Here is a 109,733-nt window from a genome sequence, read left to right on the forward strand (position 1 = left end):
GTCTTGGTTGCCCATCGCAATCTCGGTGCTGGCCACCTGGATGCTGTCGGTGGCGCTGCGCACCTGACCGACGGTCTGCACCAGGGACTTTTTCATGGCGTCCAGCGAGCGCAGCAGGTCGCCCAGTTCGTCCTGGCGGTCGGTGTGCACCTCACGGGTAAGGTCGCCGGCCGCCACGGCTCGCGTGACCTCGACAGCCCGGGCCACGGGTTCGGTCACAGACCGCGTGATGCGCCAGGCCAGCAGGGCCGCCAGCACCACGGCCACGCCCGCCAAACCCAACAGAATCGTGACCTGGCGAGCGAGTTCGGCGTCTGACTTGGCCACCGCCTGGTTGACCAACTCGCGCTCGAATTTCTGCAGAGCCACCATCGACTGGATGTAGGCCTCGACAGTGGGCCTGAGGTTCTGCTCCAGTGCCGCATCCTGTGCAGCGACATCGCCACCGGGCATGTCAAAGAATGCCTTTCGCGCCGCGATGTATTGCGCACGGCGTTCACCAATTTCCTTGAGCAGGTCTTTCCCTTGTTGGGTGGTGATCTCTTGCTCCAGCGCCTTTTGCAGTTCATTGATTCGAGACGTGGTGTCGGCCATCAATGGCTTGAAATAAGCATCCACCGCCGGTGCGTTGTTCGACTTGGCAATGGCCAGCACCCGGGTGATGTTCAGGCGCGTGTTGGCCAGCCATTCGTCCATGTTGCGCGAGCGCTTCTCCATCTCGACAACGTTGGCGGTGGCCTCGTGCGAAAGCTGCAGTGAGTGCCAAGCCCCCGCGGTCAGCGCGACGAGCAACACCAGCACGGCCGCAAAGCCAAGGGAAAGACGCTGTCCGATATTGAGACGATTGAAAAACATGGGGCTCTCCAGGGAGAAGATTCACGCGCACGGCGAATTCGAGAAGGTCTTGGGGTGCACGGTCGAGGTTTCGTTTCGATCCACCGTCAGGCGATAGCGCCAGGGCCCAGGACGCGGGCCAAAGCCAGGTCCAAGGCGCACAGCCAATGGCACCCGTTGCACCCAAAACGGGGATTACTGCAGCGACTGCGCGGTGTCGATGAGCCCCATGTCGCGGCTGGACATGAGCGCTTCGATGTCCATCAGGATCAGCATGCGCTCGTTCACGCTGGCAATGCCCGTGATGAAGCTCGTGTCCACCGCCAGCGTCATCTCCGGGGCGGGCTTGATCAGCTCGGTCGACAGCTCCAGCACGTCAGAGACCGAGTCCACCACCGCCCCGACCACGCGACCGTGCACGTTCAGCACGATCACCACCGTGAACCCGTTGTACTCAACCTTCTCGCACCCCAGCTTGATGCGCAGGTCCACCACCGGCACGATCACCCCACGCAGGTTCACCACGCCCTTGATGAACGCTGGCGCATTGGCAATGCGGGTGGGCTCTTCGTATGAGCGGATCTCCTGCACCCGAAGAATGTCGATGCCGTACTCTTCCGCACCCAGGCGAAAGGTCAGGTACTCGGCATTGGCGTTGTGGGCGGCCGCGCGGTCACCGTCTTGACGCGCCAGATGGGTTGCTTCGTTGCGCATGTCCATGGTCGATTTCCTCTGAATGGAGCTTTGTCCAAAGGGATATCGACCAGGCACCGCCGGGCTGAAGTGAGAAGAAAAGCCTCATTCCGCCGGGAATTGGCGGAATGAACACTTTGGTGGGCCACGCTAGAGCCCCATGGCGGGCTTAGGGACCGATGGGGTTGGGCTGGCATCGCCAGCCCAAGGCGGCTATTCCGCCACCGCCATCATGTCGATGAGCCCCATGTCGCGGCTGGACATGAGCGCTTCGATGTCCATCAGGATCAGCATGCGCTCGTTCACGCTGGCAATGCCCGTGATGAAGCTCGTGTCCACCGCCAGCGTCATCTCCGGGGCGGGCTTGATCAGCTCGGTCGACAGCTCCAGCACGTCAGAGACCGAGTCCACCACCGCCCCGACCACGCGACCGTGCACGTTCAGCACGATCACCACCGTGAACCCGTTGTACTCAACCTTCTCGCACCCCAGCTTGATGCGCAGGTCCACCACCGGCACGATCACCCCACGCAGGTTCACCACGCCCTTGATGAACGCTGGCGCATTGGCAATGCGGGTGGGCTCTTCGTATGAGCGGATCTCCTGCACCCGAAGAATGTCGATGCCGTATTCCTCGGAACTCAGCCGAAAGGTGAGGTACTCAGCACTGGCATGGCGAGATTGCCCGCCGTACGTTGGGGCCACGCTGGCAATGGTGGATAAGCTCATCATCACATCTCCATCGGTTGAAGTTGCACTCCCCTCGGGCCATGCGCCCGAGAGCGAAACACAGATAAATCCATGGCCACGCCACGAGGAGCCGACCACATCACGAGGTCTGCCGACTGGTTGGCGTTGCCCTCCGCTTAGGTGCAGCGAACAAAGCCGACTGGGGTAACGGCGACATCAACGATTCGTCCAAAACCATCCATCTAACTGCACTCATTTGGCATTTCGTACGTTCTTTGTAAATCTTTAATGCACACAAAAAGGCCTTTGACGTCACTGTCGCCAACCTGCCATCGGGATGGCCGTCGCCTCTGGTAGCGTGCGCGAATGAATGCCCCAAACGACCTCCACCTGCGCCCCACGGGCGCCATCGACAGCGACCATGAGCTGGTGCAGGCGTTTGCCTGGCAGCACGCCCAGGGCGCCACCGAGCGCGAGCGGGCCATTGCCCTCTACCGAGCCGTTCGCGATGAGGTGCGCTATGACCCCTACCGAATCGACCTCTCACCCCAAGGCATGCGCGCCAGCACGGCCCTCCTCACGGGGTATGGCTGGTGCGTGCCCAAAGCGGTGCTGATGGCCGCCACTGCCCGGGCAGCCGGAATCCCGGCGCGCCTGGGGTTTGCCGATGTGCGCAACCACCTCTCCACCGAGAAGCTGCGCCAGACCATGAAAACCGATGTGTTTGTCTTTCACGGCTACACCGAGTTGTGGCTCGATGGCGCCTGGCGCAAGGTCACCACCGCCTTCAACCGCTCGCTTTGCGAAAAATTCGGCCTGCTGCCGCTGGAGTTCGACGGCGTGAACGACTCGCTGTACCACCCCTACGACCAGGCCGGCTCACGCCACATGGAGTACGTGAACGACCGCGGCACTTATGACGATCTGCCGCTGGACGAAATCGTCCAGACCTTTGCCGTGGTCTACCCAGGCATGGGCAGTGCCGCCGAAGCCACGGGCGACTTCGGCGACGACGGCGCTCGTGAACGTACCGCCTGAAGGCGACGATCAGCGCGAAAAGCGAAACACCGCCGTGCTGGCCATGAGGTTGGGCATGAGGCGAACCTCGCGCCCATCGTGCAGGCCGAAGGCCTCTTCCACCCGCAGGCCGCAACTGCGCGCCAGCACCTCGAAATCGGCAAAAGTGCCCACGCGAATATTGGGCGTGTCGTACCACTGGTAGGGCAAGCGTTTGGTCACCGGCATGCGGCCCTGCAACACCGCCAGGCGGTTGGGCCAGTGCGCGAAATTGGGAAAGGCCACCACGCCAATGCGCCCCACCCGAGCCGTCTCGCGCAGCATGGTCTCAGCGTTGCGCAGGTGCTGCAGCGTGTCGATCTGCAGCACCACGTCAAACGCGCCATCCTCGAAAGCATTCAAGCCTTCTTCCAGGTTGAGCTGCAGCACGCTCACGCCCCGGCGCAAACACGCCTGCACCTTTTCATCGTCGATTTCCACGCCATAGCCCGAACAGGCACGGGTGGACTGCAGATAGGCCAGCAGGCTGCCATCGCCGCAGCCCAGGTCAAGCACGCGCGAGCCAGGCGGTACCAGCCGGGCGATCGATTCCATCACGGTGCGCTCAGGCATGTCCGGCTCCCACGGTGTGTTCAAAGTAAGCGCGCACGGCAGCGTGGTAACGAGGGTCGTCCAGCAAGAACGCGTCATGGCCGTGTGGCGCATCGATCTCGCAGTAGCTCACCTCACGCCGGTTGTGCAGCAGAGCCTTGACGATCTCGCGGCTGCGAGCGGGCGAGAAACGCCAATCGGTGCTGAAGCTGACGAGCAGAAACTTCGAGCGGGCGCGGGCCAGTGCGCGGCTGAGGTTGCCGTCGAACTCGCGGGCCGGGTCGAAATAGTCCAACGCGCGGGTGATCAGCAGGTAGGTGTTCGCGTCGAAGTACTCGCTGAACTTGTCGCCCTGGTAGCGCAGGTAGCTCTCGATCTGAAATTCCACATCTTGCGTGGTGTAGCGATAGGCCAGTTCGGCCGCCGCCGTGGGATCTTGTCCATCCACCGGGCGCAGACTGCGGCCGAACTTCTCGTTCATCACGTCGTCGCTGAGGTACGTGATGTGGCCGATCATGCGAGCGATGCGCAGGCCGCGACGGGGGATGGTGCCGTGCGCCAGGTAATGGCCATCGTGGAAATCGGGGTCGGTCACGATGGCGCGGCGCGCCACCTCGTTGAAGGCAATGTTCTCGGCGGTGAGGTTCGGGGCACTGGCCACCACCACAGCGTGGCGCACGCGCTCGGGGTACTGCAGCGTCCACGACAGCGTCTGCATGCCGCCCAAGCTGCCACCCATCACCGCGGCCAGGGTGTCGATGCCCATCGCGTCCAGCAAGCGCGCTTGCGCGTTCACCCAATCCTCCACCGTGACCACCGGGAAATCGGCTCCCCAGGGCTGCCCGGTGGCAGGGTTGGCGTGGGTAGGACCGGTCGAGCCGAAGCAAGAGCCGAGGTTGTTCACCCCGATCACGAACCAGCGGTCGGTGTCCAGCGGTTTGCCCGGGCCGATCATGTTGTGCCACCAGCCTTCGCTGCGGGGCAGCGGCTGCCCATTGGCATCGGCGTGGTAGCCGGCCACGTGGTGGCTGGCGTTCAGCGCGTGGCAGATCAGCACGGCATTGGACTTGTCGGCATTCAGGTTGCCGTAGGTCTCGACCACCAACTCATAGGACGGCAGCACCGCCCCGCTGCGCAGCGGCAGGGGCTGGTCGAAGCGAAAGGTCTGGGGTGTGACGATCACGCGATCTTCCCTGGGGCCGGTCGGCCCTCAAAACAGAATCCCGGCACCGCCAAAGAGCGAGACCGGGAATCTCCCCTTTAGCGGCATTTCTAAAGCGCCCGCAATCCGGAACAAATCGGCGCAAAGGCAAGTATACGGGCGCCACTTTTGCCGCCCACCCGGAGGGTCAGTGCCAGGCTTGCGTACCACGACGGACCCGCGCCGCCAGCCCGGGAGAACAATTAGGTGTTGTTTGCAAGCGTCGCCATCGAATGGCGAAGACGCCACCTGAAAGAAAGTCACTGACCATGCGGCTTTGCGCGCATAATGGTTTGGCGTGCGGCTTAAATGCTGGCGCTATCAGTGATTGGTCGGTTCAGGTGCTGCAGGTTGTTGTGCGCTATCGGGGCTCCATCGCTATTTCTCTGTGTGTCATTAGGAGTCCCAAAGATGGGCAACAAACTGTACGTCGGCAACCTGCCGTATCAAGTCCGCGACGAAGACCTGCAACAGGCTTTCGGTGCTTTCGGTAACGTCAACAGCGCCAAGGTCATGATGGAGCGCGACACCGGCCGCTCCAAAGGCTTCGGCTTTGTGGAAATGGGCAGCGACGCTGAAGCCCAGTCGGCCATCAACGGCATGAACGGCCAGCCCCTGGGCGGCCGCAATCTGGTGGTGAACGAAGCCCGTCCCATGGAACCCCGTCCCCCCCGCTCGGGTGGCTTCGGCGGCGGTCGTGAAGGCGGCGGCGGCGGCTACGGCGGTGGCCGCGGCGATGGCGGCGGCTTCCGCAGCCCCTACGGTGGCGGCGGCCGCAGCGGCGGTGGTCGCGAAGGCGGCGGCGGCTACGGCGGTGGCAACCGCGGCGGCTACTGATCTCCAGCCCCCTCACAAAAAAACCTGCAGCCTGCTGCAGGTTTTTTTTCGTCCGCGCGCCGGGCGGATCAAGCTGCGATCACGGGCAGTGGCGCCGTCAATCCGCCTCGCCCTGGCGGTGCTTGCGCGGGCGGCCTGCAAACAAGCGGTCGAACCACGCGTTGGGCAACATCCGCAGCAGCTTGGCCACTACCCCCATTGGCCAAGGAATCACACGGTAACTCACACCCGCGGCAATGGCGGCGAAGGCCTTGTCGGCAAACGCCTCGGGCGAGAGCAGAAACGGCATTGGGTATCGGTTTCGCTGAGTGAGCGGCGTGGCCACATAACCGGGCAGCAGGGTGACGACCTTGACTCCCGTGCCCCGCATCTCACCGCGCAGGCTTTCGCAATACGACACCACCGCCGCCTTGCTGGCGCAATACGCACCATGGCCAGGGAGCCCCCGAATGGCGGCCACGCTACCGATGCCCACCAAAGAGCCGCTTCCGCGCTGGCGCATGGCATTCAAGAACGGGTGGAAGGTGGCGGCCATGCCGATGTTGTTGGTGGCAAAGGTGTTGACCATCACTTGCAAGTCATCGCGCTCAGCGGTGTCCATGCCCACACTGATGCCGGCGTTGGCAATGACGACGTCCGGGACACCTTGGCGGGCGAGGCAGGCCTGGCCGGCGGCCACGATGCTGTCGATGTTGCTCACGTCGGCCGGGTAGACACCACAGGTTTGCTCATCAAGGCCCTGAGCCCTTGCCCAAACCAGCAGGGTTTCCTCTCGCCGCGCCACCAGCGCTAGGCGGAAGCCCGCCTGCCGATAGCGCTCGGCCAGGGCTTGGCCGATGCCGCTGGAAGCGCCCGTGATGAAGACAAGGGGGGACGATGGGCGCTGGCTCATGGACGGGGTTGCAGGGTGACGCGCACCCGGCCCTTGAAGTCGGCTACCTGGTCGTCACCCCGGTAGTCCAAAGACTGTGCCTGCAGGAGGTCGCGGTCGCGCACCAGCGTGACGGGCAGGTCGGACACCACGTGATCGGGTTTGAGCGTCACGCGAAAACGCTCACCGCGAAACTCTAAGCGTGGGCGAACGCGGCCATCGGCACCCGTGCCGGCTTGACGGATGACGATGGCGTTGCCCTCGAGAACGAAGGCGGTGTGATCGGCGTTGGAAGTCACGCGATTCGCGGTGGCAGTGGTAACCAACCCCTGCTCGTCGATGCGCCGCAGCCGGGCGTTGTCGATCTCGATTCGGTCGTCGTCGGGATGGTGGCGGGCCTCGTCGCCGGCGACCTCGCTCGTGACGCGGCCGTTGGTGTCAAACGATTTGACCGAGAAGCGGCGCATGAAATAGTCAGGCTCGGCGCTGACCGGTCCAGCGGGACGGGGCGCTTCGGGCGCCGGCGTGATGCGCAACAGCCAATAGGACGCCAACGCCAACACCCCCATGAGCAGCACGGGCGAATAAATGGAGAGCGAGTCCCACCAGGCGCCGCGGCGCGGGGCCGCGTTGCGCTGGGGGCCGGGCACCTGACCGGGCAGGATGTCGTCAAGTGGCTCGTCGGGGTTCACCGCTGGGCAGCCTCCAACTCGCGCGCGTAGGCCCCATTGGCCACCAGCAGCAGGTCGCAACATTCGCGCACGGCACCTGCGCCCGCAGCGGCCTGGGTAACGAAGTGGGCGCGCGCCAGCACCTCGGCGTGGGCGGTGGGGGGCGCCACCACCAACGCCACACGGGCGATCAGGGCGAGATCGGGCCAGTCGTCGCCCATCACGGCGGCTTGTGACCAATCCAGGCCCAGGGTGTCCAGAATGGCCTGGGCGGCGGGCGCCTTGTCTTCGGTGCCAAGGCGGATGTGCTCCATGCCCAGCGCGCGCAAGCGCACCCGCAGCGGGGCAGAGTCGCGTCCGCTCACCACGGCGGGCGTGATGCCCGCGCGCTGCAGCAGTTTCAGGCCGTGACCGTCGAGGGTGTGAAACCGTTTGATGGTCTCACCGGCCTCGGTGAAGTAAAGGCCACCGTCGGTGAGCACACCGTCCACATCAAAAAACACAACGCGAATGTCTTGCGCACGCAGGAGCAATTGGGGATCGAATTGCAACACGGGTGCCATCAGATCACCTTGGCCCGCATGAGGTCGTTGCTGTTGAGCGCACCCACCAGTCGGCCCGCCTCATCGACCACCAGCACGCAGTTGATGCGGTTGGCCTCCATCAGACTGGCGGCGTCAACGGCAAGTGCCTGGGGGCGCACCGTGCGCGGGTGGGGGGTCATGACCTCGCTGGCGCGCACGCGGCGTAACTCATCGCCGCTGCCTGTTCGCTCGATCAGTCGGCGCAGGTCGCCGTCGGTGAAGATGCCCAGCACCTGATCGGCGGCATCCACCACTGCGGTCATGCCCAGGCCCTTGGCGCTGACTTCGCGCATCAGGTCGCTGAGCGTGGCCTCGGGTTCGACGCGGGGCACATCCGCGCCAACGCGCATCACGTCGGACACCAGCGTGAGCAGCTTGCGCCCCAGCGCACCGCCAGGATGGGAGCGCGCGAAGTCGTCGGCCTGGAAGCCCCGGGCGTCCAGCAGGGCCACCGCCAGGGCATCGCCCAACGCCAATTGGGCGGTGGTGCTGGCGGTGGGGGCCAGGTTGTGGGGGCACGCTTCCTTGCTGACCGAGGTATCGAGCGCCACGTCGGCATGCCGCCCCAAGGTGGAGTCGGGACGCCCGGTGAAGGCGATCAGGGGCACGCCCATGCGCCGGATCAGCGGCAGGATGGCGGTGAGCTCTTCGCTCTCGCCGCTGTTGCTGATGGCCAGCACCACGTCGCCGGTGGTGATCATGCCCAGGTCCCCGTGGCTGGCCTCGGCCGGGTGCACGAACAATGACGGCGTGCCGGTGGACGCCAGCGTGGCCGCGATCTTGCGGCCGATGTGGCCGCTCTTGCCCATGCCGGTGACCACCACGCGGCCGCGGCAGGCCAGCACCATGGTCACCGCGCGGGAGAAGCGCTCGTCAAGTCGCTCAGCCAATGCCGTGACCGCCGACGCCTCGATGCACAGGGTTTCGCGCGCCAGCTCAAGTGCACGCGCCACGTCGAAGGATTGGGGGTCGCTCATGCCCGGATTATCGCTGGGGGTGGCCTTAACATTGCCCCATGAATTCGCTGGACATTGCCCTGCTGTACCTCTTGGCCGCTGTGCTGGGGGTGCTGGTGTTTCGCAGCCTGAAGCTGCCGCCGATGCTGGGCTACCTGGCCGTGGGCGTGGTGATCGGGCCCAATGCGCTGGCCTTGGCCCAGGATTCCAGCGGCATTCGTTACCTGGCCGAGTTCGGCGTGGTGTTCCTGATGTTCGTGATCGGGCTGGAGTTCAGCCTGCCCAAGCTGCGCGCCATGCGGCGACATGTGTTCGGTCTTGGCCTGTCGCAGGTGGTGGCCACGGTGCTGGTCACCACGGGCGCATCGCTGCTCTTGGGGCTGCTGCTGCCGCGTTGGTGGTCGATTTCGTGGCAGACCGCCGTGGCCCTGGGCGGCATCATGGCCATGAGCAGCACCGCCATCGTCATCAAGCTCATGGCCGAGCGGCTGGAACTGGAATCCGAGCACGGCAAGCGCGTGCTGGGGGTGCTGCTGTTCCAAGATTTGGCGGTGGTGCCCTTGCTGGTGATCATCCCCGCCCTGAGCGCCGACCCTGACGTCTTGCTGCCCGCTCTGGCACTGGCCACGCTCAAGGCGGTGCTGCTGCTGGGCCTGCTGCTCACCGTGGGCCAGAAGGTGATGCGCTGGTGGCTCACGCGGGTGGCGCGGGTCAAGAGCGACGAGCTGTTCATGCTCAACCTGCTGCTCATCACCCTGGGACTGGCCTGGATGACCGAGCACGCCGGCCTGTCGCTGGCGCTCGGCGCCTTCGTGGCCGGCATGCTGATCGCCGAGACCGAATACAAGCACCAGGTGGAGACCGACATCCGGCCCTTTCACGACGTGCTGCTGGGCCTGTTCTTCATCACCATCGGCATGATGCTGGACTGGCGCCTGGTGCTGGAGCGCTGGCCGCTGGTTCTCTTGCTGCTGAGTGCCTCTTTGGCCTTCAAGGTGGGCCTGATCACCGGCCTGACTCGCCTGTTCGGCGCGCCCACCGGCGTGGCCCTGCGCACGGGGCTGTACCTGTCGCAGGCGGGTGAATTCGGGCTGGTGCTGCTCACGCTGGCCGGGCAAAACAAGCTGGTGCCGCCACAGTTGTTCAACCCGATCCTGGCCAGCATGGTGATCTCGATGCTGGCCACGCCGTTCATCATCCTGTACGCCAACGCCATCGTGACGCGACTGGTGGGCAGCGACTGGCTGATGCAGTCGGTGCAGATGACCAGCATCGCGCGGCGCGCCATCAACGCCGACAAGCACGTGATCATCTGCGGCTACGGCCGCTGTGGGCAAAACCTGGCGCGCCTGCTGGAAAGCGAGGCCATTCCCTACATGGCGCTGGACCTTGACCCCGACCGTGTGCGCCAAGCCGCCGCCGCCGGCCATTCGGTGGTGTTCGGCGACGCCGCGCGCCTGCAGGCCCTGATGGCCGCCGGCCTGCACCGCGCCAGCGCGCTGGTGGTGACCTACCTGGACACACCCAGCGCCATGAAAGTGCTGCACCACGCGCACGAGCAGGCGCCGCACGTGCCCGTGGTGGTGCGCACCATTGACGACGTGGACCTGGAAAAACTGCGCTCGGCCGGCGCCACCGAGGTGGTGCCCGAGGCCATCGAGGCCAGCCTGATGCTGGCCGGCCACGCCCTGGCGCTGGTGGGCGTGCCCATGCGCCGTGTGATCCGGGTGGTGCAAGAGCAGCGCGAGGCCCGCTACAACCTGCTGCGCGGCTACTTCCACGGCGCCGACGACGACTCGGTGGACGAGCGCGAACAAGAGCGCCTGAACACCGTCACCCTGCCCATGGGCGGGCGGAGCGTGGGCAAGACCTTTGGCAGCCTGGCCCTGCAGGCCATGGGCGTGGAAGTGGTCAGCCTGCGGCGGGCCGACGGGCATCCCGGCCGAGTGGACGATGACACCGTGGTGCAAGGGGGCGACACGCTGGTGCTGCGCGGCATGGCCCCCGCGCTGGCGCTGGCCGAGGAAAAGCTGCTGTCGGGCTGAGACGGCGAGGCGAGGGCACGCCAAATCCTTATTTGACCGAAGGCCATTAAGACCAGGCAGTTTCGGTTGATACCGACCGGTCGTTATGCTGGCGCTCCCACAACCTTCGCGGAGTGCGCACCCATGGATCGTCGACACTTTCTGGGCGCCGGCATTGCTGGCGTTTCGGCCCTGACCTTCACCTCGGTTTTCTCACAAGCGGCCCCCTCGCTGGGCACGCCCGCCTGGCCAGAGCCCGGCTTTCGCCGCCTGAAGGTGGGCAGCATCGAGGTGATCGCCATCAACGACGGCATCACCCGCCGCCCCCTGGGTGAAGAGTTCGTGCGCAACGCCCCACTGGAGCAGGTAAAGGCCCTGCTGGCGGCGCAAAACCTGCCCACCGACCACGTTGACATCCCTTACACCCCGCACTTGGTGGTCATTGGCAACACCCGTCTGCTGATCGACACCGGCTTTGCCGACAACGGCCCGCCCAACACCGGCAAGCTGCGCGCCAACATGCTGGCCGCCGGCCACCGCCCGGAAGACATCGACCACGTGGTGCTCAGCCACTTTCACGGCGACCACATCAACGGCCTGGTCGCCAAGGATGGCTCGCTCGTGTTCCCCAAGGCCAAGGTGCACGTGCCCGCCGCCGAGTACGCCTTCTGGATGGACGACGCCAAGATGGCCGCGGTGCCGGCCCTCAAAGGCGCCTTTGACAACGCCCGCCGCGTGATGAGCAAGATCCCGGCCGACCGCCTGGTCAAGTTCGAGGCTGGCGCCGAACTGGCCCCGGGCCTGAGCGCCATGGCCGCCCCCGGTCACACACCCGGCATGAGCGTGTTCACCGTGCGCTCGCAAGGCCAGTCGTTCATGTACGTGGCCGACGTCACCAACGTGCCCTCGCTCTTCGCGCGCAGCCCCGACTGGGCCGTGGCCTTTGACATGGACGCCGAGATCGCACGCCAGACCCGCCGGCACATCTTCGACATGCTGGTGAAGGAAAAAATGCCCATGGGCGGCTTCCACTTCCCGGCACCCGCCATGGGCACGCTGGAAGTGGCCGGCAACGGCTACCAGTTCCAGGCACTGGCCTGAGCGACCTTCGCGCCCGCCCGTCCACGGCCTGCCCGGGGTTGTGGACGGAGTGCGCCGGATAATGGGCGCCATGGACACCTCTGCCTACCTGAAATCCCACATCCGCACCGTGCCAGACTGGCCAGCGCCGGGCGTGCAGTTCCGCGACATCACCCCCTTGCTGCAAGACCCCAAGGTGTTTCGCGTGCTGATCGACACCTTCGTGCACCGCTACATGGACCCGGCGTTGCGGCCCAATGTGGTGGCCGGCCTGGACGCGCGCGGCTTCATCATCGGTTCGGTGCTGGCCTATGAGCTGGGCGTGGGCTTCGTGCCCATTCGCAAGAAAGGCAAGCTGCCCTTCACCACGGTGGAAGAGACCTACGAACTGGAGTACGGGAGCGCCACCGTTGAACTGCACACCGACGCCGTGAAGCCCGGCGACCGCGTCGTGCTGATCGATGACCTGATTGCCACCGGCGGCACCATGATGGCGGGCCGGCGTCTGCTGGAAAAGCTGGGCGCCGAGGTGATGGAGGGGGCCGCCATCGTTGACCTGCCCGAACTGGGCGGCTCCGAGAAGCTGCGCGCCAGCGGCTTGAAGTTGTTCACGCTGCTCGATTTCGCTGGCCACTGAGGCCCGCCGGCCTCACAGCTTGCCGTACTGGGTCTCGCTCAGGGCGGCAAAGCCGCTGTTGAATTCGGGCGACGAAGTCGGTTGCCTCGGCGCAGAGGCCCGTGCAGCGGGCGCCACGGGCGTCGTGGCCTGCAAAGCCCGACGAAAAGCCGCGATCTCATCGGCACCCACCGGGTCGTAGATGCCATTGGTCTGCATGGCCGGCTCGGGCATGAGCGGAGCGGGCGCCGATGTCTCGGCCTCACGGCGCACCTGAACCGGAACCGACGCACGCAGCGCCACACCCGCCTGCTGGGCCTGCGCCACGCGGCGCCAGTACACCGAGCGCACCACCAGGTCATGGCGGGCTTTGGCGCTTTGCTCGATCCAGCGCTCGATCTCCAACAGGTACTCGTCGGGCATGTCCTTGGAACCAAGGCCGAGGTCCATGAGCACCAGAAACGAATCGCCGTTGTTGTCCAGTGCCAGCACCTTGAAGGTGTAGCTGGTGGAGATCACGCCGCCGCGAATCATGGACTCGCGCACGATGCCAAAGAGCTGCTGGCGACGCAGCACCCGGCGCCCGCGCCGCGGTGAGATGAGGGGCAGGGTGGTGTTGCGCACGGTGTTGCGCGCCTTGATCAGGGCGTCTCGGCCGGGCGTTCGAGGAAGTCGGGCTTTTACCCAGTTCATCAAAGACATGGCGGGAGTTTGCATGGGTTTGGCGAGGCAATGTCCGCCGTCGGGCACGTGGACAGCCGCGCAGGTCGGGAGACACGGCCCTGCCGCGAACAGAGCGTCTGGAACACAAGTGAACCGCGCACCACGGCATCGCACAAGCGGCAATTACCTGCCCTTACAGCTGCGCTCCGAACGGCCACCATTCGGGCGTCAACGGCGCCATGCGGCGACCGAACCGGTCACTTGCCGATGCAGAAGCGCGAGAAGATCACGCCCAACAAATCATCCGCGGTGAATTCGCCGGTGATCTCGCCCAAAGCGTGTTGCGCCAAGCGAAGCTCTTCTGCCAGCAGGTCCAAGTGCTCGGCGGCGTGCGCCAGCCAGCCCTCGGCCACGGCCAGGTGCTCGGCCACGCGGCGCAGGGCCTGCAAGTGGCGTTCGCGCGCCATGAACAAGCCCTCGCCACCCGACTGCCAGCCCGCCAGTTGCAAGAGGCGCTGGCGCAATGCTTGCAGGCCCTGGCCGTTCTTGGCGGACAAGGCCAGGGCGCCAGCCGGAATCGCCGCGTCAGGCCGCTGGTCGTGCTTGTTCCACACCGAGACCACCGGCACGCCCTCGGGCAGAGCGGCCTCAATGGCGAGATCGGCGTCGCGGTAGGCCGCGTCGTCCTGGCGCGACAGGTCGTGCAGAAAGATCACGGCATCGGCCTCGCGAATGCGGCCCCAGGCGCGCTCAATGCCGATGCGCTCCACCTCGTCCACCTCGGGGCTGTCGCGCAGGCCGGCGGTGTCGATCACGTGCAGCGGCACACCCTCGATCTGAATGGTCTGCTGCACCACGTCGCGGGTGGTGCCCGCAATCGGGGTGACGATGGCCAGCTCGGCCCCCGCCAAGGCGTTGAGCAGCGAGCTCTTGCCCGCATTGGGCTGGCCGGCGATGACCACTTGCAGGCCATCGCGCAGCAGCGCCCCCTGGCGGGCTTGGGCCAGCACGCCATCCAGCTGCTCGCGCAACCGGGCCAGCTGGCCCTTGGCATCGGCCTTTTTCAGAAAGTCGATTTCTTCTTCGGGGAAATCGAGCGTCGCCTCTACCAGCATGCGAAGCTGAATCAGCGCGTCGCGCAGCGCGTGCACGCGGGCCGAGAACACACCGGCCAGCGAGCGCGAGGCGCTGCGGGCGGCGGCCTCGGTGCTGGCGTCGATCAGGTCGGCCACGGCCTCGGCCTGGGCAAGGTCGAGCTTGTCGTTGAGAAAAGCGCGCTCGGTGAACTCGCCCGCTCTCGCCGGGCGCAAGCCCGGCAAGGCCTGGGCCGCCACCTCCAGACAGCGGGCCAGCAAAAGCTGCAACACCACCGGGCCGCCATGGCCTTGAAGCTCCAGCACGTCTTCGCCGGTGTAGGAGTTCGGCCCCGGAAACCACAGGCTCAGGCCGTGATCGATGGGCTGGCCCTGCGCATCGCGCCAGGGGCCATAGGTGGCCTCGCGGGGCTTGAGGTCTCGCCCCAGCAGGGCGCGCACATAAGGGCCAAGGCCTTGGCCCGACACCCGCACGATGCCCACGGCACCCCTGCCGGGGGCCGTGGCGATGGCGACGATGGGATCACGTGAGGCGGCGAGCATAGAAACGAAGGATAAGGGGCGGGCCCCAGAAACGGCGAGGGCCTGCAAAGCAGGCCCTTCGGAACGTGGCGCCTTCACCAGGCGCTCAGGCTCACTTGAACTTCGGCATGTTGAACTTCAAGGGTACGCCCATGCGGTGGTTGATGTGGGCCTGCTGGGCGATGGTCAGGATGTTGTTCGTGATCCAGTACAGCACCAGGCCTGACGGGAAGAAGAAGAACATCACCGAGAACATCAGCGGCATGAGCCACATCATCTTGGCCTGCAGCGGATCGGGTGGCAGCGGGTTGAGCGCGGTCTGGATCATGGTGGTGATGGCCATCACCAGCGGCAGGATGTAGTAAGGGTCTGGCGAGGACAGGTCGTGAATCCACGCGGCCCAGGGCGCATTGCGCATCTCGACGCTGGAGAGCAGCACCCAGTAAAGCGCGATGAACACCGGAATCTGGATCAGGATCGGGAAGCAACCGCCCAAGGGGTTGACCTTCTCTTCCTTGTAAATCCGCATCATCTCCATCTGCATCTGTTGCGGGTTGCTCTTGAGGCGCTCGCGCATTTCCATGATGCGTGGGTTGATCGCCTTCATCTTGGCCATGCTGCGATAGGCACTGGCGTTGAGCCAGTAGAAGGCGGCCTTGATCAGCACCACCAACAGCACGATGGCCCAGCCCCAGTTCTGCACGAAACCGTGGATCTTCTCCAGCAGCCAGTACAGCGGCTTGGCCAGGATGGTGAGCCAGCCGTAGTCCTTCACCAGCACCAGACCCGGCGCCACCTTCTCCAGCATCTTCTCGGCCTGCGGGCCCACGAAGAGGCGGGCGTCCAAGGCCTGCGCCTGGCCGGGTGCGATCTCGGGCAGTCGGGCAATGGTGCCCACCGAGTAGAGGTTGTTGTCGACCTTGCGCACGAAGTTGTCGCGCTGCACGCCGTCACCCAGCAACCAGGCGCTGGCGAAATAGTGCTGCACCATGGCCACATAGCCGTTGTCGGTGCTCTTCTCGAAGCTGGCTTTGTTGTTCGCGATTTGCTCGAACTCCACCTTCTGGTACTTCTGGGCTTCGGTGTAGATCGCCGGGCCGGTGAAGGTGGAATAGAAGGGCGTGTCGCTGTCGAGCTTGCTGCCGTCGCGCACCAGTTGCACATAAAGCTGCGGGGCCACGGGCTGCGAGCCGGTGTTGATCACCTCGTGCTTCACGTCGATCACGTAAGAGCCACGGCGCAGCGTGTAGGTCTTGGCCAGCTTCACGCCGCCCTGGTCGGCCGACTCGAACCGCACCTTCAACTCGTCCTGGCCATCGGCCAGCGCGCTGGGGTTGCCCACCAGGGCCATGGGCGTCTTGTGGGTGGGGAAGCTGCCGCCGATCAGGCCTGACTGGGCCACGTACACGTGCTGCCCGTCCTGGGTAAGCAAGGTGAAGGGCGCATCGGTATGGGTCTTGCTCTGGCCGGTGGACTGGGCGTGCTTGAGCAGTTGAGCGCCAATCAGAGAGCCGCCTTCGCTGTTGAAGGTGAGGTCCAGCACATCGGTGCGAACGCTATGGCGCGTGGCCACGGCCGACACACCGCCAGCAGGGGCTGCCTCGGCACCAGACGCGGCGGGAACGGCCGCGGGGGCTGCGGCCTGACCGCCGTTGGCCGCAGCCGGCGCGGTGGCGGCGGGCGGCGTGGCACTGGGGAAGAAGGTCGGCTGCTTGCCATTGTGGATCTGCCACTTGTCCCAGATGAGGACCATGCACAGACCGAACACCACCCAGAGGATGGAGCGACGGATGTCATTCATGACGTTGTCTTCTTTTCAGTGGAGGAAGGAACCAGGCGGCTGAACAGCGCCGGGGCGCGTTCAGGGACGGGATCGGGGCCACCGTCGCACCAGGGATGGCAACGGCAGAGGCGGTGCAGGGTAAGGTAACTGCCGCCCAGGGCGCCATGGCGCTCCAGCGCTTGCAAGGCGTAGGCCGAGCAGGTGGGCTCAAAGCGGCAGGCGCTGCCCAGCCAGGGGCTGAGCAACAGGCGATAGGCCTTGACCAGGCCCACGAGGAGATGACGGGGAGCGTCACGCCACACGGCTCGGCTCCGCTGCCCGCACACCGGCACGCGACCAGAGCTGTTCCAGCTCGGCACGAACGGCGCGCTTGAGCGCCTCAGAGGTGGCGCTGGGAAATTGCTTGCGGCTGAACTCGCTGCGCAGGCGCACCACGTGCGCGCCCACGGGCATGCCCGCCCCAAGTGGGCGAGCCGTTTCGTAGACCTGGCGCCGAATGGCGTTGCGCGTGACCGCCCGCCGTGCCCAGCGTTTGGGCAGCAAAACGCCCAGCCAGGGGGCCTGAGCGGGAAACAGCGCACGCCCTACCTCGTCGTCGGGCAGGCCGACGCGATGCAAGGCGAAATGTGAGGTCTTGGCCACGGGGGCAAGGGCCATGACGGCCTGGAACTGTGGCCGTGACCGAAGCCGATGAATCACGGCCGGCGCACCGGCAGCGTTCGGCGAGGGGGCCGCGTGCTCGGGCACCGGCTCACCACCCGCAGGTTCAGACGGCCAGGCGCTTGCGGCCCTTGGCACGGCGCGCGTTGATGACGGCGCGACCACCGCGAGTCTTCATGCGCACGAGGAAGCCGTGAGTACGGGCGCGCTTGGTCTTGGAGGGCTGGTAGGTGCGTTTCATAGCCATGGCAGTACGGCCCCGCTCATTGGCTTGGGGCAGGTAAAAGAGGAAAACCCGCAATTATCACTGCAAAAGCCCAGGCAGGGCAAGCCTTTGGGCGGGCAAGGGGCATCGAAGGCAGTGGCAGTGGGCGCGGCCGGCGAAATCCCGGCGGCTTGTGGATAACTCGCCCGGACCGGTACAATCGACCCTCGCTGATCTGCCCTTTGTCCACAACTACAACACGTCCGTCACCCCCCAATGACCGAGGGCTTCCCACCCGATACCCCGTCCGCCGCCAGCGCCACGCTGTGGGCGGAATGCCTGGACCTGCTGGCCCAGGAAATCCCCGAACAACAATTCAATACCTGGATTCGTCCGCTGGCGGCCCGCGTGGTCGACGATGGCTCGCGCGTCGTCATTGCCGTGGCCAACCGGTTCAAGATGGACTGGATCCGTGCCCAGTACGCGGCGCGCATTACCGCCCTGCTGGAGTCCCTGCACGGATCACCCGTGACGCTTGAGTTAGCGCTCGCTCCGCGCGAAACGCCCAGCAGAACTGTGCCCACGGCGCGCACGGTGCAAGACCAGGTATTGGCCGAACTGCCCGATGTGGCCCCCGCCGAGCCCGCCACGCCCAGTGCGCCCAAGAGCCGTCTGAACCCGGCCCTGACCTTCGCCAACCTGGTGGAAGGCTCGGCCAACCGCATGGCGCGCGCCGCGGCCATGCACGTGGCCGGCAGCCTGGGCCAGCTTTACAACCCGCTGTTCATTTACGGCGGCGTTGGCCTGGGCAAGACCCACCTGGTGCACGCCATCGGCAACCACCTGCTGGCGGAGCGACCGAACGCCAAAGTTCTCTACATCCACGCCGAGCAATTCGTCTCCGATGTGGTTAAAAGCTACCAGCGCAAGACCTTCGATGAGTTCAAGGAGCGGTACCACTCGCTGGACCTGCTGCTGATCGACGATGTGCAGTTCTTCGCCAACAAGGAACGCACTCAGGAAGAGTTCTTCAACGCCTTTGAGGCCTTGCTGGCCAAGAAGAGCCACATCGTGCTGACCAGCGACACCTATCCCAAGGGGCTGGCCGACATCCATGAGCGCCTGGTGTCGCGTTTCGACTCGGGCCTGACGGTGGCCATCGAGCCGCCCGAACTGGAAATGCGGGTGGCCATTCTGATCAACAAGGCCGCGGCCGAAAACGCCGTGATGCCCGAGGAAGTGGCCTTCTTCGTGGCCAAGAACGTGCGCTCGAACGTGCGCGAACTCGAAGGCGCGCTGCGCAAGATCCTGGCGTATTCGCGCTTCAACCAGAAGGACATCTCCATCCAACTGGCGCGCGAGGCGCTGAAAGACCTGCTGTCGATCCAGAACCGGCAAATCGGGGTGGAGAACATCCAGAAGACCGTGGCCGACTTCTACAAGATCAAGGTCGCCGACATGTACAGCAAGAAGCGCCCGGCCAGCATTGCGCGCCCGCGCCAGATCGCGATGTTCCTGGCCAAGGAACTCACGCAGAAAAGCCTGCCGGAGATCGGCGAGCTGTTTGGCGGACGCGACCACACCACAGTGCTGCACGCCGTGCGCAAAATCGCAGGGGAACGGCAGCAGAACACCGAGCTGAACCAGCAGCTGCACGTGCTGGAGCAAACCCTCAAGGGCTGAGCCCGAACCCCTCACACAAACCAGCGAAAATAGCGCCGTTTTGGCCGCCCAGTGCCTCGACCCCTTCTGACGAAAGAGCCGGACATGATCGTTTTCAAATCGACCCAGGACAAAGTTCTGGCCGCCCTGCAATCGGTGGCCGGCATCGTGGAGCGCCGCAATACGCTGCCCATCCTGGCCAATGTGCTGCTGCGCAAGACCGGCTCGCAGCTGCAGCTCACCACCAGCGACCTGGAAATCCAGATCCGCACCACGGCCGAGCTGGACGGCGACGAAGGCAGCTTCGCCACCACGCTGGGCGCGCGAAAACTCATCGACATCTTGCGCACCATGCCGGGTGACCAGACCGTGAGCCTGGAATCCAACGCGGGCAAGCTGCTGCTCAAGGGCGGCAAGAGCCGCTTCACGCTGCAAAGCCTGCCGGCCGAAGACTTCCCCCTGGTGCAGGAATCGCCCAGCTTCGGGCCGGTGTTCAGCGTGCCCCAGAAGACGTTGAAGGGCCTGTTGGGCCAGGTCTCGTTTGCCATGGCGGTGCACGACATCCGCTACTACCTCAACGGCATTCTGTTCGTGGCCGAGGGCAAGCAGCTGAGCCTGGTGGCGACCGATGGCCACCGCCTGGCCTTCGCGAGCGCCACGCTGGACGTGGAAGTGCCCAAACAAGAGGTGATCCTGCCGCGCAAGACGGTGCTGGAAATGCAGCGCCTGCTGTCCGACAAAGAGGGCGCGATCGAAATGCAGTTCGCGGCCAACCAGGCCAAGTTCAGCTTCGAGGGCATGGAGTTCGTCACCAAGCTGGTCGAGGGCAAGTTCCCCGACTACAACCGCGTGATCCCCAAGAACCACAAGAACATCGTCACCCTGGGTCGCCTGCCGCTGCTGGCCAGCCTGCAGCGCACGGCCATCATGACGAGCGACAAGTTCAAGGGCGTGCGCCTGAACATCGAGCCGAGCGTGCTGCGCGTGGCCTCGAACAACGCCGAGCAGGAAGAGGCGGTGGACGAGCTGGACATTGACTACGGCGGCGACACCATCGAGATCGGCTTCAACGTCACCTACCTGATCGATGCCCTGCAGAACATGTCGCAAGAGATGGTGCGCATCGAGTTGTCCGACGGCAACAGCTCGGCGCTGATCACCAACCCGGACGACAACGCCTTCAAGTACGTCGTGATGCCCATGCGCATCTGAGGCCGCCACCACACCGCGACCTGTCGTGCCAACCCGCTGACGAGCGGGTTTGGCATTTTTAGCGATTGAGAAATACCACCATGTCCGAAGCCCAAAAGCCCTCCGATTCCGTCAACACCGGCTCGGCCAGCGCGGAAAGCTCCAATTTCCAGCCCGCCATCGACGCCCACCAAGCCGGTGCCAGCGAAGGCTATGGCGAGGGTTCGATCCAGATCCTCGAAGGTCTGGAGGCCGTTCGTAAGCGCCCGGGCATGTACATCGGCGACACGTCAGACGGCACCGGCCTGCACCACCTGGTGTTCGAGGTGGTGGACAACTCGATCGACGAAGCACTGGCCGGCCACTGCGACGACATCGTGGTGACCATCCACAGCGACAATTCCATCAGCGTCACCGACAACGGCCGCGGCATTCCCACCGGCGTGAAGCTCGACGACAAGCACGAGCCCAAGCGCAGCGCAGCCGAGATCGCGCTGACCGAACTGCACGCGGGCGGCAAGTTCAACCAGAACAGCTACAAGGTCTCGGGCGGCCTGCACGGCGTGGGCGTGTCTTGCGTGAACGCCCTCTCGAAATGGCTGCGCCTGACGGTGCGCCGCGAGGGCAAGGTGCACCAGATCGACTTCGCGCGCGGCTTCGTGCAGAACCGCATCGTCGAGCAGCACCCCGATGGCTTCGAGGTGTCGCCCATGAAGGTGACCGGCGCCACCGACAAGCGCGGCACCGAGGTGCACTTCCTGCCCGACACCGAGATCTTCAAAGAGAACAACGACTTCCACTACGAGATCCTGAGCAAGCGCCTGCGCGAGCTCTCCTTCCTGAACAACGGCGTGCGCATCCGCCTGAAGGACGAGCGCAGCGGCAAGGAAGACGACTTCTCGGGCGCTGGCGGCGTGAAGGGCTTTGTTGAGTTCATCAACAAGGGCAAGCAGGTGCTGCACCCCAACATCTTCCACGCACTGGGCGACCGCCAGAGCGACCAGAACACCAACATCGGTGTCGAGGTGGCCATGCAGTGGAACAGCGGCTACAACGAGCAGGTGCTGTGCTTCACCAACAACATCCCGCAGCGCGACGGTGGCACCCACCTCACCGGCCTGCGCGCGGCGATGACCCGCGTGATCAACAAGTACATCGAAGAAAACGACCTGGCCAAAAAGGCCAAGGTCGAGGTCACCGGTGACGACATGCGCGAAGGCCTGTGCTGCGTGCTCAGCGTGAAAGTGCCCGAGCCCAAGTTCAGCAGCCAGACCAAGGACAAGTTGGTGTCCAGCGAAGTGCGCGGCCCGGTGGAAGACGTGGTGGCCCGCCTGCTAACCGACTACCTGCAAGAGAAGCCCAACGACGCCAAGATCATCTGCGGCAAGATCGTCGAGGCCGCCCGCGCCCGCGAAGCCGCCCGCAAGGCGCGTGAAATGACGCGCCGCAAGGGCGTGCTCGACGGCATGGGCCTGCCCGGCAAGCTGGCCGACTGCCAGGAAAAAGACCCCGCGCTGTGCGAGATCTACATCGTCGAGGGTGACTCCGCCGGCGGCTCCGCCAAGCAGGGCCGCGACCGCAAGTTCCAGGCCATCCTGCCGCTGCGCGGCAAGATCCTGAACGTGGAAAAGGCGCGCTACGAAAAGCTGCTCACCAGCAACGAAATCGTCACCCTCATCACCGCGCTGGGCACCGGCATCGGCAAGGCCAGCGCGGAAAGCGGCAAGAGCGGCAGCGACGACTTCGACGTGGCCAAGCTGCGCTACCACCGCATCATCATCATGACCGACGCCGACGTGGACGGCGCCCACATCCGCACGCTGCTGCTGACCTTCTTCTACCGCCAGATGCCTGAGCTGGTGGAGCGCGGCCACATCTACATCGCGCAACCGCCCCTGTACAAAGTGAAGGCCGGCAAGGAAGAGCTCTACCTGAAAGACGGCCCCGCGCTGGACCTGTTCCTGCTGCGCATCGCGCTGAAGGAAGCCAAGGTGAGCACCGGCGGCGCCACCCCCACCGTGCTGGAAGGCGACACCCTGGGCGAACTGGCGCGCAAGCACCAGGTGGCCGAAAACGTGATCGACCGCCTGAGCGCCTTCATGGACGCTGAGGCCCTGCGCGCCGTGGCCGACGGCGTGTCGCTCAACCTGGACGACATGGAGCAAGCCGCCGCCAGCGCCCAGGCCCTGCAGGCCAAGCTGCGCGAACTCACCACCACCGGCGTGCCCGCCGAAGTGGCCGCCGAGTTTGACCAGCGCACCGACAAGCCCGTGCTGCGCATCAGCCGCCGCCACCACGGCAACATCAAGAGCAGCATGATCACGCAAGAGTTCGTGCACGGCGCCGACTACGCCGCCCTGGCCACCGCCGCCGACACCTTCCGCGGCCTGCTGGGCGAAGGCGCCAAGGTGATGCGAGGCGAGGGCGACCGCCAGAAGGAAGAACGCGTGAGCGACTTCCGCCAGGCCATGCAATGGCTCATCCACGAAGCCGAGCGCACCACCAGCCGCCAGCGATACAAAGGCCTGGGCGAAATGAACCCCGAGCAGCTCTGGGAAACCACCATGGACCCGGCCGTGCGTCGCCTGCTGCGCGTGCAGATTGACGACGCCATCGAGGCCGACCGCGTGTTCACCATGCTCATGGGCGATGAGGTGGAACCGCGGCGGGATTTCATCGAGACCAACGCGCTGCGGGCAGGGAACATTGACGTCTAAAGTCCGTCGCCCCCAAAGTCAGCCTAAAACACAAGGCCCGTGAGTCACCCACCTCACGGGCCTTGTGTTTTGAACGTCCACACTCCCTGGAAGTCAGGGCAACTTTTATTCATGCCAAGGCATCGTGAGCCTCCCAAATCAATTGGTCAGTCGAACAGTCCAGTGCCCTCCTGCCTCCTGCTGGACCTTGAGCAATTCATAGGTCTTCAACATATCCAGAAGACCAGAGTGCCCATAGACCTTGGGTGAAAACGAGGGATCGGCGCGCTTCAGGTACGAGCCCAGCCCGCCCACACTGACTTTTCCTTCGGATGTGTCTGCCGCCAGCAGCGCAACCGCATCGACGACGAACATGGGTCGCAGCTTCGGTGCCGGCTTGGCTGGGTCTGGCTTGACCACCTCTGTTTTTGACGGCCCTTTGGGTTGTGCCACTGCGGCTGGCTCAGGCCTCACCCACTCAAAAAACTGGTCACTTGCATTGCGCAATGCATCGGGGCTTTTCGCTTCGCCCACGATGTGCACCGTAGCGCCACGTTCACGTAGCTTGCGGCACAAGTACGCGAAATCCGAGTCGCTGGTGACGAGACAAAAAGTGTCGGCACGGCGATCAAACAATGCCTCCATCGCATCGAGCGCCAGGGCGATGTCGGAGGTGTTTTTTCCGGCCGCGTACTGGTATTGGAGACAGGGCGTGAAGGCCAATTTCACCAACGCCTCTTGCCACTTGTTGGCCAGGGTATTGTGGTTGCCATATCCACGGCGCAAAACGACACGTCCAAATTGCGCGACCACGCGCAGTGCGTACTCCAGGATTTCGGGGGTGGTGTTGTCGCAGTCAACCAAAACGGCGACGCGCGACTCGTGGTCTGAGTGATGGTTGTTTGCCATGTGCGCTGGCCGCCCTGTAGTCCCTGTAGTGTTTGGCGCTCATCATAGACAGCCGTATCCAGAGATGGCCGGTGCGATCCTAGCAATGGCGCTAAGCACTCTCGGCTTTGGCCAGCGCCGACGCCGGCAGCCCAAACACCTTGTCGAACCCCAGGTTGAACACGAAGGTGAAGACCAGAAAGTAGACGATGAGGCCGAGGTCGAGCACGAAGGCTTGCCAGAGGCTGATGTCGAGCCACCAGGCGAAGAGGGGCACCAGGGTGATGACGAGGCCAGCCTCGAAGCCGATGGCGTGGGCGGCGCGGCGCAGCATGCTGCGGCCGCGCACAGTCTGGCGCGACTCCCAGCGCTCGAACAGGGTGTTGTAGAGCAGGTTCCAGGCGACGGCAATGGCGGATGACGCAACGGCGGCCACGCTGGCGTGGGCCACGCTGCTGTCGGAAAAGGACGACAACCCGATGGTGGATGAGGTGATGGCCAGGGCCTCGAAGAGGATGACGTAGACGATTTTTCGGCGGATGCCCTGCATGGCGAAGGAAAGGGGAAGGCCGCCGGCGGACTGCCGGCTGCGAAGTGCCCCATTGTCGGTGCACCCAGCAACCCGACCCCTCACGTGCGGTATGCCAGCTCGTCGCCATAGACCCACGTTGATGTTGATGGCATCGATTTCTGCTGGGTGGATAGACGCTCAGAGGGTGCGTTAAGCCCCTATCATTGGACACTCGCTCTTTGGTAGAGCCTTTAACCCACCCCAAAATCACCATGGCCGTGAGCAAAAAAACCCCTGTGGCCAATGCCAGCGCCGAGGCGGATACCCCGCGCCCCGCGTCGCTGAGCTTCCAGGCCGTGCGCTCGACCCGCGCGTTTGAAGAAATCGCCACCCAGATTCGCCAAGAGTTGGCGCAAGGTCGGCTGAAGATTGGCGACCGCCTGCCGTCCGAGCGGGCCTTGTCCGAGCAGTTCGGTGTGTCGCGCAACACGCTGCGCGAGGCGCTGCGCTCGCTGGAATACGCGGGTCTGGTGCGGTTGCAAAAGGGCGCCAGTGGCGGCGCGTTCATCAGCGAAGGCAGTGCCGAGGCCATCAACACCGGCCTGCTGGACATGTACCACGTGGGCTCGATCCAGCCGGGGCAACTGACCGAGGCGCGCATCTGGCTGGAGTCCATCATCGTGCGCGAGGCCTGCCTGCGCGCCCGCCCTGAAGACATTGAGGCCCTGCGCGCGAATGTGCGCGAGGCCGAGGAGGCCAGCGCCGAGGGCGACTTCGCCCGCCGGGCAGAGATTCACCTGGAGTTCCACCGCATCCTGGCGCGCATGACGCAGAACCCGGTGATGGTGATCGTGATGAATGGTGTGCTGGCGGTGTTGAACCAGTTCGTGCAATCGATTGGTTCGTACGAAAACGCGTTCGTCATTCCCTCGCGCAAGCGCTTCCTCAAACACATGGAAGCGCGCGACGCCGACGCCGCCGTGGCCGAGATGGAGTCGAGCCTGAAGCGCCTGCAGCGCAGCTACCTGTCGCTGGCAGGCCCCGACAGCGAAAGCACGCCCGCCCAGCGCGCGGTGCGCAATAAGCCGATGGCACCGCGAAAAACCGCCTGAACGCGACCTCGCCAACAAAAAGGCCCTGCCATTTGGCAGGGCCTTTTGCGTGGTGCGCTCGCCGGTGCTTAAACCCAGCCAGGCATGTTCACCGAGCGGATGAGGCGCGTCTCCTGCGTGCTGATCAGGTGGGCGGAAGCCGCCAGGTAGGCAGGGAAGTCGGGGTGGGTGTCGCGGGCGTGGCAGCGGCGCTCGTAGTCGGCCATGTCTTCGTAAGCCCACAGGTGCACGAACTGGTTCTGCTGGCCCACGACCGTGGTCCAGAACCCCACCGGGTGGCCCAGGGTCTGCATCAGCACCGGCATGGCCAGGCGGTTGAAGACCTCCAGGAACTCGGGCATCTTGCGCAGCACGATGTTGTACGTGCGGTGGTCGATGAGCGGGCGACCCGGAATCGGGCGAATAACGGTGGGTGCGGTCATTGGCTTGTCTCGGCCTGGTCGGCGATGTGGTTGGCGGTGAGGTAGCCAAACGTCATGTTCGGCCCGTGGGTGATGCCCGCGCCGGGGTAGTTGCCTCCCATCATGCTGGCGCGGTCATTGCCCACAGCATACAGACCGGCAATCGGTGTGCTGTCGCGCTTGAGCACCTCGCCCACCACGCTGGTGGTGATGCCATCGAACGTGCCCAGGTCACCCATGAGCACCTTGATGGCGTAGAACGGCCCGCGCTCGATGGGCGCCACACAGGGGTTGGGGCCGTGCTCTGGGTCGGCCAGGTAGCGGTTGAAGGCGGTGGAGCCGCGGCCAAAGGCCGGGTCTTCGCCGCGCGCGGCCGGGCCGTTGTAGTCGCGCACGGTTTGCTCCAGGCCCTGCGGGTCGATGCCGCACTTCTGCGCCAGCTCGGCCAGGGTCTTGCCCTCGATCAGGTAGCCGTTGCGCAGGAAGGGGCCGATGGGCATGGGCGCGGGCTTCACGTAGCCCAGGCCGTACTTGCCCAGCGCGGTCTTGTCGCACACGAGCCACATGGCGGTTTCGGGCATGCCCGCGCAGGCACGCGTGAGCGCGGCGCCCACGTCGTGGTACGAGTTCGATTCGTTGGTGAAGCGCCGCCCGTTGCTCAGCACGCCGATGATGCCGGGCTTGTAGCGGTCCAGCAGGTGGGGGAACACGCCGGTCTCGCCCTTGCCGAAGTCCACCTTGGTCACGGGCATCCAGGCCGCGCTGTCGGCAAAGCGGATGTCCACCACGCCACCCACCTGCTCGGCCATGCGCGCGCCGTCGCCGGTGTTGCTGGTGGGGGTGGGCGAGAGGTGCTCGTGCCCGCGCTTGAGGTGCGGGTAGGCCTGGGCGATGCGCTTCACGTCGTGCGGGAAGCCGCCGGCGGCCAGCACCACGCCGTGGCGTGCGCGCAGGCGCTGGCCGGTGCCGGTGAGCACGCCCACGGCGCGCTCGCCGTCCATCAGCACCTGCTGCGCCGGCGTGCTGGTGAGGATGGGAATGCCCAGGTCGAGTGCCGACTTGGCCAGGCGCGCGGCCAGGGCGTTGCCGCTGGTGACGTTGATGGCGCGCTGGTAAAGCACCAGCTCTTTGATGTGGTTGGCCAGGCGGCGCGCCACGTAGAAAAAGGAGGTGAGCGACTTGGTGGCGCGGAAGAAGTGCTTCAGGTCGGCGTTGGATGAGTTGAACATCATGCCGATGAAGGTGATGGTCTTCAGCGGGGGTTTGAGGCGAGGCATGTCGCGCCCCAGGCCGCGGATGTCATAGGGCTTGGCCAGGATGGAGCGGCCCACCGGGGCGCCACCGGGCGCATCGGGGTGGTAGTCGGGGTAGAGCGTGGGCAGAAACTGCATCTCGGTCTCGCGCTCAAAGAACTCGACCATCTTGGGGCCGTGCTCGATGAAGGCGTTGACGGTGGCCTCGTCGTAGAACTGGCCGCACTCGTGGCGCAGGAAGGCGCGCACCTGCTCGGCGGTGTCGGCGGGGTTCTGCTTCAGGCCATGGTGGTTCAGGGGAATCCACAACACACCGCCCGAGAGCGCGGTGGTGCCGCCGAACACCGGCTCTTTCTCCAGCACCACCACGTCCAGACCGCGCTTCTTGGCGGTGATGGCGCACGACAGCCCGGCCGCGCCGGAGCCCACCACGATCAGGTCGTATTCGGTTTTTTCAGACATCAGTCCCACCTCTCGGTATCCAGGAACACCAGCGCCCCTGAACGGGGCGCAAAAAAGAGCCGGAGCCTGACGGCCCCGGCAATAAGATCAATCGGCGCGGATGTTGTGCTTGGCGATGAGCTGGCTCCACATCACCGTCTCACGGGTCATGAGGCTCATGAACTCGGTGGACGAGGTGGTACGCGGCACGGCGCCACTGGCCAGCATCTTGTTGCGGATGGTCTCGTCGGCCATCACCTTCTTCACCGCGGCGTTGAGCTTGTTCACCACGTCGTCGGGCGTGCCGGCGGGGGCCAGCAGACCGAACCAGACCTCGGCGGTGAAACCCGGCAACACGGAGGCAATGGTGGGCACGCCCGGCACCACGGGCGAAGGCTTGTCGGTGGCCACGCCCAGCATGGTGAGTTGGCCCTGCGACACCAGCCCCAGCATGGCGGGCGAGGGCGTGGTCAACAGCATTTGCACCTCACCCGTGCGAACGGCCATGGTGGTGTTGGCCTCACCGCGGTAGGGCACGTGGTTCACCTTGAGGTTGGCCATCTGCGACAGGCGGGTGGACGCCAGGTGGCCATACGAGGCGGTGCCCGCCGAGGCGTACATGATGCCGTTGGCCTGGGCCTTGGCGTATTGCAGAAATTCGTTCAGGTTGTTGGCCGGCACGCCCTTGTTGGCCACCAGCACCATGGGCACGGACGTGGTCACCGAAACCGGCTTGAAATCGCGCAGGGGCTCGTAGCCGGCCTGGCGGTTGAGCAGCGGTGCAATCAGCAAGCCGTTGTTGGGGTACAGCAGGGTGTAGCCGTCGGCCTTGGCGCGGGCCACGGCCTGCGCGGCGATGGCACCCGATGCACCGGGCTTGTTGTCCACCACCACCGGTTGCCCCAGCAGCTTCTGCAGTGGCTCCTGAATCATGCGCACCTGCGAATCGCTGGTACCTCCGGCAGGGTACGGCACCACGATGGTGATGGGGCGGGATGGAAAGGCGTCTTGGGCAAAGGCCATGCCCAGGGGCAGGCTGGCCAGGGTGGCAAGCAGGGCACGTTTGGCGAAGTTCATGCGGGTCTCCTACGGACGGGTTGGCGATCAGTTGGCGAGGGCTGATGGCCCTTCTGGTGAATTCGGTTCAACCGATGGTCCATCAAAAAATGATGGGTTCAATGGTTGGTCCAAATATTGTAGGGCACGCCAATGCAGATTTCAAACCCGGGTGAAAGCGGAGGGGGTCACGGGGAAGCGACCCTGTGCAGCCGCCACCGCAAGAACTCACCAGCAACTGAAGCCGGTGATGATGGCCAGGCGCTCTACCCGCGTAGGGGGGCCGAACAAATCGGCCAGCGCTGCCACGGAAAAGGGGAAACCGAAGGACTTGGCACCATCGGCGGTCGCGAACAAGAGATCAAATGAGCGACCGCAAGCCCCCACGTCCAGACCGATCACACGCTCGTGTTCGTCGAGGTGAAACGACAGGTATTGGTGCCGTCCCACCAGCGATTCGTGTGCGGCCAGGTCGCCACGCCAGATGGCGTGCTGGCCCTTGCCCACTGGCTCGAAGCGCAGGCCACGGGCGCGCAGAACCGCCGCGTCAATCTCGCGAGAGTTCACCCAGGTGCCATCGGGAAAACGCAGGCGAAAGGGCGGCGCCCGGTCCAGCCGGATCCACAGGTCGTCGATGGGGTTGCTCTCGCGCCCGGCGTAGCGCAGGGCCCGCACGGCCTCGCCGCCCTCGCGCTCCAGAATGCGGGTCTCGGCGTCTTGCGGCAGGGCGCAGGCTTGCAGCCACAACGAGACGGCAAGGGCCAAACTGGTCAGAAATGGGCGTCGCATGGCGTGCCATCTTGCCGCGTCCGTTGCCCTGCGCCCGTTGAGATGGCTCAACGGTCGATCGTGTGCGGTACAAATCGGGCATGCCCAGCCCCCGCATTGCCGTCATTGACTTCGAGACCACCGGCATCTCGCCCGCCCAAGGCGACCGCGCCACCGAGGTGGCCATCGTGCTCACCGAGGCTGGTCGCGTGGTCGACCGGTTTCAGAGCCTGATGAACGCGGGCGTGCGCATTCCCTCGTTCATCACCCAGCTCACCGGCATCACCAACGACATGGTACGCGCCGCACCGGCGGCCGAGCAGGTGATGCGCGAGGCCGCCCGCTTCGTGGGCGACGTGCCGCTGGTGGCGCACAACGCCGCGTTTGACCAGCGCTACTGGCGCGCCGAGCTGGCGCTGGCGGGCGTGGACGCCACACAGCCTTTTGCCTGCACGGTCTTGCTCTCGCGCCGGCTCTACCCCGACGCCCCCAGCCACCGCCTGGGCGCACTGGCTGACTGGTTTGACCTGCCACGCAGTGGCCGCGCCCACCGGGCCTTGGCCGATGCCGAGGTCACCGTCGAACTGCTGGCCCGCATGCGCCATGACCTGATGCACCGCCACGGCGTGGCCGAGCCCGACCATGCGTTTCTGCGCGCCTTGCAGGCCTGCACCAAGGCCAAGGTGCCGCGCTTTCTGGCCGAGGCGGTGGCCAATGCATGAACCCGGCCGCAATGCCCACGGCGCGCCTGTTCCTGGCGCTGTGGCCGTCGGCCAGCGTGCGAGATCAACTGGCCTCGTACGTGAGCCAGTGGCAATGGCCTGCGGGTGCGCGCTTGTACGCCCCGGACGATTGGCACCTGACGCTGCACTTCATCGGCGCCGTGGCGCGCGAGCGCCTGCCCCAACTGTTGCACGACCTGCACGCACCGCTGGTGCCCTTTCACCTGAGCCTGGACCAAGCTGAGGCCTGGCCGCAAGGGCTGGCAGTGCTCACGCCGCGCGACGTGCCGCCAGCCCTGATCGCCTTGCACGAACAATTGCGCCAGCGCCTGCTGGCGCACGGCCTGCCCGTGGAAGAACGGGCGTTTCGGCCGCACGTGACGCTGGCCCGGCGCGCCACCGGGGCGCAAGCGCCCGCCTCCCCCTTGGCCGTTCACTGGCCAGTGCAAGGCTACGCCCTGGTGGAGTCCACACCGCAAGGGCCGGCGCGGTACCGCCTGCTGTGGCGCCACGGCGAGTAGGCCGTCGCCATCCGCGACAATGCTCGCCCATGAACACCCGCGCCGACTTCAGCACCCACGACACCACCCGCATCGACGACCTGCGCATCCGCGCCGTGCGGCCCCTGCTCACCCCCGCTCTGCTCGAAGAGCGCCTGCCCGCCACCGAGGCGGTGGAGGCCGTGGTGGAGCGCAGCCGCCAGGCCATTGCCGATGTGCTGCACGGCCGCGACGACCGGCTGGTGGTGGTGATTGGGCCGTGCTCCATCCACGACCACGACCAGGCCATGGAATACGCCCGGCGCCTCAAGGTGGAAGCCGACCGGCTGGCGCAAGACCTGGTGATCGTGATGCGGGTGTACTTCGAGAAGCCGCGCACCACCGTGGGCTGGAAGGGCTACATCAATGACCCGCACCTGGACGGCAGCTTCGCCATCAACGAGGGCCTGGAAATGGCCCGCCGCCTGTTGCTGGACGTGCTTTCGCTGGGCCTGCCGGTGGGCACCGAGTTTCTGGATTTGCTGAGCCCGCAGTTCATCAGCGACCTGGTGAGCTGGGGCGCCATCGGCGCGCGCACCACCGAGAGCCAGAGCCACCGGCAACTGGCCAGTGGCCTGAGCTGCCCGGTGGGCTTCAAGAACGGCACCGATGGCGGCGTGAAAGTGGCGGCCGATGCCCTGCTGGCCGCGCGCGCCGAGCACGCCTTCATGGGCATGACCAAGATGGGCCAGGCCGCGATCTTCGAGACCCGAGGCAATGACGATGGCCACGTGATCCTGCGCGGGGGCAAACAGCCCAACTACAACGCCGCCGACGTGGACGCGGCCTGCGCCATGCTCAAGGCCGCTGGCCTGCGCGAGCAGGTGATGGTCGATGTGTCACACGCCAACAGCAGCAAGCAGCACCGCCGCCAGATCGACGTGGCCGCCGACGTGGCGGCGCAAGTGGCAGCGGGCGACGCCCGCATCATGGGGGTGATGATCGAGAGCCACCTGCACGAGGGGCGCCAGGACATCGTGCCGGGTCAGGCGCTGCAGCCAGGGGTGAGCGTGACCGATGCCTGCATTGGCTGGGAGCAGTCGGTGCCCGTGCTGGACGGGCTGGCCGCTGCGGTGCGCGCGCGCCGCCAGGGCGCCCGCGCTTGAGGGCTTAGCGAGGCTTGCGCGGCGCCATGGGGCCGCGGCCTTCGATGTGGCGGAAGTTGATGCGGCCCTTGGTCAGGTCGTAGGGCGAGAGTTCGAGAGACACGCGATCACCCGCCAGGATGCGGATGTGGTTCTTCTTCATCTTGCCGGCGGAGTAGGCGATGAGTTGGTGACCGTTGTCCAGCGTCACGCGAAAACGCGTGTCGGGCAGGACTTCGTTGACGATGCCCATCATGTCGATGAGTTCTTCCTTGGCCATGGTGTATTCCTCGAATGGCGGCCACCGGCGCAACTCAGGCGCGGCCAGTGGTCAGGGTTGGAAGGCAGCTCGGCGCTTGCCGTCGGCAGAAGGTGCCGTGGGCCGAAGCGGGAGGGGGCGGGAAGCGTCCCGCACGGGCAGAATGGCTCTGCCGGAAAACCCGTAACTGTATCACGTGGCGAAATTATTCGCCCGGATCTGCGCTGTTGCGGCCAGTGCGCCAGATGGCGCGCACCAGCCAGGCGCCGCCCAGCACGGCGCCCATGAACCCCAGGAAGCCGAAGGCCGGCAGCCCCCAGATGGTGGGGCCACCTTCCACTGTCATGACGATCGACGATCCCACGATGAGGGCCGAAATCACCAGGGCCATGGCCAGGCGGTTGGCCGCGCGGTCGATCTGATCGCCCACGCGGCGCAAGTGCGCCACCTCGATGCCCACCTGTAGCCGGCCACGGCGGGCGTTGCGCAACAGGCGCGCCACGTCGCTGGGCAACTGCTCGGCCACGGCCAGGGCGCGGCGCAGCGCCTGCCAGCTGCGCGTGGCCAGCACCTTGGGGCGGTAGCGGTCGCGCACCACTTGGCGAAGCTGCGGCAGGGCTTCGTTGGCCATGTGAAAGGCCGGGTCCAGCCCGCGCCCCATGCCTTCAAGGGTGATGAAGGCCTTGATGAGCAGGGCCAGGTCGCTGGGCAGGGCGAGGTGGTGCTCGCGCAGCAGGGTGGTGACGTCGGCCAGCATCTGCCCCAGGTTGAGCTGGGCCAGCGGCACGCCGTGGTACTGGTCCACGAAGGCCTCGATCTCGCTTTCCAGTTGCGAGAGGTTCACCCCATGTTCGTCGCCGGTCCACTCAATGAGCACATCGGCCACCGCCTGGGGCTGGCGCTCCACCAGGCCCAGCAGCAGCGACAGCAGTTCCTCGCGCCGGCGCGCCGACAGGCGCCCGACCATGCCGAAGTCGATGAAGGCGATGCGGTTGTCGGGCAGGTAGAACACGTTGCCCGGGTGCGGGTCGGCGTGGAACACGCCGTCCTGCACGATCATCTTGAGCACGGCCTGGGCGCCGCGCTGAGCCAGCAGGGTGCGGTCGTAGCCGTCGTTGTCGAGTTGTTCCAGGTGATGGCCGGGCACGCCCACGATCAGGTCTTGCACGTTCACCCGCTCGCGGGTGTGCGCCCAGTGCACGCGTGGCACCACGATCCAGGGCAGGCTGGCCATGTTGGCGGCGATGCGCTCGGCGTTTCGGCATTCGCTCGCCAGGTCGAGTTCGCGTTTGAGGGAACGCGCCAGCTCGCGCACCAACTGCTGCGGCCGGTAAGGACGCAGCGCGGGGATTTCGGCCTCGGCCACGGCGGCCAGGCGGGCGAGCAGGCGCAGGTCGGCGGCAATGGTGTCGGCGATGCCAGGCCGGCGAATCTTGACGATGACCTCGGTGCCGTCTTTCAGTTGTGCGCGATGCACTTGCGCAATCGACGCCGCGGCCATGGGCTCGGGGTCAAAGCGGGCGAACACCATCTCGGGCTGGTCGCCCAGGTCTTCCACCAGTTGGGGCCGCAGCAGGGCCAGGGGCACTGGTGGCACCTGGCTGTGCAGCTTCTCGAACTCGGCGATGAACTCAGGGGGGAACAGATCGGCCCTGCCCGCCAGGATCTGGCCCAGCTTCACGAAGGTGGGGCCCAGTTCTTCCATGGCCAGGCGCACCTGCACTGGCGGCTCCAGCCGGGCCAGGTCGGCGGCGTGGTCCCATTTGAGGGCGTGCCCGGCCTTTTCCAGCGAATCGGCCAGGCCCAGGCGGCGCACGGTGTCGCCAAACCCGTGGCGGATGAGCACGCCCAGAATGGCGTTGAGCCGGCCCATGTCGCGGGCGGCGCCGAGGGTTTCGATCAGCATGGGCGGATGATAGTGCCCGCCACCGGCGCCACGGCGGCTGCCATCAACCCTTGCCGCGCACCTTCGCGTCGCATCGTTCGGCATCCAGCGGCTGGCCGGCTTGCCGGAACCCGGCCGCCGCGGCGGCAAAACGCGCCAGGGCTTCGTCACGGGGTGCGCCCTGTGCCAGCAGCAAATGGCCCTGCACTTCCTGGTGCGCGGCGTGCCAGGCGGGCAGGCGCATGACCACATTGGCCAGGTAGGCGCATTGCGCTTCATGGCTGCGGGCGAGTTCCACCTCGCCCGCGCGCGCGGCGGCAATGGCGGCCGGCACGGCAAAGGTGATGCGGCAGCCGGGGCAAGTCTCCAGCGGCCCACACACCGATTCGCTGGCGTCCTCCAGCACGTGCAGGGCGGCCATCGGGTCGTGGGCCTTCAGTTGAATGCGGGTGCCGTAAATGCGATCGAGCAGGTGAAACCCAATGTCGGTCTGGCGCGCCAGGTCCAGAGCGTCATCGATCAGGGCACGGGCCTCGTCGTGGTTGCCTTCGTGCAGGGCGAGCTCAGCCAGTCGCTGCAAGCCGAGGGCCTCTCCCACCGCGCCACCAATGGCCCTGTGCTGGTGCACCCCAAGCTGCAGGTGCTCGCGCGCGGCCACCAGGTCACCGGCCAGCCACTCGGCCTCGCCGCGCAGGGTGATGCCAAAGGCTTCCCCGCGCGCGGCGCCCAAGGCGTGGGCTTCCTCGGCCAGCGCCTGGGCAAAAGCGATCACCTCGGGGTAGGGCCGGGCGCCATAGAGAAAGCGCTGGGTGATGCACAGGTGGCCGTCGAACACGCGCAGGGCCAGGTGGGGCACATGGCGGGTGTCGTGCAAGTCGGCCCAGACGCTGCGGTGCAGTTCGCCCCTGGCGTGCGCGGCGGCGGCTTGCGCCCAGGACGCGATCACCAGCGAGGCCGTGTCACCAGACTGCAGGGCCAGGCGGCGGGCCTGCGCCGATTTGGCCGTGCCCATGGCCGGGTCCGCAAACCCCAGCGCGGCCGCGCCGCTGTAGGCCAATGCCTCGCTGAGCAGCCCCTCCACCGAGCTTGGGCGCAGCCCTTGCAAAGTGGCCAACCCACCCTTGGGATCGCCCTGCTTCACCTGGGCCAGCGCGGCCTTGGCCAGCAGGTTGTGTCGCTCGGCCTCACTGGCCACGGCCGCGGCCATGCGGTAGGCGGCCAGGGCGGCGGGTTGGCCGAGCATGTCCAGAGCCTCAGCGCGCAGACACAGCCCTTCGGCGTGATCGGGTTGGAAGGCCAACAGCAAATCGAGGTGACGCAAGGCATCGCGAAACGCGGCCAGGCGCATGGCTTGGCTGGCCGCTGCGAGCAGGAAAGGCTGGGCTTCCCGCGGGCGGCCCGCCGCCACCCAATGCCGCGCCACGGTGGCGGCAGGGCCGTCCATCTCGGCCAGGCGGATCGCCAGTTGGCGGTGCATCTGTTGCTGGCGATGGGGTGGCACCTGGTCGGCCAGCGCCTGTCGCACCAAGGCATGGCGGATGCGGTAGCGGCCATCGACCAGTTCCACCGTGCCGTCGGCGAGCAAGGCATCCACCGCCGACAGGCTGAGCAAACCGGCCAATGCGCTCAGGGCTTCCATCGTGCGAGCGTCAGCGCCGTCTGCACAGAGGGCCAACCAGTTCAACAGGGCTCTGCCTTCGGGTGGTGCATCGCACAAGCGTTCGGTGATGGCGTCGGCCACGCTGGCGGGCAAGCGCACGGCCGACCCAGCCTGAAGCTGGCCCGCCAGCGCCAGCAATGCAAACGGGTTGCCTTCGGCCAAGGCCAACACCCGCGAACAGACCGATGGGTCCAGTGGGTGGGGGTCGCCACGGGCCAGCAGGGCGCGGGCCTCGTCTTCGTTCAAGGGGTTGAGGTCCACCGACACCAGCTCGCCTGCGCGAGCCAGGCGCGCCAGCCCCTGGGCCAGGTGGCTGGTGGCGGGTTGAGGGCGCACGACCAGCACCAGGCTCAGCGGCGAACCGGTGGCCAGCAGTTGCAGCAACACATCGGCATCGGTTTCACCAATGAGGTGGGCGTCGTCCACCAGCAGCAGGGCCGGGGCCTCGCCAGCGGCCGCCAGCAACAGGCGACGGATGGCGCCCACCACCTGGTGGCGACTGAACGGTCCCAGAGGTGATTCGGCCGGTTCGGCCAGCGCGCTGAGTTGCGCCAGCACGGTGCGCGAGGCACCACCGATTCGATCCAACAAGGAGCGGTCGCGCAGCAAGAGGTGCTCGGTGATCTCTGCCATGAGCCCCAGTGGGCGGCCATCGTCAGCGGCACTGAATCGCCACACGGCCCAACCCTGCTCTCGCGCCATGCCCGCCCATTCGCGGCAGGCCGCTGTTTTGCCCATGCCAGCCGGTCCGCGGAGCACCCAGCCGGCATGGCGGCGCTCCGGGGGAGAGTCGAGCCAGGCCTGCCATTGACCGAGCAAATCGGCTCGCCCCACAAAGGCGGCGCGGGTGGATTGAAGGCCATCGGTGCAGCGGCGGTACAAGGTCTGTGTGGCCTCACTGGGCAGCACACCCCATTGCCGCTGCAGTGCCTCGCGCAAGTGGGCGTACCAGCGCACGGCAGCGGCGGGCTGTCCGGCGTTGAGTTCGCGCAGCATCAGGGCGCGATGGGCCCCTTCGTCGGTGGGCTCAAGCCGGGCCAGGTGTTCCCACATGCCAGCGGCGCGCAACAGGTCCAGCCAGGTGGCGCGAAGGCGCTCACGCGCAGGCTCCGTCCAAGGCTCGTAGCGCATGCCCGGCAACAGGTCACCTGCGTACAGCCGCAAGGCCTCGCCACACGATTTGGCGTCCCGCGCGGCCAAGGCAGCGCACTGTTCAAAGCGCTCGGTGTCCAGCTCAAGGTCGCCCTGAGGCCACAACAGCAACTCGCCCGATTGCTGCACCACGGCGTCTTGACGGCCCAAGGCGTGGCGGGCGTGGTGCAGGGCTTTGCGCAAATTGGCCCCGCCCGCCTCGGCATCCAGCGCAGGCCACAAAGCGTCCACCACGAGATCGCGCGACAGGCGCCGGCCGGGTTGTAGGCTCAACAGTTGCACCAGTTGGGCCGAGCGCAAGCTGGGCCAGCGGTCGGGAGGCAGCTCGACGCCATCCACCGCCACCGCGAATCGGCCAAGCAGCCAGACCTGCAAACGGGGCGCGCCAGGGTCCATGGGCGGCAGTGTGGCGCTGGCAATGGCCCACCACAAGTGCCGTTCGTCCCAGGAACGGTTGAGGAACGCCCGCGGCGCAAGCTGTGCCACGGCGTTTGCTTTCGGGCTCGCCACCCGCCACAGGAGATCACCATGACAACCCGTTCACTCAGCCAAGCCGCTCAAGCGAGAAGGCCTGCCACACGCCATCAACACAAGGCGGCCCAAGCGGGCAACACCACGCCGGTGCGGCCGGTGCGAACTGACACGACAAGCCAAGACGCGGGCCTGATCGAGTACCGCTCATGGCTGGAACTGCTGTGGGCACAACGCGCCGCGGCCACGGCCGGCTGAGTGCCTGGCACTGACCCTTGCGAAGGAGTTCACCATGAGCGAATCCAACTCCCTCTATGAGCGGCTGGGCCGGCGCGACGGCATCGCCCGCATCAGCCGCGCCATCATTCAGAACCACCTGGCCAACCCATTGGTGAGCCAGCGTTACTCAACCATCGACGACATGGAGCGCGTGGAGCGCCGGGTGATCGAGTTTTTCTGCGCCGGCAGTGGTGGCCCCGAGCACTACACCGGGCAAGACATGCGCCACACGCACCAGGGCATGAACGTGAGCGAGCAGGAATTCGTGGCGGTGATCGACGACGCCATGGCCGCGCTGGAGAGTTGCGGCATCGACGCACCCACCCGCACCGAGGTGCTGGGCGTCTTGTGGTCAATGAAAAACGAGGTAGTGCGGGTTTGAGCCGCACCCCGGATGGCCGCACCGGGCCACGCAAGGTGGCCTGGTGTCGGCCCGATCACTTGCGATCGGGCAATTCGATCTTCACTTCCAGCACGTCCAGGTTGTCCTGGCGGTCGAGCTGGACCTTGATGTCATCGAGGTTGATCTGGATGTACTTGCCGATCACGGCCACCAACTCCCGCTGCAAGGCGGGCAGGTAATCGGGTTCGGAGGCGCTGCGGCCACTGCGCTCATGCGCCAGGATGATCTGCAGGCGTTCCTTGGCCACGCTGGCCGTTTTCTTTTTTTCGCCGAGGAAGAAAGAGAGGAATGACATGCCCCGTTACCCCCCGAAGAGACGCTTGAGAAAACCGGGTTTCTCGGCGGTGATGAAACGCAGCGGCTTTTCTTCGCCCAGGAATCGGTCGATCACGTCGCCATAGGCCTCGGCCACGTCGGTTCCCTTGAGGTGCACCGCCGGAGTTCCCTGGTTGGACGCCTGCAGCACGCTTTCGCTCTCGGGAATCACGCCGATAAGCTTGATGCGCAGGATGTCCTGAATGTCTTCCAGCGAAAGCATCTGGCCATCGGCCACGCGGTTGGGGTTGTAGCGGGTGATGAGCAGGTGCTCTTTGATCGGCTCTTTGCCGTCAATGGCGCGCTGGGTCTTGCTGCCCAGCATGCCCAGGATGCGGTCGGAGTCGCGCACGCTGGACACCTCGGGGTTGGTCACCACCAGGGCCTCGTCGGCGTAGTGCATGGCCATGAGGGCACCGGTTTCGATGCCGGCCGGCGAGTCGCAGACGATGTAGTCAAAGCCCATGCCCGAGAGGTCGTCGAGCACGCGCTTGACGCCTTCCTGGGTGAGCGCGTCTTTGTCGCGCGTCTGGCTGGCGGCCAGGATGAACAGGTTGTCGCAGACCTTGTCTTTGATGAGGGCCTGGTTCAGGTTGGCCTCGCCCTGGATCACATTGATCAGGTCGTACACCACGCGGCGCTCGCAACCCATGATGAGGTCCAGGTTGCGCAGGCCCACGTCGAAGTCGATGACGGCGGTCTTGTGGCCGCGCAGCGCAAGGCCGGCAGCGAAGCTGGCACTGGTGGTGGTCTTGCCCACGCCGCCCTTGCCGGAGGTGACGACAACGATCTTGGTCATGTTGAGTGGCTTTCGGTGCTGGAAGGGGTTGGGTTCAGGCGGAGAGGGCGTCGATCACGAGCTTGTCGCCATCGGGGCCGCTGAGCAGGCGCACCTGGGCGGCGCGCTGGCGCACTGCCTCGGGCAGGGGCACTTCACTCGTGCGGTAAATGCCAGCGATGGAGATCAGCTCGGCGTCCATCTCCAGGGCAAAGATGCGGGCCTCGGCGTTGCCACGCGCGCCGGCGATGGCTTTGCCGCGCAAGGGCGCGTACACGTGGATGTGGCCGTCTGCGATCACCTCGGCACCTGGGTTCACCATGGCCAGCACCACCAGATCGCGGCCCCGTGCGTAGACCTGCTGGCCCGAGCGAAGGGGCCGGTCAATCACCAAGGCACTGGGTGAGGCCACCACGGCGGGGGCCGGTGCCGCCACCGGGGCGGCAGCGCTGGGCGCGGCGGGCGCGGGCACGCTGCGCTGCACCACGGCGTCGGGCGCGGCCAGCAAGCCGGCGGCCTGCGCGGCCGCCATCTGGGCCTCGTTGCCACCCCGAACCGCGAGCGGGTTCAGGCGGTATTGACGCAGCAGCTCAATGAGGGCCGGGAAATCGGGCAGGGCCTCGGGATCGGTGGCCACCAGCGGTGCCAGGTCCACCACGAGGGCGTCGTGGTCGAAAAAGTCGGGCATGTCGCCAAAACGCTGCGCGAACTCTTCGGCCAGGCGCGCCAGATCGGCGGACTTGAGCAGCAGCGCCACCAGCGGGAGCTGGGCGCTCTTGATTTCGAAGGTGGCGGGGGCGTTGCCGGCGAGTGCGACGGACATGGGGCGTGAACGCTGGGACCAGCGCCCGAGGTGGCTCAAAGCCGCGCATCTTAGCAGCCACCCGGGGCCACCAAGGGCCGCGTCTGGGGCCAATTCGTGAGGCGATGCAACCCATTTTTTGCACAACCCTGTGGATAGTTTTCTAACAACGCATGAGTTATCCACATCATTAGGCTGTCGGCCCGAGTTGTCCCCGTTTGAGGTGCTGTCAATACCGTAGGGTGCTCACAGGCTTGTGATCCTTGAAAACTGTTGATCCAAAAGGAAAAAGGGCGCTTGTCCACACAGAACAGCGCCCTCTACTACGACTACTAACTTAAAAAATTAAAGACATTAAGAACAACCGAACAGCCGTTTTTCATCACTGCTGAGGGGCCCGGGGGGCATTTTTCGGGTCTTGAACGCCGTGGTGGTGGCCGCCAAAGGGGTGGTGACCGTGGCGACCGTCCATTCGGGTGCGCTCGATGCCCGGGCCACGGAGCGGCGAACGGGCGTCAAACACCTTCTGCTGCTCAGGCGTGAGCGCGGCGTAGAAGCCTTGGACGGCGTCCAGGCGCTGGTTCATGGCCGCCTGGCGCTGGGTCTGGTGCGCCTTGAAGCGCTCAATGCGTTGCGGCGTGGTGAGCTGGTCCCACGGTTTGTCAGCCGGCTGGGCCAGGGGTTTGGGGGCGGCCTGGGTGCGGGCGACGAAGGCCAGCCAAGCGGGTTCCTGCTCGGGGGAGAGCTTGAGTTCGGCTTTCAGGCGATCCAGGTGCTGTGCACGCCGTTCGGCATGGCGCTTGGACCAGCGCTCCAAACGCTCAGCCGATTGACCGGCCTGAGGCGCCACTTGGGCAGCGGCTTCGGTGCGAGGCGATGCGGTGGCTGGCGCGTTCTGCGCCACGGCATTGAGCGAGAGGCCAGTGACGGCGGCAACAGCCGCGATGGCCAACCAGGTGCGGGGAGAAGAAACTTTCATGCGGACACTCCTGTTGAGGGAAAGGATCGATGGGATCCAGTGTCCGCCGCCCTTGTGTCTGCGACGTGCCGCCCGTGTGGCTCTTGTGTAAAGACAGACGTTACACGCAGATACGTGAACGATCAGTGCGGATGAGGGTGACTGAGGTCATCCAGAATGGGGCAGTCCGGGCGCTGGTCGCCCGGGCATTCGTGCAGCAGGTGACACAGCGTGCGTTGCATGGCCTGCAAGGCCTCAATGCGCTCGGCCAGTTCGTCCAGGTGTTTCTGGGCGATGCGCTTGACGCTGGCGCTGCTGCGGCGCCGGTTGTGCCAGAGGCTGACCAGCTCGGCGATGGCTTCCAGCGAAAAGCCCATGTCACGGGCACGGCGGATGAAGCGCAGGGTGTGCACCTCGTTCAGGCTGTATTGGCGGTAGTTGCTCTCGGTGCGGGTGACCGCACCGAGAAGACCCATGCCTTCGTAGTGGCGCAGCATCTTGGGCGAGATGCCACTCAGGCGCGCGGCCTGACCGATGTTGACGGGCCAGGCCACGGCCTCGTCGCCCGGCAAGTGGTCTTTGGTGGCCATCAGGCAGCGACCTGGTAACCCTCTTCGCGAATGGCGGCGGCCAGGGCTTCGCGGGGTTGTTCGGTGTTGACCTCTACCCGATTGGCGCTGCGGTCGATCTTGATGTCGGCCTTGGGGTCGAGCTGGCGAATGGCGGCGGTGACGGCTTTTTCGCAATGGCCGCAGGTCATGCCGCGCACTTCGAGGATCTGGTTCATGCAATGGCTCCGTGTGATGATGAGGGAGTTGCCATTCTGAACCTTGCCATGGTGTCAAGGTCAAGCGCGATCGCCAGGTGACCGGCGGCGGTTGACCTTGACATCGTGTGAAGCTTTACGCTGCCTGCCATGAACACCACCACCTTGCCCCAAGAATCCCTGCCCGATGCCGAGGTCTGCGAACTGGACCTGGGCATCGGTGGCATGACCTGCGCGTCCTGCGTGAGCCGCGTCGAAAAGGCGCTGAAGAAACAACCGGGCGTGATGGCGGCCACGGTCAACCTGGCCACCGAAACCGCGCGCGTGTCGTTGAACACGGCCGACACGCCCGACAGCACCGAGGTGCTGGCGCGCCTGAAGCGCGCGGTGCGCGACGCCGGCTATGAGCCGCGCGCCGTGGAGGCCATGGACGAAGAGGTGGCCAAAGGTTGGCTGGGTGTGCCTCGCGATGCGTGGCCGGTGATCCTGGGGGCTTTGTTGTCGGCCCCGTTGGCCTTGCCGATGGTGGGCGATCTGGCGGGCAAGCACTGGATGCTGCCGGCCTGGATTCAGTTTTTGCTGGCCATGCCGGTGCAGTTCGTGTTGGGCGCGCGCTTCTACAAAGCGGGCTGGCACGCGCTCAAGGCCTTGACGGGCAACATGGAATTGCTGGTGGCCATTGGCACCACGGCGGGCTGGGCCCTGTCCACCTGGTTGTGGTGGCGGGCCGATGCCGGCGAGATGGTGCACCTGTACTACGAAGGCTCGGCGGTGGTGATCACGCTGGTGCTGCTGGGCAAGTGGCTGGAGGCCCGCGCCAAGCGCCAGACCACTGAGGCCATTCGCGCCTTGCACGCGCTGCGGCCCGAGAACGCGCACCTGCTGCCCGATGGCGTGCGCCGCACCGAACTCACCGACGTGCCGGTGGACGAGCTGCTGCCGGGCGACGTGATTCGCGTGTTGCCCGGCGAGCGTTTCGCCGCCGATGGCACGGTGGTGGCGGGCAGCACGCAGGCCGACGAATCGATGCTCACCGGTGAGGCCATGCCGGTGCACAAAACCGTGGGCGATGCGGTCACCGGTGGTTCTCTCAACGGCGAAGGCGCGGTGGAGGTGCGGGTGCGCGCGGTGGGCGCGCAAAGCGTGCTGTCGCGCATCATCGCGCTGGTGCAAGACGCGCAGGCCGGCAAGGCGCCGGTGCAGCGCATGGTGGACCAGGTGGCGGCGGTGTTCGTGCCCGCGGTGCTGGTGATCGCGCTCATCACCCTGGGTGCCTGGCTGTGGCAGGGGGCCTTGCTGGAAGACGCTTTGCTGCACGCGGTGGCGGTGCTGGTGATTGCCTGCCCCTGTGCGCTGGGGCTGGCCACGCCGGCGGCCATCATGGCGGGCACGGGCGTGGCGGCGCGCCACGGCATCCTCATCAAAGACGCCCAGGCGCTGGAAATTGCCCACCGGGTGGACACGGTGGCCTTTGACAAGACCGGCACCCTCACCGAAGGCCACCCCCGCTTGCGCCGCCTGGTGGCGATGCCCGGGGTGGACGAGCGCGCACTGTTGCAAACCGCCGCGGCCTTGCAGGCGCAAAGTGCCCACCCGCTGGCCCGCGCCGTGGTGGAGGCCGCGCAGGAACAGGGCATTGAGGTGTCGCCCGAGAGTGCCACCGACGTGCAGGCCGTGGCCGGCCGGGGCAGCCAGGGCCAGGTGCAGGGCACGGTGCTGGCCCTGGGCAGCTTGCGCTGGATGGGGGAATTGAAGGTGGCCTTGGGCCACTTGCAAGCCGAGGCAGAGGCCGAGCAGGGCGCGGGCGCGTCGGTGTCGGTGCTGGCCAGTCAGGCACCCGATGGCGGTTGGGTGCCGCTGGCGCTGTTGTCCTTTGGTGATGAGCCCAAGGCCGGTGCAGCGCAAGCGATTGCCGAACTGCGCGAGCGCGGCATTCGCGTGGTGATGGTCTCGGGCGACAACCAAGGCGCGGCCACTGCCATGGCGCTGCGCCTGGGCCTGCGGCCCGACGCGGGCGAGGTGATCGCCGAGGTGCTGCCGGGCGATAAGGCCTCGGTGGTGCGCCAGCTCAAGGAAGGGGGTCACACCGTGGCCATGGTGGGCGATGGCGTGAACGACGCGCCCGCGCTGGCGGCGGCCGACGTGGGCATGGCCATGAGCCACGCGCAGGGCGGCAGCTCGGACGTGGCCATGCACGCGGCCGGCATCACCCTCATGCGCGGCGACCCGCTGCTGGTGTCGGCCGCGCTGGACATTTCGCGCCGCACCGTGGGCAAGATCCGGCAGAACCTGTTCTGGGCCTTCGCCTACAACGTGGCCGGCATTCCGCTGGCGGCGCTGGGCTTCCTGAGCCCCGTGGTGGCCGGCGCCGCCATGGCGCTGAGTTCGGTGAGCGTGCTCACCAATGCGCTGCTGCTCAAGCGCTGGCGCGCACCGCAGCGCTGAGGCTCAATCGGCGAGCGCCTGCAGCAGCTCGTCGAACACCGCCAGCAGGCGCTGCACATCGGCCTCGGTGGTGGCGGGCGAGGCCAGCATCATGCTGTGAAAGGGCGTGAGCAGCACGCCACGGTTGAGCATGAACAGGTGGGTGAGCGATTCGAGTTCGCCCTGCGCGTGGTCGCGCACGTCTTGTGCGTTCACGGGCGTGTGGTCCATGAACTGCAGCTCCAGTCGAGCGCCCAGGCGGGTCACCGTCCAGGGGCGGCCAGCGCTGGCGATGCGCTGGCGCAAACCCGCCTCAAGCAGGCTGGCCATGGCCAGCATGTGGCGGTAGTTGGCCTCGGTGTGCAGGTGGTGCAGGGCCGCGTCCAACGCGGCCAGCGCCAGCGCATTGCCCGCCAGCGTGGTGCCGATGCCGCTGTGGCCATCGGGGGCGGCCAGCTTGGCCTCGGTCATGCGCCGCGCCACCTCGTCGGTGAAGCCATAGACCGCACAAGGCAAGCCACCGGCCACGGCCTTGCCCACCACCAGCACATCCGCTTGCAAGCCATGGGCTTGGGCATAGCCGCCCAGGGCGGTGGAGACGGTGTGCGTCTCGTCCATCACGAACAGCACGCCGTGCTCGCGGCACAGGGCGCGGGCCGCTTCCCAGAAGCCGGGCTGCGGTGGCACCAGGCCGAAGTTGGTGAGGGCGGGCTCGGCCAGCAGGGCGGCCACATCGCCTTGTGCCAGCGCGGCGCGCAGGGCGGGCAAGTCGTTGAAGGGCACCACCCGCGTGAAGGCGTGGTGGTTGTGTACCTGGCCCAGCACCGAGGGCCGGGGCAGGGTGGCACCGGTGGTGGGGTCCATGTCGACCAGGGTGTCGTCCACCGCGCCGTGGTAACAGCCGTCAAACACCAGCAACTGTGGCCGCCCGGTGATGGCGCGCGCCCAGCGCAGCACGAAGCGGTTGGCGTCGCTGGCCGACAGCGCCAGTTGCCATTGCGGCAGGCCAAACACGCGCTGCAGCCCCTCGCCCACGGCCACGGTGCGGGTGGAGGGCAGCATGCAGGTCAGGCCCTGGGCGGCCTGCTCGGCGATGGCTTGTGCCACCGGGGCCGGGCTGTGGCCGAACATGGCGCCGGTGTCGCCCAGGCAGAAGTCGGCATAGGCCAGCCCATCGGCACAGGTGAGGCGGGTGCCTTGGGCCTGCGCCACCGCCAACGTGGCCGGGCTGGGCCAGTCGCGCATCCAGTGCAGTGGCACGCCGAACAGAAAGTGCCGCTGGGCCAAGGTGGCCTGGGCCATGGAGCGCGGGTGGGTGGTAACAAATCGCTCGCGCTCGGCCTGTTGCAAGGCGCTGAGGCGCTGCGGGGCAATAAAGGCTTGGGACATGCCGAAAACTGTACGGGCCGCAGGCCGCTTTCTGATGCCCAGGCGACACTGGTTGGCCCGAGGCGAGCGGAAGTGGCACCGTGGCGCCGCCACCAGCGCCACAATGGCCGGCACCATGCGCGCCGCCACCGATTCCACCCGCTCTGCCCTGTTGCGCCAGGCCCTGGCCCTGTCGATGGGCGCGGCCATTTCGCTGGGCATCACGCGTTTCGCGTATGGCCTGCTCTTGCCCCCGATGCGCGACGACCTGGGCTGGAGCTTCACGCTGGCGGGTTCGATGAACACGGCCAATGCCCTGGGCTACCTGCTGGGGGCGCTGTGCACGCCCGCGCTGATGCGCCGCTGGGGGGCTTCGCACTTGCTGCTGGTGGGGGCCTGGCTGGCCTCGCTGTTTATGGCGGGCAGCGGGTTCTTCACCGAGCCAACGCCGCTGCTCTTGCAGCGCCTGCTGGCGGGCGTGGCCAGCGCCTGGGTGTTCATCTCGGGCGGTGTGCTGGCCGCGCGCCTGGCCCAGCGCGAGCCGGCGCGCAGTGGCCTGTTGCTGGGGCTTTATTACGGCGGCACGGGGCTGGGCATCGTGGCGTCTGCCTTGGCGGTGCCACCGGTGCTGGCCTGGGCGCAAGGCCAAGCCCATGGTTGGGCCTGGGCCTGGTGGGCACTGGCGCTGGTGTGCGCGCTGGCCACGCTGGTGCTGCACGCACCGGCCCGCGCGCAAGCCAGCGAGGCGGTGGCGCCCACCCCCAGCGGCACGGCCCCCAGGCGCTTTCGCTGGCAGGACTTCGGCTTCGCCTTGGCGGGCTATGGCTGCTTTGGCGTGGGTTACATCGGGTACATGACCTTCGTGATCGCGCTGCTGCGCCAGCAGGGCGCGTCGGGCGCCAGCATCACGGTGTTTTATGCCTTGCTGGGCCTGGCGGTGGTGGGTTCGTCCCGCGTGTGGGCCGGCCTGCTGGACCGTCACCGTGGCGGCGGTGCGCTGGCGCGCTTGAACGCCACCCTGGGCGTGGCCATCTTGTTGCCGGCGATCGCCCAGGCGTGGCCATTGATGTTGGTGTCGGGCGTGGTGTTCGGGGGCGTGTTCCTGTCGGTGGTGGCGTCCACCACGGCCCTGGTGCGGCACAACCTGCCCGCGCTGCTGTGGCCGGCGGGCATCAGCGCCTTCACCACCGTGTTCGCCGCCGGCCAGATCGTGGGCCCGGTGCTGGTGGGCGGCATCGCCGACGGGCCGGGCGGCCTGGCGCTGGGGCTGGCGGTGTCGGCCGGGGTGTTGTGGCTGGGCGCGGTGCTGGCCGCCTGGCAGCGGCCTTTGTGAGGCGTGCGGCGATCGGTCCTTGTTCTACCGCTTGGCGTGCCGTGGTTGAACACCATACGTTTGCATGGCGGATTCAATTTGTGTGGATTCCTGGGTATCGGGAAACAGGCGGTAGCTCGGCGCCAGGATGGTCTCGACGGATTGAACCTCGATCCTGAACAGCGATGAGAACGGAAAGCGTTCCCCAGCCAGCACACGCAGGGGAGTTGAGTCGGTCACGAAGCCGGGATCGCCAGCGCGCACCACACTGGCGGTGCCTTTGACTTTGAAGCCCTTTTGCGCAAACACGTCAATGAATGACACGCACACAGATGGGTTGGTCAGGATGTTCTTCAGTGTGCCGGGTGACGCAATGTTCGCCACTAGCAGCGTGCGGTCATCCGCGGCACAAAAGATCTCTTTTGGCGACACGTTAGGGAAACCGTCGTCGCCCAAGGTCGCCAGCCAACACAGCACGGACTTTTCCGCGCAGCGCAAAACGTCGAGATTCATCACGGTTGAGTCCTTCTGTTGGAAATGGTCGGCAAAGTCTAGAAAGGCGGCATCTCGATACCGAATGGGGGTAGGGCTTTTTAGTCGGTGAATTGCTCCACGACACCCCCCCGGTGGACACCCCCCGCCCCGCCCAAGTGGACTCCTTGCCCGTGTCGCCCCCGGGTATCTTGGGGCTCCACTTTTTCGCTTGCCATCCTTTCCACCCGGACGTCTCCATGGCCATCGGTCAGTTTGCTTTTGCCCAGAACACCAACCGCTTCCTGGCGTGCGAGCCGCTGGCCGACCAGCCGTTTGCGGTGTGCGGCGTGCCCTTTGACGGGGTGGTGACCAACCGGCCGGGCGCGCGCTTCGGGCCGCAGGCGATTCGCGCGGCCAGCCTGATGCTGTGCGATGGCATTCACCCGGTGTTCAATGTGTCGCCGCTGGCGCACGTGGGTGACGCGCTGGACATGCGCCTGCCCAACGCCTCGCCCCTGGCCGAGGTGCGCCGCCACATCGAGGCGCAGGCGGCGGCGTTGATGGCGCGGCACCATTGCGTGTTCCTGGGGGGCGACCACTCGGTCACCTTGTCGCTGCTGCGTGCCCTGCGCGAACGCCATGGCGAGCCGCTGGCTTGCGTGCACTTCGACGCCCATTGCGACACCTGGAGCGACCACTTTGGTGAGCCGTCTGGCCACGGCACCTGGACGTTCGAGGCCATTCAGGAAGGGCTCATCAGCCCGGTGCACACGGTGCAGATTGGCCTGCGCTCCAGCGGCGAGCGGGCGGCGCGCGAGTACGTGGCCGACCAGGGTGGGCAGATCTTCACCGCGCGGGCCTTGCGCGGGCTGGACGGCGCGGCGTTGGCGCCGGTGTTGCAGGCGATTCGCCAGCGCATGGGCCAGCGGCCGGTGTACCTCACGCTGGACATTGACGTGCTTGACCCGGCCTTCGCACCCGGCACCGGCACGCCCGAGCCGGGCGGGCTGAGCAGTTCGCAGGTGCTGACCTTTCTGGAGGAACTGGCCGACCTGAACTGGGTGGGCATGGACTGCGTGGAGGTGGCCCCGGCTTACGACCACGCCGAACTCACCAGCAACGCCGCCGCCACCTTTGTGTGGACCTACCTGGCCGGGCAGGTGGCCCGCCGTTCGGGGGCCTGAGCATGGCCGGGCGTTCGCTCATCGGGTCTGACACCCAACTCAACCGGCAAAGCTATTACGAGGCCAGCGTGCAGCGTGGCGCGGGCCGCCCGGGTTTGCAGGGCGAACTGGTGGTGGACGCGCTGGTGGTGGGCGGCGGTTTTGCCGGCCTGAGCGCGGCGCTGGAGCTGGCGCAACGCGGCTTGAGCGTGGTGCTGCTGGAGGCCGACCGCGTGGGCAGCGGCGCCAGTGGCCGCAACGGCGGGCAGGCCATCGTGGGCTTCGCCAGCGGGCAAGAGCCGTTTGAGGCCCAACTGGGCCAGGCCGATGCGCAACGCGCCTGGGACATGTCGCTGGAGGCGATCGACCTGCTGGACGCGCGCATCCGGCGCCATGGCATCGATTGCGACCGGCGCCTGGGTTACGTGTACGTGGCCGATTCGGCCCGCAAGGCGCGCGCGCTGCGCGAAGAGGCCGATGGCTTGCGGGCGCGAGGCATTGCGGTGCAGTGGGCCGAGGGCGAGGCGGTGCAGGGCCTGATTGGCAGCCAGCGCTACGTGGCGGCGGCGCGTGAACACCGCAGCGGCCACTTGCACCCGCTCAAGTTCGCGCTGGGCCTGGCCCGTGCCGCCGAGGCCGCGGGCGTGCGGGTGTTTGAACACTCGCCGGTGGTGCAACTGCGCCGGGGCGAAAAGCTGGTCGCCCACACGCCGCAGGGCCGGGTGGTGGCGCGCTTCGGGGTGCTGGCCGGCAACTGCACGCTGCCGGCCTATGGGCCGGCGGTGGCGCCCGAGATCGCCCCGCGCGTCATGCCGGTGGGCACCTACATCATTGGCACCGAGCCGGTGGACGCGGCGCTGGCCGAGCGGCTCTTGCCCGGCGACGTGGCGGCCTGCGACAACAACTTCGTGCTCGACTACTTTCGCTTCAGCGCCGAGCGCCGCATGCTCTTCGGCGGGCGGGTGAGCTACACCACCATGACGCCGCCCAACCTGAAAGAGGTGATGCGCCAGCGCATGGCGGCCATCTTCCCGGCCCTGGCGGGCGTGCCGGTGGAGCACGTGTGGGGCGGCTTTGTGGACATCTCCATGAACCGCGCGCCCGACTTCGGTCGCCTGGGGCCCAACCTGTACTACCTGCAGGGCTTCAGCGGCCACGGCGTGGCGCTCACCGGGCTAGCCGGCCTGCTGGTGGCCGAGTGCGTGGCCGGACAGGCCGAGCGTTTCGATGTGTTCGCGCGGCTGCGGCACCGGCGCTTTCCGGGCGGGCCGCTGCTGCGCACGCCCACGCTGGCGCTGGGCATGCTGTGGCACCGCCTGCGCGACGTGCTGTGAGGGCCCGCCCAGGCCTCAGCCGCCCAGGGCCTGCTTCACCGCCTGGGTGAGCAGCGGGCCGCAGCGCTTGATGTCGGCCAGGGCGGCGTAGCCGTAGCCAATCACCAGGCCCTTGAGGTCTTGCCGCGCCAGGCAATAGGCCGAGAGCGGCCGCACGGTGATGCCCTGTTGCGCCAGGCGCTGGGCCAGGGCCACGTCGTTCACGGTGTTGGGCAGGCGCAGGCACAGGTGCAGGCCTTGCTCGGCGCCGGTGATGCGCGGGCCCTCGGGCCGGTCTTTCAGCACCGGGGTGAGCGCTTCCAGCAGGCATTGGCGGCGCTCGGCGTAGCTCTGGCGGGCGCGCCGCAGGGCACTGGCGAAGTGGCCCATTTCAATGAACTCGGCCAGGGCCGCCTGCACCGGCATTTGGCCGGGGCGGTTCAGGTCGTAATGGGCCTGCCGGAAGGCCTCCACCAGGCCTTTGGGCACCACCAGGTAGCCCAGCTTGATGCCGGGGTACAACACCTTGGAGAAGGTGCCCATGTAGAGCACGCGGCCGTCGTTGTCCAGGCCCTCCAGGCTGGAGATGGGCGGGCCGCTGAAGCGGTACTCGCTGTCGTAGTCGTCTTCCAGCACCCAGGCCTGGTGCGCACGCGCCGTGGCCAGCAACTGGTGGCGCCGCGACAGCGACATGACCGCGCCGGTGGGGTACTGGTGCGAGGGCGTCACGTAGATCAGGCGCGGCGGGTGGGCGTTGTCGCTCTCGCTGGGGGCAATGCCTTGCACGTCCACCGGCACCGGGTGTGCGCGCAGGCCGGTGGCCAGAAAGGCCTTCATGGCGCCCCAGTAGGCCGGGTCTTCCACCCACACGGTGTCGCCGTGGTCGGCCAGCAGGCGCGCGCACAGTTCCAGCGACTGCTGCGTGCCGGTGGTGACGATGACCTGGTCGGCGTCCAGGTGCACGCTGCGAAAGACGCGCAGGTAATCGGCGATGGCGCGGCGCAGTGGCGCGTAGCCCCCCGAGGTGGCGTAGTCCAGCATGTCGGGGTAGGTCATGCGCCAGTGCTTGTTCTGCAGGCGCTGCCACAGCGTCAGGGGAAAGGCGCTGAAGTCGGCGATGCCGGGGGTGAAGGGCTGCACCTCCAGGTCGGCGGCGGTGAAGCGGTGGGCCAGTGCCTGGCCCCGGCTGGACAGGCGCGCGGCTTGCGGTTGCACCGGTGCGCCCTGGCCATTGCGCCCCGGGCGGCCGTTGGCCACGCGCGGCACGTTGTCGTTCACGTAGGTGCCGCTGCCCACGCGGCTGACCAGGTAGCCCTCAACGCTTAACTGGTTCACCGCCGCCACCACGGTGTTGCGCGACAGGCCCAGGTCTTGCGCGAGGTCTCGGCTGGAGGGCAGGCGCTCGCCCGCGGCGAGCTTGCCGTCGAGCATGGCGCGCCGCAGCGCCTCGTAGAGCTGGCGGTGCAGGGGCAGGGCGTCTTGGGTGCCCAGTCGGTTCATCTCGGCGAGCAGGAATTCGGAGAGCATGGGCGTGCGCTAGGGTGTGGGGTACCGGTGGCGCCAAGTGGCACCACCGTCTTACCTGAACTGGCCCTGATTGTGATCCAATTTGTCCGCCAGAATGGCCCACGACTGTCTGGAGATTCCATGAACAAGCCGCCATGCATGGTCTGGCTGCCTGCCGACCACCGTCTGCTGGGCGATCACGGGCATCAGATGCCCTTCCTGCTGCTGGGTGACAAATACGCCCGCGCCGTCAAGGTGGGCGCACAGGCCCAGCCGGTGATGTTTCCCCTGGCCAGCGCCGAGCAGATCGACGAGTTGCTGGGCCTGGTGGATGGGGTGATGCTCACCGGCTCGCCCTCCAACGTGCACCCCTCCCATTTCGACGAATCGGTGGCCGACCCGAGCCTGCCGCTGGACACCGAGCGCGACCAGCTCACCCTGGCCCTGGTGCGCGCCTGCGTGCGCGAGGCGGTGCCGCTGTTGGGCATCTGCCGTGGCTTCCAAGAGATCAATGTGGCCCTGGGTGGCACGCTGCACCAGCGCGTGCACGAGGTGCCGGGGCTGATGGACCACCGCGAGCCCAAGGGCCGCCCTCCTGACGAGCAGTACGCCCCGCGTCACCCCGTCACGCTGGTGGCCGGGAGCGAGCTGGCCCAGTGGGCCGGCGGCACACAGGTGCAGGTGAATTCGCTGCACGGCCAGGGCATCAACCGCCTGGCCGATGGCTTGCAGGCCATGGCGCACGCGCCCGATGGTCTGGTGGAGGCCTTCGCGGTGAAGGGCGCACGCGCCTTCGCCTACGCCATGCAATGGCACCCCGAATGGCGCTGCTGGGACAACCCGTTCTACGCCGCCATCTTCGACGCCTTCGGGCATGCCTGCCGCCAGCGCCGCAGCCAGCGCCTGCAGGCCCACGACCTCGCTCGCGCCACGCCGGTGTGACCGCTCTCCCCACCTGACGCCCCACAAGCACAAAGACAAAGCGACAAGGAAACGGCCATGATTGACAACAAACAGACCCCCAAGAACTTCAACGAACTCGAAAGCTGGCTCAACGAGCGCCGGGTGACCGAGGTGGAATGCCTGGTGCCCGACCTGACCGGCGTGGCGCGCGGCAAGATCCTGCCGCGCGAGAAGTTCACCGAAGACCGCGGCATGCGGCTGCCCCAGGCCATCGTGGCCATGGGCGTGACGGGCGAGTTCCCCGAAAGCGGCCCGTATTACGACGTGATCGAGCCCACCGACCGCGACATGCAGTTGCGCCCCGACCCCACCACGGTGCGCATCGTGCCCTGGGCCACCGACCCCACCGCGCAGGTGATCCACGACTGTTTTGACCACCAGGGCAAGCTGGTGCCCTTCGCGCCGCGAAGCGTGCTGCGCCATGTGTGCGAGCTGTTCGAGGCCGAGGGCCTGGAGCCGGTGGTGGCGCCCGAGCTGGAGTTCTACCTGACGGCCCGCAACACCGACCCCAACACCCTGCTCAAGCCGCCCATTGGCCGCAGCGGCCGGGCCGAGACCTCGCGCCAGGCGTACTCGATCGACGCGGTGAACGAGTTTGACCCGCTGTTCGAAGAGATCTACGAGTACTGCGAAAAGATGGAGCTCAACGTGGACACGCTCATCCACGAGGTGGGCGCGGGGCAAATGGAGATCAACTTCTTCCACGCCCACCCGCTGGGCCTGGCCGACGAGGTGTTCTTCTTCAAGCGCACGGTGCGCGAGGCCGCGCTGCGCCACGACATGTACGCCACCTTCATGGCCAAGCCCATCGCCGGTGAGCCGGGCAGTGCCATGCACGTGCACCAAAGCCTGGTGGACAAAAAGACCGGGCGCAACATTTTCAGCAACCCCGACGGCTCGCCGTCCGAGGCCTTCTACCACTACATCGGTGGCCTGCAGCGCTACATCCCGGCGGCCATGGCGCTGGTGGCGCCCTACGTGAACAGCTACCGCCGCCTCTCGCGCCACACCGCCGCGCCCATCAACATCGAGTGGGGCCACGACAACCGCACGGTGGGCATTCGCTCGCCCATCTCCACGCCGCAAGCGCGTCGCGTGGAGAACCGCGTGATCGGTGCAGACGCCAACCCCTACGTGGCCATGTCCATGACGCTGGCCTGCGGCTACCTGGGCCTGAAAAACAAGATTCAGCCCAAGCCCGAGATGCGCGGCGACGCCTACCTGGCGCCGTACTCACTGCCGCGCAGCCTGGGAGAGGCCCTGGAATGGCTGCGCCGCGAGCCTGACCTGCACGAGGTGCTGGGCAAGGAGTTCGTGACCATCTACACCGAGATCAAGGAACTCGAGTTCGAGGAGTTCATGAAGGTGATCTCACCCTGGGAGCGAGAGCACCTCCTTCTGCACGTTTGACCCGCCTGAAAGCCCATTGCCATGAACACCTCCACCCTCATCACGCCACCGGCCCTGGTTCGCCGTGCCGAGCAGCAAGACACGCAGGCCATTCAGGCGCTGGACAGCGCGCACTTCATCCACCCCTTCACTGACCACGGTGACCTGGCCACGCGCGGGGCGCGGGTGATCACACGGGCCGAGAACATCTACGTGTGGGACAGCGAGGGCAAGAAGATCCTGGACGCCATGAGCGGCCTGTGGTGCGTGAACGCCGGTTACGGCCGGCGCGAGCTGGCGCAGGCGGCCTACGACCAGATGATGACGCTGCCCTACTACAACAGCTTCTTCCAGACCACCAACGTGCCGGCGGTGCAACTGGCCACCAAGCTGGCCTCGCTGGCGCCCAAGGTGGGTGACCGCTCGTTTGAGCACGTGTTCTTCAGCTCCAGCGGCAGTGAGAGCAACGACACCAACGTGCGCATGGCGCGCCGCTACTGGGACCTGATGGGCCAGCCCGAGCGCAAGGTGATCATCAGCCGCCACAACGCGTATCACGGCAGCACCATGGCCGGTGCGTCGCTGGGCGGCATGAGCGGCATGCACGCGCAGGGTGACCTGCCCATTCCCAACATCACCCACATCGAGCAGCCCTACCACTTCGAGAACGGCCTGCCCGGCGAGAGCGAGGCCGACTTCGGCTTGCGCGCGGCGCGCTGGCTGGAAGAAAAGATTCTGGCCATCGGGCCGGACAAGGTGGCCGCCTTCATTGCCGAGCCGGTGCAGGGCGCGGGCGGGGTGATCATTCCGCCCGCCACTTACTGGCCCGAGATCCAGCGCATCGTGGACCAGTACGGCATCTTGCTGATCTGCGACGAGGTGATCTGCGCCTTCGGCCGCCTGGGCCACTGGTTCGCCTACGAGAAGTTCGGCATCAAGCCCGACCTGGTGACCTTCGCCAAGGGCGTGACCAGCGGCTATATCCCCCTGGGCGGCGTGATGGTGGGCAACCGCGTGGCCCAGGTGCTGATCGACAAGGGCGGCGAGTTCAACCACGGCTACACCTACAGCGGCCACCCCGTGGCCTGCGCGGTGGCCCTGGCCAACCTGGAGATCATGGAGCGCGAAGGCCTGCCGCAGCGGGTGCGCGACGACATTGGCCCCTACCTGGCCCAGCGCTTTGCCGAACTGAACGACCACCCGCTGGTGGGCGTGGCCGAGACCTGCGGTTTCGTGGCCGGCCTGGTGCTGGTGAAAGACAAGGCCACCCGCCAGGTGTTCGACCCCGACCTGGCCGTGGGCATGATGTGCCGTGCCCACTGCTTCAAAAACGGGCTGATCATGCGCGCCGTGGGCGACCGCATGATCATCGCGCCGCCCCTGGTGATGACGCACGAGCAGATCGACGAAATGATGGCCCTCATTCGCCTCTGCCTGGACGCCACCTTGGCGCAATTGCGCTCGCTTGGCCATGTCGCTTGACTAGAATGCCCGATGCGGCCGACGCACCAGCGTGGTGAAGGTCGCGGGTCTGGAAATTGCGTGCGATCAAGCACCTGCTGTCCACCCGCCGGTTTGTAATGCTTTAGGTCAAAACCCCCTCAGGAGAGAGCTTCACCATGAAAAAACACGTTCTGGTTCTCGCGGTGTCGGCCATGCTGCTGGCCGCATGCGGCAAGAAAGAAGAGCCCGCACCCGCGCCGCAAGCCACACCGGTGGCCGCCGCCCCGGCCGCTGCCCCCGCTGGCCCGGTGTACGACGACGAGAAGGTGCTCAACATCTACAACTGGCCCGACTACGTGCCCGAGAACCTGATCGCCGACTTCGAGAAAGAAACCGGCATCAAGGTGAACTACGACACCTTCGAGACCAACGAAGCCCTGCACGCCAAGCTGGTGGCGGGCAACACCGGTTACGACATCGTGGTGCCCGGCACCGTGTTCGCCAAGCCTCAGATCGAGGCCGGTTTCTACCAGCCGCTGGACAAGTCCAAGATCCCCAACTACAGCAACCTCGATCCCGCCGTGATGCAGGTGCTGACCAAGGCCGACCCCGACAACAAGCACCTGGTGCCGTGGGGCTGGGGCTTCACCACCGTGGGCATCAACAAGACCAAGGTCGCCAAGGCCCTGGGCAGCATGCCCATGCCTGAGAACGCCTGGGACCTGGTGTTCAAGCCTGAGTACACCAGCAAGCTGAAGTCTTGCGGCATTGCCTACCTGGACTCGCCCACCGAAATCATCCCGGTGGCGCTGCACTACATCGGCAAGGACGCTTACTCCAACGACCCCGCCGACTACAAGGCCGCCACCGAAATGCTGGCCAAGGTGCGCAAGGACATCCGCCTGTTCAGCTCGACCATGATCGACGACATCGCCGGCGGCAAGGCCTGCGTGGCCGTGGGCTGGTCTGGTGACATCAACATCGCCGCCGGTCGCGCCAAGGAAAACGGCTCCAAGGACGAGATCGAGGCGCTGCTGCCGTCCACCGGTGCGCTGTCGTTCTTCGACACCATGGCCGTCACCAAGGACGCCAAGCACCCGAACAACGCCATGGCCTTCATCAACTTCTTCCTGCGCGCCGAGTCTGGCGCCGCGATGGCCAACGAGATGAGCTACAACGCGGGCAACAAGGCCGCGCTGGAGAAGGTGAACCCTGAGCTGGCGAACAACAAGACCATCTTCGTGGACGCCGAGTACATGGGCAAGATGATCCCGCCCAGCAGCTTCACCAACGAAGCGCGCGAAGCCATGGCCACCGCCTACAACGCCTTCAAGAAGGGCAAGTAAGCCCCCAGGCCACTCCAGGCCATGAAAAAGGGGCTGTTCGTACACCGTATGAACAGCCCCTTCTCTTTAGCAGCCGCCGTGGCTGCCCCATCACCTCTCACCCCATCGACAAAGGCGCATTCATGGCTGACGCTGGATCACAAGACGGTTACCTGGTCACCGAGAAGCTCATCAAGCGGTTCGACGAGGCCGTGGCGGTTGACGAGGTGTCGCTGTCCATTCGCAAAGGCGAAATCTTCGCGCTGCTGGGCAGCTCGGGTTGTGGCAAGTCCACCTTGCTGCGCATGCTGGCGGGCTTCGAGCAGCCCACCAAGGGCCGCATCCTGCTGGGCGGCCAAGACCTGGCCACCCTGCCGCCCTACGAGCGGCCGGTGAACATGATGTTCCAGAGCTATGCGCTGTTCCCGCACCTGAACATCTGGGAAAACATCGCCTTCGGCCTCAAGCGCGAAGGCTTGCCCAAGGCCGAGATTCAACAGCGCGTGGACGAGATGCTGGCCCTGGTGCAGCTCACCCCCTACGCCAAGCGCAAGCCGCACCAGCTCTCGGGCGGCCAGCAGCAGCGCGTGGCCCTGGCGCGCAGCCTGGCCAAGCGGCCCAAGCTGCTCTTGCTCGACGAGCCCCTGGGCGCGCTGGACAAGAAGCTGCGCGAGCAGACGCAGTTTGAGCTGGTGAACATCATCGAAAAAGTGGGTGTGACCTGCGTCATGGTCACGCACGACCAGGAAGAGGCCATGACCATGGCCAGCCGCATCGCGGTGATGAGCAAGGGCCGCGTGCTGCAGGTGGGCACGCCGCAAGAGGTGTACGAGTACCCGGCCAACCGCTTCGTGGCCGACTTCATCGGCAACGTGAACCTCTTCCAGGGCAAGATCAGCCTGGACGAGGCCGACCGCTGCGCCGCCACCACCTCCATCGGTGAGATTCACGTGGGGCACGGCATCAGCGGCGCCATGGACATGCCCGTGGCCGTGGCGGTGCGGCCCGAGAAGATCAGCATCGGCAAAGAGCGCCCCGCCGGCATGGACCACAACGTGTTCGCCGGTCGCGTGAAAGAGATCGCCTACTTCGGCTCCTACAACACCTACATCCTGCTCACGCCACAAGGGGTGCGCGTGAAGATCACCGAGCCCAACGGCTCGCGGCACGAGATGCTGAACATCACCTGGGAGGACGACGTGTTCTTCTGGTGGGACGACACCGACGCGGTGGTTCTGAGGGACTGACACCTGTCAGTCTCCCCCCCGCGCCGCTTCGCGTCACCCCCCAGAGGGGGGCGATGCGAGTGGCCCGGCGGAGCCGGTTCCACCGCATCCCTGGATAGCGTGTTTGGTTCGCCTACTTTTGCAGGAACTTCCATGAACTCAGTTCCCATTCCTGGCAAGCGCTTCGTCATCGGCGTGCCCTATGCCTGGCTGATCGTTTTCTTCTTCCTGCCCTTCCTGATCCTGCTGTACATCAGCTTCGTGGACATGGGCGGCGACATCAGCCCCTTCAAGCCGCTGTGGGACCCGGACACCGGTGTGCTGCGGCTGAAGTACGAGAACTACCTCTCGATCTTCCGTGAGGCCGAGGGCGCGCCGCTGTTCAAGACGCTGTATGTGGACGCCTACCTGCGCTCCATCTGGTACGCGCTGTGCACCGCCTTGCTGTGCCTGGTGATCGGTTACCCCTTTGCCTACTTCATTGCCCGCTCGCCCGCCAGCGCGCGCCCGGCGCTGCTGCTGATGGTGATGCTGCCGTTCTGGACGTCTTTCCTGCTGCGCGTGTACGCCTGGAAGGGCATCCTGGCCGACGAGGGCGTGCTCAACCGCATGCTCATGGCCGTTGGCCTGGTGAGCGAGCCGCTGCACATGCTCTACACCAACACGTCCATGCTGATCGGCATGACCTACGTGTACCTGCCCTTCATGGTGCTGCCGCTCTACGCCAACCTGGTGAAGATGGACTTTCGCCTGCTGGAGGCCGCTTACGACCTGGGCGCCACGCCCTTCAAGGCCTTCTGGCTGGTGACGGTGCCGCTGTCCAAGTCGGGCATCGTGGCCGGCTTCATGCTGGTGTTCATTCCCTGCGTGGGCGAGTTCGTGATTCCCTCGCTGCTGGGTGGCCCCGAGAACCTCATGATCGGCCGCGTGGTGTGGGACGAGATGTTCACCGCCAACAACTGGCCGCGCGCCACCGCACTGGCGGTCATCATGATCGCGGTCATCGTCGTGCCGCTGGCCCTGTACTACCACTTCAGCGCCAACAAGCCTGAAGCCCGCGCCTGAGGAGACGACGATGAAAGCCCTGCTCGAAAAACACGTCGGCAAGCTCTGGATGCTGGTGGTCTTCGCGTTCCTCTACGCGCCGCTGGCCTTCATGATCCTGTTCTCTTTCAACAGCACCCGGCAAGACGCGCGCTTCACCGGCTTCTCGCTGCGCTGGTACGAGGCCCTCACGCGCGACACCAAGATCGTCGAAGGCTTCTTCCTCTCGCTGAAGATCGCCGCCATCACCGGCGTGCTCTCGGCCGTGCTGGCTACCTTCGCCGCCTTCGTGCTGGTGCGTTACCAGCGCTTTGCCGGGCGCACCATCTTCAGCGGCATGGTCAACGCCCCGCTGGTGATGCCCGAGGTGATCATCGGCCTGTCTCTGCTGCTGCTGGCCGTGGGCGCGCAAAACGTGTTCGACTGGCCCGAGCGCGGCATGCTCACCATCGTGCTGGGCCATACCCTGCTGGGCATGGCCTATGGCATGGTGGTCATCCAGAGCCGCTTGATGGAGATGGACCGCCGCATCGAAGAGGCCGCCATGGACCTGGGCGCCCGCCCGCACCAGGTGTTTTTCCTGGTGACCTTGCCCAACATCTTCCAGGCCATCCTGGCCGCGTTCCTGTTGGCTTTCACCCTGTCGTTCGATGACGTGGTGATCTCCGAATTCCTCTCCGGCCCGGGCGTGAACACGCTGCCGCAGGTGATCTTCGGTTACGCCCGCCGTGGCATCAACCCCACCATCTACGCGGCGGCCACCTTGCTCATCGTCACCGTGACCATCGTGATCGTGGGTTACGCCGTGTGGGTGGCCCGCCAGACCCGCCGCCGCGAGCGTGAGATCGCGGCCGCGATGCGGGCCGAGCAGGCCGCGCTTCAGGGGCATTGAGCCCGCCTGGCCCCGCCAAGCGGGGTGGGGTGGTGGGTATCGGTTGTTAACAAAAAGTACTATTACAAGGCCTTTGCATCCGCAAAGGCCTTTCTTTTTTGTCACACCCCATGAAGAAGACTCTTTTCGCATCCCTGGCCGCCGTGGCGGCTTTTTCTTTTGTTGGCGCCGCGCACGCCCAAGGCGCTGAAGCCCCGCTGTATTTCGAACTGGGCTACAGCAAGCTCAGCGTCAAGAGCAGCGCTCTGGCCCTGAAAGCATCGCCCGGTGCCATCAGCGGCATTGCGGGCTACCAAGTCAACAGCAACCTCTCGCTGGAAGGTCTCCTGGCCTTCGGCGCGGGCAACAGCGAAGCCAAGATCAACGGCGCCGGTTCGGGCGTTGACATCAAAGTGGGCACCGGCGTGGGCTTCTTCGCCCGCGCCTCGGCCAACGTGACCGATGACCTGCAACTCTTTGGCCGCCTGGGCTGGCAGCACAGCAGCCTCAAGTTTTCGGATCCCACGGGCTCCGTGTCCGACAGCGGCAGCGACCTGGCTTATGGTTTTGGTGCCAACTACAACCTGTCCAAGTCGTCCTACCTGCAGGCCAGCTGGATGAGCTACTACAACAAGAACAGCACCAAGATCAGCGGTTTGGGCCTGAGCTACGGCATTCGCTTCTGATTGCCTTGCTTGACCAGCGAAGGGCCACCACCGGTGGCCCTTTTTCTTTGGCGCCCTCAGTGGATGCCTTCACTGGGGCCAAAGTGGATGCTCGCGACAGCAAAGTTGGGGCGTAGCATGGGGCCAATTGCGTCTTGATTGCCCTCCAATATGAACTCTGCTGCCCCTGCACCCCAGACCCCGTCTTTCGACGGCCGAGCGCTCATCAACGGCGAGCGCGTGGCGGCCCGCGATGGCCAGACCTTTGACAACGTGTCCCCCGTGGACGGCCGCGTGCTGGCCCAGGTGGCGCGCGGTGGCGCGGCCGACATCGACGCGGCGGTAGGCGCGGCCCGCACCGCGTTCGAAGACCGGCGCTGGAGCGGCTTGCCGCCGGCCCAGCGCAAGCGCGTGATGATCGCCTTTGCCGATTTGCTGTTGGCGCACGCCGATGAACTGGCGCTGACCGAGACCCTGGACATGGGCAAACCGGTGAAGTACTCGCGCTCGGTGGACGTGAACAGTGCGGCCAACTGCATTCGCTGGTACGGCGAGGCGGTGGACAAGGTGTACGACGAGATCGCGCCCACGCCCAGCACGGCACTGGCGCTGATCACGCGAGAGCCGGTGGGCGTGGTGGGCGTGATCGTGCCCTGGAACTACCCCATGATCATGGCGGCCTGGAAGATCGCGCCGGCCCTGGCCGCGGGCAATTCGGTGGTGCTCAAGCCCAGCGAGAAAAGCCCGCTCACGGCGCTGCGCCTGGCCGAGCTGGCGCTGGAGGCCGGCATTCCGCCGGGCGTGTTCAACGTGGTGCCGGGCTTTGGTGCCGAGGCCGGCAGCCCGCTGGCGCTGCACATGGACGTGGACTGCATCGCCTTCACCGGCAGCACCCGCGTGGGCAAGCAGATCCACGTGATGGCGGGGCAGAGCAACCTCAAGCGCGCCTGGACCGAGCTGGGTGGCAAGTCGCCCAACATCGTGTTCGCCGACTGCCCCGACCTTGACCGCGCGGTGGAAGCGGCGGTGGGCAGCATCTTCTTCAACCAGGGCGAGAGCTGCAACGCGCCTTCGCGCCTGTTTGTGGAGGCGTCCATCAAAGAGGCTTTTCTGGAGAAGGCGCTCAAGCTGGTGCCGCAGTACCAGCCGGCCAACCCGCTGCACGCCGACACGGTGATGGGCGCCATCGTGGACCGCACCCAGCTCGACACGGTGATGCGCTACATCGACAGCGGCCAGCGTGAGGGCGCGAAGCTGTTGGCCGGTGGCCAGGCGGTGGAGCCGGTGAAGGGCGGCTGCTACGTGCTGCCCACCATTTTTGACGGCGTGCGCAACGACATGACGATTGCGCGCGAGGAGATTTTTGGCCCGGTGCTCTCGGTGCTGAGCTTCACCGACGTGGCCGACGTGGTGCAGCAGGCCAACCGCAACGTGTACGGCCTGCAGGCCGGCGTGTGGACGCGCGACCTCAACAAGGCCCATGGCGTGGCGCGCGCCTTGCGTGCCGGCACGGTGCACGTGAACCAGTACGACGAAGACGACATCACCGTGCCCTTTGGCGGCTTCAAGCAAAGCGGCGTGGGCCGCGACAAGTCGCTGCACGCGTTTGACAAATACACCGAGGTGAAGACCACCTGGATCCGGATCGATTCGCCTGTCTGAAGGAGACCGCCATGAACGCCCCCCAGCCCCCTCAGCACCTGAACGCTCCCCACACCAACGCCGCCTGGCACGAGCGCCGGCTGGCGGCCACGCCGCGCGGCGTGGGGGTGATGGGCAACTTCTTCATCGACCGCGCCAAGAACGCCGAGTTCTGGGACATCGAAGGCCGGCGCTTCATTGACTTTGCGGGCGGCATCGCGGTGCTCAACACCGGCCACGTGCACCCCAAGGTACAGGCGGCGATCGCGGCGCAGTTGCAGCGCTTCACCCACAGCTGCTACCAGGTGGTGCCCTACGCCGAGTACGTGTCGCTGGCCGAGCGCCTGAACGCGCTGGTGCCGATTGACGGGCCGGCGAAGACCGCGTTTTTCTCCACGGGCGCCGAGGCCATTGAAAACGCCATCAAGATCGCGCGCTCGGCCACCGGGCGCAGCGGCGTGATCGCCTTTGGCGGCGCCTTCCACGGGCGCAGCCTGTTTGCGGTGTCGCTCACCGGCAAGGTGCAGCCCTACAAGGCTGGCTTTGGGCCGTTCCCGCCCGAGATTTACCACGTGCCGTTTCCCTGCCATTGCAGTTCGCTGGACGACACGAAGAAGGCCATGGAGCACCTGTTCAAGTGCGACATCGAGCCCTCGCGCGTGGCGGCCATCGTGTTCGAGCCAGTGCAAGGCGAGGGCGGTTTCAACCCCATCCAGCCCGCCGCCGTGCGCTGGCTGCGCGAGCTGTGCGACCAGCACGGCATTCTGTTGATCGCCGACGAGGTGCAGACCGGTTTCGCCCGCACTGGCCACCTGTTCGCCATGGAGCACTATGGCGTGCGGCCTGACCTGATCACCATGGCCAAGAGCCTGGCCGGTGGCACCACGCTGTCGGCCGTGTCGGGCAGGCAGGCGGTGATGGACGCGCCCGCCCCTGGCGGCCTGGGTGGCACCTATGCCGGGCACCCGCTGGCCATTGCGGCGGCCCATGCGGTGCTGGACGTGATCGAAGAAGAGCGCCTGTGCGAGCGCGCCCGCCGCCTGGGCGACCAGCTCATGGCGCGCCTGATCGCGCAGCGCGCGCGGTATTCGGCGCTGGGCGACGTGCGCGGCCTGGGCGCCATGATCGCCTGCGAGTTCATCGACCCGAAGACCGGCGCGCCCGACGCCGACCTCACCAAGCGCGTGCAGGCCGCCGCGCTGGCGCGTGGGCTCTTGCTGCTCACCTGCGGCGTGTACGGCAACGTGATCCGCTTCCTGTTTCCGCTCACCATCGAAGACGCCGTGTTCGAGGAAGGTCTGGCCACGCTGGACGCCGCCTTGGCCGAGGTGCTGGGGTGAGTGCGGCCCCGGGTGGGCTGACGCAGCGCATGGCCGCCCTGCGCACGCAGGGCATCCACTCGGTGCTGGCCACCTTCACCGACCTGGCCGGCTCGCCCAAAGGCAAGCTCATCCCCTTGAGCGCCTTGCCGCAGGCGGTGGCCGAGGGCGTGGGCTTTGCCGGGCCCAGCATCGTGGGCACGGGGCTGCCGCGCATGGGCCCGCGCAGCGAGTACATGGGCCGCGTGCTGCCCGAGACCCTGCGGCCCTTGCCGTTTCGGCCCGGCGTGGCGCACGCGGTGTGCGACGGCTTTGCTGGCGGCCAGCCGCTGGCCACCGATTCGCGCCAGGTGCTCAAGCACCAGGTGCAGCGCCTGGCCGAGCGCGGCTGGACGTTGTGGGTGGGCATCGAGCCCGAGTTTTTTCTGCTGCGCCGCGACGCGCAGGGCCACCTGGGCGTGGCCGATGCGCGTGATGCGCTGGCCAAGCCTTCGTACGACCTGCGCTCGCTGGGGCGCCAGCACGGCTTTCTGGACGACATGCGCGAGGCCTTGGCGGCGTTGGACTTCGAGTGGCAGCAGACCGACCACGAAGACGCCAACGGCCAGTACGAGATCAACTACCGGCACGACGAGGCCCTGGCCGCGGCCGACCGCTACCAGCTCTTCAAGCTCACCGCCGCCGAGGTGGCCGAGCGCCATGGCTGTGTGTTCTCCACCATGCCCAAGCCCTTGGCCAACGCGCCGGGCAGCGGGCTGCACTTTCACCTGAGCCTGACCGACGCCAAGGGGCGGGCCGTCATGGCCGCGCCCGATGGCCCCATGGGCCTGAGCCCGCAAGGCCTGCGCTTCGCGGCCGGCCTGCTGCACCACGCCGACGCCCTGGCCGCCGTGTGTGCCCCCACGGTCAACAGCTACAAACGCCTGGCGGTGTGCAGCAGCGCCTCGGGCACCACCTGGGCGCCGGTGTGGAAGGCCGTGGGCGACAACAACCGCACGTGCCTGGTGCGGGTGGTGGCGGGGCGGCTGGAGTGGCGCCTGCCCGACCCGGCCTGCAACGTGTACGCGGCCCTGGCGGCCACGCTGGCGGCGGGTTTGTCGGGCATTGACCAGGGGCTGCCAGCGCCCGACCCCTGCGCGGACGACCTCTACCAGCGGCAGGCCTCGGGCGCGGCGGTGCCGCCCGTGTTGCCGCGCGATCTGTTCGAGGCCACGCAGGCGCTGGCGGCCGATGGCGCCTTGTGCGAGGCCGTGGGTGCCGAGTTTTGCGGGCAACTGCTGGCCCACCATCAGGCCGAATGGGCGGCCTGGTGCGCCCACGTGGGCGAGTGGGAATGGGCGCGTTACGCCGAGCGCTCCTGATCCCGCCTGGCGGTGCTCCCTGGGGTTTTCGGGATAATCCCGCCCGTGACCGAGAACGCCCCCGCCCCCGACACCAAGGCCTGGACCAAGACCGCCGACCGCCCTTTGCGCAGTTGGCGCAAGTCGCTGGGCATTTGGCTGTTCGCCCATTACGTTGGCGTGCCCGTGCCCTGGGGCGCGGTGCGCCAGCGCGATGGCGCGGCCCTGCTGGCCTTTGAGCACGAGCGCTTGCAGGCCCTGGCCGCCGCTGGCGAGCACGTGCCGGCGGTGCTGGCCTTTGATGGCCATTCCCTGACCACGGGCGACATTGGCGCCACGCTGGACCACCTGCTGCACCGCATGCGCGAGCAAGACCGCTTGCCGCTGATGTGCGCGGCCGCTGCCGACCTGGCCGCCTTTCACGCCCGTGGGCACTGGCATGGCGGCGCGCAGACGCGCAACGTCACCTGGAACGGGCGCTTCTTTGCCCGGCTCGATTTCGAAGAGCGCTTGTTGCCGGGCATGGACTTGTCCACGGTGCAGCGCTATGACGCGCTACAACTGCTGCTCTCGCTGGCGCGTTACCTGCAGCCGCTGGGGCCGCAGGCGGTGGCGCAGGTGCTGCGGGCCTATGCCGACGAGCCCACCGATGGCCACCCCGATCTGCGGGTGTTCGTGGCGCGGCTCTTGCCCCGCCTGCGCTGGGTGTCGCGCCTGGCCGCGCTGTCCACCCGGCTGGACGGTTCGCGCGAGCTGATGCGCCTGCGCACCGTGCTGGATGGCATGGCGGCCTTCGTGGCCGATGCCCCCAAGGCCCGCACCCGCGCGGCCTGAGGGCGGCGCGCGGTTTCAGGTCTTGTAAGACGGGTCGAGCCGTTCCACCTTGCGCAGCAGCGCGGGCCACGCCAGTTGCGCGCCCTGGCCCGCCGTGGCCACCTTCATCACCTCGCCCATGTTGGCCAGGATGCTGGGGTTCACCTGGGTCAATTCACCTCCGCCCGCCAGCGCGTCCACTTGAATGCGGCAGGTGTTCTCGAAGGTGTACATGTTCAGGAAGGCCTCGGCCACGCCGCGCCCCACGGTGAGCAGGCCGTGGTTGCGCAGCACCAGAAAGTTGGCCTGGCCCAGGTCGGCCTGCAGGCGTGGCTTCTCGTCGGGCCTGAAGGCCACGCCTTCGTAGTCGTGATAGGCCAGCGAGTGCAGCACAAAGGTGCTTTGCTGGCTGATGGGCAGGATGCCGTGTTGCTGCGCGCTCACCGCCACGCCAGCGCGGGTGTGGGTGTGCAGCACACAGCCCACTTCGGGCCGCGCCTCGTGCACGGCGCTGTGGATCACGAAGCCCGCCGGGTTCACCGGAAAGGGCGAGTCGATCACTTTGCGGCAGCCCATGTCCACCTTGACCAGGCTGCTGGCCGTGATCTCGTCGAACATCAGCCCGTAGGGGTTGATGAGGAACTGGTGCTCGCCGCCGGTGACCGAGTCGGGCAGCTTGGCGCTGATGTGAGTGAACACCAGGTCGCTCCAGCCGTAGGCGGCCACCAGGCGGTAGCAGGCGGCCAGGTCACAGCGAAGCGCCCACTCGTCGGCGCTCACGGCGTCGCGCAGGGAAGGGATGTGCATGTCGTGTCTCCGCAACCGCCTCTGGGTGGGCGGTCCGGGACACTGTAGGGCGCGGCGGGCGGGCTGTCATGTCCCCGTCAGGACATGCGCGCGCCGCTTACTTCTTGCCGACTGAGCAGGTGTTGAAACCCAGCAGGGCGTAGGGCGGGCACCAGCCGACCAGGCCGGTCAGCAGCGGCAGCACGCCGATGTAGCCCCACAGGCCCACGGTGCCGGTGGCGGCGGCCACGATGAGGGCGGCGCCGACCACGATGCGAAGGATGCGGTCGATGCCGCCGACGTTTTTGGTCATGTGAATGCTCCTGTGGGACGAGGGTTCTGGGGCCATCGCGGGGCGATGGGAACAGGTGCGATTGGACCCGCGGCGGCGGCGCCCGTCTGTGACCGTGGTCACACAGCCACGAAGGGCGCCGCTCAGGCTGTTGGGCCGGCCGCGATGGCGCGCAGGCCCGCGCTGTCGCGGATGGCGATGCTCTCGCGGGAGAGTTCCACCAGGCCATCTCGCTCGAACCGGTGCAGCAGGCGGGTGACGATCTCGCGCACCGTGCCCAGTTCGTCGGCCAGGGCCTGGTGCGTGGTCTTCAAGGTTGGGCCGTGGCCCAGCAGGGCGGCGGCCAGGCGGCTGTCCAGGCGCTGGAAGGCGATCGCCTCGATCAGGCCGGTGAGGTCGGCCATGCGGGCCGCGAACAGGCCCAGCACGAACTGCCGGAAATCAGGGTCGGCCAGGGCGGTCTGGAAGTCGGCCGGTGGGAGCAGGCACAGCGTGGTGTCGCTGGTGGCGACGCCGCGCGCGGTGAGCGGCTGTTGCGCAAACAGGCCAGCCGACGACACCAGGCACATTTCGCCCGGTGCCACGCGGTACAGCTCCAGCTCGCGCCCGTTGGGCGCGGCGCGCGAGACCCTCACCTCGCCTGCCAGCACCAGCGGAAAGCCCTGGCAGGGGTCGTTCTCGCGGAACAGTCGGGTGCCGGGGGGCACGGTCATGGGGGTGAGCCTGGCCACCAGTGACGGCAGCGCGGCCAGCGCCGGGTACAGCGTCAGCAGGTCGGGCGGGGAGGTCTCTGGCATGGGCGGATTGTAGGAGTGCGGCCCGTGCGGGGCATGCAAGACGCGAACGGGTTGGCAAAGTTCATTCAAAATATTTGAACGTAGGGTTCAAGCCGTTTTGACCTGAGCCGCCAGGGCGCTCTCTACACTGCCGGGCATGCCTACCCCTTCCGTCGCCCGCTATCACCCCGTGGCCCGAGCCCTGCACTGGGTGCTAGGCCTGGCCATTCTGGGCCTGTTTGCCGTGGGTCTGTACATGACCGACCTGCCGTTTTCGCCGCAGCGGCTGAAGCTCTACAACTGGCACAAGTGGGCGGGCATGGTGATCCTGGGCCTGTCGGTGTTGCGCCTGCTGTGGCGCTGGGCCAAGCGCCCGCCGGCCTTGCCCGAGGCCATCGAGGCCGCCATGCCGGCCTGGCAGCGGCAGGCCCATCGCCTGACGCACCTGGGCCTCTACGCCTTGTTTTTCGTGGTGCCGCTGGTGGGCTGGGCCTACAGCTCGGCCGCGGGCTTTTCCATCGTGTTGTTCGGCCAGTTGCCGCTGCCCGACTTCGTGCCCGTGAACCCAGACCTGGCCGAAGCGATCAAGCCTTGGCACGAGCTCTCTGCCTTCGCCCTGGTGGGCTTGGCCCTGCTGCATGTGCTGGGTGCGCTCAAGCACGCGGTCATCGACCGCGACGGCTTGCTGCGCCGCATGCTCTGACCTTGTCTGTATTGGATTTTTCGATGAATACCCGCGTTTTGTCCCTCTCGCTGCTGGCCGTGGCCAGCCTGCCCCTGGTGGCCCAGGCCCAACAGGCCCTGGTGCCGGCGCAGAGCGAGATTGCCTTCGTCAGCCGCCAGATGGGCGTGCCGGTGGAAGGGCGCTTCCGCACCTTCTCGGCCCAGGTGGCTTTTGACCCGGCCAAGCCGGCGGCCGCCAACATTGCCTTCACCGTGGACACCGGCAGCGCCACGCTGGGCGTGCGCGAGACCGACGCCGAACTGCCCAAGCCGCTGTGGTTCAACGTGGCGCAGTTCCCCAAGGCCACCTTCCAGTCCAGCGCCGTCAAGCGCCTGGACGCCACCCGCTTTGAAGTGGCCGGCAAGCTCAACATCAAGGGCGTGAGCAGCGACGTGGTCGTTCCCGTGACCCTGGCGCAAAACGGGGCCCAGACCGTGGCCACGGGCGCCTTCCCCATCAAACGCCTGACCTTCCGCATTGGCGAGAAGGAGTGGTCGGACACCTCGATGGTGGCCGACGAGGTGCAAGTGAAGTTCAAGCTCACGCTCACCGGCGTGGGCAAGTTGTGACCTCTCCGTTTCCCGTTCCCTTTTTGTTCAACAGGAGTTTTTCCATGCGCCATTCCCTCGCCCTGCTGGCCGCCGCGGCTGCCCTGACCACCGGTGCTGCCCAGGCCGCCGACTACGCGATCGACCCGACGCACACCTTCGCCACCTTCGAGATCGGCCACTTCGGCACCTCGACCAACCGTGGCCGCTTCGACAAGAAGGAAGGCACCATCTCCTTCGACCGCGCCGCGAAGACCGGCAAGGTGGACATCACCATCGACGTGGGCTCCATCAACACCGGTACCGCCGCTTTTGACAAGCACCTGCAGAGCGCCGACCTGTTCAACGTGGCCCAGTTCCCCAAGGCCCGTTTCGTGTCGGACAAGTTCGTGTTCACCGGCGACAAGGTGACCGAGGTGCAGGGCCAGTTCACCCTGCTGGGCAAGACCCAGCCCCTGACCCTGAAGGCCAGCCAGTTCAACTGCTACGACAGCCCCATGCTCAAGCGTGAGGTGTGCGGTGGCGACTTCGAGGCCGTGATCGACCGCACCGCCCACGGCATGAACTACGGCATCGACTGGGGTTTTCCCAAGAACGTGCGCCTGATCGTGCAAGTGGAAGCCGTCAAGCAGTGATCGGCTGACGCGCGATGGAAGAGCCCGCCCCGTGCGGGCTTTTTTGTGCCCGGCGTGCGCTCAGGGGGCGGTGGCTTGCTCCAGCCTGCGCAGGAAGAGCAGGGCGTGTTCGCGGCTCGTCCCGCACATTTCGGCCGACGGCGGCAGAGAGCCGCACACCGCCGGGCGCTCGGGCAAGCCGAACAGCCGGCAGCGCAGGGCCTCGTCCAGGTGCGGGCAGGGCACGCCGGCCGGCTTGCCCTGGGGAAGCCCCGGCAGAGGGCTGCTGATGGACGGTGCGATGCAACAGGCGGCGCACCCAGGGCGGCAGTCCATGGGCCTCAGGCGCCCAGGCGCCGCCCGGCCCACAGCACCTGGTCCACCACGGCCTGCACCGATTGGCGAGCGGCCTCGCTGACCAGGCGGCCATCGGCGTCAAACGCCTCGTTGGCCTTGGCCACGGCAAACTGGTTCGGCGCCACCCAGCACTGCAGGCGGCGCAGCAGCGGTGCCAGGTGCGACAGGCTGTTGAGCCCGCCCAGGGCGCCCGGCGAAGCGCTCAGCAGCCCCACCACCTTGCCCGCGAAGGGCTTGGTGCCGCTGGTCCACTCGGGGTGGGCCTTGGCGGGGCTGGAGACCCAGTCAATGGTGTTCTTCAGCAAGCCCGTGTAGCTGCCGTTGTACTCGGGCGAGCAGACGATCCAGGCCGGGTGGGCGTGGAAGATCTCTTTCAGGCGAATGGCGGCCTCGGGCGTGCCGCGCGCTTCCAGGTCGGCGTTGTAGAGCGGCAGTTCGTGGTCGGCCAGTTCCAGGCGGGTCACCTTTGCGCCAGCGGCCTCGGCCAGGTCGGCCACCACCTGGGCCAGACGGCGGTTCAGGGATTGGCTTCGGGTGCTGCCGGCGAACACCAGCAAGGGGAGGGGGTGTGAATGGGACATGGGCAGCGATTGTGCCGGTAAGCCATGGGTGGGGGTGTTTCACGTGAAACGTGCCTCTAATCGACGGCTGGCGGCGCCTCCGGGAGGGGCGCCGCCAGGTTCACCTTGTCATGTGAACGGCACGCCTGAGGTTGGGCGGTTGCCTGTTTGCCTCAGGGCGTGCGGACGTGACTGATTTATCGCTTGCTGCGGGTTGGTGACGTCACCAGGGCCAGCATCTCGCCGCCGTTGGTGGCGGGTGCACTGGCGGTGGTGGATGCCTCGTCTTGCGCTGGCGCAGGGACGGTGGCGGCTTGGGCGGTGGCCAGTTGAGCCAACAGGGCCAGGGTGAACAAAGCGGTCTTCATGTGAGCCTCCTGAGAGTCGCCGCAACATCGCGGCACCTGTTGAATCGTCCGGCCAGCATGGCGCTGTATGGGGTGGCGAATCGGGTGGGTTGCAGCCGCTGCGTCAAACAGCCGGTGTGGTACAGCGGGGCTGGCGTCTATGGTGCCTAGCCCCCCGCTCGCACGGTCCCACCTGGCGCTTCTTTACATGCCGTATCTCCAAGAATTTGTCTTCATCGGGGTGGCGGTCTCATCGGCGCCAAGGGCAACCTGCGTGCGGTCAGCATGGGCGGGGCGTCCGCCCTGATACTGGCAGTGGCCGCCGGCGAGGGGCAATCGGTTCCGCATTCTCAACGGCAGCAATGGGCCTGCCATGTGCTTTATGAACGAAGCGGTTGCTGGAAGACCGGCTCACGTTACCCGGTTCAATCGGGCCGGGGTCTTGGCGCGACGGTGAGGCCAGTCGGTGGTGTTTTTCAGCAGATCCAGGCAGCTGTCGTCGTGCTTGGGCGAGCAGACCATCCAGATTGAGCGCGAATGGAGGGGGCTTTGGCCGGATGGTGGCTTCTGGCGTCCAAGTCAGCGTCTTGAAGGGGTGCTTGGTTGGCCTGCCCGGCGAGTGACCTATGCGCCAGCGGCTTCCTTGTCCGGATCGGTCGCTACGTACGCCACATGGCAGATCATGACTTGTGCAGACGAACCCAGGGCCAGCGGTGTTTCACGTGGAACACCGCTGGCTGGTTTTTGGGGGGTGTGTGGCTCAAGCCCGAAGGCCGGGTGCAGGCTTAGCGCTTGGTCGAGGACCGTCGGTTCTGCTGGTGCCCGGGTGAACCGTTTTCTTTCGCAGCTTTCGCCACGATCGGTACATCGTTGGAGGTGTCGGCGGATGCGGCGGCGCTCACGAATCGATCCGAGACGGCAGCTTGAACGGTCATCTGGGCGAGCAGTGCTAGGGTGAACAAGACGGTTTTCATAAGGTCTCCTGAGTCAGCCGCAACGTCGCGGCCTCTGCAGAATCGTTCAGTTGAGGGGGCAGCCACATCGCCTGGATACCCGGGAGGGGTGTTGTGCCTGCGCGCCGCGCACGGTGCATGAGCGCTTTGCACGCGATGCGGGCATCGGTGGGACAATCTCCGGTTGCCTCGGCGCGCACTCGTCGGGCCTCCGGAGTTCCTTTCCATGCTGTACCCCCAAGAATTTGACGTCATCGTCGTCGGCGGCGGCCACGCCGGCACCGAGGCCGCCCTGGCCGCGGCCCGCATGGGCTGCGCCACGCTGCTGCTCACGCACAACATCGAAACCCTGGGCCAGATGAGCTGCAACCCCAGCATTGGCGGCATCGGCAAAGGGCACCTGGTGAAAGAGGTGGACGCGCTGGGCGGCGCCATGGCCCTGGCCACCGACGAGGGCGGCATTCAGTTCCGCATCCTCAACGGCAGCAAAGGGCCGGCCGTGCGGGCCACGCGGGCCCAGGCCGACCGCATTCTGTACAAGGCGGCCATTCGTCGCATGCTGGAGAACCAGCCCAACCTGTGGCTGTTCCAGCAGGCGGTGGACGACCTGATGGTGGAGGGTGACCGGGTGGTGGGGGCGGTGACGCAGGTGGGCATCCGCTTCCGTTCGCGCACCGTGGTGCTGACCGCAGGCACTTTCCTGGACGGCAAGATTCACGTGGGCCTGAACAACTACAGCGCCGGCCGGGCGGGCGACCCGCCGGCGGTGAGCCTGTCGGCCCGGTTGAAAGAGCTCAAGCTGCCGCAGGGCCGCCTGAAAACCGGCACGCCGCCGCGCCTGGACGGCCGCACCATCGACTGGAGTCAGTGCACCGAGCAGCCGGGTGACCTCGATCCCGTGCCCGTTTTCAGCTTCATGGGCAAGGCCAGCATGCACCCCCGGCAGGTGCCCTGCTGGATCACCCACACCAACGAGCGCACGCACGAGATCATCCGCAGCGGCTTTGACCGCAGCCCCATGTTCACCGGCAAGATCGAGGGCGTGGGCCCGCGTTACTGCCCCAGCGTGGAAGACAAGATCAACCGCTTCGCCGACAAAGACAGCCACCAGATCTTCCTAGAGCCCGAGGGCCTGACCACGCACGAGGTGTACCCCAACGGCATCTCCACCAGCCTGCCGTTTGACATTCAGTACGCCCTGGTGCGCAGCATGAAAGGCCTGGAGAACGCCCACATCCTGCGCCCGGGCTACGCCATCGAATACGACTACTTCGACCCGCGCTCACTCAAGAGCAGCTTCGAGACCGAGCAGATCCAGGGCCTGTTCTTTGCGGGCCAGATCAACGGCACCACCGGCTACGAAGAGGCGGCGGCCCAGGGCCTGTTTGCCGGCATCAACGCCGCCCTGCAGTGCAAGGGCGAGGCGCCCTGGCTGCCCTCGCGCGACCAGGCTTACCTGGGCGTGCTGGTGGACGACCTGGTCACCCAGGGCGTGACCGAGCCCTACCGCATGTTCACCAGCCGGGCCGAGTTCCGCCTGCAGCTTCGCGAAGACAACGCCGACATGCGCCTGACCGAAGCCGGCCGCCGCATGGGCTTGGTGGACGATGCCCGCTGGGACGCCTTCTGCCGCAAACGCGACGCGGTTTCACGTGAAACCGAGCGCCTCAAAAGCACCTGGGTCAACCCGCGCAACCTGCCGGCGGAAGAGAGCGCCCGTGTGCTGGGCAAGGCCATCGAGCACGAGCACAACCTGTTTGACCTGCTGCGCCGCCCGGGCGTGCCCTATGAGGCACTGGTGGGCATGAACGGCGGCGCCTACGTGAACCCCGAGGTTTCACGTGAAACCCTGGGCGACCTGCTGGAGCCGGTGCTGGAGCAACTGGACATTGCCGCCAAGTACAGCGGCTACATCGACCGCCAAAAGGCCGAGGTCGAGCGCGCCGCCAACCTGGAGCACCTGAAGCTGCCGCCTGATCTGGACTACCTGCAAGTGAAGGCCCTGTCGTTCGAGGCGCGCCAGAAGCTGGCCAAGCACCGCCCCGAAACCCTGGGGCAGGCCTCGCGCATCTCGGGCATCACGCCCGCCAGCATCTCGCTGCTGCTGATTCACCTGAAGAAGGGCGGCTTCAAGGGCTTTGCCACGGTGCCCACCACGGAAGGCTCGGCCGCATGAGCGCCCTGAAGGACACCCTGGTCCAGGGGCTGGCCGCGCTGGAACTGGAGTTGGATGATGCCCAGGTGGAGCTGCTGCTGGCTTACCTGGCCCTGCTGCAGAAGTGGAACCGGGTCTACAACCTCACGGCAGTGCGCGAGCCGGCCGAGATGCTCACGCACCACCTGCTCGACAGCCTGGCGGCCGTGGGCCCGCTGCTGCGAGAGACCGACGGTCGCGCCCTGCGCCTGCTGGACGTGGGGTCGGGCGGTGGGCTGCCCGGCGTGGTGATCGCCATCGCCTGCCCACACATTGATGTGACCTGTGTGGACACCGTGGCCAAGAAAGCCGCCTTCCTGCAACAGGCCGCCGCCGCCTTGGCGCTGCCCAACCTGCACGGCCTGCACGCCCGGGTGGAAACGCTGGACCGTGAGAAGGGCCAGGGCTTCGACGTGGTCGCTTCGCGGGCCTTTGCCTCGCTGGCGGACTTCGTGAACTGGTCGCGCGGCGCGCTGAAGGTGGGCGGCGTGTGGATGGCCATGAAGGGCAAGCACCCGCAAGACGAACTGGCCTTGCTGCCGCCCTGGACCGAGGTGTTTCACATGGAATCGATCGCGGTGCCCGGCCTGCAGGCCGACCGTTGCATTGTGTGGATGCGAGACCGCCTGGCGTGAGAAGCGCTCACGTAAACTCCAGCGCTTCAACGCTTGAGGGGTAGCGCATGTTCGGCATCGCGGATTACGGCGCCTTCGTGGTCGCCATCGTCGTTTTTCTGGCCATTCCCGGGCCGGGCAACCTGGCGCTCATCACCTCCACCGGCAAGGGCGGCATTCGCGGCGGGCTGGCCGCCACGCTGGGCGTGATCGCGGGCGACCAGGTGCTGATGTGGCTGGCGGTGGCGGGCGTGGCCGCGCTGCTGGCGGCCTACCCGGCGGCGTTCAATGCGGTGCAGTGGGGTGGGGCGGCCTACCTGGCCTGGCTGGGCTGGAAGATGCTCACCGCCAAGCCGGGCGATGCGCCGGTGATCAACATCCGCCCACGCCAGTACTTTCAGCAGGCCGTGACCATCACCCTGCTCAACCCCAAGGCCATCGTGTTCTACATGGCCTTCTTCCCGCTGTTTGTTGACCCGGCCCGCCACCAGGGCCTGCTCACCTTTGGCGCCATGGCGGCCACCATCGCCGCGCTCACCTTTCTCTACGGCCTGGTCGTGGTGTTGCTCACCCACTTCCTGGCCGAGCGCCTGCGCGCCAACCCCGTCATCACCCGTTCGCTGGAAAAAGTGGCCGGACTCTTCCTCATTGGCTTCGGCGTGAAGCTGGCCCTTTCCAAATAAGCAGCATGGCAAAGATTTTCTGCGTGGCCAACCAGAAGGGCGGCGTCGGCAAGACCACCACCACCGTCAACCTCGCGGCCGGTCTGGCCAAAGTGGGGCAGCGCGTGCTGATGGTCGACCTGGACCCCCAGGGCAACGCCACCATGGGCTCGGGCGTGGACAAGCGCGCCATGGCCCTGTCGGTGTACGACGTGTTGCTCGAGTCCGCCTCGGTGAAAGAGGCCGCCATCTTTTCCGAGAAGTGCGGTTACCACGTGCTCGGCGCCAACCGCGAGCTGGCCGGCGCCGAGGTGGAACTGGTGGAAGAAGAGCGCCGCGAAAAGCGCCTGAAGACCGCCCTGGCCGAGGTGGACGCCGATTACGACTTCGTGCTCATCGACTGCCCGCCCAGCCTGAGCATGCTCACCCTCAATGGCCTGTGCTCGGCCAACGGTGTGATCGTGCCCATGCAGTGCGAGTACTTCGCCCTGGAGGGCCTGACCGACCTGGTGAACACCATCAAGCAGGTGCACGCCAACCTCAACCGCGACCTGCAGATCATCGGTCTGCTGCGCGTGATGTTTGACCCGCGCATCACCCTGCAGCAGCAGGTGAGCGACCAGCTCAAGGCCCACTTTGGCGACAAGGTGTTCAACGCCGTGATCCCGCGCAACGTGCGCCTGGCCGAGGCCCCCAGCTACGGCCTGCCCGGCGTGGTGTTTGACCCGTCTGCCCGTGGCAGCCAGGCCTTCCTGGCCTTTGCCGAAGAAATGGTGCAGCGCGTCAAAACCATGTGAGCCCGCCCATGAAACCCGAGAACGTGCTCATCCTGCCGGGCTGGCAGAACAGCGGCCCGGCCCACTGGCAAAGCCGCTGGGAAGCCCTGCACGGCTACCGCCGCGTGGACCAGCACGACTGGATGGCCCCGCGCCGGGGCGACTGGTCGGCCCGACTGGAAGAGGTGCTGCTGGGCTGCGACGAACCCGCCGTGCTGGTGGCCCACAGCCTGGGCTGCCTGCTCACCGCGGCCTGGGCCCTGCACTCGCGCAACACCCACCGCGTCAAAGCGGCCCTGTTGGTGGCGCCCGGTGACGCCGAGCGCGAGGAACTGCAGCCCGTGCTGCCGAGCTGGTCGCCCGTGGTCATGCAGCGCCTGCCCTTTCCCAGCGTGCTGGTGGGCAGCCGCAACGACCCCTATTGCACCTTTGAGCGTGCCCAAGCCATGGCCAGCGCCTGGGGCTCGCGATTCATCGACCTCGGCGACGCCGGGCACATCAACGCCGACTCCGGTCTGGGCGACTGGCCGCAGGGCCACGCCTGGCTCGACGAACTCAAGAAAGACTGATTGCCATGGTCACGAAAAAACCCAAGGGCCTCGGCCGCGGACTCGAAGCCCTGCTGGGCCCCAAGGTGGACGACGCCGCCGCCGCACCGGCACCCGCTGCGGGCGCACCCTCCACCCTGGCGTTGGACCAGATGGTGCCCGGCGTGTACCAGCCGCGCACCCGCATGGACGAGGGCGCCCTGTATGAGCTGGCCGAGAGCATCAAGGCCCAGGGCATCATGCAGCCCATTCTGGTGCGCCGGCTGGCCGCTGGCCCGAACGAGGGCAAGTACGAAATCATCGCGGGCGAACGCCGCTTTCGCGCCTCGCGCCTGGCGGGCCTGAGCGAGGTGCCGGTGCTGGTGCGCGAGGTGCCCGACGAAGCCGCTGCCGCCATGGCGCTGATCGAAAACATCCAGCGCGAAGACCTCAACCCCTTGGAAGAAGCCCAAGGCCTGCAACGCCTGGTGAAAGAGTTTGGGCTCACTCACGAGCAGGCTGCCCAAGCCGTGGGCCGGTCGCGCAGTGCCGCCAGCAACCTGCTGCGCCTGCTGCAACTGGCCGAGCCGGTGCAGACCATGCTGATGGCCGGTGACCTGGACATGGGCCACGCCCGCGCGCTGCTGAGCCTGGACAAGGCCTCGCAGATCACGGCGGCCAACCAGATCGCCAGCAAGAAGTTGTCGGTGCGCGAGGCCGAGAGCCTGTCCAAGAAACTCTCGGCCGAGTTCGCCCTGGTGCCGCAAAAGCCCAAGAAGGAAAAGTCGCGCGACATCCGTCGCGTCGAGGAAGAGCTGTCCGACCTGCTCACCGCCGAGGTGGAGGTGCGCGTGAAAAAGCGCGTCAAGCGCCACGGCCGGGTGGAGGAAATGGGCGAACTGGCCATTCAGTTCGGCTCGCTGGACGAACTCAACGGCCTGATCGACCGGCTTCGCGGAGGCCAGTGAGGCCGCCAGCCCGGGCTCAGATCGAAAAGATCTTGCCCGGGTTGAGGATGTTGTGCGGGTCGAGCGCGCGCTTGAGGGTTCGCATCATGGCCACGGCGCCGTCGCCGGCCTCGCTGCGCAGAAAGCCCATTTTGTGCAGGCCCACGCCGTGTTCGCCGGTGCAGGTGCCTTCCAGCCGCAAGGCGCGTTCCACCAGTTGGTGGTTGAGCTGTTCGGCGCGTTGGCGTTCGTCGGGGCTGTCGGGGTCGATCAGGTAGCCGAAGTGGAAGTTGCCGTCGCCCACGTGGCCCACCAGAAAGTAGGGAATGCCGCTGGCGTCGGCTTCGGCCACGGAGTCGAGCAGGCAGTCGGCCAGGCGGCTGATGGGCACGCAGGTGTCGGTGCTGATGGCGCGGCACCCTGGGCGGCTCTGGATGGCGGCGAAGTAGGCGTTGTGCCGCGCCGTCCACAGGCGGGTGCGCTCTTCGGGGGTGGTGGCCCATTCAAAGGCGTTGCCGCCGAACTCGCCCGCGATGTCTTGCACGGTTTCGGCCTGCTCTTTCACGCTGGCCGGCGAGCCGTGGAATTCCATCAGCAGCATGTGTTCCTCGCGCAGGCCCAGCTTGCTGTGGGCGTTGACCATGCGCACGGTGTTGGCGTCGATGAGCTCGCAGCGGGCAATGGGCACGCCGAGCTGGATCACCTGAATCACGGTGCGAACGGCGGCTTCGATGGTGGGGAAGGAGCAGATGGCGGCCGACACGGCCTCGGGCAGCGGGTAGAGCTTGAGCGTGACCTCGGTGATCACGCCCAGCGTGCCTTCGCTGCCCACCATCAGGCGGGTGAGGTCGTAGCCGGCGCTGCTTTTCTTGGCGCGGGTGCCGGTGCGAATGACCTCGCCGCTGGCGGTCACCACCTCCAGCGCCAGCACGTTTTCGCGCATGGTGCCGTAGCGCACGGCGTTGGTGCCGCTGGCGCGGGTGGCGGTCATGCCGCCGATGGAGGCGTCGGCCCCCGGGTCAATGGGGAAGAACAGGCCCTGGTCTTTCACGGCCTCGTTCACGGCCTTGCGGGTCACGCCGGGCTGCACGGTCACGGTGAGGTCGTCGGCGTTGATGGCCAGCACGCGGTTCATGCGGCTCACGTCCAGGCTGATGCCACCTTGCACCGCCAGCAGGTGGCCTTCCAGGGAGGAGCCCACGCCGAAGGGAATCACCGGCACCCGGTGCTGGGCGGCCAGTGCCACCGCGTCGGCCACGTCTTGCGTGCTCTCGGCGAACACCACGGCCGCCGGCGGCGGCACGGTGAACACCGATTCGTCGCGCCCGTGCTGTTCGCGCACCGCCAGGGCGGTGGAGCACTGGGCGCCAAAGCGCTGCTGCAGGGCGGCCATGAAGGCCTCGGGCACCGCGCGCGGCTCGATGGTGGGCAAGAGGTGGTCAGGGGCGGTGGGGGCGTTCATGCGGGGCTCCGTCGGGCGAGGGCGGTCAGTTTACGCCCGGACCGCGCGAGCGCCGGGGCAATGGGTCGCCCACGCGCAGGGTGTCGGGAGCGCGGGTGTGCGGGCTGCTCGACACGTTGGTGGTGCCCGCCGGGCCGCTGCGTCCGGCGTTGCCGGGTGGCGTGTGGGCCAGGCCGGCGATGGCCAGCGTCCAGGCGGCAATGAGCTGCACGCTGTGGCCTTCAAAGTTCAAAACCTTGTTCAGAGGGCGTCGCTGTGGTGGCGTCATGGGCATCTCCTGGTCGTGGAACAGGCCCGCATTCCACCCCGGGGTCGTGCTCGGCGGCCAGTCTTTTTGCCCGCCGTTGCGGGCTTGACCCCAGCTTTGCGCCAGACACATTTCCCCAGGTTTCGTTACAGGGCGGGCTTCCCCCACAATGGGCGCCCCGACCTAAGAGAGAACACCATGGGCAATCGACTCACCCAGATCGCCACCCGCACCGGCGACGCCGGCACCACGGGCCTGGGCGACAACACTCGCGTTTCCAAGAACAGCCTGCGCGTGCACGCCATGGGCGACGTGGACGAACTCAACTCCAATATCGGCGTGCTGCTGTGCGAACCGCTGCCCGACGACGTGCGCGCGCTGCTGGTGGAGATTCAGCACCAGCTCTTCAACCTGGGCGGCGAGCTGTCCATCCCCGGCTACGAGCTGCTCAAGCCCGAGGCCGTGCTGGCACTGGACGAGGCCTTGGCCACGCACAACGAGCGCCTGCCGCGCCTGCAAGAGTTCATCCTGCCCGCCGGTTCGCGCGCGGCCAGCCTGGCGCACGTGTGCCGCACGGTGGCGCGCCGCGCCGAGCGCGCGGTGGTGGCCCTGGGCAACGAAGAGGCCATCAAAGACGCGCCGCGCCAGTACCTCAACCGCCTGTCCGACCTGATGTTCGTGCTGGCGCGCGTGCTCAACCGCATGAACGGTGGTGACGACGTGTACTGGAAGAGCGAGCGCATGGCCAAGGGCGCGGGCGAGGGCGCATGAGCCCGCGCCGCTTGGCCGCCGCGCTGGGGCTGCTGGCGGCCGGCTTGGCACAGGCCACACCGGCGGCCTCGTCTTCGGCCGTGCACTTGGCCTGTGAGCCGGTGTACCTGCCGGCGCGCAGTGTGTGGGCGCGCACGGTGGACATCGCCTACGACCAGAAGAAGGTGCGCTCGGTGTTGATCGACGGCGTGCCGGTGTACACCTTCGCGGTGCGGGGCACCACCATCCTCACCGCGCTGGACAACGAGCGCATCCAGATCGACGTGGCCGCGCTGAGTTGGCGCAGCGACTTTCGCGGCGTGGCCTCGTCTGAAGGGCGTTGCGAGCGCGGCTGATCAGCGCTGGATGCCCAGGCCTTCGGTGCTGGGCCGCTGGCCGGTGTGCAGGCGAATGCGCAGCGACACGTCGGTGCGCGAATCGGCGTATTCCACGGCCTGCTCGGCGGTGATGTCGCCGGCCTGGTACAGGTCGTAGAGCGACTGATCGAAGGTCTTCATGCCAATCTCGTTGCTCTTGGCCATGGCGTCCTTGATCTCGTCGGTCTGGCCCTTCTGGATGAGGTCGCTCACGAAGGGCGAGAGCAGCATCACCTCCACCGCGGGCACCAGCTTGCCCTGGGTGCCACGGATCAGCCGTTGCCCGACCACCGCCTTGAGGTTGAGCGACAGGTCCATCAGCACCTGCCGGTGGGCCGACTCGGGGTAGAAGTTCAGCACGCGCTGGATGGCCTGGTTGGCGTTGTTGGCGTGCAGGGTGGACAGGCACAGGTGCCCGGTCTCCGCGTACGACATGGCGTGCTGCATGGTCTCGCGATCGCGGATCTCGCCAATCATGATCACGTCCGGCGCCTCGCGCATGGCGTGGCGCAGGGCCTCGTCAAAGCTGTGGGTGTCCAGGCCCACCTCGCGCTGGTCCACGATGGCCACGTCGTGGCTGTGCTCGAACTCCATCGGGTCTTCCACCGTGAGGATGTGGCCGCCCACGGTGCGGTTGCGGTGGTCGATCATGGCCGCCAGCGTGGTGCTCTTGCCCGAGCCAGCCGCGCCCACCATCAGCACCAGGCCGCGCTTGAGCTGCGCCAGCTTCTTGAGCACCGGCGGCAGCTTGAGCGAGTCCAGCGAGGGGATCTTGGCGTTGATGTGGCGCACCACGGCGGCCACGTCGCCACGCTGGCGAAACACGTTCACGCGAAAACGCCCCAGTCCCGGCAGGGCAATGGCGAAGTCGCATTCCAGCGAGGACTCAAAGCCTCGAATCTGTGTCTCGCGCATCACCGAATAGGCCAGTTGCTGCGTGCGGCTGGGGGTGAGCGCGGGCTCGTCCAGCCGGTGGATGACGCCGTGCACCTTCAAGGCTGCCGGCGTGCCCGCCGACAGAAACAGGTCAGACGCGCCATGGGCCACCATGAGCGAGAGGTAGCGGCCAAGGTCGTCTTGGGAGGAGGGCAGGTCGTCGTGCATGGAAAGGGCAACAAAAAAGGGAGCCGAAGCTCCCCTGGGGCGAAAGCCGGGGTGTCCGGCTGTCTATCGGTGCAAAAGACCAGGGGCTTTAACGTTCCCCCTGGAGTATCTCAGTGGCCCTTGCGGTTGAGCAAGGCGTACAGCAGGATGGCCCCGAAAGTGGCGGTGCCAATGCCGCCCAGCGCAAAGCCGCCGAACTTCAGCGTGTAGTCGCCCGTGCCCAGGATCAGGGTGATGGCGGCCACCAGCAGGTTTTTGTTGTCGGCAAAGTCCACCTTGTTGTCCACCCAGATCTTGGCGCCGGCCACGGCGATCAGGCCGAACACCACGATGGACACGCCGCCCATCACCGGCAGCGGAATGGCCTGGATCAGCGCGCCGAACTTGGGGCTGAAGCCCAACAGCACGGCCATCAGGCCGGCCACCAGGAAGATGGCGGTGGAGTAGATCTTGGTGGCGGCCATCACGCCGATGTTCTCGGCGTAGGTGGTCACGCCCGTGCCGCCAGCGCTGCCGGCCACCATGGTGGCCACGCCGTCGCCCATGAAGGCGCGGCCCATGTAGCGGTCCAGGTCTTTGCCGGTCATGGCGGTCACGGCCTTGATGTGGCCCAGGTTCTCGGCCACCAGGATGATGGCCACCGGCGCGATCAGCAGCATGGCGTTGGCGCTGAACACCGGCGCGCTGAAGTTGGGCAGGCCGATCCAGGCGGCGTTGGCAATGCCCGAGAGGTCCATGGGCTTGCCCATGCCCAGCCCGTTGGTGAGCACGGCGTAGATCAGGCTGGCCAGGATCAGGCCCACCAGAATCAGCAGTCGCTGCACCATGCCCTTGCTGAACACGGCCACCATGGCCACGGTCACGAAGGTGATGGCCTGTACCCAGGCGTCAAAGCCGGTGGGCGCCATGTTCTTGATGGGCACGCCCGCCAGGTTCAGGCCGATCACCGCCACCACCGAGCCGGTGACCACCGGCGGCATGAAGCGCTCGATCCAGCCCGTGCCCACGGCTTGCACCACCGCACCGATCAGGAAGTACACCAGGCCGCAGGCAATGATGCCGCCCAGCGCCACGCCAATGTTGGCGTTCGGGCCCTGGCCGGCGTAGCCGGTGGCGGCGATCACCACGCCAATGAAGGCAAACGACGAGCCCAGGTAGCTGGGCACCTTGCCGCCGGTGAGCAGGAAAAAGATCAGCGTGCCCACGCCGCTCATCAAGATGGCGACGTTCGGGTCAAAGCCCATGAGGATGGGGGCCAGCACCGTGGCGCCGAACATGGCGATCAGGTGTTGCACGCCCATGGCGGCCGTTTGTGGCCAGGGCAGTCGTTCATCGGGGCCGATGACGCCGCCTTGCGCCAATACATCGGTGTTTTTCTCTCGCCATTCCAGCATGCCCATGCATATCCTCCGGGGGGTTATTGAAGCCGCCGATCGTATGCGCAAACCGCCGAATTTCCTGTGCCGCGCGCGCCGCGGCGGCCGCGTTCAGCGGCGTGAGACCAGCACGATGCCCGCCGCCACCCCCGCCAGCGCCAGGCCCAGGCGCCAGGTGAAGGGCTCGCCCAGCAGCGCCATGCCGAAGAGCAGCGCGAACACCGGCGTGAGGAAGGTGAAGGTGCTCATCTGGGTGGCCGGGTAGTGCCGCAGCATCCACATCCAGGCCAGGTAGCTGGCAAACGCCCCCACCACCGTTTGCAGCGCCACCGAGGTCCAGGTGGTGAGCGAATAGGCCCAGCCCCAGGCCTCGCCCAAGGCCAGCGACACCAAAGGCGACACCGCAGCCGTGACGGCGATTTGGTAGAAGAGCGTTTTCTCGGCGCTCAGCTTGGACAGCACCGTGGCGCGCAGGGTGAGGGTGGTCAGGCCCCACAGCACGGCGGCGCACAGGCCCAGCAAGTCGCCGCGCCACTGGCCCGCCACCGGCGAGCCGTGCAGAAAGCCCTCGCTGAAGGCCAGGGCCATGGCACCAAAGGCGATCAGCAGGCCCAGCCACTGCACGCGGCGCAGCGTTTCGCCCGGCACCACGCGCGGCAGCAGCACCGCCACCACAAAGGGGCTGCAGTAGAGAAACACGGTCAGGCGCGACGCGCTGGTGAGCTGCAAGCCCAGGTAGATGCAGGTGAACTCGGCCGCGAACAGGCCGCCCGCCAGCAAGCCTGGCCACAGCGAGCCGTCTTTCTCCCACAGGGCGATGCCGCGCCAGTGGCACCACGCCCACAGCAGCGCCGTGGCGCACCAAAAGCGCACCGTGGCCTGCCACAGCGGCGGCATCTCCACCGCGGCGATCTTGATGAGCGATTGCTGAAAGCCCCAGAAAGCGCAACACAGCACCAGCAGGGTGACAGCCAGTGTGTCCAGGTGCGGGCGGCGCAGCGCGGCGGTGGTCATGGGCGGTCTCAGATCGGGTGCTCGGTGTAGAAGCGCCCGCCGTGGTACAGCAAGGGCGAAGCGTCGGGGTTGTGCGAGCAGCGCTCCACCTGGCCTACGAAGATCACGTGGTCACCCTCGGCGTATTGGCTGCGGTTGAAACACTCGAAGGTGGCCACCGCGCCGGTGAGCAGCGGGGCGCCTTGCGCGCCCTCGGTGAAGGCCACGCCAGCCCAGCGGTCCACGCCGCGCGTGGCGAAGCGCTCGGCCAGGGCCTGCTGGTCGGCGGCCAGCACGTTGATGGCGTAGTGGCAGCCCGCGGCCAGCACCGGCATGGAACTGGCGTTGCGCGACAGGCTCCAGAGCACCAGCGGGGGATCAAGCGAGACCGAGTTGAACGAGTTGGCCGTCAGGCCCACCAGCTCGCCGTTCTCGCCCCGGCAGGTGACGATGGTGACGCCGGTGGCGAACATGCCCAGGGCCGCGCGGAACTCGCGCGACGTGAACGTCGGGGGGCTGGCTTCGCGGCCAGCTTGGCGGGCAGGGGACATGATCGGGCGATGGCGTAACTGAGGTGGGTATTCTCCGGGAAAGCCCGGGGGCTGGCAGTCGCCCGGGCATCGCCCGATAAGATGCCCCCATGAATTCACTGCCCGCCTTCACCACCCTGGGCAGCGGCCCCACCGTGCTCATGCTGCATGGCATTGGCGGCGGCCACCTGGTGTTTGCCCCCCAGGTTGAGGCCCTGGCCAGCGCCGGCTACCGCGCCGTGGCCTGGGACATGCCCGGTTACGGCCGCAGCGCCCCCATCGAGCCCTACACCTTCAAAGGCCTGGCCCAACAGTGCGTTGACCTGATCGATGCCCTGCAATGCCCCAGCGTCACCCTGGTGGGCCACAGCATGGGCGGCATGGTGGCGCAAGAGGTGGTGGCCCGTCGGCCCGACAAGGTCAACCGCCTGGTGTTGGCCGGCACCTCGGCCGCTTTTGGCAAACGCACCGATGGGCGGGTGGCCGGCGACTGGGCGCAGCAGTTCATTGCCGAGCGCACCGCGGTGCTGGACGCTGGCGGCAGCATGGCCGACATGGCCCAGCGCCTGGTGCCGCAAATGACCGGCCCCGGCGCCTTGCCCGAAGGCCTGCGCCTGGCCGAGCATGCCATGGCCGGTGTGCCGGCGGCCACCTACCGGCGCGCGCTGGAAGCACTCACCAGTTTCGACCGCCAATCCATGCTGGACCACATTCGCGTGCCCACCTTGTTGATCGCTGGCGAGTTCGACCGCGTGGCCCCGCCCGCCGTGATGAAGGCCATGGCCCGAGGCATTGCGCAGGCCCGCTATGTGGAACTGCGCGGCATCGGGCACCTGATGAACCTGGAGGCGCCGGAAGACTTCGACGCCTTGCTGCTGGCCTTCCTGGCCGAGCCCGCCCCGGCGCCCCTGGGCGACCTGCACTGAGCCGCGTCAAGCCGGCAGGCGCTCGCGCCGCGATGTGGCGGGCACCGCCTGGGCATCGTCGATGCCGTGAAAGCGAAAGCGCATGGCCGGCCGTTCGCCGTGGATCAGCTCGGCCAGCGCCTTGCCCGAGCCCGCCCCGTGGGTCCAGCCCAGCGTGCCGTGGCCGGCGTTGATCCACAGCCGGCGCAGCGGCAGGCGGCCGATCAGGGGAATGTTGGTGGGCGTGGCCGGGCGCAGGCCGGTCCAGAAGCGCGGGTCGCCGCCTTGTTCGGGCGTGCGCGTGTCGGCCACGCCGGGAAACACCTGCTCGATGCGCTGCACCAGCATGTCGCAGCGCTTGCGCGCCAGCGGCGTGTGCAAGGACAGGTCAAAACCACCCAGTTCGATGGTGCCGGCCACGCGAAGCTGGTCGCCCAGGCGCGAAATGGCGATCTTGCGCTGGTCATCGATCATGCTCACGAAGGGCGCCTGCTCGGGCTTGAGCAGCGGCAGCGTGGCGCTGTAACCCTTGCCCGGGTAGATCGGCACCCGAACGCCCACGGTCTTGAGCAGCGGCGCGGTGTACGAGCCGCAGGCCACCACGAAGGCGTCGGACTGCAGCAGGCGCAACTGGCCGTTGAGGCGGTCGCGCACCCGCACCTGGCGAATCTCGTCGCCCACGCGGTCCAGGCGGTCGATGTCGTGGTTCCACAGCATCTGTGCGCCGCGCTGCTCGCAGCGTTGCGCCAGGGCCTGGGTGAACACGCGAGCATCGCCCGATTCGTCGGAGGCGGTGTAAGTGCCGCCCACGATGCGCTCACCAAAAGCCCGCAGGGCGGGCTCGATCTGCAGCAACTCCTCGCGCGAGACCACGCGCCGTTGCACGCCAAAGCGTTGCATCACCGCGGCGGCATCGGCCGCACCCGCAAAGGCTTTTTCGTCGGTGTAGTAGTGGGCAATGCCGCGTTCCAGGCGGTCAAAGGCGATGCCGGTGTCGGCCACCGCCGCCTTCAGTGCCTCGTGGCTGTACGAGCCCAGCGCCACCAGCTCGGCCACGTTGCGCTCGAAGGCGGCGTCGTTGCACTGGCCCAGGAATTGCAGGGCCCAACGCCATTGGTCGGGGTCCCACTGGGGGCGGAACAGCAAGGGCGAGGTGGCCGAGAACATCCACTTCAGCGCCTTCAGCGGCGCCTGGCGGTTGGCCCATGGCTCGCAATAGCTCACGGAAATCTGCGCCGCGTTGGCGAAGCTGGTTTCCAGAGCGGCGGCGGGCTGGCGCTCCACCACGGTGACCGAATGGCCGCGCTGCAGCAAGTGCCAGGCGGTGCTCACGCCGATGATGCCGGCGCCCAGAACGGTGACGTGCATGGTGGTGCTCCTTGTGCAGCCAGAAAGCGCCAGTATCGGAAACGCCCCGGCCAATGTGAAGCAAAATTAACTTAACGCGATCTCCATCAGTTTGGCTAATCATGAGCACCTTCGATCCCGACGCCCTCGAATGCCTGGCCGCCATCATTGAAGAGGGGGGATTCGAGCGCGCCGCGCAGCGCCTGAACATCACCCAGTCGGCCGTGTCGCAGCGCCTGCGGGGGCTGGAAGCCCAGGTGGGCACGGTGCTCATCGTGCGCAGCCGCCCACTCAAGCCCACGTCGGCCGGGCAGCTCATGCTCAAGCACGCCAAGATGATGCGGCTGCTGCGCGCCGACCTGGAGAAAGACCTGCGCGACCTGGCGCCCAGTTCGGCAGGCAGCGGCCGCGACGACGAGCGCATCTCGGTGGCCATCAACGCCGACAGCATCGCCACCTGGGCCTTGCCCGCCCTGGGCGCACTGGCCCGCCAAGGCCTGCCGATCGAGGTCATCACCGATGACCAGGAGTTCACCCACGAGTGGCTGCGCGAAGGCCAGGTGCTGGGCTGCGTCACCTCGCTGGGGCAGGCCCTTCGCGGCTGCCGCATGGAGGCGTTGGGGGTGATGGACTACGTGGCGGTCGCCCGGCCCGAGTTCGCGGCCGAGCACTGCCCGCAAGGGCTCAACGGCCACAACTTCCACCGCCTGCCTTTTGTGGCCTTCAACCGAAAAGACCAGTTGCAGCACGCCTTCGTGCGGCAGGCTTGCCAGTTGCCCCGAGTGACCCTCAAACAGCTCTACGTGCCCAGCAGCGAAGGCCAGGTGCGCGCTGTGCGCGAGGGCTGGGGGGTGAGCGTGGTGCCACTGCCGGGCGTTCAGGACTCGCTGGCGCGTGGCGAGTTGGTGGACGTGGCGCCGCGCCACCGCCTGGGCGTGCCGCTGCACTGGCACTGCTGGAACCTGAGTTCGGGCGTGCTGGACGCGCTCACCGACGCGCTGCGCGGGGCCGCCGCCAGCGCCTTGCGCCCACCCCCGGCCTGAGCCGGAGGCGAGCGCGGTGGCGCTTACTTCGGCAGCACCACCGAGTCGATCACGTGGATCACGCCGTTATCGGCGGTGATGTCGGTTTTCACCACATTGGCGGCGTCCACCTTCACCCCGCCCATGGTGGACACGGTGAGTTCGCTGCCTTGCACGGTCTTCACCTTGCCGGCCTTCACGTCCGCGGCCATCACCTTGCCCGGCACCACGTGGTAGGTGAGCACAGCGGTCAGCTTGGCCTTGTCTTTGAGCAGCGCGTCCAGATCGGCCTTGGGGATCTTGGCGAACGCTTCGTCCGTGGGGGCGAACACGGTGAACGGGCCCGGGCCCTTGAGCGTGTCCACCAGGCCGGCGGCCTGCACGGCGGTCACGAGGGTCTTGAACGAACCCGCGGCCACGGCCGTGTCCACGATGTCCTTGGCTTGGGCGGCAGAGAGGGCGGCGAAGGCCAGCACACTGGCCACGAGCGTCTTTTTCATGTGAATCCTTTCAGGGGTGGTGAAGCGGTTGAGACCGCACAGCCCTCATCGGTATGCACGATCTGGTTCAACGGTATCCCGAAAAGTCACAAAAAAACCAAATAGTCTTATTTCCAACTCGGTGGTGTGGATATCGCCGCGCGCGTCGAAAGCGGGCAAAATCGGTATCCTGCCAAAAGGTTTGCCATGTCCAGCGTCAGCACCACTTCCGTCGCCGTCCCTCCCGCCAAACGCAGCTTCCGCGAACAGATGCACCAGGCGCGTGAAGACGCCATCGTCGCCTCCGTCAACCGCCTCCTGGCCGAAAAGGGCTTTGACGCCATGACGGTGGACGAGGTCGCCGCCGACGTGGGCATCGCCAAGGCCAGTCTTTACAAGCACTTTCCCAGCAAGGAAGACCTGGCGGCGGCCGCCATGGTGCGGGTGATGGACCGCGCCCGCGCCTTCCTTGACGGCCTGCAGGCCCGCACCGAAGCCAGCCCGCTGGAGCAACTCAAGGCCGTGGCCCGTTGGACCATGGAGGTGCAACTGGCCGGTGAAATGCCCTCACTGCCCAGCGAAAACTCCTCGCTGCGCGCCGCGCTCACCCACAACAAGGCCTATGTCGACGGGCTGATGGACGTGAGCGACCGGCTGGGCGCCTGGATCACGGCCGCGCAGGCCAACGGCAGCATCAACCCCGCCTTGCCGCCCATCGCCGTGCTCTACACCTTGTACGCGCGCGCTTGCGACCCCGTGCTGGGTTTCCTCAAGGGCTCGGGGCTCTACACCAACGAGCAGATCATCGACATGGTGCTGTCCACCTGCTTCGACGGCTTGCGCGTGCGCTGACGCCCAGCGGCGATCGCCCAAACAAAAGGCCGCCCTCGGGCGGCCTTTTTGCGTGCGCGGCGGGTTCGATCAGCGAACCAGCAGCACGGGCGCCTTGCACTGGGCCAGCACCTGCGTGGCCACCGAGCCCAGCACCAGGTTGCCCAGCGCGCTGTGGCCATGCGAGCCCATCATCACCAGGTCAAACTTGCCGCTGGTGGCGGCCTTGGCGATCTGCTCGCCAGGAGCGCCCACTTTGTGAATCACCTTCGGCTCGATGCCGTGGCGCTGCAGAAACTTCACCACCGGCGCGGTGATCTTTTCGCCCTCTTCAGCGTAGTAGCTGTTGGCGATTTCGGCGCCCACGGCCGCGCGCGCGCGGGGGGGCAGGGGAGCCTGCACAGCGATGAGGGTGTAGCTGTTCTCGGCGCTGAAGGTCTCGTCGTGCGTGGTCAGGTAGGCCAGCATCTTCTTGGTGTAAGAGCTGCCATCGACAGCCAGCAGGATCTTCATCGGGGGTCTCCTTGGGAACGTTGGAGCTTCGGAGTGTAAAAGGTCTGTGTTGTCCTTCGTTGCTCCAGCTCAAGCGGGCCGCGGCTTCAGCTCGATGCACGCGCAGCTTTCAAAGACCGTCTGCTCGTTTTTGTCGGCATAACCGAGCGGATTGGCCTTGATGCGGCAGCGCCCCACCTGCACGTCGGTGGGGCAATGCAGGTGGCCGTGCAACCACAGGTCGGCGTGTTGCAGCAGCGAATCGAGCGCGTTGCAAAAGCCGGCGGTGCCCGGGGTGGGGCCATAGCGCGGGTCCATGCTGTGCAAGGTGGGCGCGAAGTGCGTCACCACCACTGTGCTGCCGTCAAAGGGTTTGCGCAGTTCCTCGCGCAGCCAGGCCTGACACTCCAGAGCGACCGCACGCATGGCGGCCGCGTCAAACAGGGCGCCGTTGCGCATGCCTTGCATCTTGCTCAGGTAGAAGTTGGCGGCGCGAAAGGCCTTGTCGCGGTCGCCCAGGGCGTCGTAGTCGGCCCAGAGGGTGGTGCCGATGAACCGCACCCCTTGGTGCACCCAGGTTTCGCGCTCCAGCCAGATCAGGCCCAGGCGTTCGCAGGCCTCGCGCAGGCGGGTGTGGGCGTCGTCCCAGTCGATGCCGTCGTATTCGTGGTTCCCAGGCACGTAGAGCACCGGCACCGGCCAATTGGCGAAGCGCCCGAGGGCCCAGTCGGGCTCGGTCATGGTGCTGCCGTCGCGGCGGCGCTGGTATGAGCCCACGTCGCCGGCCAGCACCAGCAGATCGGCCCCGGGGGCGGGGGTGGGGGTAAAGGACGGGTCGGCCTCGAGGTGCAGGTCACTCAGCAACTGGATCTTCATGCGGGCATTGTCGGCCAGGGGGCTCACGCGCTGTCTGGGCCGAAACCCTGGGCGGCCGCCCGCCCAATGGTCTCGCGCAACCAGCGATGGGCAGGGTTGTGGGTGGCCTGGCGGTGCCAAAGGGTGTCCACGTGCACTGGGGGCACGGGCAGGGGCAGTTCACTCAAGGCCAGTTTGTCTTCCATGCCGGTGGCGCCCACGAAGTGACGTGGCAAAACGGTGAGCAGGTCGGTGGTGGCCACCACGCGCCCGGCGGTGAAGAACTGGTTCACCGTGAGCACCACGCGCCGCTGGCGCGACAGGGCGGTGAGGGCCTCGTCCACGAAGCCGAACGGCCGGCCCGAGAAGCTCACCAGCAGGTGGCGCGCTTCGCAGTACTCGTCCAGCGAGAGTGGCCGGCCGGCCATGGGGTGGTCGCGGCGCATCACCACCACGTACTCGCCGTCGTACAGGCGCTCGTGCAGGAACTGCGGGTTTTCTTCCTGCAGGTGTACCGCGCCCAGTTCGGCCAGTACGCCAGGAAAGTGGCCAATGGCCAGGTCGGCGGTGCCGGAGTCCAGCAGTTGGCGCGGGTCACGCGTGGTCAGTGGCAGGATGCGCAGGCTCACGCCGGGGGCTTCCCTCTCGCAAATGCGCACCAGGCCCGGAATGATCTTGGCCGCCGTGGCGTCGGCCATGGCCAGCACGAAGGCGTTGTGGGCCGTGGCCGGGTCAAACGTGCCTGGCGCCAGCGACTCGCGCAGCAGCGACAGGGCATCGCGCACCGACGGCCACAGCGCCAGCGCCACGGGCGTGGGCTCCACGCCGTAGCCCGAGCGCCGCACCAGTTCGTCACCGATGGCCTCTCTGAGGCGCCGCAAGGCGTTGCTCACCGCGGGCTGCGTCATGGCCAGGTTGTGCGCGGCGCGGGTGAGGTTGCGCTCGGCCATCACCTCGTCGAAGACGCGCAGCAGGTTCAGGTCGAGCGTGCGGAAGTTGAGGTTGGTTATCACGGCGGTGAATGTTAGCCATTACAAAAATAAAGTGGTGAGATATGGGGGGAAACCCTAATATTCACCCCAACGACGCTCTCGTCGATGGTTTTTGGGAGTCCAACATGAGCACCTACGTCAACGCTTCTTCCGCCCCGCTGGGCCTTCGTACCCCCGCTGCCGCTACGCAGCGCACCCCGTCCGCCGGTCGCAACGGCGCGCGTGGTCTGTCCTTCATGCTGCTGGCCGCCGTGGTCGCCGCCATGGTCGTGCTGGCCGATCGCCTGATCAGCACCTGGGCTGACGGTCACCTGCTGCTGGCCTGGGTGCTGCTGTGGGTGGTGGTCTTCGCTGGCATGGCCCTGTTTGCCGATTCCGCCCGCGCCCTGGCCCGCCGCACCATGGCCTCGCTGGACGCCTGGTCGCGTTCGCTGGCCCAGAAGCGCGCTGAAGAGCGCCTGTGGGACATCGCCCGCGCCGACCCCCGCGTGATGGCCGAGCTGGTGTCTGCCCGCAGCCGCACCGAGGAAGCCGCCCCGGCTGCCCTGCCCGCCACCGCCGAAACCGCGACTGTGCGCGACATGGGTTTCTGGGAAAAGCTGGGCCGCGAGCGCGCTGGCCGCGCCCTGTTCTGATTTGATCGTCGAAGGTTGTCTCCTCTCTGGCCACCCTCGGGTGGCCATTTTTTTGCCCGTCTGCGCCCCGAGCGCGCACAAAAAAGCCACCCTCGGGTGGCTTTTTCGTTGAGGCGCGAGCGCTGATCAGGCGGCCAGGCGCTTTTCGATGGCGGCCTTGGTGTCCTGCAGGGCTTGCGGCAGGTGGTAGGCCAACTGGGCGAACAGCTCACCGTGCAGGGCCATTTCCTGGGCCCAGGCGGCCTTGTCGATGTGGGTGACGGTGTTGTACTGCTCGGGCGAGAAGTCCAGGCCGTTCCAGTGGATGTCGTTGTAACGGGGGCTGATGCCGAAGGCGTGTTCTTCGCCCTGGCCGCGGCCTTCGATGCGGTCGATCATCCACTTCAGCACGCGCATGTTCTCGCCGAAGCCAGGCCACACGAACTTGCCGTTCTCGTCCTTGCGGAACCAGTTCACGCAGAAGATGGCGGGCAGCTTGGCGCCGTCGGCGGCCAGCTTCTCGCCCATGTTGAGCCAGTGCTGGAAGTAGTCGCTCATGTTGTAGCCGGCAAAAGGCAGCATGGCGAACGGGTCACGGCGCACCACGCCTTGCGCGCCAAAGGCGGCGGCGGTGGTCTCGGAGCCCATGGTGGCGGCCATGTAGACGCCTTCGGTCCAGTTGCGGGCCTCGGTCACCAGCGGCACGGTGGTGGAGCGGCGGCCGCCGAAGATGAAGGCGTCGATCGGCACGCCGTTGGGGTCGTCCCAGGCGTGGTCCAGCGCGGGGTTGTTGGTGGCGGCCACGGTGAAGCGGGCGTTGGGGTGGGCGGCCTTGGCGCCGGTTTCCTTGGCCAGCTGCGGGGTCCAGTCCTTGCCTTGCCAGTCGATGGCGTGGGCCGGCGCATCGCCCATGCCTTCCCACCACACGTCGCCGTCGTCGGTCAGGGCCACGTTGGTGAAGATCACGTCGCGGTCCAGACTGGCCATGCAGTTCGGGTTGGTCATGGTGTTGGTGCCGGGGGCCACGCCGAAGTAGCCGGCTTCGGGGTTGATGGCGTAGAGGCGGCCATCGGCGTGCGGCTTGATCCAGGCGATGTCGTCACCGATGGTGGTGACCTTCCAGCCCTCGAAGCCCTTGGGCGGGATCAGCATGGCGAAGTTGGTCTTGCCGCAGGCGCTGGGGAAGGCGGCGGCCACGTGGTACTTCTTGCCCTCGGGCGAGGTCACGCCCAGGATGAGCATGTGCTCGGCCAGCCAGCCCTGCTGACGGCCCATGGTGGAGGCGATGCGCAGCGCGAAGCACTTCTTGCCCAGCAGCGCGTTGCCGCCGTAGCCCGAGCCGTAGCTCCAGATCTCGCGGGTTTCGGGGTAGTGGACGATGTACTTGGTGGTCGGGTTGCAGGGCCAGGCGGTCTTGTCGGTCTCGCCGGCGGCCAGCGGGGCGCCCACGGTGTGCACGCAGGGCACGAAATCGCCGTCGGTGCCCAGCACGTCGAACACGGCCCGGCCCATGCGGGTCATGAGCTTCATGTTCACGGCCACGTAGGCGCTGTCGGACAGCTCGATGCCGATGTGGGCAATGCGGCTGCCCAGCGGGCCCATGCTGAAGGGCACCACGTACATGGTGCGGCCGCGCATGCAACCGTCAAACAGCGGCTGCAGGGTGGCGCGCATCTCGGCCGGGGCCTTCCAGTTGTTGGTGGGGCCGGCGTCTTCCTGCTTCTCCGAGCAGATGAAGGTGCGGTCTTCCACGCGGGCCACGTCCGACGGGTCGGACCAGGCCAGGTAGCTGTTGGGGCGCTTGACCGGGTCAAGCTTCTTGAGGGTACCGGCTGCCACCAGTTGCTCGCACAGGCGGTTGTATTCCTCGTCGCTGCCGTCGCACCAGACCACGTTGTCGGGCTTGCACAGCGCCACCATGTCGGCCACCCAGGCGATCAGGCGCGGGTGTTTGACGTAGGCGGGGGTGTTGAGGGCCAGGCCCTGCATCACGGGAGAGTTCATGTAATGGCTCCAGAGGTAACGAATCGGCGCTCGCCACAGACACCAACAGCCGCAAGCGTCAGGCAACTGACACGGCGGCTGTTGTGAATGGCTGCGGCAGAAATCGGGTGGTCGGCGCTCGGTGCTGCGGGGCGGGTGGCGGCGGGCAGCAGGGGTCGGTCGGCAGATGGGTGCATCCGCCGGCCAGCGGCGGGTCGGCCAGTGCCGGAATTTTAGGCATTCGCCCCGTCAGTTACCTGCGGGTTACATGCAAAGCCCGCATAACGTGATGCCCAAAACGGTGGATGCACCACCAAAACAAAGGCCGACGACCCTTTCGGGTGGTCGGCCTGAGGTGCCGGGAAGCCTGGGGTTCAGGCCATGAACACGGCGATGAAGGCCAGCAGGAACATCAGCACGCCGCCGGCCACGGGCAGCACGACAGGCATGTAGGGCACGATGGATTCCACCAGGTCTTCAGACTTGTCGGCGGGGTTGTGGTGCTCGGTGTGCGCCATGGCGGTTCTCTCCAGATGTGATGCAACTGGGCCGGGATTCTAAGGGAAGCCCCGCCGGCCGTGGCGTCGCTCAGGTGGCCCGGGCGGCAAAGCCGGCGTTGTGCAGGCAGTCGATCACCTGCTGCACGTGTTCGCGGCCCCGGGTTTGCAGCACCAATTCGATCTCCACGTTCTGCGCGGCCAGCAGGGTGAAGGCGCGCTGGTGGTGCACCTCGTCGATGTTGGCGCCGGCCTCGGCCACCAGGGCCGCGATGCGGGCCAGGTTGCCCGGCACGTCGCGCGCATTCACCAGAATGCGCGCCAGCCGGCCGGCGCGCACCATGCCGCGCTCGATGATGGAGGCCAGCAGCATGGGGTCGATGTTGCCGCCGCACAGCACCAGGCCCACCTTGCGCCCGGCGAACCGCGCAGGTTGTTTGAGCACGGCGGCCAGGCCGGCGGCGCCCGCGCCTTCCACCAGGGTTTTTTCGATTTCGAGCAACATCACGATGGCCTGCTCGATGTCGCCCTCGTCCACCAGCATCAGGTCGTCCACCCGCTCTTGCACCACGGCCTGGGTGAGCCGCCCGGGTGTGCCCACCGCAATGCCTTCGGCGATGGTGCTGGCACCCTGCGGGTGGTGGGTGCCCTTGATGGCGTCGAACATGGCCGCGAAGCGCTCGGTCTGCACGCCGATGACCTCGATGTCGGGCCTGAGCGCCTTGGCCACCGTGGCCATGCCGCCGATCAGGCCGCCGCCGCCCACGGCGATCACCAGCACGTCCAGGTCGGGTTGGGCGCGCAGCATCTCCAGTGCGATCGTGCCCTGGCCGGCCATGATGGCCTCATCGTCGTAGGGGTGCACGAACACCAGGCCCTGGGTGTCGGCCAGGGCGCGGGCGTGCGCCCGGGCTTCGTCGAGCGTGTCGCCGTGCAGCACCACCTCGGCACCGAAGCCGCGTGTGCGCTCGATCTTCACGCCGGGGGTGAAGCGGGGCATGACGATGGTGGCCCGCAGGCCCAGGCGCTGGGCGTGGTACGCCACGCCTTGCGCGTGGTTGCCCGCGCTCATGGCCACCACGCCGCGCGCGCGCTCGGCCGGGGTGAGCTGGGTGAGCTTGTTGCAGGCACCGCGCTCTTTGAACGAGGCGGTGTACTGCAGGTTCTCGAACTTCAGGTAGATCTGGCAGCCCGCGATCTGTGACAGCGTGCGCGACTCCACGCAGGGTGTGTCGAGCACCTGGCCTTGCAGGCGTTGGGCAGCGGCTTGGACGTCTTGAAGCGACAGCATGCCGCCATTGTGAATCGGCTACCGGCCCGAGCGCCGATTTTCGGTGCCGGGTGACGCCCGTCATCGTGCGCTTCCCTCGCTGAACAAGCTGGGGTATGGTCCGCGCGAGACCGTCGATTACCCGGTACGGTGTCTTCCCGGAGGTGTTCCATGCCCAAGCGCTCGCTGTCTGCTACCCGCTTGCCCGGTGAGGGCCGCGAGTCGCGCGCGATCGGCATGGGCGAGGCCCGGGTGTACGCCTCGCCCGGCTTGCGCCACGCGCCGGTGCTGGACCTGATGTGTTCGCATTTCGTGCTCTCGCTGGCGGCCCGGCAGGGCCACCACTTCAATGTGCGGCGAGACCTCAACACCCTGCTCTCCCTGGCCGGCCGCCACCTGGTCTGGCCGCACACGGTCTTGATGCGCCTGCGCGAGTTCTTGCGTCGGCGCTGCCAGGACAACGAGCTCTGGGCGGGCCAGGAGCGACTGGCCATTGGCGCCTTCATGGACCGCTACGGCACTTGGCGCGGGCCCTACGAAGAGGGCACGCTGTTCTTCTACCTGGACGAATACGCCAAGGAGGCGCCCAAAGACTTGCTCTCGGTGCTGGCCGTCACCGGTGAGTGGCTCAGCCAGGCGCTGAAGACGCAGTCGACCCTGGTGGAGAAAAACATCGACGCCCTGGCCTCGCTGCTGCAACTCAACCGCGCCGAGCGTGCGCTGTTGCTCTACGGCACGCTGGCGCGTTACCAGCGCGACCTGCGCTCCATCCTGGTGGAGTTCAAGGTGAGCAACGCGGCCGAGGCCTACGCCACCATTGCCGAGCTGGCGGGCGTGAAGCCCAGCGAAGTGGGCGAGGCCCTGCGCGCGGGCTCGCGGCTGGAGCGCATCGGCATGGTGGAGAACCTCATCTCCGAGCACAACATCACCGACCTGGCCGACCTGATGAAGGTCAGCGAGAAACTGCCGCCGGTGCTCATGCGGGAGTACCGCTCGCAAAGCGAGCTGATGGCGGTGTTCACCCGCCCGGCCGCACCGTCTGCCCTCAGCGAGAAAGATTTCGCCTACGTGGGTGACGACGTGCGCCTGCTCAGTGGCCTGCTGCGCGAGGCCGTGGCGCGCAAAGAGCCTGGCATCAACGTGCTGCTGTATGGCCCACCCGGCACCGGCAAGACCGAGCTGGCGCGGGTAGTGGCCCGCGCGGCAGGGCTGGAGCTGTTCGAGGTGGAATACGCCGACCGCGACGGCAACGCGCTCTCGGGGCGCGACCGCTACCGCTCGCTGCAGATCGCGCAGGTCTTCCTGAAGGGCATGACGCGCTCGGCCCTGCTGTTCGATGAAGTGGAAGACGTTTTTCCGCCCATCTCCAGCGAGGCCGCGCAGTTCATGGCGCGGGCCGATCACGTGGTGTCACCACACGGCCACAGCGCCAGTGTCAGCGGCAAGGCCTGGGTGAACCAGGTGCTGGAGCACAACCCGGTGCCCACCCTCTGGGTCACCAACCGCATCGAGCAGATCGACCCCGCCTTTCGCCGGCGTTTTGCCTACCACCTGGAACTCAAGAGCCCGCCACCCGGCGCGCGCGAGCAATTGGTGCGCACGGCCTTGGCGGGCGTGCCGGTGTCAGATGCCCTGGTGGCGCGCCTGACCGACCGCCAGGGCCTCACGCCCGCGCAAATCCGCACAGCGGTGCGCTTTGCGCAACTGGCCGCGGCCCCGGCCCCGGGTGCGCGGCGCCGGCGCACAGCCCCGCCAGCGCTGCTGGACGACACCATCGAGCGGCAATTGCGCCACGCCGACCTGGCGCTGGGGCGTCGGCCAGACGTGGTGGCGCGCCCTTCGGTCACCGCGTACCGATTGGACATGCTCAACGTGGACTCGCGCTACCCCCTGCCGCGCATCGTGGAGGCGCTGCGGGCGCGTGGCCACGGGTGCTTGTGTTTTCATGGCGCGCCTGGCACCGGCAAGACCGCGCTGGCCGAGCACATCGCGCAGCAACTGCAGCGGCCCTTGATGGTTCGCCGCGCCAGCGACCTGGTGAGCAAGTTCGTGGGCGAGACCGAGCAGCAGATGGCCGCCATGTTTCGCGAGGCAGAGGCCGAGCGCGCGGTGTTGCTGCTGGACGAGGCCGACAGTTTTCTTCAAGACCGCCGCGGTGCCCAGCGCACCTACGAGGTGACCGAGGTCAACGAGATGCTGCAGGGCATGGAGCGTTTCGGGGGTGTGTTCATCTGCACCACCAACTTGATGAACAGCCTCGATCAGGCCGCGTTGCGGCGGTTCACGTTCAAGATTCGCTTCAAGCCGCTCACGCGCGAGCAGCGAGAGACCATGTTCGTGACCGAAGCCCTGGGGGGTGAGCCGGCCGCATTGACCGACGCCCTGCGCCAGCGCCTGGCCCAACTGGAGCAGCTGTGCCCGGGCGATTTCGCGGCGGTCAAGCGCCAGGCCGAGATCCTGGGCGAAGCCATGGCACCAGAGGAGTTCCTGGCGCAGCTGGAGGCCGAGCACCGCATCAAGCCTGAGGTGCGCGAAGCGCGCAGCATGGGCTTCACGGGCTGATCAAACGGAGGCACAAAAAAGCCGCCGGCGAAATGCGCGGCGGCTTGGTGCGAGGGTGTGTGGCGATTCAGTGCAACACGCCAGGCTTGGTGGGCAGCTCGTCGGGCGAGTAGTCGGGGTGGTGTTCCAGGAAGAACTGCAGCTTGCTGTCCAGGCCGGTGATGCGCTTGCGAGCCACCGACTCGCAATGGTGCTTGGAGATCAGGTTGAACACCTTGCTGCGCAGGAACCAAAGGTCTTTCGGGTTCTGGGCCACCATCAGCGCGGCCTGCAGGCGGTAACGCTGGGGGTCGTCGATGTCAGACAGCATGGCGCGGAACTCGTCGATCACGAAATCGAGTTCGAGAACCTGGGTGTCCTGATACTGGTGGGTTCGGCTCTTCTTGAACCAGGGCAGCTTAAAAAACATGCCGGCTCCTTGTGTCGGGTGGGACCGCAGGCAACGCCCGCTTGGCTAAAGGATCGGCGCCGATGGGCCGAAATTGAGCGTTCTCAGCCCGGAGAAGACCCCAGTGCCGATGGACGGTTTTCGCTGTCACACCATGGTGTTCGCCATGGGCCGCCAGGACCGGAATGCCTCAGAGAAAAGCACTCACCACCTGAAGCACGGCCTCGCCGTAGGCCTCGCGTTTTTTCACGCCCAGGCCGGCGATGCCGTCCAGTTCGGCCAGGGTCTGGGGCTTGCGGGTGGCGATGTCGCGCAGGGTGCTGTCGTGAAAAATCACGTAAGCCGGGCGGTTGTGTTCGCGCGCCACCTCGGCGCGCCAGGCGCGCAGGGCGTCCAGGCACTCGCGCTCGGCCAGTGACAGCGGCGTGCCGTCGTGGTCCACCGGGCTGCGGCGTTGGCCGCGCGAGCGCGAGGGGGCGCGCTCGGCCTGGATGCGCAGGCTCACGCGCGCTTCGCCCTTGAGGATGGGGCGCGCACCATCGGCCAGGTGCAGCGTGTTGTAAGGCGCGTCGTCCACCCGCACGGCCTCGCGGGCGATGAGCTGGCGCAGCAAGGCGCGCCACTGGGTTTCGCTCCAGTCCGCCCCGATGCCGAAGGTGCTGAGTTGGTCGTGGCCGTACTGCGCCACCTTGTCGGTCTTCTTGCCGCGCAGGATGTCCATCACGTGGCCCGCGCCAAAGCCGTGGCCGCTGCTTTGCTGCACCCGGTACAGGCACGAGAGCAGCTTGCGTGCGGGCTCGGTGGCGTCGAACAGCTCGGGCGGGTTCAAGCAGTTGTCGCAGTTCATGCACACCGGGCGCAGCATGGCGCCAGGTGGCGTGCCCGGTGGGCCCTGGTAGGTCTCGTCAAAGTAGGCCAGCAGGCGCACGCGGCGGCAGTCGCTGGTTTCGGCCAGGGCCAGCAGGGCGTCTAGCTTGCCGCGCAGCACCTGCTTGAACTCGTCGCCTGCGGGGCTGTCGTCGATCATGCGGCGCTGGTTCACCACGTCTTGCAGGCCGTAGGCCATCCAGGCGTTGGCGGGCTCGCCGTCGCGCCCGGCGCGGCCGGTCTCCTGGTAGTAGCCCTCGATGTTTTTGGGCATGTCCAGGTGGGCGACGAAGCGCACGTCGGGCTTGTCGATGCCCATGCCGAAGGCCACGGTGGCCACCATGATCCAGCCGTCTTCGCGCACGAAACGGTCTTGGTGGGTCTGGCGCACGGCGCCATCCAGGCCGGCGTGGTAGGGCAGGGCCTTCAGGCCGGCGTTCTGCAAGAGCGTGGCCACCTCTTCCACGCGGCGGCGCGACTGGCAGTACACGATGCCCGCGTCATGCACGCCACCGGCCATGTGCTCGTCGCGGATGAAACGCAGCAATTGCTGGGTGGCGTCTTTCTTCTCGACCAGCAGGTAGCGGATGTTGGGGCGGTCAAAGCTGCTGACGAAGGTGCGCGCGCTTTGCAGCTGCAGGCGCTCCACGATGTCGGCGCGGGTGAGCGAATCGGCCGTGGCGGTGAGCGCGACCCGGGGCACGCCGGGGAAGCGCTCGGGCAGCACGGCCAGTTCGCGGTACTCGGGCCGAAAGTCGTGGCCCCACTGGCTCACGCAGTGCGCTTCGTCGATGGCGAACAGCGAGAGCTGGCCGCGCTCGTGCAGCGAATCGAGTTGGGCCAGGAAGCGCGGCGTGGTCAGGCGCTCGGGCGCCACGTAGAGCAGGGTGATGTCGCCGCGCAGCATCTGGCGCTCCACGCGCTGGGCGTCGTCGAGCGAGAGGCTGGAGTTCAGGTAGGCGGCGTCCACGCCGGCTTCCAGCAGGGCGTCCACCTGGTCGTGCATCAGCGCGATCAGGGGCGAGACCACGATGGTCAGGCCCAGGCCCGCCTGCTGGCGCACGATGGCCGGCACCTGGTAGCACAGCGACTTGCCGCCGCCCGTGGGCATGAGCACCAGCGCGTCGCCGCCGGCACCCACGTGGCTCACGATGTCGGCCTGCGGGCCGCGAAAGGCGTCGTAGCCAAAGACCTCGTGCAGCACGCCGAGGCTGGCTTCCATGACCTCGGCGCCGGGGGCGATGTCGATCATGCCCTTACATCTGCTCCCAGGGCAGGCCTTCAAAGCGCCAGCCGTTGAGGCTGGAGCGCTTGAACTCGTCGTTGAGCTCGCCCTCGAAGCCGTGCAGCACGTGGGCCACGTTGGTGAAGCCGGCGGCCTCCAGGGCCTGGCCGGCGTCGCGGGTGCGTTTGCCGCTGCGGCAGATCAGCAGAATGGGGCGTTCTTTGCTGCCCGCCTCGGCCTCGACCGCCGCCGCAAAGTGCGCGGGGTCGGGCGTGAGGTCGGGGTATTCGTACCAGGGGATGTTCTCCACGCCGGGCGGGCGGCCCACGTAGAGCGACTCGATCTCCATGCGCACGTCCACGAACAGCGGCGGCTGTTCGCCAGCGGCGTGCAAGCGCTCGCTTTCGGTTTGCAGCCATTGCCAAGCTTGGGTGGGCGTGAGGTCTTTCATGGGGCGGTATTGTCGGGGATTCGTTTGCCGCCCTCCCTACAATCGCCGGATGAACTCGCCCGCATTGCCCGTTTACACCCGCGCCCAGGCGCTGCCTGAGATCCTGAAGCACCGCATCGCCATCCTCGACGGCGCCATGGGCACCATGATCCAGCGCTTCAAGCTGGGCGAGGCGCAGTACCGGGGCGAGGGCTACACCGGGCCCGATGGCGCGGGGGATCGATTCAAGGACTTTCCGCGCGATGTGAAGGGCAACAACGAGCTGCTCTCGCTCACCCGGCCCGACGTGATCCGCGACATCCACGAGCGCTACCTGGCCGCCGGCGCCGACCTGATCGAGACCAACACCTTCGGCGCGACCACGATCGCGCAGGAGGACTACGGCATGGCCCACCTGGCGCGCGAGATGAACCTGCGCTCGGCGCAGCTCGCGCGTGCCGCCTGCGACAAGTTCTCCACCCCGGACAAGCCGCGCTACGTGGCCGGCGCGCTTGGCCCCACGCCCAAGACGGCCAGCATCAGCCCCGACGTGAACGACCCCGGCGCGCGCAATGTCGATTTCGAGCAGCTGCGCGCGGCCTACCTGGAGCAGACCCTGGCGCTCATCGAGGGCGGCGCCGACGTGATCCTGGTCGAGACCATCTTCGACACGCTCAACGCCAAGGCCGCGCTGTTCGCCGTCGAGGAAGCGTTCGACCAGACCGGCGAGCGCCTGCCTATCCTCATCAGCGGCACCGTCACCGACGCCTCGGGCCGCATCCTCAGCGGCCAGACCGTCACCGCCTTCTGGCACAGCGTGCGCCACGCCCGCCCGCTGGCCGTGGGCCTGAACTGCGCGCTGGGTGCCGCGCTGATGCGCCCCTATATCCAGGAACTGGCCAAGGCCGCGCCCGACACCTTCATCAGCTGCTACCCCAACGCCGGCCTGCCCAACCCCATGAGCGACACCGGCTTTGACGAAACGCCCGAGGTCACCAGCCGCCTGCTGCGCGAGTTCGCGGCCGAAGGCCTGGTGAACATCGTGGGGGGCTGCTGCGGCACCACGCCGCAGCACATCGGCGCCATCCACCAGGCGGTGGGCTCGCAGTCGCCGCGCGCGCTGCAGCGCGGGCCGTTCTACCGAGAAGCGGCCTAAAACCTGATGACTTGCGTGGAAAAGACCTACCCCGCATAATCGCGCTTTCCTTCAAGGGGAGTAGTCAACCTGTCACCCGGCACCAAGTCGGGCTTCGATGGATGGGGTTTTCGTCAATACGCGGTGTTCCACCGCCGGAAACCCCCACCCGCATCACCCATGCGGATGTGGCAAGACCTTGGGGTGTTCGTTCAACACCAACCTGAGGTTTATTCATGCAAAGCATTGCGCCACTGTGGCTGTGGGTGGTTTTCGTTGTCTTCGTGCTGGCGGCCCTGTTCGTCGACTTTGTCGTGCTCAAGAAGCAGGGCTCGCACGAGGTGGGCGTGAAAGAGGCCCTGAACTGGTCGATCGTCTGGATCGCCTTGAGCTTCCTGTTCAACGGCCTGTTCTGGTGGGCGGTGAAAGACACCACCGGCTCCACCGCCATCGCCAACGAGAAGTCGCTGGAGTTCCTCACCGGCTACCTCATCGAGAAGAGCCTGGCGGTTGACAACATTTTTGTCTTCCTGATGATCTTCACCTACTTCGCGGTGCCGGCGGTGTACCAGAAGCGGGTGCTGATGATCGGCATCATCGGCGCCATCGTGCTGCGCACCATCATGATTCTGGTGGGCGGCTGGTTGCTGGCGCAGTTCCACTGGATCTTGTACGTCTTCGGCGCCTTCCTGGTGCTCACCGGCGTGAAGATGTGGTGGGCCGCGGGTCATGAGCCGAGCCTGGACGACAACCCGGCACTCAAGCTGCTGCGCAAGCTGCTGCCCGTGAGCAAGGGCTTTGACGGCGAAAAGTTCTTCACCTTGGAAAACGGCAAGCGCATCGCCACGCCGCTGTTCATGGTGATCTGCCTGGTGGGCCTGACCGACGTGATCTTCGCGGTGGACTCGATCCCGGCCATCTTCGCCATCACGCAAGACCCGTTCATCGTGCTCACCAGCAACGTGTTCGCCATCCTGGGCCTGCGCGCCATGTTCTTCCTGCTGCAGGCTGTGGCCAGCAAGTTCCACCTGTTGAACTACGGCCTGGCCGTGATCCTGGTGTTTATCGGCACCAAGATGATGTTGATCGACATCTTCAAGATCCCGGTGGCCGTGTCGCTGGGCGTGGTGGTGGGCATCCTGGCCATCACCATGATCTGGAGCGCCAAGACCGCGCCCAACACCTGAGCGAGCGGGCCCGGCGCCGCCCCTCAGGCGCCGGGCTGCCGCCTGGGGGTTTGCCGGGCCACCGGGCCGGCCTCGCGCTCGATGCGATCGCGCAGCGCCTGCCCGCCGCCCAAGGCAAACCAGGCCTCGGCCACCACGAACAGGGGGCCGGCGAACAGGCCGCGAAGGTCGTCGAAGAACGCCGGTTTGCGGCCCTCCCAGAAGTGGCCCACGAACTGGAACACCCAGCCCACCACGAAACAGCCCAGGCCGGCCGCCAGCCACACTGGCAGCGGTGCGGCGCCAAAGGGGTGGGCCAGCGCGGTGAGCGCGCCCACCGCGAGCAGCGTGGCCACCGTCACGACATTCAGGCCCTGGCGCACGTACCAGATGGCCCCTGCGGCGTACAGCACCATGTGCCCGCCAATGTCGCCGGGCAGCTGCAGCCGGGCCAGCAGCACCGCGATGCCAAAGACGATCAAGGGAATGCCCACGGCGTGCGTGGCGATGTTGCGTGGGTCGCGGTGGTAGCGGGCGTAGGTCACCAGCCAGTCGGCGCTCTTGTCCATGGTGTCTCCTCAGTTTTTGTGGACCGCTGCAGAGCATGCCGCCAGCCCGCGCCCATGTCCATTGGGGAGCGCCGATGCGCCATGTGTCTGCACCCACAGGTCATAGGCGAAAAAAGACCTCAATGTGATGCGGGTTTGGCCGATCGTTGAATACAAAGAAATTTATTTGGCCGCCCTGTTTTTGTCGGGCGTCGTTCAACGAAGGGACAGGTTTTATGCGACACGCGTTCGGGGCAGGGTCGATGGCGGCGCGCCTGCGTTTTCTGGTTTTTTTCGGCATTGCCTGCCTGCTGGCCCTGGCGGTCTGGCAGGCAATGGATATCTACCGCAGCGAGTACGCCGCCCGGCAGCAGGCCACGCGCCAGGCGGTGGAAGTGGCCCATGGCGTGCTGGTGTGGGCGCATGGTCAGGAGACCAGCGGACGCCTAGACAAGGTGGCGGCCCAAGCCTTGGCGCGCGAGGCGCTGGCCAAGTTGCGCTACAGCGGGTCTGAGTATTTCTGGGTCAACGATTTCCAGGCGCGCGTGGTGATGCACCCGATCAAGCCTGAGTTGAATGGGCAAGACGGCAGCCAGATTCGCGACGCCAACGGCGTGGCGCTGTTCGTGGCCTTTGCCGAGACCGGGCGGCGCGACGGCGCGGGCTTTGTGTCCTACCTGTGGCCCAAGCCTGGCCGCGAGGACGCGGTGGAGAAGCTCTCGTACGTGAAGGCCTTTGAGCCTTGGGGTTGGGTGGTGGGCTCGGGCATTTACCTCGATGACCTCAGGGCGTCGATGTGGCAGCGTGTGGGCCAGCTCGGCATGGTGGTGTTGGCGGCGCTGCTCGTGGCCGTGGTGATTTCGCGCCGGGTGTCGCGCTCGATTTTGGGCGGTCTGTCGTCGGCCATCGAGGTGTCCCGTTCGATTGCCCAGGGCGACATTGGGCGCGAGGTTCGTGTGCCGCTGGGTCAGGGTGAGGTGACGCAACTCATGCAGGCCCAGGCCGACATGGCTCAGCAATTGCGCCGCATGGTGGCGTTGGTGCAGTCGTCGGCGCAAGGCGTGCAGGTGGCGGCCAGCGAGATTGCCGCGGGCACGGCCGACCTGTCGGGCCGCACCGAGCAGACCGCCTCAAGCCTTCAGGAAACCGCCGCGACCATGGCCCAGATTCACGGCACGGTGGTGCAGAACGCCCATACCGCCCGTCAGGCCGGGGAAATTTCGGCGGCTGCGGCGAGCACCGCTGTCGATGGCAGCCGCCTGGTGGGTGAGGTGGTGAACACCATGGCGCAGATCACCACCTCGTCCACCCGCATTGCCGACATCACCGGCGTGATCGATGGCATCGCGTTTCAGACCAACATCCTGGCGCTCAATGCGGCGGTGGAGGCCGCCCGGGCGGGCGAGCATGGGCGGGGTTTTGCGGTGGTGGCCACCGAGGTGCGCCAATTGGCCACGCGATCGGCCGAAGCGGCTCGCGAAATCAAGGCCTTGATCGGCGAGTCGGCTGAGCGGGTGCGCACCGGTGGCGAGCTGGTGGACCGCGCCGGCCAGACCATTCAGCAGATCGTGGCGTCGGTGCAGGAATTGCACACCCTGCTGGCCACCATGGAGCGGGCCAACCAGGAACAGGCCACGGGCGTCGGCCAGGTGAACCAAGCCGTGGCGAGCCTGGACGAGGCCACCCAGCGCAACTCGGCACTGGTGGAGCAGTCCGCCGCGGCGGCCGACGCCATGCGCGAGCAATCTCGCCAGTTGCTGGCGGCGGTACAGGCCTTCCGCTTGAACGCTCAAGAGGCCTGATTGGCCGGCATCAGCCGGGCAATGGAATCCACTCGTCGTGGTCGTCGGGCGGCAGCGCGAAGCGCCCGGCGGCCCAATCGGCCTTGGCCTGTTCGATGCGCTCTTTGCGCGAGGACACGAAGTTCCACCACACGAAGCGCGGCCCCAGCGGCTCGCCGCCGAAGAGCATGAGGGTGGCGGCGCTGCGCACGGCAAGTGCATCGGCGCCGCCATCGAATACCAGCAAGTCGCCAGCGCCATGCACCGAGCCGGCGTGTTCGATCTCGCCGCGCACCACATAGACCGCCTGCTCGCGGTGCCCGCCGGGCAGGCGCAGGGTGGCACCGGCTTCTGCTTCGGCGTGCACCAGGAACAGGGGCGAGTGCGTGACCACCGGGCTGTGCTGGCCGTAGGCCTCGCCCGCCACCAGGCGCCACCACAGGCCCGCAGCGCGGCCTTCGGGCAGGGCACTCACTGGCGTGTGGGCGAAGGCCGGCGCGGTCTCTTCGTCTTGCACGGGCAGGGCCACCCAGCTTTGCAGCAGCTCCAGGCCGCCGCCCTCGAAGGAGTCGGGGTGGGTGAAGCGCTCGCTGTGCGAGATGCCGCGCCCGGCGGTCATCCAGTTCACGTCACCTGGGCGGATCACCTGGTGCGTGCCCAGGCTGTCGCGGTGGGTCATGCTGCCGCTGAGCAAGTAACTGACGGTGGACAGGCCGATGTGAGGGTGCGGGCGCACGTCGGCCTGACGCACCTCGTCGGCCGGCACCGTCACCGGGCCGGCGTGGTCCCAGAACACGAAGGGGCCGACCGAGCGGCGCTGGGCGTGGGGCAGGGCGCGGCGCACCGTCAGGCCGTGGCCCAAGTCGGCCGCGCGGCCGCGAATGGTGGTCTCCAGCATGCGTGTCTCCCCTGTTCAAAGAAGTGCATTGTGGTGGACGGGGCGGCGCTCGGTCGACCGCTTTGCGACAATCGCCCTCCCATGCACCTGCACCAACTTCGCCAACGCCTGCGCGCCCTGGGGGCCGGGCCGCTGCACGAGCAGCGCCTGCTGCGCACGTGGGTGAACGCCTTGCCGCCTGAGGGCGGCCGTCGCAAGCCCGAGCACCACTTCCCCAAGGCCTTGTATGCCGCCCTGCCCGAGATCACCGCCGAGTGGGCGGGCCTGGCCACGCTGCAGTCCGAGCACCCGGGAGAGGACGGATCGGCCCGCCTGCTGGTGGCCTTGCGCGATGGCCAGACGGTGGAGAGCGTGCTGCTGCCGCGCGGCGGCTTGTGCGTGTCCAGCCAGGTGGGTTGCGCCGTGGGCTGCACCTTCTGCATGACCGGCACCGGGGGCTTGATTCGCCAGATCGGCAGCGCCGAGATCGTGGCGCAGGTGGCGCTGGCGCGCTCGCGCCGTGCGGTCAACAAAGTGGTGTTCATGGGCATGGGCGAGCCCTCGCACAACCTGGAGGCCGTGCTGGAGGCCATCGAGCTGCTGGGCACGCTGGGCAACATCGGCCACAAGAACCTGGTGTTCTCCACCGTGGGCGACGAACGTGCCTTTGACGCCCTGCCGCGTGGCCGCGTGAAGCCGGCGCTGGCCCTGTCGCTGCACACCACCCGCGCCGACTTGCGCGCCCAGTTGCTTCCCCGCGCCCCCCGCATCGACCCGGACGAGCTGGTGCAGCGCGGCGAGGCCTACGCGCGCGCCACGGGCTACCCCATTCAGTACCAGTGGACGCTGCTGGACGGCGTGAACGACAGCGACGTCGAGATCGAAGGCATCGTGCGATTGCTGCACGGCAAGTACGCCATCCTCAACATGATTCCGTACAACACCGTGCCCAGCCTGCCCTACAACCGCCCGAGCTGGGAGAAGGCCGCCGACATCGCCCGGCGCCTGCACCGCCGCGGCATTCTCACCAAGCTGCGGCACTCGGCCGGCCAAGACGTGGACGCCGGCTGCGGCCAATTGCGCGCCCGTTCGCTGGCCACGGGCGAGCAGGTGGTGGCGGTTCGGCGCCGCGCGGCGGCAGCGCCTTTGGCCCCGACCCAGGCCTGAACACCCGCGCCGGTAAAATGCCGGCCTCTCAAGGAGCGTTGCAGCGCACCGGCCCGCCCACCGCGGGTGTCGGGGCGTCAGGCTTGAGTGGGCGCAAACAGGCCCCAACGACGCTCACCGGTCTGTTTCCCGAACATCCCTGGTGAGTGCCATGTCGTCTTCTGTTGTTTCCTCGTCCGATACCCGTCCGTCCGTGCCGCCCATGCTGCTGTCCGGGCTGGAGCCCCTGAGCATTGGCGAGGGCAGCCTGTTCGTGAACGTGGGCGAGCGCACCAATGTCACCGGCTCCAAGGCCTTCGCCCGCATGATTCTGGAGGGGCGCTACGAAGACGCCCTCGCCGTGGCCCGCCAGCAGGTGGAGAACGGCGCGCAGGTGATCGACATCAACATGGACGAGGCCATGCTGGACAGCCAGGCCGCCATGGTGCGTTTCCTGAACCTGATCGCCGGCGAGCCCGACATCGCGCGCGTGCCCATCATGATCGACTCCTCCAAGTGGGAGGTGATCGAGGCCGGGCTGCGCTGCATCCAGGGCAAGGGCATCGTCAACTCGATCTCGATGAAAGAGGGCGTGGACGCCTTCAAGCACCACGCGCGGCTCATCAAGCGCTACGGCGCGGCCGCCGTGGTGATGGCCTTCGACGAAAAAGGCCAGGCCGACACCTACGCCCGCAAGATTGAAATTTGCGAGCGCGCTTATCGCATCCTGGTGGACGAGGTCGGCTTCCCGCCCGAGGACATCATCTTCGACCCCAACATCTTCGCCATCGCCACCGGCATCGAGGAGCACGCCAACTACGCCGTGGATTTCATCGAGGCCGTGCGCTGGATCAAGCAGCACCTGCCGGGCGCCAAGGTGTCGGGCGGCGTGTCCAACGTGAGCTTCAGCTTCCGTGGCAACGAGCCGGTGCGCGAGGCCATTCACACCGTGTTCCTGTACCACGCCATTCAGGCCGGCATGGACATGGGCATCGTCAACGCCGGCATGGTGGGCGTGTACGACGAGCTGGAGCCCACCCTGCGCGAGCGCGTGGAAGACGTGGTGCTCAACCGGCGGCCCGACGCGGGCGAGCGCCTGGTGGAGATCGCCGAATCGGCCAAGGGCGCGGCCAAGGACGACACCCAGAAAAACGCCTGGCGCGCGCTGCCCGTGCGCGAGCGCCTCTCGCACGCGCTGGTGCGCGGCATCACCGAGCACATCACCGACGACACCGAGGAGATGTGGCGCGAGATCGAGCGCGACGGTGGCCGCCCGCTCAACGTGATCGAAGGCCCGCTCATGGACGGCATGAACGTGGTGGGCGACCTGTTCGGCCAGGGCAAGATGTTCCTGCCGCAGGTGGTCAAGAGCGCGCGCGTGATGAAGCTGGCCGTGGCGCACCTCATCCCCTACATCGAAGAGGAGAAGCGCCAGGACGAGGCCGCCGGGCGCGACGTGCGCACCAAGGGCAAGATCGTCATCGCCACCGTCAAGGGCGACGTGCACGACATCGGCAAGAACATCGTCACCGTGGTCCTGCAGTGCAACAACTTCGAGGTCGTGAACATGGGCGTGATGGTGCCCTGCCACGAAATCCTGGCCAAGGCCAAGGAAGAGGGCGCCGACATCGTGGGCCTTTCGGGCCTGATCACGCCCAGCCTCGAAGAGATGCAGTACGTGGCCAGCGAAATGCAGAAGGACGAGTACTTCCGCAGCCGCCAGACCCCGCTGCTCATTGGCGGTGCCACCTGCAGCCGCGTGCACACCGCGGTGAAGATTGCGCCCAACTACGAAGGCCCGGTGGTCTATGTGCCCGACGCCTCGCGCAGCGTGGGCGTGGCCCAGGGCCTGCTGGGCGAGCAGGTGGCGCAGTTCGTGGCCGACGTGAAGGCCGATTACGAGAAAGTCCGCCAGCAACACGCCAACAAAAAGCAGGTGCCGCTGTGGCCGCTGGAGAAGGCCCGCGCCAACAAGACGCCCATCGACTGGGCCGGCTACACCCCGCCCGCGCCCAAGTTCATCGGCCGCCGCGTGTTCAAGAACTTCGACCTGGCCGAGCTGAGCCGCTACATCGACTGGGGTCCCTTCTTCCAGACCTGGGACCTGGCCGGGCCCTACCCCGCCATCCTGGACGACGAGGTGGTGGGCGAGCAGGCGCGCAAGGTGTTTGAAGACGCGCAGGCCATGCTGAAGAAAATGGTTGAAGGCCGCTGGCTCACGGCCAGCGCCGTCATCGGCCTGTACCCGGCCAACCGCCTGGGCGACGACGACATTGCCCTGTATGCCGACGAATCGCGCCAGCAGCCCGTGCTGGTGTGGCACGGCCTGCGCCAGCAGACCGAAAAGCAAGAGATCGATGGCGAAATGCGCCCTAGCCGCTGCCTGGCCGACTTCGTGGCCCCGCCCGGCAAGCCCGACTACGTGGGCGTGTTCGCCGTCACCGCCGGCCTGGGCGTGGAGAAGAAAGAGCGGCAGTTCCTGGCCGCGCACGACGACTACTCCGCCATCATGTTCAAGGCCCTGGCCGACCGCCTGGCCGAGGCCCTGGCCGAGTGCATGC

The 109,733-nt window shown here is 66.9% G+C and carries 110 protein-coding genes and 1 riboswitch (1 of these 111 running past the window's edge); of the genes, 51 read left to right on the forward strand and 59 right to left on the reverse strand.

Annotation, left to right across the window (positions count from 1 at the left end):
* From ACE3RQ_RS14345 to ACE3RQ_RS14355, 3 genes are all read right to left on the reverse strand, one after another.
* On the reverse strand, positions 1–855 hold an 855-nt coding region (locus tag ACE3RQ_RS14345; RefSeq protein ID WP_374522723.1), incomplete at its 3' end, for a HAMP domain-containing protein.
* A gap of 174 nt (positions 856–1,029) precedes the next feature.
* On the reverse strand, positions 1,030–1,554 hold the full coding sequence (locus ACE3RQ_RS14350) for a chemotaxis protein CheW (protein ID WP_374522724.1): 525 nt from the start codon (positions 1,552–1,554) through the stop codon (positions 1,030–1,032).
* A 186-nt stretch (positions 1,555–1,740) separates the two neighbouring features.
* Positions 1,741–2,259 (reverse strand): chemotaxis protein CheW, encoded by a 519-nt coding sequence (locus ACE3RQ_RS14355; RefSeq protein WP_374522725.1) that lies wholly within the window; start codon positions 2,257–2,259, stop codon positions 1,741–1,743.
* Between the two features lie 324 nt (positions 2,260–2,583).
* Between ACE3RQ_RS14355 and ACE3RQ_RS14360 the strand changes: the two genes are divergently transcribed.
* A complete protein-coding gene (locus ACE3RQ_RS14360; RefSeq protein WP_374522726.1) occupies positions 2,584–3,255 on the forward strand; it encodes a transglutaminase family protein in 672 nt (223 codons plus the stop codon).
* Between the two features lie 9 nt (positions 3,256–3,264).
* On the opposite strand, the gene metW is transcribed toward ACE3RQ_RS14360, so the two are convergent.
* Positions 3,265–3,846, reverse strand: a complete 582-nt coding sequence (metW, locus tag ACE3RQ_RS14365) for a methionine biosynthesis protein MetW (protein ID WP_374522727.1) — start codon at positions 3,844–3,846, stop codon at positions 3,265–3,267.
* Positions 3,839–5,008, reverse strand: coding sequence for a homoserine O-acetyltransferase (locus ACE3RQ_RS14370; protein ID WP_374522728.1), 1,170 nt, complete (start codon positions 5,006–5,008; stop codon positions 3,839–3,841). The genes metW and ACE3RQ_RS14370 overlap by 8 nt, the downstream gene beginning before the upstream one ends.
* Before the next feature lie 429 nt (positions 5,009–5,437).
* On the opposite strand from ACE3RQ_RS14370, the gene ACE3RQ_RS14375 reads away from it, so the two are divergent.
* Positions 5,438–5,863 (forward strand): RNA recognition motif domain-containing protein, encoded by a 426-nt coding sequence (locus ACE3RQ_RS14375; protein ID WP_374522729.1) that lies wholly within the window; start codon positions 5,438–5,440, stop codon positions 5,861–5,863.
* Positions 5,864–5,960: 97 nt separating this feature from the next.
* Here the strand turns inward: ACE3RQ_RS14375 and ACE3RQ_RS14380 are convergent, their stop codons facing one another.
* The 4 genes from ACE3RQ_RS14380 to ACE3RQ_RS14395 are packed head-to-tail and all read right to left on the reverse strand — an operon-like array spanning position 5,961 to position 8,966.
* On the reverse strand, positions 5,961–6,755 hold the full coding sequence (locus tag ACE3RQ_RS14380) for an SDR family oxidoreductase (RefSeq protein WP_374522730.1): 795 nt from the start codon (positions 6,753–6,755) through the stop codon (positions 5,961–5,963).
* Positions 6,752–7,426: an LPS export ABC transporter periplasmic protein LptC gene (gene lptC, locus ACE3RQ_RS14385; protein WP_374522731.1), complete on the reverse strand. Its 675-nt coding sequence runs from the start codon at positions 7,424–7,426 to the stop codon at positions 6,752–6,754. The genes ACE3RQ_RS14380 and lptC overlap by 4 nt, the downstream gene beginning before the upstream one ends.
* Positions 7,423–7,968, reverse strand: coding sequence for a KdsC family phosphatase (locus ACE3RQ_RS14390; protein WP_374522732.1), 546 nt, complete (start codon positions 7,966–7,968; stop codon positions 7,423–7,425). Before ACE3RQ_RS14390 ends, lptC begins: the two co-directional genes overlap by 4 nt.
* Positions 7,968–8,966: an SIS domain-containing protein gene (locus ACE3RQ_RS14395; protein ID WP_374522733.1), complete on the reverse strand. Its 999-nt coding sequence runs from the start codon at positions 8,964–8,966 to the stop codon at positions 7,968–7,970. Before ACE3RQ_RS14395 ends, ACE3RQ_RS14390 begins: the two co-directional genes overlap by 1 nt.
* A gap of 38 nt (positions 8,967–9,004) precedes the next feature.
* On the opposite strand from ACE3RQ_RS14395, the gene ACE3RQ_RS14400 reads away from it, so the two are divergent.
* The 3 genes from ACE3RQ_RS14400 (at position 9,005) to ACE3RQ_RS14410 (ending at position 12,686) form a co-directional block, all read left to right on the forward strand.
* Positions 9,005–10,990: a cation:proton antiporter gene (locus tag ACE3RQ_RS14400; protein WP_374522734.1), complete on the forward strand. Its 1,986-nt coding sequence runs from the start codon at positions 9,005–9,007 to the stop codon at positions 10,988–10,990.
* A 123-nt stretch (positions 10,991–11,113) separates the two neighbouring features.
* Positions 11,114–12,070, forward strand: a complete 957-nt coding sequence (locus tag ACE3RQ_RS14405; protein ID WP_374522735.1) for an MBL fold metallo-hydrolase — start codon at positions 11,114–11,116, stop codon at positions 12,068–12,070.
* Positions 12,071–12,140: 70 nt separating this feature from the next.
* The gene (locus ACE3RQ_RS14410) at positions 12,141–12,686 is read left to right on the forward strand and encodes an adenine phosphoribosyltransferase (protein ID WP_374522736.1); all 546 of its coding nucleotides are present in this window, start codon (positions 12,141–12,143) and stop codon (positions 12,684–12,686) included.
* A 12-nt stretch (positions 12,687–12,698) separates the two neighbouring features.
* Here the strand turns inward: ACE3RQ_RS14410 and ACE3RQ_RS14415 are convergent, their stop codons facing one another.
* The 6 genes from ACE3RQ_RS14415 to rpmH all read right to left on the reverse strand — a co-directional run bounded on the left by ACE3RQ_RS14415 (position 12,699) and on the right by rpmH (position 17,628).
* Positions 12,699–13,367, reverse strand: coding sequence for a hypothetical protein (locus tag ACE3RQ_RS14415; RefSeq protein WP_374522737.1), 669 nt, complete (start codon positions 13,365–13,367; stop codon positions 12,699–12,701).
* Positions 13,368–13,585: 218 nt separating this feature from the next.
* Positions 13,586–14,965: a tRNA uridine-5-carboxymethylaminomethyl(34) synthesis GTPase MnmE gene (mnmE, locus tag ACE3RQ_RS14420; protein ID WP_374522738.1), complete on the reverse strand. Its 1,380-nt coding sequence runs from the start codon at positions 14,963–14,965 to the stop codon at positions 13,586–13,588.
* Between the two features lie 91 nt (positions 14,966–15,056).
* A complete protein-coding gene (gene yidC / locus ACE3RQ_RS14425) occupies positions 15,057–16,745 on the reverse strand; it encodes a membrane protein insertase YidC (protein WP_374522739.1) in 1,689 nt (562 codons plus the stop codon).
* A complete protein-coding gene (yidD, locus tag ACE3RQ_RS14430) occupies positions 16,742–17,029 on the reverse strand; it encodes a membrane protein insertion efficiency factor YidD (RefSeq protein WP_374522741.1) in 288 nt (95 codons plus the stop codon). The genes yidC and yidD overlap by 4 nt, the downstream gene beginning before the upstream one ends.
* Complete coding sequence (locus tag ACE3RQ_RS14435) at positions 17,019–17,423, reverse strand: ribonuclease P protein component (RefSeq protein WP_374522835.1); 405 nt, start codon at positions 17,421–17,423, stop codon at positions 17,019–17,021. Before ACE3RQ_RS14435 ends, yidD begins: the two co-directional genes overlap by 11 nt.
* A 70-nt stretch (positions 17,424–17,493) precedes the next feature.
* Positions 17,494–17,628, reverse strand: a complete 135-nt coding sequence (rpmH, locus tag ACE3RQ_RS14440) for a 50S ribosomal protein L34 (RefSeq protein ID WP_234266602.1) — start codon at positions 17,626–17,628, stop codon at positions 17,494–17,496.
* A 240-nt stretch (positions 17,629–17,868) separates the two neighbouring features.
* On the opposite strand from rpmH, the gene dnaA reads away from it, so the two are divergent.
* The 3 genes from dnaA to gyrB all read left to right on the forward strand — a co-directional run bounded on the left by dnaA (position 17,869) and on the right by gyrB (position 23,162).
* Positions 17,869–19,275, forward strand: coding sequence for a chromosomal replication initiator protein DnaA (dnaA, locus tag ACE3RQ_RS14445; RefSeq protein WP_374522742.1), 1,407 nt, complete (start codon positions 17,869–17,871; stop codon positions 19,273–19,275).
* Between the two features lie 84 nt (positions 19,276–19,359).
* Entirely contained in the window at positions 19,360–20,466 is a 1,107-nt protein-coding gene (gene dnaN / locus ACE3RQ_RS14450) for a DNA polymerase III subunit beta (protein ID WP_374522743.1), read from the forward strand.
* 80 nt (positions 20,467–20,546) lie between these two features.
* Positions 20,547–23,162, forward strand: a complete 2,616-nt coding sequence (gene gyrB / locus ACE3RQ_RS14455; protein WP_374522744.1) for a DNA topoisomerase (ATP-hydrolyzing) subunit B — start codon at positions 20,547–20,549, stop codon at positions 23,160–23,162.
* Between the two features lie 138 nt (positions 23,163–23,300).
* Here gyrB and ACE3RQ_RS14460 read toward each other — a convergent pair whose 3' ends face one another.
* Both ACE3RQ_RS14460 and ACE3RQ_RS14465 read right to left on the reverse strand, forming a co-directional pair.
* Positions 23,301–24,050 carry an NYN domain-containing protein gene (locus ACE3RQ_RS14460; RefSeq protein ID WP_374522746.1) on the reverse strand — a complete coding sequence of 250 codons (750 nt, stop codon included), beginning with the start codon at positions 24,048–24,050 and terminating at the stop codon, positions 23,301–23,303.
* A 91-nt stretch (positions 24,051–24,141) separates the two neighbouring features.
* Positions 24,142–24,579, reverse strand: a complete 438-nt coding sequence (locus ACE3RQ_RS14465) for a PACE efflux transporter (protein ID WP_374522747.1) — start codon at positions 24,577–24,579, stop codon at positions 24,142–24,144.
* 233 nt (positions 24,580–24,812) lie between these two features.
* On the opposite strand from ACE3RQ_RS14465, the gene ACE3RQ_RS14470 reads away from it, so the two are divergent.
* Positions 24,813–25,652, forward strand: coding sequence for a FadR/GntR family transcriptional regulator (locus tag ACE3RQ_RS14470; RefSeq protein ID WP_374522748.1), 840 nt, complete (start codon positions 24,813–24,815; stop codon positions 25,650–25,652).
* Between the two features lie 68 nt (positions 25,653–25,720).
* On the opposite strand, the gene ACE3RQ_RS14475 is transcribed toward ACE3RQ_RS14470, so the two are convergent.
* The 4 genes from ACE3RQ_RS14475 to ACE3RQ_RS14490 form a co-directional block, all read right to left on the reverse strand.
* The gene (locus tag ACE3RQ_RS14475; protein WP_374522749.1) at positions 25,721–26,074 is read right to left on the reverse strand and encodes an NIPSNAP family protein; all 354 of its coding nucleotides are present in this window, start codon (positions 26,072–26,074) and stop codon (positions 25,721–25,723) included.
* The gene (locus tag ACE3RQ_RS14480; protein ID WP_374522750.1) at positions 26,071–27,768 is read right to left on the reverse strand and encodes an FAD-dependent oxidoreductase; all 1,698 of its coding nucleotides are present in this window, start codon (positions 27,766–27,768) and stop codon (positions 26,071–26,073) included. The genes ACE3RQ_RS14475 and ACE3RQ_RS14480 overlap by 4 nt, the downstream gene beginning before the upstream one ends.
* 87 nt (positions 27,769–27,855) lie before the next feature.
* Positions 27,856–28,824, reverse strand: coding sequence for a Bug family tripartite tricarboxylate transporter substrate binding protein (locus ACE3RQ_RS14485; protein WP_374522751.1), 969 nt, complete (start codon positions 28,822–28,824; stop codon positions 27,856–27,858).
* Positions 28,825–29,031: 207 nt separating this feature from the next.
* The gene (locus ACE3RQ_RS14490; protein WP_374522752.1) at positions 29,032–29,592 is read right to left on the reverse strand and encodes a hypothetical protein; all 561 of its coding nucleotides are present in this window, start codon (positions 29,590–29,592) and stop codon (positions 29,032–29,034) included.
* An 80-nt stretch (positions 29,593–29,672) separates the two neighbouring features.
* Between ACE3RQ_RS14490 and ACE3RQ_RS14495 the strand changes: the two genes are divergently transcribed.
* From ACE3RQ_RS14495 to ACE3RQ_RS14505, 3 genes are read left to right on the forward strand one after another with little or no spacing between them, the layout of a single operon-like run.
* Complete coding sequence (locus ACE3RQ_RS14495; RefSeq protein WP_374522753.1) at positions 29,673–30,293, forward strand: PolC-type DNA polymerase III; 621 nt, start codon at positions 29,673–29,675, stop codon at positions 30,291–30,293.
* On the forward strand, positions 30,290–30,814 hold the full coding sequence (gene thpR / locus ACE3RQ_RS14500) for an RNA 2',3'-cyclic phosphodiesterase (RefSeq protein ID WP_374522754.1): 525 nt from the start codon (positions 30,290–30,292) through the stop codon (positions 30,812–30,814). Before ACE3RQ_RS14495 ends, thpR begins: the two co-directional genes overlap by 4 nt.
* A gap of 29 nt (positions 30,815–30,843) precedes the next feature.
* Entirely contained in the window at positions 30,844–31,938 is a 1,095-nt protein-coding gene (locus ACE3RQ_RS14505; protein WP_374522755.1) for a 3-deoxy-7-phosphoheptulonate synthase, read from the forward strand.
* 4 nt (positions 31,939–31,942) lie between these two features.
* On the opposite strand, the gene infA is transcribed toward ACE3RQ_RS14505, so the two are convergent.
* The 3 genes from infA to ACE3RQ_RS14520 form a co-directional block, all read right to left on the reverse strand.
* A complete protein-coding gene (gene infA, locus ACE3RQ_RS14510) occupies positions 31,943–32,197 on the reverse strand; it encodes a translation initiation factor IF-1 (protein ID WP_066260756.1) in 255 nt (84 codons plus the stop codon).
* A 184-nt stretch (positions 32,198–32,381) separates the two neighbouring features.
* Positions 32,382–34,082 (reverse strand): ABC1 kinase family protein, encoded by a 1,701-nt coding sequence (locus tag ACE3RQ_RS14515; RefSeq protein WP_374522756.1) that lies wholly within the window; start codon positions 34,080–34,082, stop codon positions 32,382–32,384.
* A 43-nt stretch (positions 34,083–34,125) separates the two neighbouring features.
* A complete protein-coding gene (locus ACE3RQ_RS14520) occupies positions 34,126–37,359 on the reverse strand; it encodes an AAA family ATPase (RefSeq protein WP_374522757.1) in 3,234 nt (1,077 codons plus the stop codon).
* A 42-nt stretch (positions 37,360–37,401) separates the two neighbouring features.
* Here ACE3RQ_RS14520 and ACE3RQ_RS14525 point away from each other — a divergent pair, with 42 nt between their 5' ends.
* Both ACE3RQ_RS14525 and ACE3RQ_RS14530 read left to right on the forward strand, forming a co-directional pair.
* Positions 37,402–37,602: a hypothetical protein gene (locus ACE3RQ_RS14525; RefSeq protein WP_374522758.1), complete on the forward strand. Its 201-nt coding sequence runs from the start codon at positions 37,402–37,404 to the stop codon at positions 37,600–37,602.
* Between the two features lie 34 nt (positions 37,603–37,636).
* Positions 37,637–38,005 carry a group 1 truncated hemoglobin gene (locus tag ACE3RQ_RS14530; protein ID WP_374522759.1) on the forward strand — a complete coding sequence of 123 codons (369 nt, stop codon included), beginning with the start codon at positions 37,637–37,639 and terminating at the stop codon, positions 38,003–38,005.
* 55 nt (positions 38,006–38,060) lie between these two features.
* On the opposite strand, the gene minE is transcribed toward ACE3RQ_RS14530, so the two are convergent.
* The 6 genes from minE to ACE3RQ_RS14560 all read right to left on the reverse strand — a co-directional run bounded on the left by minE (position 38,061) and on the right by ACE3RQ_RS14560 (position 41,666).
* On the reverse strand, positions 38,061–38,321 hold the full coding sequence (minE, locus tag ACE3RQ_RS14535) for a cell division topological specificity factor MinE (protein WP_374522760.1): 261 nt from the start codon (positions 38,319–38,321) through the stop codon (positions 38,061–38,063).
* A 6-nt stretch (positions 38,322–38,327) separates the two neighbouring features.
* Positions 38,328–39,140 carry a septum site-determining protein MinD gene (gene minD, locus ACE3RQ_RS14540; protein WP_374522761.1) on the reverse strand — a complete coding sequence of 271 codons (813 nt, stop codon included), beginning with the start codon at positions 39,138–39,140 and terminating at the stop codon, positions 38,328–38,330.
* Between the two features lie 34 nt (positions 39,141–39,174).
* Positions 39,175–39,942: a septum site-determining protein MinC gene (gene minC / locus ACE3RQ_RS14545; protein ID WP_374522762.1), complete on the reverse strand. Its 768-nt coding sequence runs from the start codon at positions 39,940–39,942 to the stop codon at positions 39,175–39,177.
* A 361-nt stretch (positions 39,943–40,303) separates the two neighbouring features.
* Positions 40,304–40,900 (reverse strand): Spy/CpxP family protein refolding chaperone, encoded by a 597-nt coding sequence (locus ACE3RQ_RS14550; protein WP_374522763.1) that lies wholly within the window; start codon positions 40,898–40,900, stop codon positions 40,304–40,306.
* A gap of 122 nt (positions 40,901–41,022) precedes the next feature.
* On the reverse strand, positions 41,023–41,469 hold the full coding sequence (gene cueR, locus ACE3RQ_RS14555) for a Cu(I)-responsive transcriptional regulator (protein ID WP_374522764.1): 447 nt from the start codon (positions 41,467–41,469) through the stop codon (positions 41,023–41,025).
* Positions 41,469–41,666, reverse strand: a complete 198-nt coding sequence (locus tag ACE3RQ_RS14560) for a heavy-metal-associated domain-containing protein (RefSeq protein WP_374522765.1) — start codon at positions 41,664–41,666, stop codon at positions 41,469–41,471. Before ACE3RQ_RS14560 ends, cueR begins: the two co-directional genes overlap by 1 nt.
* 129 nt (positions 41,667–41,795) lie before the next feature.
* On the opposite strand from ACE3RQ_RS14560, the gene ACE3RQ_RS14565 reads away from it, so the two are divergent.
* Positions 41,796–44,090 (forward strand): heavy metal translocating P-type ATPase, encoded by a 2,295-nt coding sequence (locus tag ACE3RQ_RS14565; protein ID WP_374522766.1) that lies wholly within the window; start codon positions 41,796–41,798, stop codon positions 44,088–44,090.
* A 3-nt stretch (positions 44,091–44,093) separates the two neighbouring features.
* Here the strand turns inward: ACE3RQ_RS14565 and ACE3RQ_RS14570 are convergent, their stop codons facing one another.
* Positions 44,094–45,458 carry a transaminase gene (locus ACE3RQ_RS14570; RefSeq protein WP_374522767.1) on the reverse strand — a complete coding sequence of 455 codons (1,365 nt, stop codon included), beginning with the start codon at positions 45,456–45,458 and terminating at the stop codon, positions 44,094–44,096.
* Between the two features lie 115 nt (positions 45,459–45,573).
* Between ACE3RQ_RS14570 and ACE3RQ_RS14575 the strand changes: the two genes are divergently transcribed.
* Positions 45,574–46,770 (forward strand): YbfB/YjiJ family MFS transporter, encoded by a 1,197-nt coding sequence (locus ACE3RQ_RS14575; protein ID WP_374522768.1) that lies wholly within the window; start codon positions 45,574–45,576, stop codon positions 46,768–46,770.
* A gap of 24 nt (positions 46,771–46,794) precedes the next feature.
* Here ACE3RQ_RS14575 and ACE3RQ_RS14580 read toward each other — a convergent pair whose 3' ends face one another.
* Positions 46,795–47,262 carry a pyridoxamine 5'-phosphate oxidase family protein gene (locus ACE3RQ_RS14580; protein ID WP_374522769.1) on the reverse strand — a complete coding sequence of 156 codons (468 nt, stop codon included), beginning with the start codon at positions 47,260–47,262 and terminating at the stop codon, positions 46,795–46,797.
* Positions 47,263–47,480: 218 nt separating this feature from the next.
* Between ACE3RQ_RS14580 and speB the strand changes: the two genes are divergently transcribed.
* Together speB and ACE3RQ_RS14590 are read left to right on the forward strand one after the other, a co-directional pair.
* Positions 47,481–48,407 (forward strand): agmatinase, encoded by a 927-nt coding sequence (gene speB, locus ACE3RQ_RS14585; protein WP_374522770.1) that lies wholly within the window; start codon positions 47,481–47,483, stop codon positions 48,405–48,407.
* Between the two features lie 2 nt (positions 48,408–48,409).
* Entirely contained in the window at positions 48,410–49,720 is a 1,311-nt protein-coding gene (locus tag ACE3RQ_RS14590; protein ID WP_374522772.1) for an NAD(P)/FAD-dependent oxidoreductase, read from the forward strand.
* A 15-nt stretch (positions 49,721–49,735) separates the two neighbouring features.
* Here the strand turns inward: ACE3RQ_RS14590 and ACE3RQ_RS14595 are convergent, their stop codons facing one another.
* Positions 49,736–51,226: a PLP-dependent aminotransferase family protein gene (locus tag ACE3RQ_RS14595; RefSeq protein ID WP_374522774.1), complete on the reverse strand. Its 1,491-nt coding sequence runs from the start codon at positions 51,224–51,226 to the stop codon at positions 49,736–49,738.
* Positions 51,227–51,346: 120 nt separating this feature from the next.
* Between ACE3RQ_RS14595 and ACE3RQ_RS14600 the strand changes: the two genes are divergently transcribed.
* The 12 genes from ACE3RQ_RS14600 (at position 51,347) to ACE3RQ_RS14655 (ending at position 65,265) form a co-directional block, all read left to right on the forward strand.
* Entirely contained in the window at positions 51,347–52,147 is an 801-nt protein-coding gene (locus tag ACE3RQ_RS14600; protein ID WP_374522775.1) for a gamma-glutamyl-gamma-aminobutyrate hydrolase family protein, read from the forward strand.
* Positions 52,148–52,204: 57 nt separating this feature from the next.
* Positions 52,205–53,578, forward strand: coding sequence for a glutamine synthetase family protein (locus ACE3RQ_RS14605; RefSeq protein ID WP_374522776.1), 1,374 nt, complete (start codon positions 52,205–52,207; stop codon positions 53,576–53,578).
* Positions 53,579–53,599: 21 nt separating this feature from the next.
* The gene (locus tag ACE3RQ_RS14610; RefSeq protein WP_374522777.1) at positions 53,600–55,039 is read left to right on the forward strand and encodes an aspartate aminotransferase family protein; all 1,440 of its coding nucleotides are present in this window, start codon (positions 53,600–53,602) and stop codon (positions 55,037–55,039) included.
* Between the two features lie 137 nt (positions 55,040–55,176).
* Positions 55,177–56,346: an extracellular solute-binding protein gene (locus tag ACE3RQ_RS14615; RefSeq protein WP_374522778.1), complete on the forward strand. Its 1,170-nt coding sequence runs from the start codon at positions 55,177–55,179 to the stop codon at positions 56,344–56,346.
* Positions 56,347–56,468: 122 nt separating this feature from the next.
* Positions 56,469–57,572 carry an ABC transporter ATP-binding protein gene (locus ACE3RQ_RS14620; protein WP_374522779.1) on the forward strand — a complete coding sequence of 368 codons (1,104 nt, stop codon included), beginning with the start codon at positions 56,469–56,471 and terminating at the stop codon, positions 57,570–57,572.
* Positions 57,573–57,704: 132 nt separating this feature from the next.
* Positions 57,705–58,616, forward strand: coding sequence for an ABC transporter permease (locus ACE3RQ_RS14625; protein WP_374522780.1), 912 nt, complete (start codon positions 57,705–57,707; stop codon positions 58,614–58,616).
* A 10-nt stretch (positions 58,617–58,626) separates the two neighbouring features.
* A complete protein-coding gene (locus ACE3RQ_RS14630; protein ID WP_374522781.1) occupies positions 58,627–59,487 on the forward strand; it encodes an ABC transporter permease in 861 nt (286 codons plus the stop codon).
* A gap of 110 nt (positions 59,488–59,597) precedes the next feature.
* Positions 59,598–60,152 (forward strand): porin family protein, encoded by a 555-nt coding sequence (locus ACE3RQ_RS14635; protein ID WP_374522782.1) that lies wholly within the window; start codon positions 59,598–59,600, stop codon positions 60,150–60,152.
* A gap of 150 nt (positions 60,153–60,302) precedes the next feature.
* Entirely contained in the window at positions 60,303–61,793 is a 1,491-nt protein-coding gene (locus tag ACE3RQ_RS14640) for an aldehyde dehydrogenase (RefSeq protein WP_374522783.1), read from the forward strand.
* 11 nt (positions 61,794–61,804) lie between these two features.
* Positions 61,805–63,112 carry a 4-aminobutyrate--2-oxoglutarate transaminase gene (gabT, locus tag ACE3RQ_RS14645; RefSeq protein WP_374522784.1) on the forward strand — a complete coding sequence of 436 codons (1,308 nt, stop codon included), beginning with the start codon at positions 61,805–61,807 and terminating at the stop codon, positions 63,110–63,112.
* Entirely contained in the window at positions 63,109–64,452 is a 1,344-nt protein-coding gene (locus tag ACE3RQ_RS14650; RefSeq protein ID WP_374522785.1) for a type III glutamate--ammonia ligase, read from the forward strand. The genes gabT and ACE3RQ_RS14650 overlap by 4 nt, the downstream gene beginning before the upstream one ends.
* A gap of 45 nt (positions 64,453–64,497) precedes the next feature.
* Positions 64,498–65,265: a hypothetical protein gene (locus ACE3RQ_RS14655; protein ID WP_374522786.1), complete on the forward strand. Its 768-nt coding sequence runs from the start codon at positions 64,498–64,500 to the stop codon at positions 65,263–65,265.
* Between the two features lie 15 nt (positions 65,266–65,280).
* Here ACE3RQ_RS14655 and ACE3RQ_RS14660 read toward each other — a convergent pair whose 3' ends face one another.
* The 3 genes from ACE3RQ_RS14660 to ACE3RQ_RS14670 all read right to left on the reverse strand — a co-directional run bounded on the left by ACE3RQ_RS14660 (position 65,281) and on the right by ACE3RQ_RS14670 (position 67,119).
* A complete protein-coding gene (locus tag ACE3RQ_RS14660) occupies positions 65,281–66,051 on the reverse strand; it encodes a class II aldolase/adducin family protein (RefSeq protein WP_374522787.1) in 771 nt (256 codons plus the stop codon).
* A gap of 97 nt (positions 66,052–66,148) precedes the next feature.
* On the reverse strand, positions 66,149–66,343 hold the full coding sequence (locus ACE3RQ_RS14665; protein ID WP_374522788.1) for a DUF2892 domain-containing protein: 195 nt from the start codon (positions 66,341–66,343) through the stop codon (positions 66,149–66,151).
* A gap of 122 nt (positions 66,344–66,465) precedes the next feature.
* The gene (locus ACE3RQ_RS14670; RefSeq protein WP_374522789.1) at positions 66,466–67,119 is read right to left on the reverse strand and encodes a Crp/Fnr family transcriptional regulator; all 654 of its coding nucleotides are present in this window, start codon (positions 67,117–67,119) and stop codon (positions 66,466–66,468) included.
* Between the two features lie 136 nt (positions 67,120–67,255).
* Between ACE3RQ_RS14670 and ACE3RQ_RS14675 the strand changes: the two genes are divergently transcribed.
* Genes ACE3RQ_RS14675 through ACE3RQ_RS14685 form a run of 3 tightly spaced genes read left to right on the forward strand, consistent with a single transcriptional unit; the run spans position 67,256 to position 69,005 of the window.
* The gene (locus ACE3RQ_RS14675; RefSeq protein WP_374522790.1) at positions 67,256–67,801 is read left to right on the forward strand and encodes a cytochrome b; all 546 of its coding nucleotides are present in this window, start codon (positions 67,256–67,258) and stop codon (positions 67,799–67,801) included.
* 23 nt (positions 67,802–67,824) lie between these two features.
* Positions 67,825–68,391: a YceI family protein gene (locus ACE3RQ_RS14680; RefSeq protein ID WP_374522791.1), complete on the forward strand. Its 567-nt coding sequence runs from the start codon at positions 67,825–67,827 to the stop codon at positions 68,389–68,391.
* 44 nt (positions 68,392–68,435) lie between these two features.
* Positions 68,436–69,005, forward strand: a complete 570-nt coding sequence (locus ACE3RQ_RS14685; RefSeq protein WP_374522792.1) for a YceI family protein — start codon at positions 68,436–68,438, stop codon at positions 69,003–69,005.
* A 60-nt stretch (positions 69,006–69,065) separates the two neighbouring features.
* On the opposite strand, the gene ACE3RQ_RS14690 is transcribed toward ACE3RQ_RS14685, so the two are convergent.
* The 4 genes from ACE3RQ_RS14690 to ACE3RQ_RS14705 all read right to left on the reverse strand — a co-directional run bounded on the left by ACE3RQ_RS14690 (position 69,066) and on the right by ACE3RQ_RS14705 (position 71,222).
* Entirely contained in the window at positions 69,066–69,320 is a 255-nt protein-coding gene (locus ACE3RQ_RS14690) for a YkgJ family cysteine cluster protein (protein WP_374522793.1), read from the reverse strand.
* A gap of 5 nt (positions 69,321–69,325) precedes the next feature.
* Complete coding sequence (locus ACE3RQ_RS14695) at positions 69,326–69,922, reverse strand: NADPH-dependent FMN reductase (RefSeq protein WP_374522794.1); 597 nt, start codon at positions 69,920–69,922, stop codon at positions 69,326–69,328.
* A 176-nt stretch (positions 69,923–70,098) separates the two neighbouring features.
* The gene (locus ACE3RQ_RS14700; protein WP_374522795.1) at positions 70,099–70,269 is read right to left on the reverse strand and encodes a hypothetical protein; all 171 of its coding nucleotides are present in this window, start codon (positions 70,267–70,269) and stop codon (positions 70,099–70,101) included.
* A gap of 764 nt (positions 70,270–71,033) precedes the next feature.
* On the reverse strand, positions 71,034–71,222 hold the full coding sequence (locus tag ACE3RQ_RS14705) for a hypothetical protein (RefSeq protein ID WP_374522796.1): 189 nt from the start codon (positions 71,220–71,222) through the stop codon (positions 71,034–71,036).
* 205 nt (positions 71,223–71,427) lie between these two features.
* On the opposite strand from ACE3RQ_RS14705, the gene mnmG reads away from it, so the two are divergent.
* Genes mnmG through ACE3RQ_RS14735 form a run of 6 tightly spaced genes read left to right on the forward strand, consistent with a single transcriptional unit; the run spans position 71,428 to position 76,942 of the window.
* Positions 71,428–73,377 carry a tRNA uridine-5-carboxymethylaminomethyl(34) synthesis enzyme MnmG gene (gene mnmG, locus ACE3RQ_RS14710; protein ID WP_374522797.1) on the forward strand — a complete coding sequence of 650 codons (1,950 nt, stop codon included), beginning with the start codon at positions 71,428–71,430 and terminating at the stop codon, positions 73,375–73,377.
* Entirely contained in the window at positions 73,374–74,030 is a 657-nt protein-coding gene (gene rsmG, locus ACE3RQ_RS14715; RefSeq protein WP_374522798.1) for a 16S rRNA (guanine(527)-N(7))-methyltransferase RsmG, read from the forward strand. Before mnmG ends, rsmG begins: the two co-directional genes overlap by 4 nt.
* Before the next feature lie 47 nt (positions 74,031–74,077).
* Entirely contained in the window at positions 74,078–74,692 is a 615-nt protein-coding gene (locus ACE3RQ_RS14720) for a LysE family translocator (RefSeq protein WP_374522799.1), read from the forward strand.
* Positions 74,693–74,697: 5 nt separating this feature from the next.
* Positions 74,698–75,468 (forward strand): ParA family protein, encoded by a 771-nt coding sequence (locus tag ACE3RQ_RS14725; protein ID WP_374522800.1) that lies wholly within the window; start codon positions 74,698–74,700, stop codon positions 75,466–75,468.
* Positions 75,469–75,476: 8 nt separating this feature from the next.
* Complete coding sequence (locus ACE3RQ_RS14730) at positions 75,477–76,016, forward strand: RBBP9/YdeN family alpha/beta hydrolase (RefSeq protein ID WP_374522801.1); 540 nt, start codon at positions 75,477–75,479, stop codon at positions 76,014–76,016.
* Positions 76,017–76,021: 5 nt separating this feature from the next.
* Entirely contained in the window at positions 76,022–76,942 is a 921-nt protein-coding gene (locus ACE3RQ_RS14735) for a ParB/RepB/Spo0J family partition protein (RefSeq protein ID WP_374522802.1), read from the forward strand.
* Positions 76,943–76,958: 16 nt separating this feature from the next.
* Here the strand turns inward: ACE3RQ_RS14735 and ACE3RQ_RS14740 are convergent, their stop codons facing one another.
* Together ACE3RQ_RS14740 and ACE3RQ_RS14745 are read right to left on the reverse strand one after the other, a co-directional pair.
* On the reverse strand, positions 76,959–78,383 hold the full coding sequence (locus ACE3RQ_RS14740; protein ID WP_374522803.1) for an FAD-binding oxidoreductase: 1,425 nt from the start codon (positions 78,381–78,383) through the stop codon (positions 76,959–76,961).
* Positions 78,384–78,408: 25 nt separating this feature from the next.
* A complete protein-coding gene (locus tag ACE3RQ_RS14745; RefSeq protein WP_374522804.1) occupies positions 78,409–78,651 on the reverse strand; it encodes a hypothetical protein in 243 nt (80 codons plus the stop codon).
* A gap of 177 nt (positions 78,652–78,828) precedes the next feature.
* On the opposite strand from ACE3RQ_RS14745, the gene ACE3RQ_RS14750 reads away from it, so the two are divergent.
* Positions 78,829–79,401, forward strand: a complete 573-nt coding sequence (locus tag ACE3RQ_RS14750; protein WP_374522805.1) for a cob(I)yrinic acid a,c-diamide adenosyltransferase — start codon at positions 78,829–78,831, stop codon at positions 79,399–79,401.
* Positions 79,398–79,736, forward strand: a complete 339-nt coding sequence (locus ACE3RQ_RS14755) for a hypothetical protein (RefSeq protein ID WP_374522806.1) — start codon at positions 79,398–79,400, stop codon at positions 79,734–79,736. Before ACE3RQ_RS14750 ends, ACE3RQ_RS14755 begins: the two co-directional genes overlap by 4 nt.
* On the opposite strand, the gene ACE3RQ_RS14760 is transcribed toward ACE3RQ_RS14755, so the two are convergent.
* The 4 genes from ACE3RQ_RS14760 to ACE3RQ_RS14775 form a co-directional block, all read right to left on the reverse strand.
* On the reverse strand, positions 79,737–80,861 hold the full coding sequence (locus ACE3RQ_RS14760) for a PilT/PilU family type 4a pilus ATPase (protein ID WP_374522807.1): 1,125 nt from the start codon (positions 80,859–80,861) through the stop codon (positions 79,737–79,739).
* Positions 80,862–80,971: 110 nt separating this feature from the next.
* Positions 80,972–82,261: a solute carrier family 23 protein gene (locus ACE3RQ_RS14765; RefSeq protein WP_374522808.1), complete on the reverse strand. Its 1,290-nt coding sequence runs from the start codon at positions 82,259–82,261 to the stop codon at positions 80,972–80,974.
* 87 nt (positions 82,262–82,348) lie between these two features.
* Positions 82,349–83,251 (reverse strand): DMT family transporter, encoded by a 903-nt coding sequence (locus ACE3RQ_RS14770; protein ID WP_374522809.1) that lies wholly within the window; start codon positions 83,249–83,251, stop codon positions 82,349–82,351.
* 8 nt (positions 83,252–83,259) lie between these two features.
* The gene (locus ACE3RQ_RS14775) at positions 83,260–83,781 is read right to left on the reverse strand and encodes a flavin reductase family protein (RefSeq protein ID WP_374522810.1); all 522 of its coding nucleotides are present in this window, start codon (positions 83,779–83,781) and stop codon (positions 83,260–83,262) included.
* An 89-nt stretch (positions 83,782–83,870) separates the two neighbouring features.
* Here ACE3RQ_RS14775 and ACE3RQ_RS14780 point away from each other — a divergent pair, with 89 nt between their 5' ends.
* On the forward strand, positions 83,871–84,686 hold the full coding sequence (locus ACE3RQ_RS14780; protein WP_374522811.1) for an alpha/beta fold hydrolase: 816 nt from the start codon (positions 83,871–83,873) through the stop codon (positions 84,684–84,686).
* A 6-nt stretch (positions 84,687–84,692) separates the two neighbouring features.
* On the opposite strand, the gene ACE3RQ_RS14785 is transcribed toward ACE3RQ_RS14780, so the two are convergent.
* A complete protein-coding gene (locus tag ACE3RQ_RS14785; RefSeq protein WP_374522812.1) occupies positions 84,693–86,033 on the reverse strand; it encodes a D-amino acid dehydrogenase in 1,341 nt (446 codons plus the stop codon).
* Positions 86,034–86,134: 101 nt separating this feature from the next.
* Here ACE3RQ_RS14785 and ACE3RQ_RS14790 point away from each other — a divergent pair, with 101 nt between their 5' ends.
* The gene (locus ACE3RQ_RS14790) at positions 86,135–87,055 is read left to right on the forward strand and encodes a LysR family transcriptional regulator ArgP (RefSeq protein WP_374522813.1); all 921 of its coding nucleotides are present in this window, start codon (positions 86,135–86,137) and stop codon (positions 87,053–87,055) included.
* Positions 87,056–87,078: 23 nt separating this feature from the next.
* Here the strand turns inward: ACE3RQ_RS14790 and ACE3RQ_RS14795 are convergent, their stop codons facing one another.
* Positions 87,079–87,534 carry a fasciclin domain-containing protein gene (locus tag ACE3RQ_RS14795; protein WP_374522814.1) on the reverse strand — a complete coding sequence of 152 codons (456 nt, stop codon included), beginning with the start codon at positions 87,532–87,534 and terminating at the stop codon, positions 87,079–87,081.
* 186 nt (positions 87,535–87,720) lie between these two features.
* On the opposite strand from ACE3RQ_RS14795, the gene ACE3RQ_RS14800 reads away from it, so the two are divergent.
* A complete protein-coding gene (locus tag ACE3RQ_RS14800) occupies positions 87,721–88,365 on the forward strand; it encodes a TetR/AcrR family transcriptional regulator (protein ID WP_374522815.1) in 645 nt (214 codons plus the stop codon).
* 69 nt (positions 88,366–88,434) lie between these two features.
* On the opposite strand, the gene ACE3RQ_RS14805 is transcribed toward ACE3RQ_RS14800, so the two are convergent.
* From ACE3RQ_RS14805 to ACE3RQ_RS14815, 3 genes are all read right to left on the reverse strand, one after another.
* Positions 88,435–88,857 (reverse strand): universal stress protein, encoded by a 423-nt coding sequence (locus ACE3RQ_RS14805; protein WP_374522816.1) that lies wholly within the window; start codon positions 88,855–88,857, stop codon positions 88,435–88,437.
* Positions 88,858–88,926: 69 nt separating this feature from the next.
* On the reverse strand, positions 88,927–89,712 hold the full coding sequence (locus ACE3RQ_RS14810) for a metallophosphoesterase (protein WP_374522817.1): 786 nt from the start codon (positions 89,710–89,712) through the stop codon (positions 88,927–88,929).
* A gap of 23 nt (positions 89,713–89,735) precedes the next feature.
* Positions 89,736–90,701: a LysR family transcriptional regulator gene (locus ACE3RQ_RS14815; RefSeq protein WP_374522836.1), complete on the reverse strand. Its 966-nt coding sequence runs from the start codon at positions 90,699–90,701 to the stop codon at positions 89,736–89,738.
* 107 nt (positions 90,702–90,808) lie between these two features.
* On the opposite strand from ACE3RQ_RS14815, the gene ACE3RQ_RS14820 reads away from it, so the two are divergent.
* The gene (locus ACE3RQ_RS14820) at positions 90,809–91,318 is read left to right on the forward strand and encodes a hypothetical protein (RefSeq protein ID WP_374522818.1); all 510 of its coding nucleotides are present in this window, start codon (positions 90,809–90,811) and stop codon (positions 91,316–91,318) included.
* A 126-nt stretch (positions 91,319–91,444) separates the two neighbouring features.
* On the opposite strand, the gene ACE3RQ_RS14825 is transcribed toward ACE3RQ_RS14820, so the two are convergent.
* From ACE3RQ_RS14825 to ACE3RQ_RS14835, 3 genes are all read right to left on the reverse strand, one after another.
* Positions 91,445–93,301 (reverse strand): phosphoenolpyruvate carboxykinase (GTP), encoded by a 1,857-nt coding sequence (locus ACE3RQ_RS14825; RefSeq protein WP_374522819.1) that lies wholly within the window; start codon positions 93,299–93,301, stop codon positions 91,445–91,447.
* Positions 93,302–93,654: 353 nt separating this feature from the next.
* Positions 93,655–93,798, reverse strand: coding sequence for a hypothetical protein (locus tag ACE3RQ_RS14830; RefSeq protein WP_374522820.1), 144 nt, complete (start codon positions 93,796–93,798; stop codon positions 93,655–93,657).
* A 70-nt stretch (positions 93,799–93,868) separates the two neighbouring features.
* On the reverse strand, positions 93,869–95,068 hold the full coding sequence (locus tag ACE3RQ_RS14835; RefSeq protein WP_374522821.1) for a threonine ammonia-lyase: 1,200 nt from the start codon (positions 95,066–95,068) through the stop codon (positions 93,869–93,871).
* Positions 95,069–95,284: 216 nt separating this feature from the next.
* Here ACE3RQ_RS14835 and ACE3RQ_RS14840 point away from each other — a divergent pair, with 216 nt between their 5' ends.
* Positions 95,285–97,609 carry an ATP-binding protein gene (locus ACE3RQ_RS14840; RefSeq protein ID WP_374522837.1) on the forward strand — a complete coding sequence of 775 codons (2,325 nt, stop codon included), beginning with the start codon at positions 95,285–95,287 and terminating at the stop codon, positions 97,607–97,609.
* A gap of 67 nt (positions 97,610–97,676) precedes the next feature.
* Here the strand turns inward: ACE3RQ_RS14840 and ACE3RQ_RS14845 are convergent, their stop codons facing one another.
* From ACE3RQ_RS14845 to ACE3RQ_RS14855, 3 genes are all read right to left on the reverse strand, one after another.
* Positions 97,677–98,018: a hypothetical protein gene (locus ACE3RQ_RS14845; protein WP_374522822.1), complete on the reverse strand. Its 342-nt coding sequence runs from the start codon at positions 98,016–98,018 to the stop codon at positions 97,677–97,679.
* Positions 98,019–98,187: 169 nt separating this feature from the next.
* Positions 98,188–100,116 carry a DNA helicase RecQ gene (gene recQ / locus ACE3RQ_RS14850; RefSeq protein WP_374522823.1) on the reverse strand — a complete coding sequence of 643 codons (1,929 nt, stop codon included), beginning with the start codon at positions 100,114–100,116 and terminating at the stop codon, positions 98,188–98,190.
* 4 nt (positions 100,117–100,120) lie between these two features.
* On the reverse strand, positions 100,121–100,540 hold the full coding sequence (locus ACE3RQ_RS14855; protein ID WP_374522824.1) for a rhodanese-like domain-containing protein: 420 nt from the start codon (positions 100,538–100,540) through the stop codon (positions 100,121–100,123).
* A gap of 49 nt (positions 100,541–100,589) precedes the next feature.
* Between ACE3RQ_RS14855 and ACE3RQ_RS14860 the strand changes: the two genes are divergently transcribed.
* Together ACE3RQ_RS14860 and ACE3RQ_RS14865 are read left to right on the forward strand one after the other, a co-directional pair.
* Positions 100,590–101,675: a homocysteine S-methyltransferase family protein gene (locus tag ACE3RQ_RS14860; protein ID WP_374522825.1), complete on the forward strand. Its 1,086-nt coding sequence runs from the start codon at positions 100,590–100,592 to the stop codon at positions 101,673–101,675.
* A 215-nt stretch (positions 101,676–101,890) separates the two neighbouring features.
* Positions 101,891–102,841, forward strand: coding sequence for a TerC family protein (locus tag ACE3RQ_RS14865; RefSeq protein WP_374522826.1), 951 nt, complete (start codon positions 101,891–101,893; stop codon positions 102,839–102,841).
* Positions 102,842–102,864: 23 nt separating this feature from the next.
* Here ACE3RQ_RS14865 and ACE3RQ_RS14870 read toward each other — a convergent pair whose 3' ends face one another.
* Positions 102,865–103,389 (reverse strand): DUF962 domain-containing protein, encoded by a 525-nt coding sequence (locus ACE3RQ_RS14870; RefSeq protein WP_374522827.1) that lies wholly within the window; start codon positions 103,387–103,389, stop codon positions 102,865–102,867.
* A gap of 215 nt (positions 103,390–103,604) precedes the next feature.
* Here ACE3RQ_RS14870 and ACE3RQ_RS14875 point away from each other — a divergent pair, with 215 nt between their 5' ends.
* Positions 103,605–105,170, forward strand: a complete 1,566-nt coding sequence (locus ACE3RQ_RS14875) for a methyl-accepting chemotaxis protein (RefSeq protein WP_374522828.1) — start codon at positions 103,605–103,607, stop codon at positions 105,168–105,170.
* 10 nt (positions 105,171–105,180) lie between these two features.
* Here ACE3RQ_RS14875 and ACE3RQ_RS14880 read toward each other — a convergent pair whose 3' ends face one another.
* Entirely contained in the window at positions 105,181–106,047 is an 867-nt protein-coding gene (locus ACE3RQ_RS14880; protein ID WP_374522829.1) for a pirin family protein, read from the reverse strand.
* Between the two features lie 81 nt (positions 106,048–106,128).
* Between ACE3RQ_RS14880 and ACE3RQ_RS14885 the strand changes: the two genes are divergently transcribed.
* Together ACE3RQ_RS14885 and metH are read left to right on the forward strand one after the other, a co-directional pair.
* On the forward strand, positions 106,129–107,193 hold the full coding sequence (locus ACE3RQ_RS14885; RefSeq protein ID WP_374522830.1) for an RNA methyltransferase: 1,065 nt from the start codon (positions 106,129–106,131) through the stop codon (positions 107,191–107,193).
* 24 nt (positions 107,194–107,217) lie between these two features.
* A riboswitch (S-adenosyl-L-homocysteine riboswitch) is annotated at positions 107,218–107,316 on the forward strand.
* Between the two features lie 28 nt (positions 107,317–107,344).
* Positions 107,345–109,733, forward strand: partial view of a methionine synthase gene (gene metH / locus ACE3RQ_RS14890; RefSeq protein ID WP_374522831.1) — the 5' portion only. 356 nt of this gene lie beyond the right edge of the window; only the first 2,389 of its 2,745 coding nucleotides appear in the window; the start codon lies at positions 107,345–107,347; its stop codon lies beyond the right edge, outside the window.

The organism is Hydrogenophaga sp., assembly GCF_041913525.1.
Lineage (GTDB): Bacteria > Pseudomonadota > Gammaproteobacteria > Burkholderiales > Burkholderiaceae_C > Hydrogenophaga.

Coding starts and splice junctions, on each gene's coding strand:
- metW (WP_374522727.1), bottom strand. CDS start 3,846: ATGCCTGAGCGCACCGTGATGGAATCGATCGCCCGGCTGGTACCGCCT.
- ACE3RQ_RS14860 (WP_374522825.1), top strand. CDS start 100,590: ATGAACTCGCCCGCATTGCCCGTTTACACCCGCGCCCAGGCGCTGCCT.
- ACE3RQ_RS14360 (WP_374522726.1), top strand. CDS start 2,584: ATGAATGCCCCAAACGACCTCCACCTGCGCCCCACGGGCGCCATCGAC.
- ACE3RQ_RS14405 (WP_374522735.1), top strand. CDS start 11,114: ATGGATCGTCGACACTTTCTGGGCGCCGGCATTGCTGGCGTTTCGGCC.
- yidC (WP_374522739.1), bottom strand. CDS start 16,745: ATGAATGACATCCGTCGCTCCATCCTCTGGGTGGTGTTCGGTCTGTGC.
- ACE3RQ_RS14350 (WP_374522724.1), bottom strand. CDS start 1,554: ATGGACATGCGCAACGAAGCAACCCATCTGGCGCGTCAAGACGGTGAC.
- ACE3RQ_RS14470 (WP_374522748.1), top strand. CDS start 24,813: ATGGCCGTGAGCAAAAAAACCCCTGTGGCCAATGCCAGCGCCGAGGCG.
- ACE3RQ_RS14490 (WP_374522752.1), bottom strand. CDS start 29,592: ATGCGACGCCCATTTCTGACCAGTTTGGCCCTTGCCGTCTCGTTGTGG.
- ACE3RQ_RS14865 (WP_374522826.1), top strand. CDS start 101,891: ATGCAAAGCATTGCGCCACTGTGGCTGTGGGTGGTTTTCGTTGTCTTC.
- ACE3RQ_RS14885 (WP_374522830.1), top strand. CDS start 106,129: ATGCACCTGCACCAACTTCGCCAACGCCTGCGCGCCCTGGGGGCCGGG.
- ACE3RQ_RS14415 (WP_374522737.1), bottom strand. CDS start 13,367: ATGTCTTTGATGAACTGGGTAAAAGCCCGACTTCCTCGAACGCCCGGC.
- ACE3RQ_RS14840 (WP_374522837.1), top strand. CDS start 95,285: ATGGGCGAGGCCCGGGTGTACGCCTCGCCCGGCTTGCGCCACGCGCCG.
- ACE3RQ_RS14590 (WP_374522772.1), top strand. CDS start 48,410: ATGGCCGGGCGTTCGCTCATCGGGTCTGACACCCAACTCAACCGGCAA.
- ACE3RQ_RS14410 (WP_374522736.1), top strand. CDS start 12,141: ATGGACACCTCTGCCTACCTGAAATCCCACATCCGCACCGTGCCAGAC.
- ACE3RQ_RS14695 (WP_374522794.1), bottom strand. CDS start 69,922: ATGTCCCATTCACACCCCCTCCCCTTGCTGGTGTTCGCCGGCAGCACC.
- ACE3RQ_RS14735 (WP_374522802.1), top strand. CDS start 76,022: ATGGTCACGAAAAAACCCAAGGGCCTCGGCCGCGGACTCGAAGCCCTG.
- minC (WP_374522762.1), bottom strand. CDS start 39,942: ATGTCCGTCGCACTCGCCGGCAACGCCCCCGCCACCTTCGAAATCAAG.
- ACE3RQ_RS14485 (WP_374522751.1), bottom strand. CDS start 28,824: ATGAACTTCGCCAAACGTGCCCTGCTTGCCACCCTGGCCAGCCTGCCC.
- ACE3RQ_RS14760 (WP_374522807.1), bottom strand. CDS start 80,861: ATGCACGACGACCTGCCCTCCTCCCAAGACGACCTTGGCCGCTACCTC.
- ACE3RQ_RS14670 (WP_374522789.1), bottom strand. CDS start 67,119: ATGCCAGAGACCTCCCCGCCCGACCTGCTGACGCTGTACCCGGCGCTG.
- ACE3RQ_RS14390 (WP_374522732.1), bottom strand. CDS start 7,968: ATGGCACCCGTGTTGCAATTCGATCCCCAATTGCTCCTGCGTGCGCAA.
- minE (WP_374522760.1), bottom strand. CDS start 38,321: ATGTCATTCCTCTCTTTCTTCCTCGGCGAAAAAAAGAAAACGGCCAGC.
- ACE3RQ_RS14700 (WP_374522795.1), bottom strand. CDS start 70,269: ATGAAGACCGCTTTGTTCACCCTGGCCCTGTTGGCTCAACTGGCCACC.
- ACE3RQ_RS14525 (WP_374522758.1), top strand. CDS start 37,402: ATGACAACCCGTTCACTCAGCCAAGCCGCTCAAGCGAGAAGGCCTGCC.
- ACE3RQ_RS14595 (WP_374522774.1), bottom strand. CDS start 51,226: ATGCTCTCCGAATTCCTGCTCGCCGAGATGAACCGACTGGGCACCCAA.
- ACE3RQ_RS14495 (WP_374522753.1), top strand. CDS start 29,673: ATGCCCAGCCCCCGCATTGCCGTCATTGACTTCGAGACCACCGGCATC.
- ACE3RQ_RS14835 (WP_374522821.1), bottom strand. CDS start 95,068: ATGCTGTCGCTTCAAGACGTCCAAGCCGCTGCCCAACGCCTGCAAGGC.
- ACE3RQ_RS14575 (WP_374522768.1), top strand. CDS start 45,574: ATGCGCGCCGCCACCGATTCCACCCGCTCTGCCCTGTTGCGCCAGGCC.
- ACE3RQ_RS14625 (WP_374522780.1), top strand. CDS start 57,705: ATGAACTCAGTTCCCATTCCTGGCAAGCGCTTCGTCATCGGCGTGCCC.
- infA (WP_066260756.1), bottom strand. CDS start 32,197: ATGGCCAAGGAAGAACTCATCGACATGATGGGCATCGTCAACGAAGTC.
- ACE3RQ_RS14800 (WP_374522815.1), top strand. CDS start 87,721: ATGTCCAGCGTCAGCACCACTTCCGTCGCCGTCCCTCCCGCCAAACGC.
- ACE3RQ_RS14690 (WP_374522793.1), bottom strand. CDS start 69,320: ATGGACTGCCGCCCTGGGTGCGCCGCCTGTTGCATCGCACCGTCCATC.
- ACE3RQ_RS14640 (WP_374522783.1), top strand. CDS start 60,303: ATGAACTCTGCTGCCCCTGCACCCCAGACCCCGTCTTTCGACGGCCGA.
- ACE3RQ_RS14635 (WP_374522782.1), top strand. CDS start 59,598: ATGAAGAAGACTCTTTTCGCATCCCTGGCCGCCGTGGCGGCTTTTTCT.
- ACE3RQ_RS14830 (WP_374522820.1), bottom strand. CDS start 93,798: ATGGCGCACACCGAGCACCACAACCCCGCCGACAAGTCTGAAGACCTG.
- ACE3RQ_RS14805 (WP_374522816.1), bottom strand. CDS start 88,857: ATGAAGATCCTGCTGGCTGTCGATGGCAGCTCTTACACCAAGAAGATG.
- ACE3RQ_RS14565 (WP_374522766.1), top strand. CDS start 41,796: ATGAACACCACCACCTTGCCCCAAGAATCCCTGCCCGATGCCGAGGTC.
- ACE3RQ_RS14825 (WP_374522819.1), bottom strand. CDS start 93,301: ATGAACTCTCCCGTGATGCAGGGCCTGGCCCTCAACACCCCCGCCTAC.
- ACE3RQ_RS14600 (WP_374522775.1), top strand. CDS start 51,347: ATGAACAAGCCGCCATGCATGGTCTGGCTGCCTGCCGACCACCGTCTG.
- ACE3RQ_RS14465 (WP_374522747.1), bottom strand. CDS start 24,579: ATGCAGGGCATCCGCCGAAAAATCGTCTACGTCATCCTCTTCGAGGCC.
- ACE3RQ_RS14355 (WP_374522725.1), bottom strand. CDS start 2,259: ATGATGAGCTTATCCACCATTGCCAGCGTGGCCCCAACGTACGGCGGG.
- thpR (WP_374522754.1), top strand. CDS start 30,290: ATGAACCCGGCCGCAATGCCCACGGCGCGCCTGTTCCTGGCGCTGTGG.
- ACE3RQ_RS14530 (WP_374522759.1), top strand. CDS start 37,637: ATGAGCGAATCCAACTCCCTCTATGAGCGGCTGGGCCGGCGCGACGGC.
- ACE3RQ_RS14605 (WP_374522776.1), top strand. CDS start 52,205: ATGATTGACAACAAACAGACCCCCAAGAACTTCAACGAACTCGAAAGC.
- ACE3RQ_RS14795 (WP_374522814.1), bottom strand. CDS start 87,534: ATGAAAAAGACGCTCGTGGCCAGTGTGCTGGCCTTCGCCGCCCTCTCT.
- ACE3RQ_RS14680 (WP_374522791.1), top strand. CDS start 67,825: ATGAATACCCGCGTTTTGTCCCTCTCGCTGCTGGCCGTGGCCAGCCTG.
- rpmH (WP_234266602.1), bottom strand. CDS start 17,628: ATGAAACGCACCTACCAGCCCTCCAAGACCAAGCGCGCCCGTACTCAC.
- rsmG (WP_374522798.1), top strand. CDS start 73,374: ATGAGCGCCCTGAAGGACACCCTGGTCCAGGGGCTGGCCGCGCTGGAA.
- ACE3RQ_RS14480 (WP_374522750.1), bottom strand. CDS start 27,768: ATGTCTGAAAAAACCGAATACGACCTGATCGTGGTGGGCTCCGGCGCG.
- ACE3RQ_RS14460 (WP_374522746.1), bottom strand. CDS start 24,050: ATGGCAAACAACCATCACTCAGACCACGAGTCGCGCGTCGCCGTTTTG.
- ACE3RQ_RS14740 (WP_374522803.1), bottom strand. CDS start 78,383: ATGAACGCCCCCACCGCCCCTGACCACCTCTTGCCCACCATCGAGCCG.
- gabT (WP_374522784.1), top strand. CDS start 61,805: ATGAACGCCCCCCAGCCCCCTCAGCACCTGAACGCTCCCCACACCAAC.
- ACE3RQ_RS14750 (WP_374522805.1), top strand. CDS start 78,829: ATGGGCAATCGACTCACCCAGATCGCCACCCGCACCGGCGACGCCGGC.
- gyrB (WP_374522744.1), top strand. CDS start 20,547: ATGTCCGAAGCCCAAAAGCCCTCCGATTCCGTCAACACCGGCTCGGCC.
- ACE3RQ_RS14770 (WP_374522809.1), bottom strand. CDS start 83,251: ATGACCACCGCCGCGCTGCGCCGCCCGCACCTGGACACACTGGCTGTC.
- ACE3RQ_RS14880 (WP_374522829.1), bottom strand. CDS start 106,047: ATGCTGGAGACCACCATTCGCGGCCGCGCGGCCGACTTGGGCCACGGC.
- ACE3RQ_RS14845 (WP_374522822.1), bottom strand. CDS start 98,018: ATGTTTTTTAAGCTGCCCTGGTTCAAGAAGAGCCGAACCCACCAGTAT.
- ACE3RQ_RS14620 (WP_374522779.1), top strand. CDS start 56,469: ATGGCTGACGCTGGATCACAAGACGGTTACCTGGTCACCGAGAAGCTC.
- ACE3RQ_RS14400 (WP_374522734.1), top strand. CDS start 9,005: ATGAATTCGCTGGACATTGCCCTGCTGTACCTCTTGGCCGCTGTGCTG.
- ACE3RQ_RS14550 (WP_374522763.1), bottom strand. CDS start 40,900: ATGAAAGTTTCTTCTCCCCGCACCTGGTTGGCCATCGCGGCTGTTGCC.
- ACE3RQ_RS14705 (WP_374522796.1), bottom strand. CDS start 71,222: ATGAAAACCGTCTTGTTCACCCTAGCACTGCTCGCCCAGATGACCGTT.
- mnmG (WP_374522797.1), top strand. CDS start 71,428: ATGCTGTACCCCCAAGAATTTGACGTCATCGTCGTCGGCGGCGGCCAC.
- ACE3RQ_RS14615 (WP_374522778.1), top strand. CDS start 55,177: ATGAAAAAACACGTTCTGGTTCTCGCGGTGTCGGCCATGCTGCTGGCC.
- ACE3RQ_RS14675 (WP_374522790.1), top strand. CDS start 67,256: ATGCCTACCCCTTCCGTCGCCCGCTATCACCCCGTGGCCCGAGCCCTG.
- dnaN (WP_374522743.1), top strand. CDS start 19,360: ATGATCGTTTTCAAATCGACCCAGGACAAAGTTCTGGCCGCCCTGCAA.
- ACE3RQ_RS14395 (WP_374522733.1), bottom strand. CDS start 8,966: ATGAGCGACCCCCAATCCTTCGACGTGGCGCGTGCACTTGAGCTGGCG.
- ACE3RQ_RS14570 (WP_374522767.1), bottom strand. CDS start 45,458: ATGTCCCAAGCCTTTATTGCCCCGCAGCGCCTCAGCGCCTTGCAACAG.
- ACE3RQ_RS14515 (WP_374522756.1), bottom strand. CDS start 34,082: ATGCTGATCGAAACCCTCGGCGCCGCCCGCGACATGGGCCGGCTCAAC.
- ACE3RQ_RS14775 (WP_374522810.1), bottom strand. CDS start 83,781: ATGTCCCCTGCCCGCCAAGCTGGCCGCGAAGCCAGCCCCCCGACGTTC.
- ACE3RQ_RS14765 (WP_374522808.1), bottom strand. CDS start 82,261: ATGGGCATGCTGGAATGGCGAGAGAAAAACACCGATGTATTGGCGCAA.
- recQ (WP_374522823.1), bottom strand. CDS start 100,116: ATGATCGACATCGCCCCCGGCGCCGAGGTCATGGAAGCCAGCCTCGGC.
- cueR (WP_374522764.1), bottom strand. CDS start 41,469: ATGGCCACCAAAGACCACTTGCCGGGCGACGAGGCCGTGGCCTGGCCC.
- ACE3RQ_RS14375 (WP_374522729.1), top strand. CDS start 5,438: ATGGGCAACAAACTGTACGTCGGCAACCTGCCGTATCAAGTCCGCGAC.
- ACE3RQ_RS14785 (WP_374522812.1), bottom strand. CDS start 86,033: ATGCACGTCACCGTTCTGGGCGCCGGCATCATCGGCGTGAGCACCGCC.
- ACE3RQ_RS14730 (WP_374522801.1), top strand. CDS start 75,477: ATGAAACCCGAGAACGTGCTCATCCTGCCGGGCTGGCAGAACAGCGGC.
- ACE3RQ_RS14685 (WP_374522792.1), top strand. CDS start 68,436: ATGCGCCATTCCCTCGCCCTGCTGGCCGCCGCGGCTGCCCTGACCACC.
- ACE3RQ_RS14610 (WP_374522777.1), top strand. CDS start 53,600: ATGAACACCTCCACCCTCATCACGCCACCGGCCCTGGTTCGCCGTGCC.
- ACE3RQ_RS14580 (WP_374522769.1), bottom strand. CDS start 47,262: ATGAATCTCGACGTTTTGCGCTGCGCGGAAAAGTCCGTGCTGTGTTGG.
- minD (WP_374522761.1), bottom strand. CDS start 39,140: ATGACCAAGATCGTTGTCGTCACCTCCGGCAAGGGCGGCGTGGGCAAG.
- ACE3RQ_RS14725 (WP_374522800.1), top strand. CDS start 74,698: ATGGCAAAGATTTTCTGCGTGGCCAACCAGAAGGGCGGCGTCGGCAAG.
- ACE3RQ_RS14820 (WP_374522818.1), top strand. CDS start 90,809: ATGAGCACCTACGTCAACGCTTCTTCCGCCCCGCTGGGCCTTCGTACC.
- ACE3RQ_RS14755 (WP_374522806.1), top strand. CDS start 79,398: ATGAGCCCGCGCCGCTTGGCCGCCGCGCTGGGGCTGCTGGCGGCCGGC.
- ACE3RQ_RS14560 (WP_374522765.1), bottom strand. CDS start 41,666: ATGAACCAGATCCTCGAAGTGCGCGGCATGACCTGCGGCCATTGCGAA.
- ACE3RQ_RS14630 (WP_374522781.1), top strand. CDS start 58,627: ATGAAAGCCCTGCTCGAAAAACACGTCGGCAAGCTCTGGATGCTGGTG.
- ACE3RQ_RS14660 (WP_374522787.1), bottom strand. CDS start 66,051: ATGCACATCCCTTCCCTGCGCGACGCCGTGAGCGCCGACGAGTGGGCG.
- ACE3RQ_RS14875 (WP_374522828.1), top strand. CDS start 103,605: ATGCGACACGCGTTCGGGGCAGGGTCGATGGCGGCGCGCCTGCGTTTT.
- ACE3RQ_RS14745 (WP_374522804.1), bottom strand. CDS start 78,651: ATGACGCCACCACAGCGACGCCCTCTGAACAAGGTTTTGAACTTTGAA.
- ACE3RQ_RS14855 (WP_374522824.1), bottom strand. CDS start 100,540: ATGAAAGACCTCACGCCCACCCAAGCTTGGCAATGGCTGCAAACCGAA.
- ACE3RQ_RS14810 (WP_374522817.1), bottom strand. CDS start 89,712: ATGAAGATCCAGTTGCTGAGTGACCTGCACCTCGAGGCCGACCCGTCC.
- mnmE (WP_374522738.1), bottom strand. CDS start 14,965: ATGCTCGCCGCCTCACGTGATCCCATCGTCGCCATCGCCACGGCCCCC.
- ACE3RQ_RS14475 (WP_374522749.1), bottom strand. CDS start 26,074: ATGACCGCACCCACCGTTATTCGCCCGATTCCGGGTCGCCCGCTCATC.
- ACE3RQ_RS14780 (WP_374522811.1), top strand. CDS start 83,871: ATGAATTCACTGCCCGCCTTCACCACCCTGGGCAGCGGCCCCACCGTG.
- speB (WP_374522770.1), top strand. CDS start 47,481: ATGGCCATCGGTCAGTTTGCTTTTGCCCAGAACACCAACCGCTTCCTG.
- dnaA (WP_374522742.1), top strand. CDS start 17,869: ATGACCGAGGGCTTCCCACCCGATACCCCGTCCGCCGCCAGCGCCACG.
- ACE3RQ_RS14665 (WP_374522788.1), bottom strand. CDS start 66,343: ATGACCAAAAACGTCGGCGGCATCGACCGCATCCTTCGCATCGTGGTC.
- ACE3RQ_RS14790 (WP_374522813.1), top strand. CDS start 86,135: ATGAGCACCTTCGATCCCGACGCCCTCGAATGCCTGGCCGCCATCATT.
- ACE3RQ_RS14380 (WP_374522730.1), bottom strand. CDS start 6,755: ATGAGCCAGCGCCCATCGTCCCCCCTTGTCTTCATCACGGGCGCTTCC.
- ACE3RQ_RS14505 (WP_374522755.1), top strand. CDS start 30,844: ATGAACACCCGCGCCGACTTCAGCACCCACGACACCACCCGCATCGAC.
- ACE3RQ_RS14870 (WP_374522827.1), bottom strand. CDS start 103,389: ATGGACAAGAGCGCCGACTGGCTGGTGACCTACGCCCGCTACCACCGC.
- ACE3RQ_RS14720 (WP_374522799.1), top strand. CDS start 74,078: ATGTTCGGCATCGCGGATTACGGCGCCTTCGTGGTCGCCATCGTCGTT.